The sequence below is a fragment of the Paenibacillus sp. J2R1T-4 genome (assembly GCF_059692235.1).
Genome location: NZ_JCAUBA010000001.1, coordinates 286964 through 402306 on the forward strand (window position 1 = coordinate 286964; position 115343 = coordinate 402306).

Annotated in this window: 102 protein-coding genes and 1 pseudogene (2 of these 103 running past the window's edge); 18 read left to right on the plus strand and 85 right to left on the minus strand. The window is 45.9% G+C overall.

Annotated features, from left to right (window positions below; genetic code table 11):
- Nucleotides 1-782, minus strand: the 5' portion of a protein-coding gene (locus AC58QD_RS01455) for a peptidoglycan DD-metalloendopeptidase family protein (protein WP_497329252.1). The gene continues 613 nt to the left of window position 1, outside the view; only the first 782 of its 1395 coding nucleotides appear in the window; it begins with the start codon at nucleotides 780-782; its stop codon lies beyond the left edge, outside the window.
- Nucleotides 783-896: 114 nt separating this feature from the next.
- Nucleotides 897-1955, minus strand: a complete 1059-nt coding sequence (gene aroC / locus AC58QD_RS01460; protein ID WP_497329254.1) for a chorismate synthase — start codon at nucleotides 1953-1955, stop codon at nucleotides 897-899.
- A 115-nt stretch (nucleotides 1956-2070) separates the two neighbouring features.
- On the opposite strand from aroC, the gene AC58QD_RS01465 reads away from it, so the two are divergent.
- Nucleotides 2071-2976 (plus strand): LysR family transcriptional regulator, encoded by a 906-nt coding sequence (locus tag AC58QD_RS01465; RefSeq protein ID WP_497329256.1) that lies wholly within the window; start codon nucleotides 2071-2073, stop codon nucleotides 2974-2976.
- Between the two features lie 9 nt (nucleotides 2977-2985).
- Here AC58QD_RS01465 and AC58QD_RS01470 read toward each other — a convergent pair whose 3' ends face one another.
- The gene (locus AC58QD_RS01470; protein WP_497329258.1) at nucleotides 2986-3711 is read right to left on the minus strand and encodes a DUF2071 domain-containing protein; all 726 of its coding nucleotides are present in this window, start codon (nucleotides 3709-3711) and stop codon (nucleotides 2986-2988) included.
- 293 nt (nucleotides 3712-4004) lie between these two features.
- On the opposite strand from AC58QD_RS01470, the gene AC58QD_RS01475 reads away from it, so the two are divergent.
- Complete coding sequence (locus AC58QD_RS01475; protein ID WP_497329260.1) at nucleotides 4005-4649, plus strand: DUF3993 domain-containing protein; 645 nt, start codon at nucleotides 4005-4007, stop codon at nucleotides 4647-4649.
- A 1-nt stretch (nucleotide 4650) separates the two neighbouring features.
- On the opposite strand, the gene AC58QD_RS01480 is transcribed toward AC58QD_RS01475, so the two are convergent.
- The 13 genes from AC58QD_RS01480 to AC58QD_RS01540 all read right to left on the minus strand — a co-directional run bounded on the left by AC58QD_RS01480 (nucleotide 4651) and on the right by AC58QD_RS01540 (nucleotide 20356).
- Complete coding sequence (locus AC58QD_RS01480; protein ID WP_497329262.1) at nucleotides 4651-5361, minus strand: dioxygenase family protein; 711 nt, start codon at nucleotides 5359-5361, stop codon at nucleotides 4651-4653.
- A 92-nt stretch (nucleotides 5362-5453) separates the two neighbouring features.
- On the minus strand, nucleotides 5454-5969 hold the full coding sequence (locus tag AC58QD_RS01485; RefSeq protein ID WP_497329264.1) for a P-loop NTPase family protein: 516 nt from the start codon (nucleotides 5967-5969) through the stop codon (nucleotides 5454-5456).
- A gap of 113 nt (nucleotides 5970-6082) precedes the next feature.
- Nucleotides 6083-7789, minus strand: a complete 1707-nt coding sequence (locus tag AC58QD_RS01490; protein WP_497329266.1) for a proline--tRNA ligase — start codon at nucleotides 7787-7789, stop codon at nucleotides 6083-6085.
- Nucleotides 7790-8220: 431 nt separating this feature from the next.
- A complete protein-coding gene (locus AC58QD_RS01495) occupies nucleotides 8221-11382 on the minus strand; it encodes an FG-GAP repeat domain-containing protein (protein ID WP_497329268.1) in 3162 nt (1053 codons plus the stop codon).
- A gap of 908 nt (nucleotides 11383-12290) precedes the next feature.
- Entirely contained in the window at nucleotides 12291-12734 is a 444-nt protein-coding gene (locus AC58QD_RS01500) for a GNAT family N-acetyltransferase (RefSeq protein WP_497329270.1), read from the minus strand.
- A 53-nt stretch (nucleotides 12735-12787) separates the two neighbouring features.
- Nucleotides 12788-13558: a GNAT family N-acetyltransferase gene (locus tag AC58QD_RS01505; protein ID WP_497329272.1), complete on the minus strand. Its 771-nt coding sequence runs from the start codon at nucleotides 13556-13558 to the stop codon at nucleotides 12788-12790.
- A gap of 15 nt (nucleotides 13559-13573) precedes the next feature.
- Entirely contained in the window at nucleotides 13574-14095 is a 522-nt protein-coding gene (locus AC58QD_RS01510; protein ID WP_497329274.1) for a DUF402 domain-containing protein, read from the minus strand.
- A gap of 151 nt (nucleotides 14096-14246) precedes the next feature.
- Nucleotides 14247-14960, minus strand: a complete 714-nt coding sequence (locus AC58QD_RS01515; protein WP_497329276.1) for a pentapeptide repeat-containing protein — start codon at nucleotides 14958-14960, stop codon at nucleotides 14247-14249.
- A gap of 32 nt (nucleotides 14961-14992) precedes the next feature.
- Nucleotides 14993-15997: a hypothetical protein gene (locus AC58QD_RS01520; RefSeq protein ID WP_497329278.1), complete on the minus strand. Its 1005-nt coding sequence runs from the start codon at nucleotides 15995-15997 to the stop codon at nucleotides 14993-14995.
- A gap of 27 nt (nucleotides 15998-16024) precedes the next feature.
- Nucleotides 16025-16792: an RNA polymerase sigma factor gene (locus AC58QD_RS01525; protein ID WP_497329280.1), complete on the minus strand. Its 768-nt coding sequence runs from the start codon at nucleotides 16790-16792 to the stop codon at nucleotides 16025-16027.
- A 108-nt stretch (nucleotides 16793-16900) separates the two neighbouring features.
- Nucleotides 16901-17533, minus strand: coding sequence for an acetylglutamate kinase (locus AC58QD_RS01530; protein ID WP_497329282.1), 633 nt, complete (start codon nucleotides 17531-17533; stop codon nucleotides 16901-16903).
- Between the two features lie 98 nt (nucleotides 17534-17631).
- The gene (locus AC58QD_RS01535; protein ID WP_497329284.1) at nucleotides 17632-18891 is read right to left on the minus strand and encodes an ATP-binding protein; all 1260 of its coding nucleotides are present in this window, start codon (nucleotides 18889-18891) and stop codon (nucleotides 17632-17634) included.
- A gap of 247 nt (nucleotides 18892-19138) precedes the next feature.
- On the minus strand, nucleotides 19139-20356 hold the full coding sequence (locus AC58QD_RS01540; RefSeq protein WP_497330042.1) for a GTP-binding protein: 1218 nt from the start codon (nucleotides 20354-20356) through the stop codon (nucleotides 19139-19141).
- 231 nt (nucleotides 20357-20587) lie between these two features.
- On the opposite strand from AC58QD_RS01540, the gene AC58QD_RS01545 reads away from it, so the two are divergent.
- The 3 genes from AC58QD_RS01545 to AC58QD_RS01555 are packed head-to-tail and all read left to right on the plus strand — an operon-like array spanning nucleotide 20588 to nucleotide 23705.
- Nucleotides 20588-21592, plus strand: coding sequence for a CobW family GTP-binding protein (locus AC58QD_RS01545; protein WP_497329286.1), 1005 nt, complete (start codon nucleotides 20588-20590; stop codon nucleotides 21590-21592).
- 26 nt (nucleotides 21593-21618) lie between these two features.
- Complete coding sequence (locus AC58QD_RS01550) at nucleotides 21619-22641, plus strand: permease (protein WP_497329288.1); 1023 nt, start codon at nucleotides 21619-21621, stop codon at nucleotides 22639-22641.
- 38 nt (nucleotides 22642-22679) lie between these two features.
- Nucleotides 22680-23705, plus strand: coding sequence for a TIGR03943 family putative permease subunit (locus AC58QD_RS01555; RefSeq protein WP_497329290.1), 1026 nt, complete (start codon nucleotides 22680-22682; stop codon nucleotides 23703-23705).
- 21 nt (nucleotides 23706-23726) lie between these two features.
- On the opposite strand, the gene AC58QD_RS01560 is transcribed toward AC58QD_RS01555, so the two are convergent.
- A complete protein-coding gene (locus AC58QD_RS01560) occupies nucleotides 23727-25646 on the minus strand; it encodes an ABC transporter permease (protein ID WP_497329292.1) in 1920 nt (639 codons plus the stop codon).
- Between the two features lie 202 nt (nucleotides 25647-25848).
- On the opposite strand from AC58QD_RS01560, the gene AC58QD_RS01565 reads away from it, so the two are divergent.
- A complete protein-coding gene (locus AC58QD_RS01565) occupies nucleotides 25849-26520 on the plus strand; it encodes a response regulator transcription factor (protein ID WP_497329294.1) in 672 nt (223 codons plus the stop codon).
- 131 nt (nucleotides 26521-26651) lie between these two features.
- Here the strand turns inward: AC58QD_RS01565 and AC58QD_RS01570 are convergent, their stop codons facing one another.
- A complete protein-coding gene (locus AC58QD_RS01570; RefSeq protein ID WP_497329296.1) occupies nucleotides 26652-27530 on the minus strand; it encodes an aldo/keto reductase in 879 nt (292 codons plus the stop codon).
- A 142-nt stretch (nucleotides 27531-27672) separates the two neighbouring features.
- Nucleotides 27673-28608, minus strand: a complete 936-nt coding sequence (locus AC58QD_RS01575; protein WP_497329298.1) for an aldo/keto reductase family protein — start codon at nucleotides 28606-28608, stop codon at nucleotides 27673-27675.
- Nucleotides 28609-28800: 192 nt separating this feature from the next.
- Between AC58QD_RS01575 and AC58QD_RS01580 the strand changes: the two genes are divergently transcribed.
- Entirely contained in the window at nucleotides 28801-29124 is a 324-nt protein-coding gene (locus tag AC58QD_RS01580; protein ID WP_497330044.1) for a winged helix-turn-helix transcriptional regulator, read from the plus strand.
- Nucleotides 29125-29779: 655 nt separating this feature from the next.
- Nucleotides 29780-31330, plus strand: coding sequence for a stage V sporulation protein B (gene spoVB / locus AC58QD_RS01585; protein ID WP_497329300.1), 1551 nt, complete (start codon nucleotides 29780-29782; stop codon nucleotides 31328-31330).
- A gap of 65 nt (nucleotides 31331-31395) precedes the next feature.
- On the opposite strand, the gene AC58QD_RS01590 is transcribed toward spoVB, so the two are convergent.
- On the minus strand, nucleotides 31396-32238 hold the full coding sequence (locus AC58QD_RS01590; protein WP_497329302.1) for a Gfo/Idh/MocA family oxidoreductase: 843 nt from the start codon (nucleotides 32236-32238) through the stop codon (nucleotides 31396-31398).
- Between the two features lie 151 nt (nucleotides 32239-32389).
- Between AC58QD_RS01590 and AC58QD_RS01595 the strand changes: the two genes are divergently transcribed.
- A complete protein-coding gene (locus tag AC58QD_RS01595) occupies nucleotides 32390-33418 on the plus strand; it encodes a sensor histidine kinase (RefSeq protein ID WP_497329304.1) in 1029 nt (342 codons plus the stop codon).
- Between the two features lie 75 nt (nucleotides 33419-33493).
- Here the strand turns inward: AC58QD_RS01595 and AC58QD_RS01600 are convergent, their stop codons facing one another.
- From AC58QD_RS01600 to AC58QD_RS01625, 6 genes are all read right to left on the minus strand, one after another.
- Nucleotides 33494-34279, minus strand: a complete 786-nt coding sequence (locus AC58QD_RS01600; protein ID WP_497329306.1) for an arylamine N-acetyltransferase family protein — start codon at nucleotides 34277-34279, stop codon at nucleotides 33494-33496.
- Nucleotides 34280-34337: 58 nt separating this feature from the next.
- Nucleotides 34338-35576: a DUF445 domain-containing protein gene (locus AC58QD_RS01605; RefSeq protein ID WP_497329308.1), complete on the minus strand. Its 1239-nt coding sequence runs from the start codon at nucleotides 35574-35576 to the stop codon at nucleotides 34338-34340.
- Between the two features lie 149 nt (nucleotides 35577-35725).
- Nucleotides 35726-35911, minus strand: coding sequence for a twin-arginine translocase TatA/TatE family subunit (locus AC58QD_RS01610; RefSeq protein WP_497329310.1), 186 nt, complete (start codon nucleotides 35909-35911; stop codon nucleotides 35726-35728).
- A 32-nt stretch (nucleotides 35912-35943) separates the two neighbouring features.
- The gene (gene tatC, locus AC58QD_RS01615; RefSeq protein ID WP_497329311.1) at nucleotides 35944-36672 is read right to left on the minus strand and encodes a twin-arginine translocase subunit TatC; all 729 of its coding nucleotides are present in this window, start codon (nucleotides 36670-36672) and stop codon (nucleotides 35944-35946) included.
- A gap of 20 nt (nucleotides 36673-36692) precedes the next feature.
- On the minus strand, nucleotides 36693-38414 hold the full coding sequence (locus tag AC58QD_RS01620) for a GMC family oxidoreductase (protein ID WP_497329313.1): 1722 nt from the start codon (nucleotides 38412-38414) through the stop codon (nucleotides 36693-36695).
- 46 nt (nucleotides 38415-38460) lie between these two features.
- Complete coding sequence (locus tag AC58QD_RS01625) at nucleotides 38461-39228, minus strand: gluconate 2-dehydrogenase subunit 3 family protein (protein WP_497329315.1); 768 nt, start codon at nucleotides 39226-39228, stop codon at nucleotides 38461-38463.
- Between the two features lie 180 nt (nucleotides 39229-39408).
- Between AC58QD_RS01625 and AC58QD_RS01630 the strand changes: the two genes are divergently transcribed.
- A complete protein-coding gene (locus AC58QD_RS01630; RefSeq protein ID WP_497329317.1) occupies nucleotides 39409-39786 on the plus strand; it encodes a c-type cytochrome in 378 nt (125 codons plus the stop codon).
- Between the two features lie 75 nt (nucleotides 39787-39861).
- On the opposite strand, the gene AC58QD_RS01635 is transcribed toward AC58QD_RS01630, so the two are convergent.
- The 3 genes from AC58QD_RS01635 to AC58QD_RS01645 are packed head-to-tail and all read right to left on the minus strand — an operon-like array spanning nucleotide 39862 to nucleotide 41812.
- Nucleotides 39862-40551: a hypothetical protein gene (locus AC58QD_RS01635; protein WP_497329319.1), complete on the minus strand. Its 690-nt coding sequence runs from the start codon at nucleotides 40549-40551 to the stop codon at nucleotides 39862-39864.
- Nucleotides 40548-41444: an ABC transporter ATP-binding protein gene (locus AC58QD_RS01640; protein WP_497329321.1), complete on the minus strand. Its 897-nt coding sequence runs from the start codon at nucleotides 41442-41444 to the stop codon at nucleotides 40548-40550. The genes AC58QD_RS01635 and AC58QD_RS01640 overlap by 4 nt, the downstream gene beginning before the upstream one ends.
- Nucleotides 41444-41812, minus strand: a complete 369-nt coding sequence (locus AC58QD_RS01645; protein ID WP_497329323.1) for a GntR family transcriptional regulator — start codon at nucleotides 41810-41812, stop codon at nucleotides 41444-41446. The genes AC58QD_RS01640 and AC58QD_RS01645 overlap by 1 nt, the downstream gene beginning before the upstream one ends.
- A 181-nt stretch (nucleotides 41813-41993) precedes the next feature.
- Between AC58QD_RS01645 and AC58QD_RS01650 the strand changes: the two genes are divergently transcribed.
- Complete coding sequence (locus tag AC58QD_RS01650; RefSeq protein WP_497329325.1) at nucleotides 41994-43955, plus strand: acyltransferase family protein; 1962 nt, start codon at nucleotides 41994-41996, stop codon at nucleotides 43953-43955.
- A 64-nt stretch (nucleotides 43956-44019) separates the two neighbouring features.
- Here AC58QD_RS01650 and AC58QD_RS01655 read toward each other — a convergent pair whose 3' ends face one another.
- From AC58QD_RS01655 to AC58QD_RS01710, 12 genes and pseudogenes are all read right to left on the minus strand, one after another.
- Nucleotides 44020-44907, minus strand: a complete 888-nt coding sequence (locus tag AC58QD_RS01655) for a YihY/virulence factor BrkB family protein (protein WP_497329327.1) — start codon at nucleotides 44905-44907, stop codon at nucleotides 44020-44022.
- 86 nt (nucleotides 44908-44993) lie between these two features.
- Nucleotides 44994-45371, minus strand: coding sequence for a hypothetical protein (locus AC58QD_RS01660; protein ID WP_497329329.1), 378 nt, complete (start codon nucleotides 45369-45371; stop codon nucleotides 44994-44996).
- A 102-nt stretch (nucleotides 45372-45473) separates the two neighbouring features.
- Nucleotides 45474-46241, minus strand: a complete 768-nt coding sequence (locus AC58QD_RS01665) for a sugar phosphate isomerase/epimerase family protein (protein WP_497329331.1) — start codon at nucleotides 46239-46241, stop codon at nucleotides 45474-45476.
- A 117-nt stretch (nucleotides 46242-46358) separates the two neighbouring features.
- The gene (locus AC58QD_RS01670) at nucleotides 46359-48464 is read right to left on the minus strand and encodes a carboxypeptidase regulatory-like domain-containing protein (protein ID WP_497329333.1); all 2106 of its coding nucleotides are present in this window, start codon (nucleotides 48462-48464) and stop codon (nucleotides 46359-46361) included.
- A complete protein-coding gene (locus tag AC58QD_RS01675; protein ID WP_497329335.1) occupies nucleotides 48442-48780 on the minus strand; it encodes a hypothetical protein in 339 nt (112 codons plus the stop codon). Before AC58QD_RS01675 ends, AC58QD_RS01670 begins: the two co-directional genes overlap by 23 nt.
- Complete coding sequence (locus AC58QD_RS01680; RefSeq protein ID WP_497329337.1) at nucleotides 48767-49375, minus strand: sigma-70 family RNA polymerase sigma factor; 609 nt, start codon at nucleotides 49373-49375, stop codon at nucleotides 48767-48769. The genes AC58QD_RS01675 and AC58QD_RS01680 overlap by 14 nt, the downstream gene beginning before the upstream one ends.
- Nucleotides 49376-49430: 55 nt before the next feature.
- A complete protein-coding gene (locus AC58QD_RS01685) occupies nucleotides 49431-50651 on the minus strand; it encodes a multidrug effflux MFS transporter (RefSeq protein WP_497329339.1) in 1221 nt (406 codons plus the stop codon).
- Between the two features lie 16 nt (nucleotides 50652-50667).
- The gene (locus tag AC58QD_RS01690; protein ID WP_497330046.1) at nucleotides 50668-51069 is read right to left on the minus strand and encodes a glyoxalase superfamily protein; all 402 of its coding nucleotides are present in this window, start codon (nucleotides 51067-51069) and stop codon (nucleotides 50668-50670) included.
- 669 nt (nucleotides 51070-51738) lie between these two features.
- A pseudogene (locus tag AC58QD_RS01695) lies at nucleotides 51739-52269 on the minus strand (iron-containing alcohol dehydrogenase); the annotation flags it as partial.
- The gene (locus tag AC58QD_RS01700) at nucleotides 52266-53072 is read right to left on the minus strand and encodes a Cof-type HAD-IIB family hydrolase (RefSeq protein ID WP_497329341.1); all 807 of its coding nucleotides are present in this window, start codon (nucleotides 53070-53072) and stop codon (nucleotides 52266-52268) included. The gene AC58QD_RS01700 and the pseudogene AC58QD_RS01695, both read right to left, overlap by 4 nt.
- Before the next feature lie 152 nt (nucleotides 53073-53224).
- Nucleotides 53225-54361 carry an extracellular solute-binding protein gene (locus AC58QD_RS01705; RefSeq protein WP_497329343.1) on the minus strand — a complete coding sequence of 379 codons (1137 nt, stop codon included), beginning with the start codon at nucleotides 54359-54361 and terminating at the stop codon, nucleotides 53225-53227.
- Complete coding sequence (locus tag AC58QD_RS01710; RefSeq protein ID WP_497329345.1) at nucleotides 54358-56154, minus strand: RNA polymerase sigma factor; 1797 nt, start codon at nucleotides 56152-56154, stop codon at nucleotides 54358-54360. The genes AC58QD_RS01705 and AC58QD_RS01710 overlap by 4 nt, the downstream gene beginning before the upstream one ends.
- 155 nt (nucleotides 56155-56309) lie before the next feature.
- Here AC58QD_RS01710 and AC58QD_RS01715 point away from each other — a divergent pair, with 155 nt between their 5' ends.
- A complete protein-coding gene (locus AC58QD_RS01715; RefSeq protein WP_497329347.1) occupies nucleotides 56310-56555 on the plus strand; it encodes a DUF3951 domain-containing protein in 246 nt (81 codons plus the stop codon).
- On the opposite strand, the gene AC58QD_RS01720 is transcribed toward AC58QD_RS01715, so the two are convergent.
- Both AC58QD_RS01720 and AC58QD_RS01725 read right to left on the minus strand, forming a co-directional pair.
- Nucleotides 56541-58694 (minus strand): PEP-utilizing enzyme, encoded by a 2154-nt coding sequence (locus AC58QD_RS01720; protein WP_497329349.1) that lies wholly within the window; start codon nucleotides 58692-58694, stop codon nucleotides 56541-56543. The two genes, AC58QD_RS01715 and AC58QD_RS01720, sit on opposite strands and share 15 nt — an antisense overlap.
- Nucleotides 58695-58709: 15 nt before the next feature.
- The gene (locus tag AC58QD_RS01725; RefSeq protein ID WP_497329351.1) at nucleotides 58710-59828 is read right to left on the minus strand and encodes an ATP-binding protein; all 1119 of its coding nucleotides are present in this window, start codon (nucleotides 59826-59828) and stop codon (nucleotides 58710-58712) included.
- Between the two features lie 170 nt (nucleotides 59829-59998).
- Between AC58QD_RS01725 and AC58QD_RS01730 the strand changes: the two genes are divergently transcribed.
- Complete coding sequence (locus AC58QD_RS01730) at nucleotides 59999-60487, plus strand: hypothetical protein (RefSeq protein ID WP_497329353.1); 489 nt, start codon at nucleotides 59999-60001, stop codon at nucleotides 60485-60487.
- A 434-nt stretch (nucleotides 60488-60921) separates the two neighbouring features.
- Here the strand turns inward: AC58QD_RS01730 and AC58QD_RS01735 are convergent, their stop codons facing one another.
- Nucleotides 60922-61860, minus strand: coding sequence for a LysR family transcriptional regulator (locus AC58QD_RS01735; RefSeq protein ID WP_497329355.1), 939 nt, complete (start codon nucleotides 61858-61860; stop codon nucleotides 60922-60924).
- 69 nt (nucleotides 61861-61929) lie between these two features.
- Between AC58QD_RS01735 and dapA the strand changes: the two genes are divergently transcribed.
- Nucleotides 61930-62808: a 4-hydroxy-tetrahydrodipicolinate synthase gene (gene dapA, locus AC58QD_RS01740; RefSeq protein WP_497329357.1), complete on the plus strand. Its 879-nt coding sequence runs from the start codon at nucleotides 61930-61932 to the stop codon at nucleotides 62806-62808.
- A 154-nt stretch (nucleotides 62809-62962) separates the two neighbouring features.
- On the plus strand, nucleotides 62963-63709 hold the full coding sequence (locus AC58QD_RS01745; RefSeq protein ID WP_497329359.1) for a metallophosphoesterase family protein: 747 nt from the start codon (nucleotides 62963-62965) through the stop codon (nucleotides 63707-63709).
- A gap of 148 nt (nucleotides 63710-63857) precedes the next feature.
- On the opposite strand, the gene AC58QD_RS01750 is transcribed toward AC58QD_RS01745, so the two are convergent.
- The 33 genes from AC58QD_RS01750 to AC58QD_RS01910 all read right to left on the minus strand — a co-directional run bounded on the left by AC58QD_RS01750 (nucleotide 63858) and on the right by AC58QD_RS01910 (nucleotide 104990).
- Nucleotides 63858-64622: a TIM barrel protein gene (locus AC58QD_RS01750; protein ID WP_497329361.1), complete on the minus strand. Its 765-nt coding sequence runs from the start codon at nucleotides 64620-64622 to the stop codon at nucleotides 63858-63860.
- 49 nt (nucleotides 64623-64671) lie between these two features.
- Nucleotides 64672-65904 carry an aminopeptidase gene (locus AC58QD_RS01755; protein ID WP_497329363.1) on the minus strand — a complete coding sequence of 411 codons (1233 nt, stop codon included), beginning with the start codon at nucleotides 65902-65904 and terminating at the stop codon, nucleotides 64672-64674.
- Between the two features lie 181 nt (nucleotides 65905-66085).
- Nucleotides 66086-67018 (minus strand): manganese-dependent inorganic pyrophosphatase, encoded by a 933-nt coding sequence (locus AC58QD_RS01760; protein ID WP_497329365.1) that lies wholly within the window; start codon nucleotides 67016-67018, stop codon nucleotides 66086-66088.
- A gap of 134 nt (nucleotides 67019-67152) precedes the next feature.
- On the minus strand, nucleotides 67153-68988 hold the full coding sequence (locus AC58QD_RS01765) for an ABC transporter ATP-binding protein (RefSeq protein WP_497329367.1): 1836 nt from the start codon (nucleotides 68986-68988) through the stop codon (nucleotides 67153-67155).
- Nucleotides 68973-70673 (minus strand): ATP-binding cassette domain-containing protein, encoded by a 1701-nt coding sequence (locus AC58QD_RS01770; protein ID WP_497329369.1) that lies wholly within the window; start codon nucleotides 70671-70673, stop codon nucleotides 68973-68975. Before AC58QD_RS01770 ends, AC58QD_RS01765 begins: the two co-directional genes overlap by 16 nt.
- A 229-nt stretch (nucleotides 70674-70902) precedes the next feature.
- Complete coding sequence (locus AC58QD_RS01775) at nucleotides 70903-72519, minus strand: type 2 periplasmic-binding domain-containing protein (RefSeq protein ID WP_497329371.1); 1617 nt, start codon at nucleotides 72517-72519, stop codon at nucleotides 70903-70905.
- Nucleotides 72520-72638: 119 nt separating this feature from the next.
- Entirely contained in the window at nucleotides 72639-73631 is a 993-nt protein-coding gene (locus AC58QD_RS01780) for a hydroxyacid dehydrogenase (protein WP_497329373.1), read from the minus strand.
- A gap of 175 nt (nucleotides 73632-73806) precedes the next feature.
- Entirely contained in the window at nucleotides 73807-75249 is a 1443-nt protein-coding gene (locus AC58QD_RS01785; protein ID WP_497329375.1) for an extracellular solute-binding protein, read from the minus strand.
- Nucleotides 75250-75425: 176 nt separating this feature from the next.
- Complete coding sequence (hrpB, locus tag AC58QD_RS01790) at nucleotides 75426-78038, minus strand: ATP-dependent helicase HrpB (RefSeq protein ID WP_497329377.1); 2613 nt, start codon at nucleotides 78036-78038, stop codon at nucleotides 75426-75428.
- 109 nt (nucleotides 78039-78147) lie between these two features.
- The gene (locus AC58QD_RS01795) at nucleotides 78148-78405 is read right to left on the minus strand and encodes a hypothetical protein (RefSeq protein ID WP_497329379.1); all 258 of its coding nucleotides are present in this window, start codon (nucleotides 78403-78405) and stop codon (nucleotides 78148-78150) included.
- A 208-nt stretch (nucleotides 78406-78613) separates the two neighbouring features.
- Complete coding sequence (locus tag AC58QD_RS01800; protein ID WP_497329381.1) at nucleotides 78614-80572, minus strand: stalk domain-containing protein; 1959 nt, start codon at nucleotides 80570-80572, stop codon at nucleotides 78614-78616.
- Nucleotides 80573-80635: 63 nt separating this feature from the next.
- Complete coding sequence (locus AC58QD_RS01805; protein WP_497329383.1) at nucleotides 80636-82096, minus strand: CoA-acylating methylmalonate-semialdehyde dehydrogenase; 1461 nt, start codon at nucleotides 82094-82096, stop codon at nucleotides 80636-80638.
- Between the two features lie 15 nt (nucleotides 82097-82111).
- Entirely contained in the window at nucleotides 82112-83188 is a 1077-nt protein-coding gene (locus tag AC58QD_RS01810) for an LLM class flavin-dependent oxidoreductase (RefSeq protein ID WP_497329385.1), read from the minus strand.
- A gap of 631 nt (nucleotides 83189-83819) precedes the next feature.
- Complete coding sequence (locus AC58QD_RS01815; RefSeq protein WP_497329387.1) at nucleotides 83820-84884, minus strand: metallophosphoesterase family protein; 1065 nt, start codon at nucleotides 84882-84884, stop codon at nucleotides 83820-83822.
- A 162-nt stretch (nucleotides 84885-85046) separates the two neighbouring features.
- Nucleotides 85047-87218, minus strand: a complete 2172-nt coding sequence (locus AC58QD_RS01820) for a DNA topoisomerase III (protein ID WP_497329389.1) — start codon at nucleotides 87216-87218, stop codon at nucleotides 85047-85049.
- A gap of 139 nt (nucleotides 87219-87357) precedes the next feature.
- Entirely contained in the window at nucleotides 87358-87543 is a 186-nt protein-coding gene (locus AC58QD_RS01825; RefSeq protein WP_497329391.1) for a hypothetical protein, read from the minus strand.
- Between the two features lie 28 nt (nucleotides 87544-87571).
- A complete protein-coding gene (locus AC58QD_RS01830; protein ID WP_497330048.1) occupies nucleotides 87572-88909 on the minus strand; it encodes an MFS transporter in 1338 nt (445 codons plus the stop codon).
- 114 nt (nucleotides 88910-89023) lie between these two features.
- Nucleotides 89024-89431 (minus strand): hypothetical protein, encoded by a 408-nt coding sequence (locus AC58QD_RS01835; protein WP_497329393.1) that lies wholly within the window; start codon nucleotides 89429-89431, stop codon nucleotides 89024-89026.
- A 15-nt stretch (nucleotides 89432-89446) separates the two neighbouring features.
- Nucleotides 89447-90253, minus strand: coding sequence for a protein phosphatase 2C domain-containing protein (locus AC58QD_RS01840; protein ID WP_497329395.1), 807 nt, complete (start codon nucleotides 90251-90253; stop codon nucleotides 89447-89449).
- Nucleotides 90254-90479: 226 nt separating this feature from the next.
- A complete protein-coding gene (hisA, locus tag AC58QD_RS01845; protein ID WP_497329397.1) occupies nucleotides 90480-91247 on the minus strand; it encodes a phosphoribosylformimino-5-aminoimidazole carboxamide ribotide isomerase in 768 nt (255 codons plus the stop codon).
- A gap of 385 nt (nucleotides 91248-91632) precedes the next feature.
- Nucleotides 91633-93378, minus strand: a complete 1746-nt coding sequence (locus tag AC58QD_RS01850) for a polysaccharide deacetylase family protein (protein ID WP_497329399.1) — start codon at nucleotides 93376-93378, stop codon at nucleotides 91633-91635.
- Between the two features lies 1 nt (nucleotide 93379).
- On the minus strand, nucleotides 93380-95539 hold the full coding sequence (locus AC58QD_RS01855) for an alpha-galactosidase (RefSeq protein WP_497329401.1): 2160 nt from the start codon (nucleotides 95537-95539) through the stop codon (nucleotides 93380-93382).
- 53 nt (nucleotides 95540-95592) lie between these two features.
- Entirely contained in the window at nucleotides 95593-96477 is an 885-nt protein-coding gene (locus AC58QD_RS01860) for a phytanoyl-CoA dioxygenase family protein (protein WP_497329403.1), read from the minus strand.
- Nucleotides 96478-96631: 154 nt separating this feature from the next.
- Entirely contained in the window at nucleotides 96632-97435 is an 804-nt protein-coding gene (locus tag AC58QD_RS01865) for a helix-turn-helix domain-containing protein (protein ID WP_497329405.1), read from the minus strand.
- 132 nt (nucleotides 97436-97567) lie between these two features.
- Nucleotides 97568-98347, minus strand: coding sequence for a FadR/GntR family transcriptional regulator (locus tag AC58QD_RS01870; RefSeq protein ID WP_497329407.1), 780 nt, complete (start codon nucleotides 98345-98347; stop codon nucleotides 97568-97570).
- Nucleotides 98348-98473: 126 nt separating this feature from the next.
- Nucleotides 98474-99631 carry a UxaA family hydrolase gene (locus AC58QD_RS01875; protein WP_497329409.1) on the minus strand — a complete coding sequence of 386 codons (1158 nt, stop codon included), beginning with the start codon at nucleotides 99629-99631 and terminating at the stop codon, nucleotides 98474-98476.
- Nucleotides 99632-99633: 2 nt separating this feature from the next.
- On the minus strand, nucleotides 99634-99912 hold the full coding sequence (locus AC58QD_RS01880) for a UxaA family hydrolase (RefSeq protein WP_497329411.1): 279 nt from the start codon (nucleotides 99910-99912) through the stop codon (nucleotides 99634-99636).
- 128 nt (nucleotides 99913-100040) lie between these two features.
- A complete protein-coding gene (locus tag AC58QD_RS01885) occupies nucleotides 100041-100649 on the minus strand; it encodes a FumA C-terminus/TtdB family hydratase beta subunit (RefSeq protein ID WP_497329413.1) in 609 nt (202 codons plus the stop codon).
- A gap of 29 nt (nucleotides 100650-100678) precedes the next feature.
- A complete protein-coding gene (locus tag AC58QD_RS01890; protein ID WP_497329415.1) occupies nucleotides 100679-101587 on the minus strand; it encodes a fumarate hydratase in 909 nt (302 codons plus the stop codon).
- A 55-nt stretch (nucleotides 101588-101642) separates the two neighbouring features.
- Nucleotides 101643-102014: a succinate dehydrogenase/fumarate reductase transmembrane subunit gene (locus tag AC58QD_RS01895; RefSeq protein WP_497329417.1), complete on the minus strand. Its 372-nt coding sequence runs from the start codon at nucleotides 102012-102014 to the stop codon at nucleotides 101643-101645.
- Between the two features lie 40 nt (nucleotides 102015-102054).
- The gene (gene sdhC / locus AC58QD_RS01900) at nucleotides 102055-102465 is read right to left on the minus strand and encodes a succinate dehydrogenase, cytochrome b556 subunit (protein WP_497329419.1); all 411 of its coding nucleotides are present in this window, start codon (nucleotides 102463-102465) and stop codon (nucleotides 102055-102057) included.
- 63 nt (nucleotides 102466-102528) lie between these two features.
- Nucleotides 102529-104271 carry an FAD-binding protein gene (locus AC58QD_RS01905; RefSeq protein ID WP_497329421.1) on the minus strand — a complete coding sequence of 581 codons (1743 nt, stop codon included), beginning with the start codon at nucleotides 104269-104271 and terminating at the stop codon, nucleotides 102529-102531.
- On the minus strand, nucleotides 104268-104990 hold the full coding sequence (locus AC58QD_RS01910) for a succinate dehydrogenase/fumarate reductase iron-sulfur subunit (RefSeq protein WP_497329423.1): 723 nt from the start codon (nucleotides 104988-104990) through the stop codon (nucleotides 104268-104270). The genes AC58QD_RS01905 and AC58QD_RS01910 overlap by 4 nt, the downstream gene beginning before the upstream one ends.
- A gap of 168 nt (nucleotides 104991-105158) precedes the next feature.
- Here AC58QD_RS01910 and AC58QD_RS01915 point away from each other — a divergent pair, with 168 nt between their 5' ends.
- Nucleotides 105159-105914: a GntR family transcriptional regulator gene (locus tag AC58QD_RS01915; RefSeq protein ID WP_497329425.1), complete on the plus strand. Its 756-nt coding sequence runs from the start codon at nucleotides 105159-105161 to the stop codon at nucleotides 105912-105914.
- Between the two features lie 643 nt (nucleotides 105915-106557).
- Nucleotides 106558-107568, plus strand: coding sequence for a YeiH family protein (locus AC58QD_RS01920; protein WP_497329427.1), 1011 nt, complete (start codon nucleotides 106558-106560; stop codon nucleotides 107566-107568).
- Between the two features lie 84 nt (nucleotides 107569-107652).
- On the opposite strand, the gene spoVAE is transcribed toward AC58QD_RS01920, so the two are convergent.
- Nucleotides 107653-108003 carry a stage V sporulation protein AE gene (spoVAE, locus tag AC58QD_RS01925; RefSeq protein WP_497330050.1) on the minus strand — a complete coding sequence of 117 codons (351 nt, stop codon included), beginning with the start codon at nucleotides 108001-108003 and terminating at the stop codon, nucleotides 107653-107655.
- A 131-nt stretch (nucleotides 108004-108134) separates the two neighbouring features.
- On the opposite strand from spoVAE, the gene AC58QD_RS01930 reads away from it, so the two are divergent.
- Nucleotides 108135-108890: a sulfite exporter TauE/SafE family protein gene (locus AC58QD_RS01930; protein WP_497329429.1), complete on the plus strand. Its 756-nt coding sequence runs from the start codon at nucleotides 108135-108137 to the stop codon at nucleotides 108888-108890.
- 20 nt (nucleotides 108891-108910) lie between these two features.
- On the opposite strand, the gene AC58QD_RS01935 is transcribed toward AC58QD_RS01930, so the two are convergent.
- From AC58QD_RS01935 to AC58QD_RS01965, 7 genes are all read right to left on the minus strand, one after another.
- Complete coding sequence (locus AC58QD_RS01935; RefSeq protein WP_497329431.1) at nucleotides 108911-109405, minus strand: mismatch-specific DNA-glycosylase; 495 nt, start codon at nucleotides 109403-109405, stop codon at nucleotides 108911-108913.
- Between the two features lie 93 nt (nucleotides 109406-109498).
- Complete coding sequence (locus AC58QD_RS01940) at nucleotides 109499-110386, minus strand: diacylglycerol/lipid kinase family protein (protein ID WP_497329433.1); 888 nt, start codon at nucleotides 110384-110386, stop codon at nucleotides 109499-109501.
- A 107-nt stretch (nucleotides 110387-110493) separates the two neighbouring features.
- Complete coding sequence (locus AC58QD_RS01945) at nucleotides 110494-110979, minus strand: YlbF/YmcA family competence regulator (protein WP_497329435.1); 486 nt, start codon at nucleotides 110977-110979, stop codon at nucleotides 110494-110496.
- A 48-nt stretch (nucleotides 110980-111027) separates the two neighbouring features.
- Entirely contained in the window at nucleotides 111028-112593 is a 1566-nt protein-coding gene (gene miaB / locus AC58QD_RS01950; protein WP_497329437.1) for a tRNA (N6-isopentenyl adenosine(37)-C2)-methylthiotransferase MiaB, read from the minus strand.
- A gap of 138 nt (nucleotides 112594-112731) precedes the next feature.
- Nucleotides 112732-113358: a phosphate propanoyltransferase gene (gene pduL / locus AC58QD_RS01955; protein ID WP_497329439.1), complete on the minus strand. Its 627-nt coding sequence runs from the start codon at nucleotides 113356-113358 to the stop codon at nucleotides 112732-112734.
- An 82-nt stretch (nucleotides 113359-113440) separates the two neighbouring features.
- Entirely contained in the window at nucleotides 113441-114310 is an 870-nt protein-coding gene (locus AC58QD_RS01960; protein ID WP_497329441.1) for a 2-oxoacid:ferredoxin oxidoreductase subunit beta, read from the minus strand.
- Between the two features lie 2 nt (nucleotides 114311-114312).
- Nucleotides 114313-115343 carry the 3' portion of a 2-oxoacid:acceptor oxidoreductase subunit alpha gene (locus AC58QD_RS01965; protein WP_497329443.1) on the minus strand. It continues 709 nt past the right edge of the window, so only the last 1031 of its 1740 coding nucleotides appear in the window; its start codon lies off the right edge, out of view — the gene reads right to left on this strand; its stop codon occupies nucleotides 114313-114315.

Here is a 115343-nt window from a genome sequence, read left to right on the forward strand (position 1 = left end):
GGCAAGTAAGTGAAGTAACCAGCCCCGAACGGTTGCAGGGTATATGATTTCCCTTGCCAGTTAATCTGGCCTGGCTCATCGTGACGCACCATAACCAAGTCCCCAATGGAAGCCGTACTCGGTTGTAATAACCATTTGGATTGCATCTTAACCTTTGCCGTTTCAATATCCATGTACAAGGAAGCTTCCTTACGAATACGGGCGATCCGGTCCTTTTCATCCTGCATCGCTTGTTTGATCTCAGGGGATACTGCTGTATTCCAGGTTATTCCTCCATCGATAGTAACTAATAACGGAAACGGCATGTCTTTACTCAAGTCTACGAGTGCCCATCCAATCCGATCCGTAAGGAATTGGGATTGTTTCACAGGGTAACTTTTCGTCCCAAAAGTTAAGGAAGTCACTGCTCTGTTCGGGTCCTTATTCCAAAGTGAAGACAGACCTGCGTCTTCAGCAGGCGGTTCTGCTGGAACAATATCCACTGACTTCAGCCACTCAACACCCCCATCTGAGGTTACGGTGACTCCGTCTGAATATTTGATCCAGCCAGTATCGAAATTAACCATTTGAAACCCTAACACTTCCCTAGGCGGCGGTGTTGGAGAAGGTGTCGGTGTAGGGGTCAGAGCCACAAGCTGCTCATCTGCTGTAGTAGTCCAGGGCCGCAGACCGTATACCATTGCTCCAACACAGGCTATTACCAGTAATAATCCAACAATTAGCTTGAATTTTCTCATCCGCAATGAGGAACGCTGCCCTTGGCGAGATTTACGTAAAGTCACTTGTAGTCCTCCCACATTTTCAAACAATGACATCTATCAGCTTCCATTATAACCTGATTAAGCACCATTTGAGAATTAGAAAAGACAGACTCTCTCTGAGAGCCTATCTGAGAGCTACCTATCATGCAGGGCAGCCTGCCGTTTATATAAATCTTCAATAACAAGACAAGCCATCGCTTCTACAACGGGTACGACTCTTGGACAAATACAAGGATCATGTCTGCCCTCAGTAACGATCCATTGCTCATCCCCGTGTACATTTAATGTTTTTTGCGGAGATGATATCGACGATGTAGGCTTAACGGCAACACGAAACACAATCTCCTCACCTGTACTTATGCCTCCAATGATACCGCCTGAATGATTGCTCATAAATCCGGCAGCATTCATTTGATCATTATGCTCACTGCCAAGCATGTGGGAAGCGCTGAATCCAGCTCCGAATTCGATCCCTTTGATCGAGCCGATCGATAACATCGCTTTGGCCAACTCTGCATCAAGCTTATCGAATACGGGTTCACCAATACCAGCGCTTACCCCTCTGATTCTACACTCTACAATTCCGCCGCAGCTATCGCCCTTCGCCGACAAATGATGAATTTTCTCAATCATACGAACCGCCGCTGAAGAATCACAAGCCCTAACCGCATTGAGTTCGATCTCTCCCTCGTCGAATGTCTCACATTGGATCCCGCCAACCTCCTTTGTGTAAGCGATAATACTTACCCCTCGGTGCTCCAACAGCTTCCGCGCGACGGCGCCGGCAGCCACTCTTCCCGCAGTCTCTCTTCCAGAAGCTCTCCCACTGCCGCGATGATCTCGAATACCGTATTTTTGAAGATACGTATAATCGGCATGTCCAGGTCGAAAAGCTTGACTAATATCGTCATACGCCTCTGGGCGCATATCTGTATTATTCAGCATTATGAATAGCGGAGTTCCGGTTGTCTTCCCTTCAAAAACACCGGACATAATACGAATGGTATCATATTCTTTTCTAGGTGAGGTTACAGACGATTGACCCGGTTTCCTTCGATCCATCTGGATTTGGATATACGGCTCATCAATTTCCACTCCAGGAGTTACACCATCTACAATGACGCCAACTGCTGCCCCATGTGATTCACCGAACGTTGAGATTTTTAGAATGGTACCGAATGTGCTTCCTGCCATATGTTTCTCCCCCGTGAAATTTTGACGTGTAGGTTCTCATTCCATTATAATTTTGATATTGAAATAAATGAAATTGTATAAATCGCACTTCGTCATAGAGAGGATTAATATCACAATGATTATGAATACCGAATGGTATCGTATTTTTCTACACACAGCCCAGTCTGGGAACTTAACGAAAGCGGCACAGCTGCTCCATATTACACAGCCCTCCGTTAGCTATGCAATCAAGCAACTGGAAGCCAGCTTAGGTGTGAAGCTCTTTGATCGACTCTCCAAAGGGGTTCGACTAACACCGGAAGGAGCAGAACTGCTGCAATATGTGGAACAATCATTTAGTCTGCTCCAGCTTGGGGAGCTCAAGTTAAAGTCACTCAAAGACCTCTCGGCAGGGGAGCTTCGAATTGGTGCGAGCGGTCCAATAATAAAGCATTTGTTATTAGCCCCCTTAGATCAGCTTCATGCTTCTCATCCAGAAGTCAGAATTCGCCTTATCCAAGGGAAAACGGCTGAAATCAGAAAACTATTGTTAGAAGGTCACATCGATCTGGGGTTTGTTCATCTGCCGTTATCCGATCCGGAATTGGAATTGAACCAGATCGTGAGCATTCAAGATTGCTTTGTCGTTGGCCCGGCTTATGAATCATTAGCCAGACACCCGATTGCAGCAGATGAAATTGCAAAAATACCGCTCCTATTATTGACCCAGGGAAGCAGCACTCGACAATTTGTCGAACAGTGGTTCTCTTCACAAGGGATACGAATAGAAGCGGATATTGAACTCAATAGTATGGATATGTTGATAGAGTTAGCTGGACGCGGTTATGGCGCTGCTTTTGTGACACGTTCTTTCGTAAAGAACGAGCTGGAGGAAGGAAAGCTCACGGAGCTGTCCTTACTTGAACCGTTCCCTTCACGATCTGTCGGTCTAGCCACACGGCGTGGCAGGTCGCCATCGTTAATCGCTAAGCGGTTTATGGAGTTTCTACTCTACTCTCTCGATGACGGCGATTTACATTAGATATCAGTATTAACATGTCATCGTTTTCAAGCTTTGCCACTCATGAGGGATATCTCTCATAATGACCATCGAATCATAGCTCAAATCTTCCTTAGCGATTCCTAACGCAGTATGGAAGTAGCTTAACTCCACATTGCCGCATTCTAAAGGGCACATATTCCAATCATGCGGGATAAGACACATGCCATGATAGCGATTTTTCCCCGTTACTGCGGAGTAACCATCTGCTCCAGATTGGAAAAACCTCGACAATTCATCTACGGACTTGAAGACAGAACCTGATGGTAATTGATTGGTTGGTTGGGCATCAAATTCAATCTTCACTTGTAAATCATTAGACATAAGCTGGAACTGAATCTTATCATTGTTATCCTTCACATGGAACTCAGCTGGATGATGTTCTCCTGGAAATAATCGTCCACCAAGCCAATGATTTATTCGAGAATTCGTATCTCTCCGGAAAATATAGACCCCCTCACGTTGCTTTCCTGTATTGTCTTTCCACTCTACTGCTATACGATGGGCAGCATTCTCGCTAGATACGCCCAGTTTCTTTGGAAGCCTTTTCGGATGAATATTTTCTAATCGTATCAGACATACTCCAATAATTGCTTTTCCAAGTACCTCCTTTGGCTTGAACATAGGTGGCAGGCAACCTGCTATTAATTGCGGCTCAACCTGATAATTAATTAATATTCTTCTCTTAATATTCCCTTCAATAACCGGGATTTTCATAAGTTCCCCCCACTCCATTGTTTGTTTTTCACCATTACTCTATGTTATTCGACCCCTCTCATTATTATCCTTTTTCTTCCATTATTTTTCCGCTCTTAATTGAGATTTAAGCCCCGTAAGGTGCTGGAAACTGGAAGGTGGTAATTTTTTGGCAATGACCCGTCTAAAAGCTCATGAGAAGTACGAACAATATAGGAACATGACTTTTGAAATAAGAATGACCCCTACGATAGAGTCGTATCAGGTCATTGAGGGTCAATTAGTTTCACTTAACTACAAAAGGAGTGTATGACATGAAATCTGTTTCAACTCTACTATTAATGGCCGGTTTAATAGCTTTATCTGGATGCGGAGAGAAATCGCCTGCTTCCGTGCAACCAAGCCCTCAAGTTCAGACATCGGAGTCGCCAACCCCAAAGCCAACAACTACGGCAACAGCTACTGCTTCACCTACACCTTCAGCTTCTTCTTCATCAACACCTACATCTAGTGCAACTACAAAACCAACCGCAGCACCGACAACTTCACCATCATCAACACCTAAAGCCGCTGCGACCCTTGACCGAAAAGCAGCCTTTGAGTTATTAGAAAAAGCGAGCGAATTAAAAGATGTGTATGATGAGAAGTCTTATACCAAAAGCGAGTTATATGCCTACTTTGCACCCTACTACACCAATAACTATGTAGATAAAATCATACTAAAAAACATGAAACAGGTCGGCGATAAGTGGACGTTAGCTCACCCCAATTCAGAGTTGATAGAAGGTTCCTACTATGAGACTAACTTTACGGATAAAACCAAATTGGAGCAAACTGGTGATAAAATAGTAATTACAAACAACCTCGAAGGTGGTCTCTCTGAAGCTCACGAAGAGAAAATCACGCTCATTCAGACCAATAACGGTTGGAGAATCGACCTGGTCGAATGGAAGATGTAGGTTAAACTTTTAGAACAAAATTAAAGGTTGCGGACTTACTGTTGTTGGCGTTATCCTTCATGTTCATGACAAGGGATTCCTTATAGATACTATCTTTTGTATTGCCTGCTTCCTTGGGGAAAAATAGTTGAGTGGTAAGGATTCCTTTGTTAGGTGCTTGAACCTTGACGTGCAGGTGCCTTGTCCGACCTGGGTATAGTCCAGGAACAATCGTTTCTAATGTAAACTGACCTTTATCGTTCGTGTATTGATGACCGCGTAGTGTATACCCCGAATTATCGTACTCGCCCTTATCATTGGCTTGCCAGAAGTCCACAAGAGCATTTTTGACCGGTTGGCAGCTCGTTGACAGAACATATCCTGTTATTGTTAGTGCAGTTCCTGAGACGCCTTTTTCAAGCAAAGAACTACGCTCAGGAGAGTTCGGTGTGTAGTATGGGCCTTCGGTTACAGCGACAGTAGCTGCCTCCACTTCTCCGCATGCCGCAGTCGGTTCCAGAATTGTTGCTTGTGGTATGGCTGAGCTCGGTGTGGCAGGAGAAGGACTTCCAGTACTAGTTCCTGTTGCATCTGATGCCGCGTCCTTATTCCCCAGGTTGATCCCGCATGCGGCTAATACAGCCGATGATGTCACGATTAGACTAGTTGCCAGAAACTTGCGCCGTGTCATGATCTTGCCTGCTTTGCTTAATAACTGATCAATGTGTATCATACTAACGCCCCCTTAACTGTTAATAGTTATATTATGGGGTACACAACTGAGTTTGTCATGAGAGTAGGCTGAATGGCAGCTGAAAGTTGTGACTACCTGATCGTTTCGCTTTTGTTCTGAATAATATCTTTATTACTTCTAATGATTACAGTTTTCTCACGAAATGAACTAATAAATTCCATAATTGCAAGCTTATGAACTTTTTCGAACTTGTGATTCCATCGGAGCATATCGATTAAACCGCTCAAGCTTTGCTTATAGTTAGCTCTTTCCAGCCCGTTTCTTTGTTTGATAAATCGCAGAATTACATTGCAATCGCGCTTCCATACAGGTGGGCTTATAAAGATGATGATGTCGGCCAATTCAAAGCTTGGCATAACCCATTTGTAATAAACCCCTTCTACGATCCAAGCCTCTCGCTGTATGATCCCATCCAACAGAGCATCTCTTGTTTCTGGCGGGTTCTTGCCCGTATTTTCTTCCGTTCCTCTCCACATCACATTGTCCAGTTCATAGTAAGGAATGTTGTATTTGTCAGACAAGTGTCTGGCCAGGTAGCTTTTTCCACTACCTGTCGAACCAATAATATGTATTTTCTTAGTGATCATGAAGCCCTCCTCAATCTGAAATAAATATTAAACAAACCGAAGACAGCCTTCCTATCGAGTGCTGTCTTCGGTATTTGTCTAATATGGAGTTAGGTCACTTTGTTAGTCCTCGTTTAAACCTTCAAGCTTCCAATAATCTGAGATAGAACCTCTTCGATCGCCATTGAGCTTTGATCCGTATTTCTGCGCTCCTTGAATTCAACAACTCCTTGATCCGCTTGCTTGCCTACTACAATTCGATAGGGGATACCAATCAAGTCAGAATCCTTGAATTTGATACCTGGCCTTTCATCCCGATCATCGAGCAATACCTCAACCCGAGAGTCGCGCAAACGTTGATACAATTGTTCAGCCAGACTCATCTGCGTCTGATCTTTAACGGAAACTGGAATAATATGAACATGGAAAGGAGCAATTGCATTCGGCCAGATCATGCCGTTCGAGTCATGGTTCTGTTCCACAATAGCGGACAATATTCTAGAGACTCCAATACCGTAACACCCCATAATCATGACCTGTTCCCTGCCGTTAGAATCCAAATATCGGGCTCCCAGCTTCTCACTATATTTCGTTCCAAGTTTGAATACGTGACCTACCTCAATCCCACGAGAAAATTGTAAGGTTCCATCTGTACACTGAGGACATGGGTCCCCTTCGACCACATTACGGAAATCCCCAACATAGGTAAGCTCGAAATCCCGTCCAGGACGTACATTCCGGATGTGGTAATCCTGTTCGTTTGCCCCTGTTATCCCGCTTGTCATTGCAGCTACAGCTGTATCGGCTACTATTGGAACCTCTAGCCCGATTGGACCTGCAAAACCAACAGGAGCTCCAGTCACCCTGATCGCCGTATCTGAATCCGCTAATGCGATATCCTCAGCGCCAAAGTGATTTTTCACCTTAATCTCATTGACATCATGGTCCCCTCTGACTAGCACGACAACAGATTTACCATCAACGAGGTAGATCAACGTTTTGATGAGCTCCTGTGCCTCGATCTGTAGAAACTCCACAAGCTGAGCAATGGTACGCACAGCTGGAGTATGAATTTTCTCTAACGCATCAGCACCGTCATCCTCATTCGGACTATGTACAATACCTGTTGCGGCCTTTTCCAGATTAGCAGCATATTCGCAGGAAGAACAAGAGGCAATTGTATCTTCTCCAATGTCGGCAAGTGCCATGAATTCATGGGTTTCCCCTTCGCCGCCAATTGCACCAGCATCTGCTTCAACAGCACGATAATTCAGCTCAAGCCGTTGAAAGATTCGTTTATAAGCATCGTACATTTTCCAATAGGAGCGATCCAGACTTGCCCAGTCTGTGTCAAAGGAATAGGCATCCTTCATCAGAAACTCCCTGCCCCGGAGCAGCCCATACCGAGGTCTTCGCTCATCCCGAAATTTCGTTTGGATCTGGTACAAAATAACGGGCAGCTTTCTGTAGGAACTTATCTCATTTCGAACGATTGCCGTTATGACTTCTTCATGAGTCGGACCAAGCGCAAATTCACGTGCATGGCGATCCTGCAGCCGAATTAACTCAGGACCATATACGGAATATCGTCCTGACTCCTGCCATAATTCAGTTGGCTGCAACGCAGGCATTAACAATTGCTGCGCGCCTGCCATATCCATCTCTTCTCTAATAATCTGCTCCACTTTGTGGAGCACCCGCCAACCTAATGGCAGATAGGAATAAATACCTGCAGCCAGTTGCCGGATGAACCCGGCTCGCAGCATGAGTTGATGACTAACTACTTCGGCTTCAGCTGGCGCTTCGCGCAATGTTGGTAAGAATAAGTTGCTTTGTCGCATAATGGACACCTCCTGGAATAAGTAAAAGACAAAAAGACACATTCGTCAGGGACGAATGTGTCGTGGTACCACCCTATTGTAACCGTCCTAGTTAATAGGACGATTCTTAAACGCATAACGGACAGATTCCGGTAACGGTTCCCAATAAGCTCACCGATACAGCTCGCAAGGTAGGAAGCACTCAGTCATGGCTAGAAACCTTACAGCCTAAGGGTCTCTTCTCTGGAACCATTTCCCTGAATCTCATGTCCTCGGTCAAAGCTATTAATTATGGAAATTCATGTATGGTCCAATTTATTACATCATGCCCTAATTGTCAAGTGTTTACTAATCTCTTCAAGACACAGATGGAGATTGCCGCAATGAGAACCCGTTTTATCATAATCAATTTAGCACCATTTCTGTATCATACAATTATGATTAACGGGATTTTATGGAGTACTAGTAAGCTTTTGAAGAACAATACTTGTCTTGTCTCCAAAATGAGTCACTGTGTAAATATGGTCATCATGACGATAATCTACTTTCAACTCATTGCCGATAATATTGATCGGATCTATACTAAAAATCTCGATTTGCTGCATCCCTTGCTCAAGTAAATCAATCGTCCAGTGCTCATTGCTTTTCTTGATCGAAACGGGAACATTGGAACGAACAATATGCATACTCTTCTTTTTCCATTTTATTTGAAGGGTTGTACTCTTTTGAAGTGCAGTAAACAGTTCACCGATTTTCCCCTCCATAAAAATATCTGAATTAACTTCAAGAGGATCATGTAAGTAATACTTACCTGGTTTTATGGAGACCCCCAGTGTGTTTTTATAGTTATCAGCTTGTGCTGGTACACTATGTAAATCCGCTTTGAGTGTTAGTTTTAAATGTTTTCCTCTTCCTAACTTATCTTTTATCCTACACCAAAAATAATTTCCCCAAGATTGGCTTATCGTGACTTTGGCAGTCAAAGTAGTTAAAAATGAACGTGCTGCTTGCGGCTCCGTCATAAAGTTATAATCCCATTCCGTTCTTAAAGTATCAAAATACTGTACAAAATTTTTAAACTGATCGATGTTTTTGTCTAGATATTCAATGTGCTCCATATAAATCATTGGTAGACTTTGGGAAGCCATTGAGTGATAGATGTCAGTGGTCGCATACTCTTCCTCCTCATTAAATAGAGGAAGAGGAGAGAATAACACCATAGGACTTTCTTTTAATGCAGGATCTTCAAGTAAAAAAGGAATACTCCACATGTAGTCTGTGTAGGCTCTGGGATCTGTTGGAGTATTTGAAGGCCTGAATCCAAAATTAAACCATATTCCATGCGAGCTTTCGTTTCGTAATGATTGTAATCGATCATTATTATTAATCCGCCAAGTATGTTGATTTGTTCCAATTTGATTCCAAGGAATCCCGAGTTTTCGAAAAGCTTGCTTATGAAGTTCAATCTCCCGGTTTTCTTGTGGATTTGACATGTAACTGTGAAATAACAAATGGGGATATAGTTCCAAGTAATTGTCTCTCGTGTATTGAATGAATGCTTTGAGGTCTTCCAGATATGGGAATTGGGGGTCATCAATCGACATTGGGTTACCAAACTCAAGCTGACCTACTATTAAATCATCCATTCCATCATGATTGATATCGAACCATAGCGGGACAGAGTTATGTCCGCCAACAAGGGCATTACTTCCAGAAGGGTTAAACGTCTCCCCATTAATTACACCGTTGCTTATCCAGGTATCGTTTTTTTGCACATAAACTTCTATATCTCCCCAGTTGTTACCGATTAGCAAGTCATTCAGACTATCATCATTCATATCGCGAATAGCTGGTGCAGCGAACTTCCCATGGCTCTGGACAAGCTCTTGTGGACTTTCGTAGTGATAAGGTGATTCAGACTGTCCACGAAAGAAAGAAACAACACCTGTCCCATCCCCGACTACCAAATCTGGTAGTCCATCGCCATCAATATCCCCCCGGGTTGGAACTGAGAATGATACGACAGATAAAACATGATCTTCGGAAGATAAAGAATTAAATCCAGAAAATTTTTCATTTCCTAAATTCAAAGAGTACATAACACTACCATTTTTATCACCAATTAGTAAATCAAGTGCTCCATCTTCGTTGAAATCAGTTGTGGAAATACTCGTGTATCCCAGTGATAAGAGTGGCTCACCAGATGGAAGTAAGATCTTTTCAGGTTTTCCAAACACATCAGGTAAGTTAAGTCCGTCGGGAATATTATTATTATTATATTCTCCGTTACTGGTTCCTTGGTTCATGAATCCGTACATATAACCATCTGTGCTTCCTACGATGAGATCAGATCGTCCATCATTATTTCTATCTACGAATGCGGGAAATGCACGATAAGGAAGTTCAATTTCATTAGACAAATCTGTATAGATGGGGTACTTATTGATTGTCAGTTTTTTTCCGCCACTTATAATATGCGTCCCGGAACTATAGAAGGAGTTATCATATTCTCCAACAAATAAGGGCTTTTCATTTGACCCTTTGTTTAAATGAACGCTCACCGTTTCAAACCATTGACCCCAATCATATGAACCCCGAACAAGTGAATAAGAAGGAATTTGATTATAACTTTTTAAAAATTCTGCCCATCTCTCTGCATCATGATCCTTTATACCAGATAATGCCTCATAATGATGTTGATATGCCATGGCAGGACGTCCATAAGGGCCGAGAACTTTTGTGATACTATAACCATATTTTTCTTTGCTCAAAAAAGCTAAATAGGCTGAACGTAGTTGGTGGTTGGCGGAAGCAAAGCCAAATTGAAAATATGGCTCATCCGATAATTTATATCGATTGAAATAGGTAGTTCCAGTTTCATAAGATGGATCTGAATGATTCATGGAGATACGTTCTTGGAATCCTTGGCTAGCATCCATTCCACTATCTAAATCAAAGCCAGTAATAAAATATCTATTAGGGAGGAATTTACTGTTGAACAAGACGGAACCTTTTTCAATTCGATTAAGTGTCATCAGCGAAATTCCATTAAGAGTAACGATGCTTTCTGCTGTTGAAGGAATTATTCCTTTGCCCAACGAAAAACCAGGGAGATTTTCCAATCCAATGTGTTTATTGAAGTTATCAGTAAATAATTGATATACATTCTGAATACCTTTTAAGTTTTCATCCACCATAGGATATGTAAAATTAATAGTATTTGTGGGAACTTCAACAATTTGAGAAGCTCCGAGGAACTCTTTAGGGAAGTCTTGATTAAATACATTTTCTAAATAAAGATGTCCACCCGTGTGAACGTAACGAATCAAATTATCCGTACCTTCTTTTAGCTCCGTAGTTTGTGTAAGATTAATGTCTAAATATATAGCATCATATTTATGAAGCTGAGAATACTTTGTCTCGGACAATTTTTTCTCGGTCACCATTATATTAGCCTCTAAGCTTTGCTGTAGGTTATTTAGTGCGGATGTATCAAAGGTATCATTTCCAACCAAATACAAGATATCTACATTGTCGACTTTTTGAGTAGTAAAAAGTAAGACAATAAAAAGTAAACAAGCAGCAACACAAGCTAGTAGAATTCGTAACTTCAATGAAAATCTCACTCCTGAATCATTAGTTAAGTGATTATATATACGCTTTGTTTCCAGAATTTGTTTCGCAAAGAAAAATATTACCCTCAAAGCAGTACTTCCCGATCTATGTAAAAATTGCTATACTTACAAAAAAGTTTGGCTTTCGAGATGCTCCTTTTGTTTAAACCAAAAAGGAGCAGCCATAATTGTAGGCTACCACTAGTCGAATTATCCTACCGTTAGCCATCCATGCCTCAGGCAGCACCATATGAAAGTAATTCCGTTCTTCCATGGGAGTTCAGCAATTCCCATTTCTATTGTAAACAAACAAACCTCCTGAACTAGATAGCGGCGACCGATACATTTGATTTCTTCTTAGTTTGTAGGGCAGACTTCATTGATTCTTTACGCAATAAATTGCTTTGAGTGTGTGAATTAGAAACAAAGTAAATATCACAAATAAACAAGTTATACAAAGCGTTTTCAGCAGCTTCACAAGCCAACTTTTCACACTGTAAAAGATAAAAACAAATACTGTAACAATCATTTTCATGATTCTTTAAGATGCCTGAACGCTTATTTTTTTTCCATACAATCCTTCCCTACCATTTAAGTTAGTTAATAATCCATCTTAATTCTAACATTATAACAAATGTAATACATGGTACATTTTTCCTATAGCTGAGCGGCATAACTCTCCATTTTCCCCAGTAGCAATGCTTGTTGAAGAATGCTGACCGTTACTTCAGTAGTCGAAAAAGGAGCTGCTGATAAGCAACTCCTGCACTAATGTTCCCGTTTAAGTAGTCTTAATTCGTTTGTTATTCTTCGCTTCATAAACAATTGTTTGTTGGTTGTTTTCCTACCACAAAATTAGCGGGTACAACCAAATCTGAAAATCGATACTTTTCTTCATCTACTGATTCTTATAAGTTCATTACAAAGCCAGTTTTCTTACCTTTCAGGAAACCAGACTGTTCATAGAATCGATGGATTTCTTCTCGCTTTGACCCTGTCATCAGCATGATTTTATAACAATTGACTTCCTTAGCCATATCTACCGCAGCATTAAGAACCATTTGGCCGTACCCTTTCTTCCTGTGTTCTTCATGAGTAACCACATTCTCTATCCATGCATAAGGTCTCGCGCTTCTAGTAAGATTCTTGACAAGAACTAATACGCAAGTAGATACAATCATATTCTCATGTTCCAAAACAATAATTCGCATAGCGGGATCCCGCAGCATCTCTTGCCAATGCTCCTGCAGCTGATCATTTCTTATTAACTCAGGGTCGTCTGGCTGTAAAAACTTATAAAGTGTCAATAGATCTTCAAGCTCGTGGTCATGAATTAGCCTGGTTCTTGTCATTCCGTGAGCACCCTTCCCTTCAATTCTTAATTTTAATAGTCACAATCCGTTACCTAAACTAGATCTCGAGCATATAGCTCTATCCATGCAGGCCAATAGCCAAGGCTTATGGCCAATTGTCTGCTATGCAGATTACTTACCTCCGTCGAATAATAAGGGATTATTCCTTCATTCAGAACGGCTTGCGAGAGTGTGCCTACCAGCGCCTTACCTACCCCTCGTCCCTGATATTCTCGCCTGACATCAACACCGATCTGCCACATGTCGGAGCAATCTTCAGATGCTCCCGCAATGCCGATCACGGTTCCCTCGTACTCAGCAATCGTTGCAACACGATCTGGACGTTCACTGTCTACTCGGAAAGAAAGAGCGTGTTGGAACTCTTTATGCCCATACAAGGCATGAACCTGATCTCTGTAAAAAGTAGTAATCGTTACTCCATGCGGAATGGCAAATGCTCTCAAATCTTGGAGGGAGCATACGTATTTCTGGTCTGGACCGGCAATGAACTGCTTGTCTATATGTACATATTCTACTATTCGAGCCAAGTTGGCAGCACTGAATACTTGTCCGCGATTTAGCGACTGAAACTGCTCTTTAAGCCAATCTATTCTCCCCGCATCTGCAGTAACAACAGTTCCATTGCCCATGGTAACGATGCTAAGTGACTTTTCTCGATAAGGAAACCGGAATCTGCCCATCCTAATCTCTGACGTATGAAAGGAAATACTCTCATTGTTGAAATCACTCTCGTCACAAGCCTGATTGGCCGACAATACCCTTCTTACGGTTTGTAATACAGATTCCTTATTGGAATTAATCATTTGAAACTCCTTTCACTAGGTTTCTCCAAGTTCATCATGCCGGAATAACATTTCCGTTTCATTAACTATATTTGGCAATAGATCCTCCATAGTATCCAGCAACGAACGAAGATCCCGATTAACCTGCCCATACTCGAATTGTTCCAGACTCTCAGGCAGTTCTTCTTCATCAAGGATAAACGTGCGTCCATCCGGCAGCACTAGAACGTCGATAATTAAATCCTCGAACGATACCATCATTTCTGTAATGAGCGTGTTTCGCACAATATTGAAATAGGCTCCAAGAAACCCGCCTGCTTCATTTCTCAATATGTATACGTTATAAGGTCTATTCTTCCAATAATAAGCTATCGTGTAGCAGCCTTTGGGAACAACTAGCTCTGTTGAGCTAGCTGGAATCGTAAAGGTTTTGGCCACCCTATACAGTAGAATGATTGAATCCTTATGCCGTTCAAGTAAATTACAGTTATATTCTACAATCGATTGATCATAACGTATTTTTCTCTCTACTACTTTATCTCGGATTGGTTGAGACATAGAAGATGTGTCACTCCTTACATGAACTGCTGTTATCCATTTATTATACATCCGAACTATAAGAAAAGCTTCAATTGGGGTTTCCTCTAAGTTGTCTTCGATTCCCGTAGAAAAACAGACTATCGAACTAGGTTCGATAGTCTATATGATTCTAGCTGTTCGCTTGTTTATGTTTGTTCACCAAATCTAGTACATTAATCCCATCAATCGTAAGTCCCTCTATGTTACATCCATTTAACTGAACATTTCTCAGATCACAGTTCGTAACTGTACTTCCTTTGAAATTGCAATCTTCGAATCTTACCGGTCTTTGCTCTTGTTGATCTGGGCTATACAACGGGTGATCCTCAGGCGGCATCCCGATGTGATGAATATAAGCCCCGCCCAGCTGAGCGCCATCAATTTCGAAATCGGACATGTTCGCATCTGTTATCTTGGCGCCTATGAAGCAAATATTATTAAAATGACTGCTCCCAAGATTGGCATTATTGACTTTAATCTTTCCCAGATTACAGTCTTCGAATATAGCCGTGCTTAGATCACTATGACGAAACTGAACAGGCTCGACATTCAACCAACCGTCTGTGCCAGGCTCTTCCTCCAGCTGGCTCTCCTGCACGTTAGGTCTGCTGATATTCTCGAATATCGTACCACCCAATTGTGCATGTTTCATATGTAGATTAGAGAAGAAAATATGATTCCACTTGGAATTGACGAAATTCACATGTTCTAGTGATGTATCCCTGGCATCGACTCCATGCAACTCGGCCCCCTTCAGACAAACCATATGGAGCTTCTCGTCCCGCAGATCCTGCAGCTCGAATCCACCTTTTCGATCAATCATTGTCTTATCAGTTAACTTCATTTTCTCTTCATCCCTTCTTTGGATACTTCATGTTAATTAACCCAATTCTCCGAATGATACGCTTTCATGAAAGAGAGCAGTTTCTCCAGTTCCTCTATTCCCTTAGACTCTGCCTCCTTAGCTGTCATGAGCAGCTCCACAGCGCGATTAGCCGTACTGGGTTTACCTGGCTCTCCCCCTTCTGGAAAAGGGAATAAGTCCCGCAGCTCCCCAAAAGCCCTGGCGACCGTTGCATAATGGACGGCTGCTTCTGAGGCTCGCCTGCGTACCGTCCGTTCCACTACATTCGTACCGTTCCATTGAAACACCATATCCTGCAGGAATCGAGCGGCGAATTCACGGGCATCCGCAATAACAGCCGTATTGTAAGCATTCCCTTGTTCATCGGCACTGCGTCTCTCCATAACTGCAATCCATGCATCGTATCCTGCAAGTCCTTGAGCGAACCGATCCTTGAATACATGGGTCCACTCCCGACCACGTGAATGCTCTACAACCATATCGAGACACATACGCAGCATCTCGTATTTGGAATGGGGTAGGCTCTCGCTTATCGTGGTTACGAATAGAAGATTAATTTTCGGATCTGCGAATTCAGCATAAGTCAGTGTCCCATCCTTTGACACATCCTTGGCATAGAACACCTGCAGATCATCATCATATCCGTAGATCAGACCAAATTCGGGAGTAAATAAATCAAAACAGATCGCAGGAACACCTTGATCAATGGATTGCTGAATGAGTGCGATCGTCCTTTCTATCTTCTCTTGGGCAATTGGTGCCTCTGCATCAGCCAAACAACTTGTAAACCCAAGGTTACATAGGTTACGACGCAGAATATAGCCGCCAGGAAACGAGGTCGGACCGGCGACATTTATTTTCTCCGGATCTATATTCATTCTGAAGGCATGACCTGTTAATCCCATCACATCGGTAAGAGAAAGATTCTTCTTGTCAGTGTATTTAACTGCTCCGTGTATCGCTCCAGCCGCTGATGTCCATGTGTTTGTCCAATCTTTTTCCTTTAGAATAGTCATGTGCTACTCTTCTCGCCTCCTGCATGGCTAGAGCTGAGGCGGAGCCAGAATTCTCCGCCTGGACATTCCTTGCTCTGCCCTCTTATGTACATAGATTTGAATCGTTATGCGAACCCGTTCCTTCTCAAGCTTAACTCTGGATCTCTTGAGGATGTTATACACGTTCGCGGTTGTCATGTTGAATAAAGCTGCAATCTCGGCTGGGGGAAGCTCTCCGAAGAATCGAGCTTCGAATATTCCACGTTCTCGTTTATTCAAACAACGAATGAGCATATGGATGCTCTGAAGCGTTTCTTTTCGCACTAGACATGCTTCAGGATCTTGCATACTCCTCGCATTCTCAGCGGTTGCATCCGTCAAATGAAATATAATGCTGTCAATATCACCCCAATCGACATCTCCATTTGAACTACCAGCATGATTAGCTGATTCAGATTGACGCATGAATCCGGCAAATGGTTGTTCCTTGCCGAACGGCCCACCCCTTCGAAGCTTCATATACGCCTGATTACGAACAATGCGATTCAACCATGGCATGAATCGATCCGCATCCGTGAGTGTTCCCAAATGTAGAAAGGCACGGATCAACGCTTCTTGAACAACATCCTCTGCCAGGAACATATCCTTTGTTAAGGATCCAGCCAAACCAAGCGCCTTAGCACGATGTCTGCGCACAAGCTCACCGAATGCTTCCTGATCACCTGAGCTTGCCCGAACCACCAACTCGCGTTCACGGTTATTCTTATCGGAATTCGGCATATACTGCATATCTTCAACAGGAGAAGCAATATTCATATTCATCCCTCCTTATCTTACTGATGCCCGAGGCACCAATAATCTATCAAGCTGATGTAAAAGCCGCCTTGACGGCGGCTTCATGTAAAGTCATGTTTAGGACGGTACTTATATAAACATCGCTGGGAACTGCTTAACAAGGGCTTCTGTTAGTACATCCGCCATCATTAGCGCTTCCTTTTCAACGATCTCATATAGGTCAACACTCTTCTTATATTCTTTGCTAATCATCGAGACAGCTTCTTGCTTCGTTAATTCCAGATGACGATAGAACATCTTCTTGAACAGGTCTTTGTCAATAAACGGATTTATGCGTGTTAGGAAATCAATAATCTCGTCCGCATTCTTATACCATTTCGCTTCAGCCTCAAGTGCCTCTTTTTGATTTCCGGCAATGGCTGCTTTAACCAGATCGAGTGCAATCACCAGGTGTTCCTTGATCAATCTGCTGTACATCTCTGCAATCTGGTCGCCATAAAAGGGACGCAGTGAATTTCCCATATCGGGAGCATTCCTGAGAAGCCGGTTCACGACAGGTTCAACGTCAGGGAGATGGAATACAAGGCTTAATATCGCCATTCTTGTCCACTCTACATGCTGCTCCCACAATAGACGCATATGACTTTTTAATTCATCCTCTGCTTTACTTATACATGAGGGAGCGTAGCCTCCTCGGCTATACCAGTAATTATGATTTTGATTTGGGTTATACTGGAAGACAGGCATTGAATACGGATACATCTTTTGTTTTTCACTCCTTCAGTCCACGATTTCGCAATAGTAGTATTAATACACTGTATTCTTTGCGTAATGGATAGGTGAACGTCCAGGTATGCATTTTATTGCATCAGTTGAAGCGTAATGATATGGGTTGTTCCTTTTCCTTTTTCACTTTTTATTTCGATCTTACCCTGCATCTTCTTAATAATACTAAAAGTTACCATGGATCCTAACCCAGTACCTTTATCCTTGGTTGAATAATAGGGCGTCCCTAATCTATTAATTTGCTCAGGCGTCATGCCAATTCCAGTATCAATAATAGAGATCACTACGGAATTATTTACTTTTTGAACGATAAATTTCAATACCCCTCCGTCAGGCATAGCTTCTATACTGTTCTTCCCGATATTGATAACCGCTTGATGAAATTTGTAACGATCTCCAAGTACAAACAGACGATAATCTGGAATATGCTTTTCGATTTGCACGTTTTGATAATTGGCGTACGACAAAAGAACATTACACACATAGTCAATCTCAACTTGAATATCCATTTCTTCGATTTTCTCAGGTTCGGGTTTGGCTAGAGTCAAATAGTCTGAGATGATTTGCTGGGCGCGGTCGAGCTCTTCCAGACATATTTTCTGATAATACCGTCTGTTCTCCATACTAACATCCTGGTTGCCCATTAACTGAATAAACCCTCTAACAGAGGTTAGCGGATTCCTTACTTCATGAGCTACAGAGGCAGCAATTTCACTGACAATCTTGATCTTCTCACTCTTGATAATTTCTTCTCGCATCATAGAGTTTCTTCTGAAGAACTCAAGTATGTACACCGAGACTCCGGCTATAATACATTGGAAGATCATAGTTTCTAGCATATGGACGAATCTTGGAGTGAACATGGTACTGAGGTTGCTCGTGAAAGATAAATATAAAATTAGAGTCACAAAACGGACAATTAAATAGACTAAAAAGGAATAAATGATTTTGCGCCATAAAGATGAGTATGGGAATTTCTTGATGAACCAAATGATGGCTATAAACGTAGGAAAAATGGCAAGTATGTATTCGAATTGATTGGCGTTTCCCATAATGAAGCGATAAATGAGTAACGTGGCATACAAAAAGAAAGATACATATACACCGCCATATAAAGAGCCAATAGCGAGTGGTACAGCACGAAAATCATAAGTGGAATTATTAAGAATAAGTGGAAATGACATCGTTAACACAAGCGTAAGTGAAAAGATGATATAAGTAACGATTTGGCTGCGCAGGTCGATGCGACCTGCTTTAAGCACATAAGGGTAAAACGTAAGCGGAAAGAAGACTAGGAGTAAGTTTAGCAGAAAATCGTTGTACGGGATGTTCATATAGCCTCCTGATCCGTCGGTCGCCTCTCTTTCATACATTAACACGAACTATTTAGGGACACAATAGGACATCGGAAAGAGCAGATCGATAAGAATCCGCCCGTATTTGATGCTATGATTAATGTCATTAACTACTTTGTAAGTCTAGACGTTTTCCATCATAAAAAGAGACCTCCAAAGAGTTCCTCTACTCCTGAGGTCCTTTATTACCTGCGTACAGGCTCGATATCCCTTTACAACTATTCTCTTAATTGAACATTTCCAGTTCTTCGGGTCTTGCATTGGGGAGCTTGTCAGTAAAAGTACTCCAGTCCTGTTGCATCTCACTATCAGTCAACAAACATTCGTCTAAGGAAGCAATTAGCTCCTTAGGCTGTAGGTCGATGCCGATAAATACGACCTGATTGATGCGGTCGCCATACACGGCATGCCATTTGGCCTCTAGCTCACCATCCTCCTCAAGAGCCTGCGCTCTCTGCACTGGGGGCAGTGCAGCGACCCAATATCCTGCAGGGCCGAACTGGATGGAAGGTCCTGCTTGACTGAGACTCTGCGCCATTGTATCACGTGAGGCTAGCCATACTGTACCTTTCGCGCGCACGATCTCAGGCGGCCACTCACACATCCAATCTGTAATACGCTCTGGATGAAAAGGTCGCTGCCGCTCATAGACGAACGATGAGATCCCGTACTCCTCCGTCTCAGGTGTATGTTTTTCATTAAGAAGCTCTTGCCGCCAACCTGCAGATACACTTGCTTCATCGAAATTGAATAAACCTGTGTTCAACACCTGTTCCGGCTGAACAACACCATATTGAGACCGAATAATCTTCGCTCTCGGCTGCAATGCACGCAGCACTCGTTCTAGCTTATTCAGCTCATCCACTTCTACCATGTCGCATTTATTCAGAACCAGCACGTCACAGAACTCTATCTGGTTGATCAACAAATCAACAACATCACGGGTATCATCCTCACCTATCGCCTCTCGCCGTTCTATCAGCGATTCTCCAGATGAGAAATCATGCCAGAATCGATAAGCATCTACAACCGTAACCATACAATCCAGCCTGCATAATTGGGACAAGTCAATCCCTTGTTCCTCATCGATATAAGTGAACGTCTGCGCAACTGGAACCGGCTCACCAACACCGGTGGATTCAATCAGTATGTAGTCGAACCGGTTCTCAAGCGCCAACCGTTTCACTTCTCGGAGCAAGTCCTCTCGTAATGTGCAGCAGATACAGCCATTCGACATCTCAACCAGCTTCTCATCTGTTCTAGATAGCCCGCCTCCTGTCTGGATCAGGTTAGCATCAATATTAACTTCACTTAAGTCGTTCACGATTACGGCTACTTTCAGCCCTTGTCGATTGTTTAGTACATGATTCAGTAATGATGTCTTTCCAGAGCCCAAGTATCCGCTAAGCACGGTTACAGGAATTCGAGTTGATTTGGGTTCAATTGTATGCAAGAATATCATCTCCATAACGTAATAATTACTATTAGTCTTTGTATAATTTGTGATTATATCGTAATAATTACGATTTGTAAATAGTAATCATTACTAATATGAGAAGATTCTTATTTTCTACTTTCTTGCATACAGTTGATCCAATACATGATGTTTTATTGATCAAGTTATGCTACCCTTGAGCTATACTAAACTTCTATATTTCCTATTCCGGAGGTCACTATGACAGCTATACCTGTAATTATACTGAGCGGATTTCTCGGCAGCGGAAAAACAACCTTATTACTCCGACTTATACACGAGGCTCAGATGAGGGGTCTTCGTACTGCCGTTCTAATGAATGAGCTTGGTCAAATGGACATAGACGGTCATATCCTTCAAGACACCTTAAATGGCCTCTCGCTCGAGAAGCTATTGGATGGTTGCATATGCTGTGATAAAAAAAGCGAAGTAGCCGCCTCTATCGAACAATTGATTCGGCCTGCTCCTGATCTGGTCCTCATCGAACTCACTGGGGTAGCCAATCCAGAAGAAATTGCAGACTGTCTGACGGCTCCGATGTTATTGAATCGGGTGAAATTGAAGCAAATCGTAACGGTCCTTGATGCTGAATTGGTGCTAGATTACAACAGTATATTCTCATCAGACCGTTCGTTAGTGCATACATTACGCCGCCAAATAGAGGTTGCCGACATCCTCCTCGTGAATAAAACGGACCTGGTGTCCAGCTCTCGCCTGGTGAAGATAGAGAAAGCTATCCGTAAGCAAAATGCTGCAGCGCCTATATTCAATACGACTCAAAGTCAAATGAATATGGAACGCTTGTTAAGTGATATAACACCGAATCGAAACGAAAGCACTACCAAGAGCAGCCCATTCTCTATGAGCAAGGGTCAGCCTCGCAGCGGAAATAATCATACTCATCCCTCTACAACTGAGAATCGCTCCTACTCACGACTTGTTACCATTACGCTTCCAAGTAAGACTCAGGTGAATCCTAAGCATGTGGAGCGTTTCATAAAAGACCTAGGTTCCAGATTATTAAGAGCCAAGGGTTATTTGAAGCTCCACGGGGATGACTCGCGAGCACATCTCGTTCAGCTTGCAGGCAATCGGATCGGTTGGCTGCCAACGACCTACACGGGAGACAACTACTTGGTCTTGATTGGACTCGAGTTAGATACAGATACAATCCAAATGGACTGGGAACAGATGTTGTTAGTATAATATTTGCAATCTTGGAGGCTAGTGAATTGCGCTCTAATACTCTCATAAATCTAGCTATTAACCTTTTCTTCATCGCCTTGATCGGAACGATCATTGTAGTTGCTATGAATCCTCAGCTTGTAACAAGTATTCCGTCCATCTATTATGAGGATCTGCAATCGTTCAAGACTATGTTTATCAGTATTATACTGGAAGCATTTCCTTTTATTTTGCTAGGTGTGCTGGTATCTGCTTTTATGCAAATTTTCATTTCCGTAGATATGATCAAACGGTTTACTCCTAAGAACCCTATACTAGGGATTATGTTCGCTTGCGGGTTAGGGATCCTGTTCCCGATCTGTGAGTGCGGGTTAATTCCTGTCATTCGCCAATTGCTTAAGAAAGGTATGCCGCTCTACATTGCCGTGGTGTTCATCCTGGTAGGTCCCATTGTGAATCCAATTGTGTTCAGTGCAACTTATATGGCCTTTCGCAACAAACCGGAGATGGTCTACTCCCGAATGGGACTTGCTTTATTGGTTGGTGCGGTCATTGGTCTGATCATATACCGATTCATTCGCAACAATCCGTTGAAGAATAGCGTCACTACCCTATATACTCAAACACCCGATGTAAGCACGAGCTACCACATTCACCGTCCTAGAAACAAGATTTCTGCCATGCTCGAACATGCGGCCAGTGAATTTTTTGATATGGGGCGATTTTTAATCTTCGGCTCATTGGTGGCCGCAGCTATTCAGACGTTTGTACCTAGAAGTGAGCTTATGGAGATCGGCCAAGGGGATGTGTCATCGCATTTCTTCATGATGGGATTGGCTTATCTGCTGTCACTTTGTTCAACAGCCGATGCCTTTGTTGCCTCATCCTTTGTAAGTACGTTCTCCATGGGTTCGCTCTTGACCTTCCTGGTGTTCGGGCCGATGCTGGACCTCAAAACTACGATCATGCTATTATCCGTATTTCGCGCCAAATTCGTTCTTATCTTATCGTTGTTAATCATAGGCTGCGTTTTCTTAGGGTCCATCTTAGTAGAAACTATTGTCTGGTAAAATCTTGATCCTATTCTCGTAAAAAGGTGGTATCAACTATGGAAATGGCAGAGGAACGTTCGTTAACAGGACATTATTTGCTTCGAGCAGCCATTATGCTAGGCTTTGCCTTCTATATCGTATATCTCGTGCGATCTGAGCATCTAATCTATTACATTGCACCTCGTATGCAGCTCTATGTGAAACTGGCAGCAATTGCTCTGTTCTGTGTGGCTCTGCATCAAATCTATCTAGCCTTTCAGTCAATATTTGATCGGAATAACGAGGCTGCATGTAATTGTGACCATGAGCCTCCCCGCTCTTTACTTGCTAACGGGCTAATCTATGGATTGTTTCTGATTCCGCTAATGCTTGGTTTCTTGCTTCCCGATCAACTTATGGGCAGCAACATAGCCTCCATCAAAGGAATGAATCTATCTAGCGGTGTGATCACCAAACAAGCCGCTCCATCGGAAAGCTCAGCGGGCACAGGATCTAGAGCTGTTCTGGGCAAGGAAGTTATACCGCCACTTGAGCTAACGAGTCCTGCTGCCACTGCTCCGATTTCATCCGCTGCGCCAACCGCTACAGCTGCTCCAAATCCGAAATTATCGGCTATGTCAATCGAGGACGCCAAGCTGTACACCATGTTCAAGACGGAATACTTCAATGAAGCATACTCTTTACATGCGATGAAGCTATACAAACAGGATGTGATTCAAATTAAAGAAGAGGGCTTCATGGAGACCATGACTACCCTCGAGATGTTTATGGAACATTTTATCGGCAAAAAGGTTGAGATCAGCGGGTTCGTTTATCGGGAAGATACTATGAAAGCCAATCAATTTGTCGTAGCTCGATTAGCGATGCAATGCTGTTCTGCTGACGCCTCGCCGTTCGGCTTATTCATAGAGTCAACGAATGCGCAATCCCATGCTGTAGACAGCTGGGTTAAGCTTACAGGAACCTTGGGAGCGACCACGTATAACGGGAGTGAGATTATGAAGGTCTCTGCCACGAACATTGAAAAGATCAGCGCATCCAAGACCCCTTATGTGTATCCAGATTACAGCTTTCTTGATTAGTATACTTACTCTCAGTCTAGGCTATTTATTCACAAGGTAATTAGAAGAATGAAGCGTTAATACATAATAGCCTAGATAGAGCACAACATATGCAATCATAGAGGTAAGGATTGGAATGGCTAGAGATTCGTCGAACAAACTAATCTGGAATATGCCCTTCAGGATCATTATACTGTGAGCAATCCCAACAATGAGGGGCAGAAGGAACACGAACAATAATTGCTTCGCTACTGTGCTCATTACGTCCCTTTTACTGACACCCAGTTTACGTAACGTTTCATACCGGCCTTTATCAGTATGCGCTTCGGTAAGCTGCTTGAAATAAATAATACTTCCTGTTGCAGCCAAGAATACAAGCCCCAAAAATCCTAACAGGAATATATCAAGCCCCGCTGCTTCCAATCTTTTACTATACTCCAGGTAGTAACTTGTTAGCTCCGCTTGCTCCGCCCCTTGCAGCTTATTGAGTTGGAGGGCTGTCGTTTGGGTCCGCTGTTGATCCTCCACTTTATAGATAGCATAGCGAAGCTTAGTAGATTGTTCGGCCAAGCTATCGTACATCGCATCACTCACGATCATATACATATCCGGCGAAACCCAGCTCATGATTCGATCTTCGAGCATAGTCACATAAGTCAACTTTTGTTGCCCTTGAGAAGTAGTCAGCACTAACTGCCTTCCCGCATTGTCCGATGTTCCGGGGTCAGAGATCGATCGAATTCCAACCATTTGATTACCTGTCAGCTGTAGGGTATTGTCTCTCTTAAGAGTGGAAGTTAGCTTATTGTACGTGCTGGCAGCTATAATTTTCACAGGAACATCATTAGCAGTAAACCCATAAGGAACGAACGAAGTATCCGACAAGTCACCTTTTATCTTAAGTACTTGTATGATCTGTTCCGATTGGATTCGATGTTCTTTATCATCAGCAATAATGCCTCTCACTTGTTCATTAAATGAGTCATCTAGCAACCTATGTGTGTAACTGAAAGGCGCGTAGTTCGCAGCACTCTTCTCCACGCCATAGTAAGAGCTGTAACCGACACTCACTGCGCATAAGGTTAAGGCACTAAGCAGAGCAACCATGGTAAGAATTCGCGCGTTGCCTTTCATTCTGTACAGGAGCTGTGAAGTACTTATGAGATTAGTTCCCTTGTAGAAATGGGATTTGTTGCGCTGCATGACCCTGAGCAGATATACGATTATGGAACGAAATAATAAATACGTGCCGATAACAAGACTAAATAAGAAAAGAGTAAGGATGAATAAGGCATGGAATACACTTGTATCCTGATATAGAATCCAGTAGCTGAATACAAGCAACACCATCCCAATTGAAGCCGTGATCACTGAAGTCTTGGGAGCCTTTTCCCCTTCTTTGTCTGCCTGGAATAACTCAATCAATCGGAAGCGATAGATCAATCGATACGATTGAAACGAGGTAAGAAGCAGAATGCTGACGAAGACGATGATTGTATTGATGACAGCACTCAGAGAGATATTAAAGCGAACCTCAATGGCAGCCCCCAATAGATGGAGCAGGATCATCGTGAACAGCTTTGATAACAAAGCGCCTAACACAATGCCGATTCCTAATGCAATTATGCCCATAATCATATTCTCGTAAAATAGCATTCGACAGATTGTCTTCTTCCTCACTCCTAGTAGAGAGAGCAAGCCAACTTCCTTCTTGCGTTTCCTGGTGAAAAATGCATTCGAGTACCAGATGAAGATGGCAACAAATAAGATCAAAATAATGGAAGCTTGCACCATAATCGAACGCATCAGTTCCCATGATTCTGTATTGGCTCGGATCTCGTCTCTATACTGAAGTGCGACAAAGGTGTAGTAGATGACCACGCTGATAATCATGGAGATGAAATACATCAAATAATTTTTGAAATTCCCTTTAATATTTTTCTTAACCACATTAATTAACATACCCCACCGCCCTCTATTCCGTTCCAATTCCTCATCCTTCCTATCTATATCCTACAAGGTGTCTGGCCATATTTCCATCGAACTAGCTTTCAACTTCACCTTGCAACCTTACAATAATGTCACTTCAAGTTTAATAAAATCGTTTACAATACAAGTAGGATGTTAGAAGCAGAACTAAGTGAATTAATAAGGTGGTTGGGCTATGAAAATTATGATCGTAGAAGATGATCCCACGATAGCAGATATGGTTGGAGAAACAATAGGTAAATGGGGCTTCGAAACCGTCAAAGTCGAGGAGTTCGACCAGGTACTGCAATTGTTCCTGAGAGAGAAGCCTCATCTAGTGCTGATGGATATTAACTTACCTTATTTCGACGGATTCTACTGGTGCAACAAGATTAGGGAAATATCAAAGGTGCCTATGGTCTTCCTTTCGTCGCGTACTACTCCAATGGACATGATTATGGCAATGAATATGGGCGGGGATGATTTCATCCAGAAGCCGTTTCATACGGATGTGCTGATGGCCAAGATGAATGCGCTGCTTCGTCGAACCTATTCTTACATTGAGATCAGTACGAATGTGATGGAGCATGACGGCATTGTGTTGAACCTGAAGGATGGGGAAATGTTCTGCGGGGATATGAAGGCGGAGCTGACTAAGAATGAATTCAAGATCCTGAGCATTCTGATGAAACACAAGGGCACAATTATTAGCCGGGAAAAAATGATGCGCAGTCTGTGGGCCGATGAGAGCTTTGTGGATGATAACACTTTAACGGTGAACATTACACGGCTCAGGAAGAAGCTTGCTGAGTTAGGCAAGGAAAATTTTATTACGACGAAAAAAGGTCTCGGATACATTATTGTATAATGTCTAGTCCTTGCGTTGTATCTTAACATTTTGACTGTTGGCTAAATGGTCGTTATCGATTTTCTACAACTATCCTCCTGTTCGATGAGAAGGCTGCCAATCCATACTGACAGCCTCAGTTATTGAACATTCTAGGCAAGCGATGTAGGCGCTCCGAATGGAGATGCATATTCAGGGATCGCCTGCAGAATGCGGTTAGCGTCTTCGTCCTTCATAGAGCCGAACCGGTTGGTCGCGTCCACTATTTTTGGAAACAGATGAACATCACCTGCGCTTGCGAAAGCGGTTATCGCAGGGAACGACATCACAAAATGGACGCAAGCGTCGATAATTTGCTGCTGATCAAACGGCTCATACCATGTCGCATAATTACGCTGCTGCCCTTCTCCCCACGGACCTTTCGCAATCGCTTTGATGACTCTGACTGCAGCGTTCTGCTTTCCTGCTTCCTCCATAAACTTATCGAAATCTACTCGGTACTGCGGGATGGAATACAAGTAGTAATTGAGCGGCAGCAGCACTGTGTCAAAAGGATACCTGCGTAATGCCTCAAGATGTGTTGCAGGTGCGGCATGGCCATGTCCGGTAATTCCGATTGCCTTAACGATCCCCTCATCTTTTGCTTCAAGAAGCGCTTCCAATGCCCCGCCTTTTTTCGTACACAAGTTCAAGTTATCGATGTCCCCCACAGCATGCAGTTGAATCAGATCCAATGAATCGACCTGCAGTCTCTCCAAGGAACGATGTATCTGTTCTTTTGCCTTTTCTTTCGAGCGTTCCCCCGTTTTGGTGGCCAGAAAGATTTGACCCCGAACTTTCGGCATCCACGGACCCATGCGCACTTCGGCATCGCCATAACTGGCAGCGGTATCAAAATGATGAACGCCGTTATCCAGAGCGAATCGGATCGATGCGTCGGCTTCCTCTTGCGAAACGGAGCCCAGCTTAGCGGCACCGAACATTACGACAGAGGTATTGTAATCCAACCTACCCATTTTACGTTCTATCATTGTATCAGCCTCCTAAATATCATTAACCCAACAATAGCTGAGAAACCAATGTCCTCAAGCAGAATCCGCTACAGCTAGCAAAATGCAGCCTGTATGGTGCACAGGCTGCATGAACTTTATTCAGCTACTACGATAGGATAATTTATAATATTTCTTCAATTCTCGTTAGTATTTCTTCAGATAAAGTCAAGCCTGACGACTGGATATTCTCTTCAACTTGTGATGGACGGCTCGCACCGACCAATGCGCTTGAGACATTAGGCTGACGCAGAATCCAGGCAAGCGCCAATTGACCTACAGTAACCCCCATCTCTTGTGCAATCAGGCCCAGCTTCTCCACCTTCAGGATATTTTCCTCCGTAATTCCTTTGCGGGCGTGTTCTTGTCTTGCGGCACGGCTGTCTTGCGGAATATCGGATGCGGACTTGTATTTGCCGGTCAACAATCCCTGGGCTAGTGGAGAGAACACGACTTGGCCGATGCCTTCTTTCTCTCCAAGCGGAATCACTTCCTTCTCAATATAACGATTGATCAAGTTGTATACCGGTTGGTTAGCGATGATCCGGTCCATTAGCCATTTGTCGGCTAGCCCCAGCGCATTTTGCATTTGGGCCGCCGTCCATTCGCTGACACCGACATACAGCACTTTGCCTTGCGTCACCAAATCGTCCAATGCCCGCAGCGTCTCGTCCAAAGGAGTCTCCGGATCATAACGGTGGCAATAATATAGATCGATGTAATCCGTTCCGAGCCGTTTCAAGCTGGCATGGCACTGCTCCATAATATGTTTGCGCGATAGTCCGCGATCGTTGGGACCGTCTCCCATCTGACCGAATACTTTGGTTGCCAGAACGTAGGAATCACGTTTATACGACTTCAAAGTTTCCCCGACTATGATTTCCGCTTGACCGCGTTCGTAAACATTGGCTGTATCGAAAAAGTTAATGTCCAGCTCATAAGCGGTATGAATCGATTTCACGGCCTGCTCTCGCTCTACATACCCACCGTATGTAAGCCAGCTGCCCAGACTGATTTCGCTTACCTTCAAGCCCGAGTTTCCTAATTTACGATATTTCATGTCTTTGTCGCCTCCAAAAGTCGTAGTTGATTACATTTCTATTATAAATAGAGTTGGTTTTCTATTGAAAGTAGTGAATTTATTTTGATATAATTACTCTAGGTGTATCTAGTATAAATAATATAGCAACTATAGATGGGAGATGTTATATTCTTGATTAATAATAATGAGGTTGTAAGTGGAACCGCGCCTTTGCAGGAAACTTCTCAAACCCCGGTGCATATTGAATGTTCAATTGAAAAAACGTTGGATGTCGTCGGCGGCAAATGGTCATTTCTGGTGCTTCGGGAGCTGTTCTGCGGAACGAGACGGTTTGGAGAATTGCAGAGAGCGATCAAGAATATTAGTCCTACAGCTTTGACTAACACGCTGCGTCATCTGGAGGATCAGGGCGTTCTCGAACGCTGTGTCTTTCCAACTGTTCCGGTTACGGTTGAATATACGCTGACGGTTAAGGGACAAGATTTGCATACGATTATTAAAGCGATGAAGCTGTGGGCGGCCAAATGGACTTAAACGAAGGAGCCTATAATTAGCGCAGCAGGCCACCGATCAAAGTCGGTGGCCTGCTGCTGTTTGAACTATCATTATCGAAGTAATTTTGTTTCTCTGGATATTCATGTGCATAGCCAGATGCTTTGCCAAAGTACGACAGCCGCCTCGTGGCGCATTGAATTATCATTTCATTTTAGCAGACCTAAGCTCTAACATTTCTAAAAGTGAGAGGTGTCCGAAAATATAATGATGATACTTTTCTTCTCTTCCTTTCCAACACCAAATTGCTATTACAAAGCCCAACAGAAATTCAAGTGTAAACCAGATGGTACAACTTTTTAGAAATGATTCCCATGTATAAAGTGCCAATTTGTAATCCGACATATTTAACTCGACAATTGTTACTACGACCCAAAAATTAAAAATGATAAGGCCGAATAGACTGCCTCTAGTGAGTATATATCTAGCCTTACCTTTTTTCGAATATCTGACCATTCGAGGAGAAAGGTTTTTTCCTTATCACCCAAAACATATTTATTTACCATATATCACACTACCTCCCCTGAAGCCAAAATCCTTGTTTTTGGGACCTGTCCGGGTTAGCTTGTTCGCATGTATTCTGCCTATCCGAATATATATAGGAGAAGAAACTTATTCCAAGTAAAAGAGGCGTCTCATGCAAAAAAAATCATTTGTGCGGGGGACGTTTATTTTGACGGTGTCGTCCTTGACAACGAGAATACTCGGATTCGTCAGTGGCATTTTTCTGGCCCGTTCCTTGGGAGCGGAAGGCATCGGACTATTGATGATGGCCCATCCGCTCGTACCGCTCGTCATTACTTTAACTGAATTGGGACTGCCGGTTGCCATATCGAAGATGGTGGCCGAAGCTGACGTCAAGGGAGACAAGCTAAAGGAGAAGCGGATTCTCGCCGTTTCCCTCGCCATCACGGGAACGTTAAGCGTCATCTTGACCCTGCTCGCCCTGCTCGGCTCGAAGCATATAGCAGCCCTGTTCCTGACCGACCAGAGAGCCTACTATGCGATGCTGGCCATTACGCCAATCGCGCCGATCGTCGCCATATCGGCCGTGCTGAAAGGCTACTTCCGCGGCAAACAGCATATGAAGTCGATTGCGCTGTCCGACGTCTTCGAGCACATCGCCCACATTGCATGCATGCTCGCGCTAGTGCAGCTTTTGCTTCCATACGGAATCGAATATGCTGCGGCGGGTGCAATGGTCGGCGCTGTCGTAGGAGAAGGGGTCGGGCTAATCTATTTGTTTACGAAGTACAAGAGTAATCAGAAGATCGACGGATTGCCCCTCAAAGCTTCCATGCAATTGCGTCACGGGAAGAGCACCTTCGCTGAGCTGATGCGGATGGGCTTGCCTACGACCGGCCTCGGTTTCGTCCATTCGATCTACAGCGCATTCCAGCCGATGCTGATCACGAAAAGCCTGGCCTTGTTCGGACTCGGCACCGCAATGGCGACCAAGCAGTACGGGCTGCTCGTCGGCTACGCCTTCCCTCTGCTCGTCTTCCCGAGCTTCATTACTCATTCGTTATCGACGGCGCTCATCCCGGCCGTCAGCGAAGCAGCGGCGAACCGCAATGGGATGGACGTGCACCTGCGAATGGATCAGGCGATGCGGATTGCGCTATTTGTGGGGGCACCCGCCACCGTCATTTTGTACATATGGGCTACGCCTTTGACGACGCTGCTCTATAACGCGCCCGAGGCGGGTCCGATGCTTAAACTGCTTGCGCCGGTATTTTTCTTGCATTACTTTGAGGCACCTCTTCACGCCGTCCTTCTAGGGCTCGGCAAAGCGGGTACAGTGATGTGGAACTATGTTGCGATGACGATCATGAAGGCTGCGGCGATTTACTTTCTCGGCAGCCAGTTCGGCATTACCGGAGTCGTGCTCGGAATGAACTTCGGCATCTGCTTCATCACACTGCTCAACTTCTTCTCGATTTCGGGACTGATCGGTTTTTATTTGGATCTCAGAAAGTTCGTGAAAGTGGCTCTCTGTATGGCGGCGATGGCTTTCGCCGGACAGTACGCCTACTCGTATGTACAGCATCTCGGCATGCAGCCGCTGTGGAGCTTGCTGAGCTCAATCAGTATCGCGATATTCGTATTTTTGGCGGCGTTGCTGTTGACGAAAACAATTAACGGTCGAAACGTACTTCGCTTGGGCCGCCCCGGAGGTATTCAATAAGGAAGACAAAGACGCCACTCGCTTCATCGCTAGTGACGTCCTTGGACTTTGGTTGAGCTAACTTTCTATCCTGTTGGTAGATCGACCCACTGATGAGGTGTCGTTGCTGCAATCGCACCATATTCAATAACCGACATGATCGTGATTGTCTCCTGCTTATCTACAACCGTCTTGCCGTTCTCGAAGAACTCGACCATATTCTGTATAAACAGATTGAAGAAATTCGATTCAACCTTGATCACTTTGGCATTGCCTGACTCATAATTAAGAAACATGCTGAACGGACAGTCACCGCCGAAATGATTGATCGTTGCTTGGCGCCCATCGGCGAACCCTATTAACAAGGATGGCGTGTGTGATGTACCGGTAAACATAACCCGAGTGGCGTTACTGCCCATTAAGGCAATGATCGGTTCCACTTGATGGACCGAATAATTGTTATATTTACCTGGACCTATGCTAAGGATCGTTTCAATCCCTTGTTTGTCCGTATCCGTATATTCACTGGCAAACCGCAATGCTGATGAAGAATAGACAGGTGTGCCATGACGCTCAGCCATTTCAAAAAGTCGCAATGCCGTCGCACGATCCGGTGCAAATGTTTTATCGACATAAGTAGGCTTCCCCGATTGCAAAGGTAACAAGGACAGCTCTTCATGGAATTCCGGATAATCCGGGGATAGAACGATTATATAATCACTCTTCGCTACTACCTCTTCGATGGAATCAAGCAACTGAATCCCCTTTTGCTCGCACCATTCCGCATTGCTAAGACCAGTAGGTGAATCCACTTTACCGTATGCATATGTAACTTTCATCCTGCCGTTTGAAGCGGTATGAATCCAATCCGGGTATTTATTCGCATGCCACTCATCCAAGAAATAATCAATGAAGCCTATTGTCTTCATGCTTTCACCCTCTCCTCATTGCAAGTAGTTATTCATCCAGAACTATTATAGCAGAAACTTGTCAGAAGAGCAGTCGTTCTCGTATGATGGTGAAGGAGCCAAGCTCCTATTATTGCGATCCGATTAATGAAAGGACAGGTTAAATAACGCAATGAGATTCATGGAATACCTCAAAGTGAAACGTTTCTTCCTAGCCCTTTACTTCATCTTAATGATATTCGTTTCGGCCATCATGCTGGTGAACCCTAACCAGGACAATGTAACGGGCAACATCCTATACACGAATGTGAGCTGCGCTTTCTTCGTTGCCTTATATTTAATCATTGGATTCTATTACAAGAAAGCTTTCTACAAAGAGTTGAAGGCGTTAATAGAGAGCGGCGCCGACCTTCACACGGCTTCGTTGCCGGAGCCGCAGAACGTCGAGCAGGAGCTGTATTTGAGCCTAATTAAGCAGTGGAATGAATTACATCATCGACAATTGAACAAGCTGCAGGATGAGAAACGCGATCACCAGGATTATATCCTGTCGTGGATCCATGAGGTAAAGCTCCCGATAGCCGCTAGCCGTCTGCTCATGGAGAACAGCACGGATAAAACGGTTGATTTCCTGGTGGACAAGCTAGAGGACGAGATCGACAAAATTGATCACGGCGTTGAGCAAGCCCTTTATTATTCAAGGATTGATTCATTTTCCAAAGACTATTTTATCGCAGATATATCCCTTAGCTCCATAATAAAAGCAAGTGTCAAGAAGTACGCGAAGCTGTTTATCAACAAACGCATTCGCTTCAACATGGATGATGAGATGTTTAAGAATGTGCATAGCGATAGCAAATGGCTCGCATTTATCGTAGATCAGTTACTCGCCAATGCCCTCAAATACACAGGTGAAGGCGGCCAAATAGCGGTGCGTTATGAGGAGGATTCCAAAGAGAAACGTCTCATTATTCATGATACTGGAATCGGAATCAAGCCTGAAGATATCAATCGCGTATTCGAAAAAGGATTCACCGGCTCCAACGGACGTCTCTACTCCAAATCGACTGGAATCGGACTGTATCTCGCCAAGCGGCTTGCCCATAAGCTCGGACATGATCTATCAATTAGCTCCGAAGAAGGATCCTTTACAGAAGCCGTTGTCCATTTCCCTAAGATTAGAAGTTACTTGAATATTTGAATGGAATATATTTCAGCACAGAAGAAGTCCGCAAGCTAACAACGCTGCGGACTTCTTCTATGCTCTATCCAAGATTTATTCAAGATTTATACCAAAATAAGTGCGCAATGCCTCATTATACTGTTCCTTTGTCTCTGGGGTAAAGCTATTCACTCCCGCTGAGGTGAAAATCCGAAACTCTTTGCCCGCTATCGTATTGCGGCCCTCTCTTGTGCGAATCGCAACCATTGGGTTGGCGGTGAATATCGAATCCGGCGAATACTCGCACCAATATGAAATCATCAAATAGTCTCTAGGCAGCTGCGGCTCATTCGTAAACGAGTAAATGCGTTTCCATTGATCATGCTTCCATTCGCATAACACCCATCCGAAGTAGGTGTCGAAGTCCAGACGATACAGCTCATCTCCCTGCTGCTGCTCCAGTCCTTCAATCAGCTTGACTGGCTGACGGGGTACGATCCCTCCTACTCCAACATCGCATAAGTAAGGCACTCCCTCCACCTCAACTCGCAACACTTGATGACGCCTCATCGGTGGAGTATTGATCTCATCCCGCCAGAACCGTGCTAACAGGTCGGTTACGGAATACCCCAGCTCACGAAGCAGCCATCCGAAGAGAGCATTAAGCTCGAAGCAATAACCGCCCCGCTTGCGATCCACAATTTTGTCTAGCAGCCGCGGGATATCCAGTGAAAGCGGAATCCCGTTCAGTATATCAAGATTCTCATACGGCACACTGTGAAGATGACAATCTTGCAGCCCCGCTAATGCTGCAGCACTCCCATCTAGTGGACCGCTATACCCAATACGATTCAAATAAGCTTGTACCTCTGGCTTCAAATGATCACGATTCCCATCCATCTTGAGTGCTCCCTTCACAATATTGTAACTAGGACAGACAGCTTGAATGCATACGAGATTACAATTGGACCAAGGAAAGGATAATCCCTACGACGAATCCGCATAGCGCTCCATTTACTCGAATCCATTGAAGGTCTTTGCCTACTTTCTCTTCCAGCATACTCACGAGAGCGGCATCATCCATCTGATCCAAATTCTCTTTCACCAATCTTCCGATCCTGAAGTGATTGGATTCGACTACCTTAAGAATATAGGACAACAAGTGGTTCTCCCAGACCTCAATCTTATCTGGATCTTCATTCAGGTGTCTTACGACTGAACGGTAAACAGTGAATACTACACGCCCACCTTGCACCCGTTCGGCTTCTAGCTTGTTAAGAATAAGTACCCTTACTTCTTCCAGTTGTTTCATCAGGAAGGAACCGCTTTCCTCACCTGTTACAAGATTGGTTAACCATTCCTGTCCTCGAGCCATTCGAGCCTCATCATCCGCCCATTGGAATAGCTGGACTCTAATCTCACGCAGCAAATCGGCGCGATGTGCATTGTCCTTATCTTGAAGATCTCGAATACTCGAACTGATCAGATTGTGCAATAAGGCTCCCAGCTTCTCTTCATCCATAAATCCAACGAATGCCTGGAAAGCAAACCCCATCAATCCGCCCATCTTCACTTCCGCCAGCTTCTCATTGGCCAGTTTGCCTAACATGATTTGGGTGTCTGGTTTTGCAGCCCATTTGGAGGCTTCTACAAGCACATAATCTAGCGCCTTCTCATCATAACCTGCCTGGATCGTGTACGACAAGATCTTATCGGCTGACGATTTCATGTCTATATTTCGGATGTAGGAGGCCAGCAGCTTTTGGATTACGGGAATCATTCTCTCGAATGAAATACGGCGAACTGCATCCATCAAAAACTCCAAGATGCTTGTCCTGGTCTTTCTCTTACTAAGTAGCCTTGTAAGAAACGAAGTAGCAGTCTGGAGAATATTGAGCTTGCGAAGCTTGCTCTCAATGCTCTGTTTGTTCAACAACTCGTTCTCCATTGCAGAAATTAATGATTGTACAATCTTATTCCTGTTCTTAAGCAAAAGTGAGGTGTGAGGAATTGGAATGCCCAATGGATGCCTGAACAGGGCAGTTACAGCGAACCAATCGGCAATACCGCCTACCAGACCAGCTTCAAAACCGCCTTTAATTAGAAATATAGCGGTGCTCTCGGGAAGAAATAATGTTCCTATAAAACCGATTGCCATTATGGCCAATGAGATCCCTGCAATGTATCTGGAATTCATTATGTAAGCTCCCACCTTCCTGGTATGTCGCAATTTGAAGAATCCTGATAAGAAATCGGACAATCACATCATACAGCAACCACCTGATCCGGTAAAGGAGTCAGGTGGCTGCGAGGCGAATCCTATTACGATTAAAGCTCATTTGCTGCTTATTTCTTTACGTCCTTTGGATCCGTTACTTCAATGTCTTCCACAATATTACGGGTAGAGTTGCGAAATTCCCGTAGCGTATCACCGAAAGCACGCCCTAATTGCGGGAGCTTAGCGGGACCAAACACAATTAACGCTATGACCAGAATAATCGCCAGTCCTGAAACGCCGATATTGTTAAACATTCTTTTTCCTCCTTTCAGTTTATTTAACGGCATTAATTGTTCGTAGCACTTTGTCGAACGGTTCCCCACTGTCTGGAAGAGATGTACACACTGATCTCGAATAACAGAATCAATGGGATGGTGACGGACAGATGGGAAATCATATCCGGCGGGGAAATACAAGACCCTGTAATCGCAAGACCAACATAAGCGTACTTCCGGGTCGCTTTTATACGTTGTGGATTTAATAACCCGATTCGAGTCAGGAACAGCATGACTACAGGCAGCTCGAAAGCGATAGCCATAGGCATCACGATATCGAACAAGAAGGAGAAGTAACGGTCAATCCCGTAGGTTTCGACAGCACCGATGGATTGATTCATTTTCTTCATGAATCCGATCATCATAGGGAACACGACGAGATAACTGAAGCTAAGCCCTGCAAGGAACAATCCAAAAGCGGCCGGGATGTAAGGCAACGTTCCTTTCGCCTCCTGTTCGGTAAGTCCCGGCCGAACGAACGCCCACAGCTGATAAAGAAGAAGGGGCAGTGTAAACAACAAGGCGAACAGCAATGCACATTTCATATAGATCATCAACCCGTCTGTAAAGGAGAACACGTTCCACTCAATGTGCTCAGCTGAAGGTTGTGATTTCATGAAACGCAGAATGGCTGGTGACACGTACAAACCTGCACACATCGTAGTGATGAACCAAACTGTCACGAGCAGCAATCGTTTACGAATCTCAGACAAATGAAGGATCCAATCCTCTTGATCCATACAGGTTGCTCCTTCCTAGGTTAAACCAGTATTCCACCCTGCTTCAGATACTTGGAGATCCCTTCAACCGCTCTGTAAGCAAGTGCTCCGATAGTGCCTGTCGGGTTATAGCCCCCATTATGCGGAAAGGCAGAAGCTCCTAGCACGAATACATTCTCTGCATCCCACATTTGTGAATAGGAATTAACGGCTGAGGTTGCAGGATCTGCCCCCATGATCACCCCGCCCGTATTGTGAGTAGATTGATACGGGACAATATTATAAGGCGCTAACTGGTCGGCTGAGCCCATTGTTGTTGGACCCATTTCTTTCATGATCCCTGCTGCCTTACCTGCGATAAACTTAATCATTTGACGATCTTGTTCCTCGAAATCGAACGTAATTCGAATTAACGGAATCCCGTTATTGTCCTTAAAGGTAGGATCCAAATCCAAGTAATGATGCTTCCAAGGTAAGCTGCTGCCTTGAGGAGATACCGTTAACACACTGTTGGCATACTTGATCGATTTCTGCTTGAAATCCTTACCCCATGATGGAGTTCCTGCAGGAACAGAGTTATTGGCAATCGGCCGAAGCCCTGTCTGCGAGATACGAATTCCAGCTCCATGAAGAAAGTTAAGGTCGGTGTGGTCGAAGTTATCTCCATTAAAGTCCGGAATCTCCATACCTAGCGAGCCAGCACCGGCATACAAATTAAATTCCTTGTCATCAAAGAAACCAGTTGCCGCACCACCATTGGTTTGATAACAGTAATTTTTACCAATAATACCGCTACCGGTTGATGGATCATACGGCTTACCTAACTTGGAGGTCAGCAGCAATCTGACGTTGTTGAATACGTAACTGGCCACAATTACAACATCTGCGGGTTGCTCAAACTCTTCTTGCGTAACGGTATTCACATAGACGACTCCTGAAGCCCGTTTCCCGTCATTCTTGATCGAGGTTACATTGGAATAGGTACGTAAGTCCAGATTCCCGGTCTTCATCGCAACAGGTAATACGGTCACAACTGAATCAGCCTTAGCTCCGTATTCGCAGCCGTAACGATCACAGAATCCGCAATATTGACATGCGGCGCGAGTGATTCCATCCGGGTTCGTATAGGTCTCGGACAAATTGGCAGAAGGCATCATATAGGGGTGATAGCCTAATTTCTTACTAGCTTCTTCAAACAGCTTCAGAACAGGAGTTTTGATCATTGGTTTCGTCGGGAACGGACTGGAACGCTGCCCTACGAGCGGATTTTGCTCTTGATCGCCAGAAATGCCGAACAGTTTCTCGAATTTGTCGAAATACGGTTCCAATTGATCGTATGTAACTCCCCAATCCTGCAATGGCATTCCTTCCGGTATTTTCTTCGCGCCATACCGCGCAACCGTCTTACTATAAATCTCGAAGTCATAGGGCAGGAATCGGTATGTTTGTCCATTCCAGTGCACAGATGCACCGCCGAGACCTTCCCCCATCAGAAAAGATCCATACTGCCGCATTGGCACGGCGGCCATTTTCTCCGTATTGCGGAATGTGATCGTTTCCTTGGACAGATCCTGCATTAACTCGTAACGCTGCGAGTACCGCAATTCATCATGAACCATGAAATAATCTTCCATACTGCGCGGCTTCCCGCGCTCTAGTCCAACTACTTTAATTCCTTGCTTGGTTAATTCGGCTGCAATTATTCCGCCCATTAACCCCATACCGACAATGACGACCGGCACTTTTGGTAACACCGTTGCCATATTTGCTCCTCTTTTCTATTGCATTCTTAGTTCAAGTATTTCTGGATTAATGCGTTCCAAAATGATCACGCAGACTTTTCGGATCCATAACCACAAATTCATTTTTTTCCATAATGTCTGTGTAGGCCATTTGATTGCCTGGATATTTGCGCATCTTCCAACCAAGCATGTTCTTGTTTCCCCCATAGAGAGGATCCGAATATACGCCTTCAATTGTTAACATTCTCAGAAGATTAAAGAACGTCTTTCCAGTAATCCCGTTCACCACCATAATCTCACCGTTCTGCATCGAGGTAAGAATCGCATCCTTTTCTTCATCCGCTATATCAAAAAAGGCTTTACTGTATTTGCTCATGCTCGCAGTTTGTAATGCTTGCAAGCCCATTGTAAACATTTCATGCCGTTCTATACTTTGATAATCTCCCTGTGTAGGCTCTGCTTTATTGAAAGGCCCCATCCGGTATTCCCTGCCGTTCCGACCCCAAGTACTAGCCATCTGATGATCAATAAAGAAGGCAACACCTAGCTCGACCGCCCCTGGTCCGATATCGTCTTTGGGAAAGATCCGCTCGACAGCTGCTTCGGTAATGCGTAATTGCGATTGAGTAAAGAACATGGTGGCTTGATTGAAATCAGGTACGGGAGCGGTTTGAGACGGCTCTGGTGCTTTATCGGCAACATTCTTCCCATTCTGTCTCGTTAACGCTCCGCCAATGACTCCTCCGACTACAGCACCGCCTATAGCTGCACCCGAATATTTCAAGAATCGGCGACGAGAATCGTGATCAGGCTGTTGTTTGTTCTGATCGACCATTGAATATTCCTCCAGTTGGTTTTCGTTGATGAAATGTGGGCATTTACGTAAATATTGGTATTTACGTTATTTTGTACGTTGCGAATACTATTTATGCATGAAATCCTATATCGAGGGAACAGTAACACCATGTAAGGGATCACAACCAAAGATTAATGTTTGATAAAGGAGAGCGCTCTAATGAAAAAAATGTTTCTTTGCCTCACCATTCTGCTTGTGATCGGCCTATCGGCCTGCGGCGGAAAAGACGGAACGAAAACTCCAGGGACAACAAGTCCTAGCCCTAGTCCTGCTGTAAGTCCAACTCCCACAGCGAGTCCTGGCGGAACCGCGGCTGCCAGTGGAGAGGCTATCTACAAGAAGAGCTGCATCAGCTGCCATGGGGATCAGCTTCAAGGCGCTATGGGGCCGAATCTTCAGAAGGTTGGCTCAAAGATGAACAAAGACCAGATTGTCACGATCGTGTCAAATGGGCGAGGCGCTATGCCAGCCTTCAAGGGCAAGCTGTCCGATAACGAAATCGGAGCTTTGGCAGATTGGCTTCTCACTCATAAATGACACAAAAACACCTGACGCAGAAAAAAGCGTCAGGTGTTTTTGTGCGTACAACTTATTTGGGGTTAGTTAGGTGAGTTATTGCACAGTAGATCTACGCAATAACAGATACGATAATACTGCGAACCCTATTGCTGCCAGTCCCATCCATGTTGCATATTGGACGACCGAATAACCCGATATCCAATCCCATATCGTTCTCCACCATCCGTAGTAGATGCACATGATGATGATTAAACTTAATAGGAGCGAAATCCCAAAGAAAAAGAGCAACAGACCCGTTTTACCAAATTTCCGGTGAATGCTGGATATAAATAAACCGCTATACAAATTGAACAACATCAGGATGAAGAAATTCCATAAGGTTTGAAGAAAGTTACCATCCGACAAATAAGGCAAATGGAAGAAGTGTAGGTTAGAACCCCAGTCTCCGGTAGCTTTCTCAAGTAAGGTCAAGATAAGCAGACATCCTGCGATAAGGGTACTCATAAGAACAATGGTGACCGTAGTTCCTAAGAAAAAATCTTTCCTTCTTATACTAATCCCCAGTGCAAAGACAAAGGTTTCTGGTACAATCATTATTCCGACCACAAAATAATAAACGAATATAGAGGCAACTCCTCCTGAGTAAATCCCTGCTTCTTCATTCACCAAAAGACCCACAATCACATTGATGATAAAGCTGCTCCCAAGGATCAACCACGGAAGAATGAGCCACGACAACTTATCTCTTAGATGCATGCGCATTACGCCTGTGAATGGATTCATAATGATGTCCCCTCCTTACGAATCGACTTTCCTTTAGTCAAATGAACAATTAATTGCTGTAAGGACACCGGAGCAATTTCAACACCTAGCTCTGCGGCATATTTCCGTTCTGAAGCATCCAGTTGTCCCCTAACCGTTACCGATGACATTCCTCCCAGAAGCTCGCGGCTGATCACTTCTTTTCCAGCGGTGAATGCTTCTACCGCGGAATTCATCCCCATCACTGCATGCGCTTTTCCTCTTAAGACTTCTGCATCTTCATTAAGAATCACTTTGCCGTTATCAATGATCAGGATATGCTCAAGGAGTTGACTAACTTCATCGATAAGATGGGTGGACAGAATGATTGTCCTGGGATTTTCTGCGTAGTCTTCAATTAATCGATCATAGAACAACGCTCGGGCAACAGCATCCAGACCCAGATAAGGCTCGTCGAATATAGTAAGAGGAGCGCGGCTCGCTAGCCCTACGACGATCCCCACCGAGGAGAGCATACCTCTGGATAATTTCTTGATTCGCTTCTTAATTGGAAGACGGAACTCCTCGATTAAGGAGTAAGCAAATTGCTTATCCCAATTCGGGTAAATGCTCGCCGCTACCTCCATCACATCTACAATACGGAAATTGGACGGGTACTTTTGGCTTTCCTTGATAAAGCACATTTGACTTAACACCTTTTGATTCTCATAGGGAGCTTCACCGAATACTTTCATCTCCCCGCTAGTTGCGAACAACTGAGCAGTAAGGATATGCATAATCGTCGTCTTGCCCGCACCGTTCCTGCCCAACAATCCATAGATCTTGTTCTCTTCAAGATTGAAGCTTACATCATGGACCGCTGTCATATCCCCGTACGATTTCGTCAATCGATTTACTTCTACAATTATGCTCATTAAGATTGATCTCCTCTCTTTATCAACTCGGTTAATTGATCTACGGTTATCCCGAGCTTCTGGGCTTCGCGAACCATGGTCACCACATACTCTTCATAAAATTGCTCTCGTCTCTTCTCCATCAACTTAACTCGCGTTCCAGCAGCAACGAACATCCCGATCCCTCGCTTCTTGTAAATAATGCCTTGATCCACCAGCAGATTCACACCCTTGGCAGCTGTTGCAGGATTTATCTGATAAAAGGCAGCGAATTGATTCGTTGAAGGAACTTGTGATTCCTCTGGCAGCCGTCCCTCAATAATGTCGTTCTCTATTCGTTCCGCTATTTGCATGAAGATCGGTCTACTGTCATCCATTAGAAATCCCATCTTACCACCACCTTTTTACCATAGGTCAATCGGTTAGTTACTCATGTAATTAACTATATAACCAATTAATCTTCTTGTCAACATATGGTTATTGTATTTTTCTTAATCATTTTGTAACTAATTGTAGAATTTTAACGTTTATAATGAACCATGAAGACACGAAATGAAAGGGTAAGCGATTATGAAATTGTTGAGCGACAAACAGCAAGCAAGCACAATTAAACAAGAATTTGGACCAGGATCCATTCCAAAAAGAACAAGACGTTATATGGGCGGCATGGATGGATTAAGAACCCTTGCTGTTCTAGCAGTAATCGCCTATCATCTTAACCTGGGTTGGGCGCCTGGAGGACTACTCGGTGTTGGTGTGTTTTTCGTCTTATCCGGATATCTCATCACTGATATTCTTGCCGATCAATGGAGACGCAGCGGTCGACTGGATTTGAAGGATTTCTGGATTAGACGCGCCAGACGATTGCTCCCTGCCATGCTCTTCATGATCACCTGTGTATACATATGGATGACGATATTCCAATCTGCAGGTCTGAACAAACTGCACGGAGATATCCGAGCATCGCTCCTGTATGTTATGAATTGGTGGTATGTGTACCGTGAAGTGTCTTACTTCGATAGCTTTGGACCGCCATCTCCACTCAGCAACCTGTGGTCCTTAGCAGTAGAAGAGCAATTCTACTTAATATGGCCGTTACTTCTGGCAATTGGGCTGCGTTATATTCCGCAGAGAGGCAAGCTAATCGGGTTCACCTTGGCTGCTGTCACCGCATCAGCTCTAGCAATGGCTATCCTGTACGAACCTGGAACTGACCCTAGCCGAGTCTATTACGGTACCGATACTAGAGCGTTCTCCTTGCTCATCGGCGCGGTTCTCGCCTTTGTCTGGCCTAGTCAAAAACTCGTCCAACAAGTATCTGCAAGAGCACGTTTTTCCTTGGACCTAGCAGGAGTCATAGCTTTATCAGTAATAGGGTATATGATTTGGAAAACGAATGAATATGATCCTTTTCTGTATCAGGGCGGAATGGTTCTGCTATCGATTGCTGCTGCAGTCCTGATTGCCGTACTTGCCCATCCTGCTAGCCTGCTAGGGCGCATTCTAGGCTGCAAGCCTTTCCGTTACCTCGGTGTTCGATCTTACGGAATTTACTTATGGCATTTTCCCGTTATTGTCTTGACAAGTCCTACTGTGCATTCGGACGGAATTGATGTAACAAGAGTAATCTTTCAAGTTGCATTAACCATTGGTCTTGCTGCTTTCTCATATCGCTTTATAGAAGAACCGATTCGATTGGGAGTATGGACTCAATTATGGAGGGGATGGATGATCGGTGAGCGGAGAAGTCAATTCCTTCCGAGAAAATTATGGATGAATTCTGCACTCGTCATGCTGGTGCTGGTTATTACAAGCAGCTGCGCAACCTATTTATTCCCATCCTCGACGGCTAGTGTTGGAAGCACAGCGCCACCAAGCCATACCATTACTCCTTCCGATCAGGATGATGGGATCGGGAAAGGGGATGCCGAAGGTCTGCCAACAGATACACTACCTATCCAACCAGCTGATCCTCCGTCCGAACATACGACCGAGCAGGAACCTCTTCCGAGTCCAGATATCTTGACTAGTACGCCTCCCCCTGCTGAGGATGCAGGTTCTGGTGATGGAACAGGAATTACAGTGATCGGTGATTCGGTAATGCTGGGTGCTGCACCTTTCCTGGAACAACAACTTCCTGGCATTGTGATCGATTGCAAGATAGGCAGACAAATGTCACAGGCCTCAGATATAGTCAACCAACTAAAAGAAGATGGCAAATTAGGAAACAGGCTAATTATACAATTAGGAACGAATGGCTCGTTTCCTAAGAATAAGTTGGATTCTCTCCTTCGTTCCCTAGAGAAAATCGAGCACATCCTATTGATCAACACACGCGTCCCTCGTCCGTGGGAAGATGAGGTAAACACCGCTTTATCCGAGGTTGGAGCCAAGTATAAGAACGTCACAATTATTGACTGGCACACCGCAAGCCGCAATAAGGATTCTTACTTTTATGAAGATGGCGTTCACCTGACCTCCGAAGGTGCAGAGCAATATGCTTCTCTGCTGATAGATGCTATGAAACCCTAACAAAAAAACCTGGCGTTCGATCTTCTGTGATCGACGCCAGGTTTTGCTTTGACAGATAATCCTGTTATGCTGTTGGTTTCTTTGGGCCGAAGAAAGGAATATGCAGCCCGAATTTCTTGCAATCCTTTTTGGATTTGCCATCCTTACTGAAGGCAAGTGTTGCGTTGATTTCTCCGCCTAGCAGGATGATGATCGAGCTTAAGTACAACCAAATGAGCAGGACGATTACACCGCCCAGACTGCCATAAGTTTTGGTATAATTCCCGAATTGATTCACATAGAACGAGAAGAGCAAGGACGTGACAACCCATCCTACTGAAGTAAAAATTGCTCCGGGTATTACTTCTTTGATCGTTAAGCGCCGGTTGGGAGTGACCCAGTACAGAAGCGTGAACACAGCCATCATGGCCAATAACGGAATAGCGAATTTCAAAAGTCCCCATATAATCTCAAACCCTGCCGGGTAACTCATCCATTCGAACAAATACTCCCCAATCACCTTGCCAAAGATCAACATGAACAAGGACAGCAGGATGACTACGGCTAGAATAAGCGTAGCCAGTATGGATACCCCTCTAATTTTCCAATAAGGGCGATTCTCTTCTTCGTCGTACGCTTTGTTCAAGCCTTTAATAACCGCATTAATCCCGTTGGAAGCAGCCCAGATGGTAGCAATCATCCCGACTGAAACTAGCGTCTGGCTACTTTCATCCGTAACCTCGTTCAAGCTCCTAGTCAGAATAGAGCCGGTATCTGCAGGTAAGACAGAGATCCATTCTCTTATTACATCTTCCCCTTCAAGCTGAAGAAATCCAATCATGCTCACAAGGAAGATCAGAAAAGGAAAAAACGCCAATATCAAATAGTAGGTTAGCTGTGCTCCAAGAGCAGGGACATCATCATCCCGAAATCGGAAAAATAAACAACGTGCGAATTCCAAGCTTTTCTGCATACGGACATTCCCCTCCTCTAACAATCATACCTATTATTTACCCTAGAAGAACGGGTTGAAACGGGCGAGGAGCTCTAACATCGAAGTCATTTCTTGGTTGTTTTATCTTTGTGGCGTAATCGGAGCGCTGACCATGTGTCGTCAATCGCTACATTGCTTACAAGTCGATAGTCGCTATTCTCTTCTACTATTTTCCATATAATGTCACGGTTAATATCGGTTTTGATTTTACCAGATTGCTTCGGATAAGCCAGCCAGAACAGTGCATTTTCATTTAGAGCAGGTACTGTTGCCGAGACCAAATCCCTTACTTCTTGCGAATGGTTAACGAACAGCAGGACGAAATCAAACTTATCCTCCGGGTTATACTCTTTGTAGAAATCATGCGTGAAGCTGCTCGGCGCGTTTAGTACCAATCCTTTTCCATCTTTGTATCGAAGCTTCTTAAGCAGTTCTGCTTGCATCTTCAAGTCACTCTCCATTCGATGAGGTTAGTTGTTAGCTTGCTCTATATTACCGATTGAAAAAGAGCCTCACCCGAGGCCCCCTTTTATAACATAACTCAATTATTCCGTAGTATACTGCAGCAGGTTGTTAAAGCTGATCGCCAAGCTCTCGAATGGATCGCGCAAGCATACATCTTGCTCCACGACATACCATTCTACTCCGATATCACGGCAAGCTTGAATGATCTCTGGCCAAGGCATATTACCTTCCCCAATCTCTGCATACACTTGCTTGTCGTCCACGATTGCCATATCCTTCAGATGCACAACGCCCATTCGGCCGGCAACCTTACGAATCCAGTCACTCGCACTAGCTCCACCAGCGTGAACCCAATACGTGTCGATTTCGAAGCCGAATGAAGAAGCATCGGATTCTTCCATCAGAATTTGCAGCGCTGGTTTGCCGTTATATTTCTCAAACTCGAATTTATGATTATGATAAATGAATTGAAGACCCGCTTCTTTGAGCTTGTTACTGATTACTGAAGCTTCCTTGGCAAATGTTGAGTACCCTTCTTGTGAACCTCGGAATTCAACAGGTATACCTCCAAGTCCAATGTATGAGCAGTTCCACAGCTTGTGCTCCGCCACCAACTTATCGAAATCATTCTTCAACCGATCAAAGCTGACATGTGTTGCACAGATCTTAAGTCCATTCTCGTCTGCCAACTGTTTGACAACCTCAGGGTCGATCGGACCTATTCCCGATACTTGAATCGCTTCATAGCCAATAGCTTTTACTTTTCTTAAAGTTACAGCCAAATCTTCAGCAGTCTTAGCATAGTCTCTTAGTGTGTATAGCTGAGCCGCGATTGTCGAGCGTTTCACTTGATCACCTCATAAGTAGGATGGTGTAACGTTATCCCGATTATTGTACCCCTTGTACCGATCACTCTGCAATGTTTTTTCCAATCAAGCCTGGGTAGTTCCATCATAGTCATACCTTTATTTTATTTTAAATAAGGCTCTAATGAATTCCTTCATGTAATAGTGATCCGGCGCAGGGATCCACTGGGTTAACAGATCCTCCTTACCCGTAATATACATTTGGATTCTGGTCCGCAGCTCTTCCGAATAGGCAGTTGACCCCTTGGATTCACTTATCATTTGTTTGATGGAATGCGCCCAAGCGGTTGCCCGTAATCCGTAAGCGCGTTCTGGATACCTCTCCGCCGCGGTCAGAACATCATCGAACGAGTGTTGATTAAGTAACATAGAAGCCAGGTAATTCCCGACAAACCGATGACTTTTGTCTTGGGCTAGGGCTTGTTGGAATTGTTGTTCTGCCTCTGCAACCTTCCCTTGCTTCAATAATGCTGTTGCATATATGGATTGCACATAGTCAGACATTGGCTCACCCAATACCCGTACATATTGTTCGAACCATTTATTAAACGTGTCCCACTCCTTCTGTTCATACGCATAATGAGCCAAATCGTATAAATAGGACTCCGCAGCAGGCTGAAGCTTCACCATTTTCTCCAGATAAGGAACTACTTCACTCGGCTTCTCTTTCTTGCCCGTTATGCTTTCTTTGGATTGCAACAGGCGAATAATCATACGTAATGCATGCAGATCATCAGGATTACTATCATGCACCCGAGTATACTCCTCTAATGCCTCCGGTATATGGCCTGATCGAACAAGTTGATCGCCCGCGGTTAGCTTATGTGGGGACATTTTGAAAAAAGGTAAATTTCCTAATGATCTATCACTTAAACGATACCCGCTGCTTCTCGTCAACAACTTACCCTCTGCATCATAGGCATCAACACTCCAGAAAAACTCACCGTCCGGATTCGTGAATCCCAGGATGGAAGAAGGATTAACGGAAGACCAATCTCCACTCGTTTCAAACATTAAGCCTGGCTTTACATCATACAATTGTTCTACTGAAATCTGCAGTCGGTTGCCCGTTACATGATTGCGGACAGGTATACTAGATGACCCATTCCTATACTGAATACCTGCATTCACAGTGTAGTACGCAGCATCAGCGACAGGCTTCCATCGGAAATCTATGACCGAACTAACAATGGAAGCATGATTCACTGGTGAGACTAGCTCTAATAAAGGGCGGAAAATTACATCTTTGTTCACCTTCAAAGGTCCCGATAAATCTATCCAATCATCGTATACAACCGGCCATGTCCAACCGCTAATCTGTTCGAACCTGACCCCAACGCTAAGCTGATAGCTGCCTGGAGCAACATCCTTGAACTTGTACTTGCCCTCTTTATCTGTAGTTGTCTGGTAAGGATCTCTCTCCGATATACTCTGATTGACTATACTTGAATCCCTGAGGAAAACACCTACATTGGCGAGAGGCGTACCGTCACTTCGTTTCACAATACCCGTTACGGTCGAGCTCAATCGATCTGAATCTGAGTTTTCCATTTTATTGGTTATTCGGGCCGAAAGTCTCGTTAATTGATCTTGTATATAAACTTCATTCGGATTTAATTTCCTCAGAAGTTCCTGAATAACTTGGCTGGCTTGTTCATACTGCTCCTCTTCGGCATACAGCTTAGCGCGTTCAAGAGTGAGCTCATTCCGTTGATTCCGGTTGCGATCATCGTTCAATCGCTGTTCAGTCTGCTCGAGCACTTGTTGTGCGTGAGTATAGTTACCTGATTGCAGGTGGTAATTGGCTAATTGCTTAGCAGCGCGAGGTAAGTAGCCATCCACTGGCGCTCCGCTAATATACTCCTGCAACAAAGGCGCCTTGTCCTCCCAATCGAAAGGCTCCTTTGATTCAGAATGATGGATTTGAGTAAGTCTCCCGATATACACGTCATAGTTGTTGGTTATCCCATCTGCGCCTGGTTCTATGATGAACTCTTTTATAAGCTCCCATTTCTGACGTTCCGATCCTGCAGCGTGGATTGCGCTCAATATCCCAGACTTACCTTTGGTTTGACCTTGTGCCCACTGTTTTCGTGCGATGTAGAGTTCAGCCCTGGGAATAATGAATTGGGACAGAACAGGAATCATTACACCCAACGTAAGCAGAGTCAGAATCAGATGTTTAACTTTTATTCGGATCTTCATATCGCGCAACCACCTTCTCCAGGTCATCCTTCCAATACATGTTTCCCCCCGCCTCAATTAATTGTCTGTCCTCATGGTGAGCAATGTCGTCATCCAGAGTCTGAACAGCGTGAATAGCCGCCCAAGTGATTAGTAATACGGAGGCCAGACCAAGGGGGACCAAAGGAAGTTCAATTTCCTTATTCCATAGGGCGCTTATTCGCTCCCAACGAGTAGTTGGATGTGTACGTGCCAGTACTTGCGCTGTCCGGTTAAAATGAAAATCCATAAGCTCCTGATCTAACTGTTGTTTTACCGAGTACTCATCTGGATTCATCCTTGTAGCCTCCTTTTTCTAATATGCCTCTGAGCTGCATTCGCCCTCTGGCTAGTCTGGCCTTCACTGTGTTCTCATTGATCCGAATACTCCTGGCAATTTCCTGGATACTCATCTCGTTATAATAAAAAAGAATGATCGTTTCCCGGTATATGTAATTAAGCTCATGGACGGCTTCACTAAGTCGATGATTACGCCACTCTTTCAATAAATGTTCTTCCGGCAGCATATCCTTTTGTTCATGTAGTTCATATTCAATTCGAGCAAATGGAAGCAAATGTTTCCAATCCCAAGTACGCTGCTTCATTCGACAACGATTGATTGCAATTTGAGTTAGCCAACCTTTCAATTTGGAAGGGTCTTGCAGTTGTTCGATTTTGTTAAAAGCGGTGATGAACGTATCTTGTACCGCTTCCTCGGCGGCATGCCGATCTTTCAACAATAAATAGGAGGTACGGAGTAAGGCATCTCCATATTGATCCATGATTGTTTTAAGCGCTTCTTCGTCTTTTTCTCTAAGTCTCTGGACTACATTCAGGCCTGCTCCCCCCTCTCCTCCATTCTTTAGATGCATGTCAGTTGAATCAGGTTGCAAGAAGAATAAAAAAACTCCGCAGAGGACGCGGAGCTTGACAGGAAGATATATAAAGTCAGGCTTTCACCCGTCCGACTAACAGCCAATAGCACATAATGGCTCCTACATCGGCCGCCGCAATGACAATTCCCATCGGAACAGCGGTGCCGCTGCCTCCCAAGCCCACAAGCGGGGCGACAATCGCTCCGAATATAAAAGGAAGCAGACCCAGCAGCCCAGCGGCGCTTCCAGCAGATAATGCCTGATTCTGCATCGCGAGTGAGAAGCTTGTGGTGGATACGACTCCTACACTGGACACGACGAAGAATAGTGGAATCACGACGAATACTAGTCCTGCTCCGCTTACAATGGCACCAAGCAGGGTGATACCAGCGATTGCAGCCATCGTAAGCCCTGTAAGAAGCAGCCTGGTCTCAGAGATACGTCCAACCAATCGGCCTGTGATCTGAGCGGCAAGGATGATCCCGACCCCATTCATTGCGAATACGAGAGAAAAGCCTTGCGGTGAAACTCCATACAGCTCCTGAAGCACAAATGGAGAGCCGGCAATATATCCAAACATGGCAGCCATGACCAACCCCTGGGACCAGGCATAACCCATGAACGAACGTGTAGTAAGAAGGGTGCGATATGTGATCAAGGTATCCTTTAACTTCCCAGTAGAACGTCGATCAATGGGCAAAGTCTCGGGTAATCCGAACCATACCACTAAGAACATCACGAGCCCGATTGCACACAGGACAATAAATACGCCTTCCCAAGGTACTACTTTCATCAGTTGACCACCAGCAATGGGAGCAAGAATGGGTGCCGCGCCATTTACCAGCATGAGCAGGGAGAAAAACTTGGTCAATTCGGTGCCCGCATACAGATCTCGTACAACTGCTCTGGCAATTACAATCCCCGCCGCTCCGCCTACTCCTTGAATGAACCTCGATAGGACCAATATCGTAATCGTAGGGGCTAGGGCGCACAGAATCGAAGCTAACACATATATGATTAGAGCAAGGAGCAGTGGTCTGCGCCTTCCCCGAGCATCACTTATAGGTCCGACAACAATTTGACCGAGCGCAAGCCCAAGCAGACAAGCTGTTAAGCTAAGCTGAGCAAGTGAAGTAGTCGTCTGGAGATCCACAGCCAGATTAGGAAGCGCCGGTAAATACATATCGATGGATAACGGTCCAAAAGCACAGAGGGATCCCAGAACAGCCGCAATCCATAGTCTGCGTAATCGTGTTGGTGATTGTATTGCAGCCTCCGCCTGTTTCATTCGCATTTCCTTTCCATTCGTTTCACCCTTTGGGTTGATAAAAAATGACACGATTGCCGAACGGATCCTGAATGCACATCTCCAAAGAATTCCATGGAGTTTCCTGTACGCCTGGTCGAGCATACTTGTACGCTTTATTGAGTAGGCGGGCGTTCAACTGTCGAACATCTTTCACTCCGATTCGGATTGCCGCCCCAGGAGAACAGTCTCCATGATGCTCCGACAGATGAATCATTATACCCTCACCATCTGAGATTTGCATATAGAGAGGCATTCCTTCTTCAAAACGATGCTCCCAGTCTAATTGAAACTCCAGAAACTTAAGATAGAAATCTTTGGCCTTCACCTCATCGAAGATCCGAAGAATCGGAATAATTCCATACGAATATACGGTCGATGAAGCGGTAGTATCTCTAGTACGGATCGCAGTCGATTCGTTATAGGCTTTCAACAAGGTGTATCGATTACGGACTCTATGAGCCTCCTGTAAGCTTCTGGCCAGAAGCTCGGGATCAATGCCAATTTCCTCTGGCATGCTCGGTCCTCCTGTTTGCACTAACCATTGTTTGATTGCATCGGGATCTGGTATTTGTTGGATTAATTGTGCAAGGTGATCCCAACTGGCCTTGATATTCGCATAAGCAGCGGGGTTACCGCCTTCGGCTGATTGTGCTTCAAGAAAATGTCCAGACTCCGCCAAGTGATGATATAACTTAGAAATTTCAGCGCATGCTACTCCGACTTTTGCACCGTGCAGCAGTTGTTTACGCCCTAGCTTCAGGTACTCCATCTCCCAATAATGAGATAAGTGATGCTCGGAGCCGGAGGCTGGATGGGATTGACCGAAGAGCAGCATGGCAAGTCCGGATTGGATAAGAGCGTTCATAAGAGTGCGAATACCTTGCTCATTGCGAACAGCAATATCATCAGCACTACGGATACAGTCCATCAGAGCTTCCTCTGTCATTTGCGCCGATACGGGACAATAGGGCTCACCCGCTGCAATGTGAGAGAATCTCCAATCGAATAATGATGTGAATTTACCCAGCATATCGCCAAAACCGGCAGAAACTAACCTCTGGGGAGCTTCGAGCAACACGTTCAAATCGGCAAATATAGCAGATGGGGCGATCGCTGGAATTGTAGTTTTGATCCCCTTGATTATGAGCGGGGCCCCGACGGAAGTAAATCCATCTACAGAGGGAGCGGTCGGAATGGATACAAACGGCATCCCTATCTTAAACGCAGCAAAACGAACAAGATCATGAATCGTACCTGAACCTACGGCTAGAATCGCATTTGTGGATTGATGCGGGATCTCCAACAGAATCTGGACAAGCGCTGCTTCATCTGCTACCACATCCCCTCTGGAATCCGGCTTGAGCACGATTAACGTAGTTGCGATGCCTGCCTCATGCAAGTTAGCAAGAAGCTTCTTCCCTGCTGCTTGATGGGTGTTCTCATCCACTACTATCGCTACTTGGTTGCAGTGTTGTTCCAGCAAATAATCCGCAACACGAGTCAGTGCACCACGTTCGACCACTATTGGATCAACGGTTATGGGATGGTGGTTTCCGCAAGTACAATCTGCTAGTGCCGAGGACCATTTCTCTGATAAACTCATCCTTCACTCCCTCTTTTCTGGCCGGCCAATACGTAATGCTCTACAGCATAGGCAATCCCGTCTTCATCCAAGGTTTTCGTCACGTATCGGGCTTTATCTTTCAACTCTTGGATCGCATTCCCCATGGCAATCCCCATCCCAACCGACTCAATCATCTCAAGATCGTTCAACCCGTCTCCAAAAGCAGCTACTTCCTCTGGTTGGAAGCCTAAATGTTGAATTAATCGGTGCAGTCCGATCGCTTTATTCATTCCTTGCGGGTTAATGTCGAAAGCCCATGGACGCCACCTATGCGTATAATAAGGATTCGCATCTCCCGCAAAATAAGCTTGTTCCTCTTGATCATTGCAAAAAACGATGAACTGATAGATGTCTGGTAATGTCTCTGCTTGACCCAAACTAGCGAGAAACAGATCGGGCTGCATAAACCCGATTTCCTTTTGAGCTTGCGCGAAGTAAGGCGCGTCCTCGCGATTAATATACATTCGCTCAGAACCATACAACAGTACCGTGTGGTTGGATTGTTCGGCGTCTTGTATCCACTTTTGAACAACACTGCGTTCGAACGCATTTCCGAACATCGTTTTACCATTCATACCCACATGGCTTCCATTACATGTAATCGCCCAATCGATCCCGAGTTCCTCTCGCAGCAACGCCATCTCATGCTCGCTGCGGCCTGTACATAATGCTATGACTACACCATGTTCTCTTAATTTCTGCAAGGCTGCTTTCGTAGATTCCGGTAAATAATCCCGATCTCGAAGTGTCCCATCTACATCGAATGCTGCTAGTTTAATCAAGTATGCCACCCCATCTTCTTAGATCCCTCTATTATAGCAGAGGCTTAGGGAATGGACGCACTTAAATTCTAACGAAATGAAACCACGAAAACCGTCCGGAAACAGGACGGCTCATGGATCATTTTCAAATGAAAGTCAATGTAGGAATACTCTCAAGCAAACCGTGTCCAAGACTTCATCAATTGACGGACATCGGCCCCGTCTATTATCATTTTATGCAGATCTTCATTGATAAGCTGACGCGCCGTGTTCCACTTGTCGCTCAAGTAGAAGCCACTCGCCTGCACGGAATCCAACTCCTGTAAATAGCGAGACCATATTCGATGCGAGCTCATTCCGCTCTTGTCAGCAAGTGATTTAGTTAGAGGTAAATTCCAAGGTTTGCGGAAGTTATCTGGTTGCTCTAATATATAGTGGCTCAGAAAAGCCCAGGCAAGTTCCGGATGTGGGCATTTGGTAGTGATTCCCGCTCCCCCCATGTAGATCATGTTGGCCTCTTGTCCTCCTGGCATGCGCGGGAGCCCTAACACCTCAAACTGCTCTGCGCGTCCCTTGTCGGTAACATCTCCAACGAACCATGTGAAGCCGAATATGATCGCGAATCCGTCAGCCAAATGACCTGCTTGTGAAGGCTCTCCAGGCTTGCGGGTCACATGATGAATGCGATACAGATCCACGACCTTACGCATAGCCTCGACGGCTGCATCACTATCAACATATCCCTTGGCTGTTGACCCGTCCTGGGATAAGTAGCGGCCTCCATTACGCATTACAAATGGTTCGAAATTCTCAATATCAACCCCATTCGCAAACCCGAATTGGGTAGCAATCCCTTCCTCGTTCCTAATAGTAAGACGTTTGGCAAGCTGCACCATTTCCTCCCAAGTCCAGTCCTCGGACGGATAGGGCAAGCCTGCCTGATCAAACATCGGTTTATTAATAAGAATTAGAGGAAGGGAGACATCAACAGGAAGTCCAGGAAGGGTACCATTTTTGCACGCTACGCGCATAATCCCTTTGTTCAAATCTTCTTCGAGGCCCGGGGTCTCGCGGACGAACGGTAGTAAGTCTATGAACACATTCGGTTGATCCAACAACCCCCATCCTCCTGAATCCATAATGTCGGGCGGTGTATCTGACTGGAACTCCCGCAAGGATTCGAAATTATCTGCAACTTGCTCAATCACAATCTGTACGTCAGGATTCGCTAATTCAAACGATTTCTTAGCTTGCATTAGAAAATGTAAATGTTGAAACTGTGTGACGAACCGGATTTCAGTCTTGCTCATATGTAAGTCCCCCGCTCCAATAAAGTTAATGTTTTCTCCATATAACTTACTCCCGCCGCTTCAAAGTCTCGAGCTTGCTCGAGAAATTTCGCACAGCTCTCAAGCGTCTCCTCCTGCAGCATCTCGGCGCTCTTGATGAACGGCACCAACTCACTAACGGCATCTAAGGCGTCAGCAGCTTGTTCATAAGCCTCTGAAGCTAGCAGAATCAGCCGCATGGCTTCTCCGTTTAGCGGGATATTGCGCAAATATTGCGATGCCTTTCGTCTGGCTTCTCCGTACACTGCAGCCAGTTGGCCCATCCCATATCGATTTGGCGTTACCAACCGGTTGCGCAAATAACTAATCCAGCGGTCATAGGCGGACAATCCGGAGGTATAGTTAAGGTACACGGTTAATGGGTGATAGGTGCAGCCTTTCCGAGCATAATGGACTGCAAACTGAATGGATTCGACTGCCTGCTCAATAGCTGAACCATTTCTAGTAGATTGGCTCTCCTGGTAAGGGGTGATCCCAACTAAGAATCGTAATGGATTATTAGCTACCTCATGGTAAGGAATTGATTTTCCGTCTGGGCACATGACGTCTGTGACATATACCTCTCGCTTCTCATCGTCATAACCATATAGGAGCGCCCATTCGTGTACATACGGCTTCTTAGCCCATGTATCGAAATATAGCAACGGCTTGCCCGAATCTATGAATCGACGTATAAAAGGAAGCACCGCTTCCTCGATCGGAAGTACAACCGGAAACCGCTCCGACGCTGCAAGCAGCGGCACTGGCGCATTGGATAGCTGCCCGCAGAGGATTGTTGCCTCATAACCTAGATTGTCCATCACGTCTCGCACCGTCTGACGCCAATCATAAACATAGATCCCGTCCGAGAAAGTAGTTTTGTTCGATATTTTCATGCGAAAAGCAAAACCAGAGATCCCCATCAAATCCTCAATCGGTCTGGGATCATTAAGTGTAGTCAACAAATGACCTATTCGGTCCACAAACGTTGTTTTCACTTTCTGAACATCCGGCCATAAGGGAAGTGGAATTACTTTGTGTTTATACATCTTCCATCCGCCTCTCTCCTGTTCCTTATGAAGGCCGAGGTATACGCGAACGTGTTCTTGACGGAGCTTTTGGCGGGACCGATGCAAATATGTGTACACGGTACCCGTACTCGTCTTATATAGCTCTGCAATCTCATCAGGTGTTAACTGCCGGAAGAAGTAAGCCTCGAAGATGCTCTTCTCTCTCTTGTTCAAACAATGTAACAATGCATGAATCGTCTCATACAGCTCTTTGCGCAACAAATGTTCGGCTGGATCATTCTGATGGGCTGCCGCGTCTGAAGCCGACTTGGTGAGGTGGCTCAAAATGCTATCCAGATCATCCCAGTCTACTCTACCTAATCTCGTAGAATCTCTTGACGATCCCATCAGGGTGATGGGCTTCTCATGCTTATAAGGGCCGCCGCGCCTGAGACGCATGTTCGCCTGGTTCTGGACAATCCGATGAAGCCATGGTAAGAATCGACTCGTATCCGCCAATGACCCCAGGTGCAGAAAAGCGCGTATTAACGCGTCCTGTACTACATCATCTGCCATATGGCTGTCGCGTGTCATCCGTTCCGCCCATCGCCTAGCCTGTTCTCGATGAGTCTGAATCAACTCACCAAACGCTTCCGTATCTCCATCTCTTGCCCGTTCCACAAGCTCCGTATCGATCTGTGCTTGACTGCGACTCGCTTGAACGAAATGTTTCTCACTTGCAGCACCCTGATTGGTTCTCTTCACGTTGCTCCTCCTTTCTTGAGCGTTCTTTTCTCGGCCAACATAATCTATGATGCCAATGGCTAAATGAATTTGAACAAAATTGCACTTATCGGAAACGGAAAATTATTTGATGCGTATATGACTTTCAAAATAATACAATAAAAGGATGAATCGGGATGGACTTATCGTTCTATGCACTGTTATCCATAACTCTGCCTATCGTGCTATTACTTGGGATCATCATCGTAAAGCTCATCAAAAACAAACAATTACCCGACAGCCGATACACTCCGTTCGATTTCATCACGGGCCAGACCAACGTAGAGTTTCACGAAGAGAAAGAAGCGGTCCAGGAAGAAGACGATCAGGGCGAAGGCAAGAACCCAAGGAACAAAATGCGTATTCGTCTACCTCATAAATGAGATCTTGCCTTCGTTCGCATCTACTATGACATGATCTCCTGTGGCCAACAAGCTTATCGCAGACTCTACCCCAACCAAAGCCGGGATTCCTCTCTCACGAGCGAATATAGCGCCATGCGATAGAAATCCTCCGGTCTCAGTAACGATGGCTGCCGCCGCAACAAGATTATACACCAGACTTGGTGAGAGAATAGGAGCTACGATAATGGAATGGGGAGGAATACGTTCATAGACGGTACGATCAAGCGGGTTATTCACTAGAAAGACAGTACCTTTTGCGATACCTGCGGAAGCAATTTGACCGACCAAATCGCTACTGCTCTTGGCCACTTCTAATGTTCCAGTCTCCCCTCTAACTGCAGCTCCATTTCTAATCAGTTGAGTTGGTTTGTATAGCTGCGCTTTTCGGATAGCTTCTTGCCGAGGTTTGATCAGTTCCTTGCAAGAAACCTCTTTCCCTTGTACTGCCTCTTCCATTTCAACGCTTGTTAAAAAGAAAATATGTTCTGCCAGATCCAGAATTCCTTGGTCTGTCAAACGTTCCCCAACAGCCAACAAAGCTTTTCTCACACTGGCTCCACCCTTTTGCAGCATATAGTCATCATTCTCAGTACGAGTTGCAGCCAGTCTGAAGCGCTGAAGGCAATCTATGAAATCTATGCTGTCAGTCTCTGATAATGAGTCATGAATTCTGCTGATGAGATGCTCTCTTTGCAGTGCAGCGTTGTTCGAATCAGGAAGCAGTCCGTGTGTAACACTCGATTTAATTAATGCCATTAATTGTTCTGGAGCCTCCTCAAGTGTCGGCAAATAACTGAGGACAGGCTGTGGAGATTCATAAGCAAACTCTTCTATAAATTGATTGAATTGTTGCACCCAAGGATGATTCGGATAATGGTTAATATTTGCTGAAATCTCCTTGAAGTCTGAAGCGTCCGTAGCGGTTTTGATTAAGGAGTGGATAAGGTGTGTTTTGCGAGCCGTTATAGTATCCAGGCCAGATGCCAACAAGCTTAAAATCGTCTCGAATTGAACCTGCTCCCCCAAAGCATTCTGAATATGAATTCTGAGCCGTCTAGTAAGGTTTCTTCGTTCTATGAGCCATTCTCTCTGCAAATATTGTGCGAAGCATTTCCTGAAGCTGTCTACTCTATTCAAGATGATGTGCCATAACGCATCGATGGAGTATATTGATAAGTCTTCAAGTAAATATTGTTCAAAAACAGGCTCGTACTTTCTTTTCATTTCCAGCCATTCTTCCCAGATGTCTACGGGTTGGTTCGTCTGTCCTGCTTGTTGGACCGGCTTCATCTGGATGTAAGGATAGTGATGAACGAACTTCACATCCCATAACGGGAAATGAAACAATCCGCTTGGGTCGAGTGTTCGATCTAGCGGACTAACTGGCACTGTACATTGATCCAGCAAGAACCATTCACCAGCCATTTGCTCAATCATCCCGGTTACCGGACGAATTTGCAGCCAATAAACAACTCCTTCATATATGCCAAACTCCATATCCACTTCATTGGACAGAGCTTGCCTCATTTGAATAGCTGCTTGAGCAATTTCATTCGTTAGATGATCGGGAAGCGGAACATCTTCCACTGTACCCCATTCACCTTCACGGTAAATGAGAGGGTTAACTTGCCCACCGACTACGAGCTCCCCTCTTCCTCTAACCGCTTCAATAACAGGCAGTTGGACTCCGCTTATTGGATCGACTGAGAATACAATTCCGGAATATTCCGACTCGATATACGTTTGAATGATCACCCCGAGATGGCCTGCAAAGCTTCCTCCAGAACTTAGAACCTGTTCAAGCGCACTCGCCAATTGTTCCGATTGCCTGATCACCACCGATTCGAATCTTCCTGCGTTCGAGATTTCACACCCATCCTCATTGCGTGAAGAGGAACGCACAATCCACCCAGACAGCGAAGGGAGCTGATCGGGAAGATGCTCACCAAGCCGGCTTGCCCGCTCCCGCCAGTCCTTCTGGGCAAAGAAAGAAATCGACAGCACAATAGCTTCTGGAACCCGATATCCTCGCTTAATCAATAATTGAAGGTTGGCTGCTTTATTGCCTGCCTCGCTCGCGGTAAACTCATCCACATGTAAACGATAGGTCAATTTCAACTTTCCAGCCTCCTCTTAATGGCTCTCCGTCTCCAAATAGAATTGAAGCGAGGGATAATCTGCCTTCATTTCATCGATTCTTTGTTTCAATTGAGCGATGTTTACTCTGGATTGGAATAGTTCTGTATCTGGAGCAAAGGTGACACTTGTTCCTGTCTCGCCCGAAGCTCCAACAATGTTCACTCCTGTTTGCGGAATTCCATTACGGTATTGCTGCCTGAATATTTGACCCTCCCTGCGAATTTCTACGGTTAACAGTTTGGACAAAGCATTCACGACAGCAATGCTGATTCCTTTCTCCGCACCTGGAGCTGTATACCCGCTTCCTGCATTCTTAAGATCTGTGAGAATCGACTGCACCACGGGTGTCTTCGATTGAGGGAGTACTCGGACTGGAATCCCTCTCCCGTTATCCGCGACGGTGATACTTCCATCTTCATGTACATACACCCTGACTTCATTACAGTAGCCGGCTTGATGCTCCAGGACACAATTCTCGATGACGGCCCAGAGCAGTTCGTGAACATCATAGCCTGTCTGTTCTCTCCCTCCCAAATATTGTTCTGCATGATTGCGCGCATGAGTCATATCCATGTAATCACTTGTATCTATCACGTCCGACACCGCTGCAAGCAGTAACATTAAAGGCAGCACCCTATTCGAAGGAATGACGTATCGTCCCCCTCTTTCTTCCTGGGAGAGCAGATCAGCCCCAGTCAACGCCTTCAGATGATGGTATAGTTGGCCGGTCGTCCCCATATTCAGTCGCTCAACCAGCTCTAGTCCAGTCAAGGGAGTACTCCATACTTCCTTCAGAATATCCAGTCTCTGCTTATGTCCGAGGGCGGCCAATATCTTGGCGGTTTTCTCACTGCTCAAGCTCAGCAATAGTTCCAAGCTGCGTTCCTGCGGCTCCCATCTGCTCTGTGATTGATCATTTTGAAGGAGCCCAGAATAGTACACCGAACCTTCATATCCTTCCCCCACCATAGTTGGACGCAGAGCAGTATTTAGCCCCTGGTTTTGTGTCTCATTAGAACTTAGCCGTCGCACTCCCGCTTGTTCAAGTAACAACTTAATGTCTGCCAGTTGAATATGAATAGCGTCAATTTCTGCACCGAAATCTCTAGTCATCTCAACACACCTCCTATATTATGTTATTACGTAATATCGTTATACATAAATAATACTACAAGGAAGGCTAAAATGGAACCAAAAACCTTTTCAATTCCCATGAATGGATAAATGGCGACTAGGACAATTCATTCCGATCATATAGTTCCAAAAAGTGAAGGAGGATGTATATGCGTTTTACAGTTCAATATATACCTCTGAGCAAGATTAAACCTGATGTCACCCCCTCTATGACTGCACGTATTCGGGAGCTTCGCAATAGGATGTGGGATTGTATGCATCTGTTGGTTGTACGCAAAAACAGCAAGGATGGCAGTTACAGGATCCTGCTCGGGAACGACCGTTATGAATTCATGCGAGCCCATACCAAAAAGTTGGTCGCCCCTTGTTTGGTCGATGAGAGCAATTCCCAAGCTCAAATCAGATCATGGTTTCTTCGATTCCGCAGCAAACGGCTGTCTGATCCTTTTCCTGACGTCGACACTAGCCTCATAACCCCGGTAGCCTGGTCGATCCTACGCGAATTCATGAGAAAAGAACCTAGATTGAAGCAACTTTCTCGAAAACAGCAAATCAAAATTATGCTCATGGCCATTCAGTACAAGAAGATAGTCGTGGCTTCCATGAAGTCGAAGGTTGATCGATTATCTAATCGATAAACAGGGATATAATATAAGAAAAACCGCTAGAGAAGATCACTCTAGCGGTCTTTGGCGAATGAGTTCAGTTTGGCGCGCGGGAGGGCTGGAAGGTGGGCTACGATTGCTGTTGTGCTAGGGTTCCCTTGATTATGATGTTTAGAGGTAGGAAACCAACCACAAAGGCAACCACTTCGTTTCTCCGCTCCACCTCCCAGCCCTTTTCTGTTCCCTTTCGGACTAGATGTAGACCATTTCGACATCTAACGCGAAGAATCAACCATTTAAGGATTTAGATGTCGAAGAATTGTACATTCCTTGGGATTAGTAAATCAAACTTTGCTGGTAGTGAATGAAAACGAACTAATTTGTCCTTCATCCGAGTCGCGGGGTTATTATTTAACCACATTAACTAATTCTAAAGGCCGACTAACTAATAGTTAAAGGTGGGTTAACTATTTCCCTGAACCTCCATTCCTCAAAAGCTCCAATAAATAGAGATGCGACTGTGATAACCATTTCTTTTGATGGTACACAAGCTGGATGTAGAACTTCAAATCAGGATGGGTAAAGGGCAGAACGATCAGGTTCCCTCTCTTCACTTCCTCTGTTACTGCGATCAGCGGCATCAATGCGACACCTAGACCATAGAGAACACATTGCTTGATCGCTTCCAGACTTCCTAATTCAAAAGAAATCCGATAGTCCACTCCATTCTGCTTCAAAAGACGAATGAACCAAGTGCGGTATAAGCAAGTTTCTTCCGCCACAATGAGGGATTGACCGTCCAGATGAGACAAGTTGATCTTGTCTATATCTTTTAAGGGATGATCTGGCTTGGCCACAAGGACTAGAGGCTCCTCCCTAATCGTAATACTCTCTAACAGAGGACTTTGGGCTTTCCGGTCAAGCAGAATACCAATATCGAACTCGCCTTCTTTTACTTTGTCCAACAATGTTGTTTCATTAACAGAATGCAAGGAGATCTGTTTGCTCGGATACTGTGTCTGCCACTTCTGCAGGAAGGGTGGTAAGTAGAATGCCGCTAGTGATTCAATAGTGCCGATCGATAGATTTCCTGCAACTTGTTGCCCAATCGTCTCCTTGGACTCTGCATATAGCTCCAGCATGGGCTTCACAATGTCCCACAATGCCTCACCTGCAGGCGTGAGCCGTATTCCCCTGCCGAATCGCTCGAACAAAGGCACCCCATACGCTTGCTCAAGCTTCTGAATTTGGGTAGTCACACTGGATTGAGCATAACCAAGCTTTTCAGCTGCTTTGGTAAAGCTCTGACATTTCACTACTTCCAGAAACGTCTGAAAATAAGTCAGATCCATCACAATCACCAGCTTCCAAAAGGAATCATCAAAATTATTGATGTCTACTATCATATATTATAGATAACTCCGATAGTCGAGTCCATGCTATAGTGAGGCTAATCTATTGTAGGAGTGAGGAAAATGCTGACATCTGATTCGTTGAAAGGCCTTTATGTTCCTGTTGTAACGCCATTTCTATCTAACGGTGAGTTGGATCTCCCTTCATATCGCCGTTATCTTCTCGAGTTGATAAGGCATGGAATTCACGGCATCGTGATTGGCGGGACGACCGGAGAGTCACCCTCCCTATCCTGGCAAGAAGTTGAGAGGCTGTATGAGAGGACGAAACAACTTTTATCGGAGGAGCACTGCCCCCTTCCAGTTATTCTAGGAACGGGTACCAATGATACAGCTTCAACGGTTCTAAGAACAAAGCAAGCTCATTCGATTGGAGCCGACGCTGTCCTTGTAGTAGTTCCTTATTACAACCGCCCCTCTCCGACTGGGATCGTGGAACATTACGGCCAAGCCGCACAAGTCGGTGTCCCAGTGATCGCCTATAACATCCCTTACCGCACTGGGTTAGCTTTATCTACGGATACATTGAGCAGGATTTTGGAAATCCCCAACGTAATTGGCTTAAAAGATAGCTCAGGCGGAATTAAACAGCTTATCGAGCTGTCGATGATTACGAACAAACCTATTCTATGCGGGGAAGATTTCTACTTCTATGCGGCATTATGCTGCGGAGCGCAGGGTGGGATATTGGCTTCTTCCAGCCTGCACACTAACCGATTCGTACAGGTGTACGAGTTGAATCAAGTTGGCCAATGTAAGGAAGCGAAGGCAGCATTCGATCCGTTAATTCCGCTTATTGAGCTGCTTTATCGCGAACCGAATCCAGCGCCTATTAAATGGCTACTTGAGCACATAGGGGTAATCGAATCCGGAGCTCTGCGGCTGCCTATGACCCCAATTAGTGAGGAATTACAGATAGAATTAATGAAGCTTTCGCTGTAAAACGGAAGAGAAGTGCCAGTGTCCCTTTATCCTAGGAACACTGGCACTATCATGTTGTAGTAATATAGACTCCCTACCATAAAGTAGCTTGTCTCAATTTGCATCGTTCTCTATAATAAACCACATATAGATTGGATATGGAGGAAGTTATTACATGAGAATAGCCGTTATCTCTGATATGCATGGGAATGCTACTGCTTTTGAAACCGTAGTTCGAGATTTACATGAACAGAGCCCAGATATTATCGTATGCCTGGGTGATATCGTAATGAGAGGGCCTCAACCCGTCGAATGCCTGGAGATGGTTAAAGCACTGAACCCCCTTACTGTAGTAAGAGGGAATTACGATGATAAATTCCTCAAGCCCGCATGGACACCCAAATCATACAAACAAGAAATCCAACTCCGCGCCCTAGAATACGATTGCGACCGGTTGTCTTTGGAGAATCAGAAGTGGTTGACTCAATTGCCTGCGGAGTTTAGTTGTGAATTCGAAGGAGTCCCGACAGAACTTTATCACGCTTCTCCAAAATCATTGTACGAGATTACTTATCCATGGGCTTCACTCGATGAGTTGGATCAACTGCACAAATACGACCAAACCAAGCTGGTACTTTTCGGACATATCCATCACGCATTCGTCAGACAATGCCGCGGCCGATTGATCGTGAATTGCGGCAGCATCGGCATGTCCTTCGACGGAGATAACCGGGCCAGCTATGCGATTGTGGACATCGCCAAACGCGATATCGCGATCCAACTTCGACGTGTAGAGTATGACATCGATCTTGCGATCCAGATTGCCAGAAATCAACGGATGCCTGATCTGGATTCCTTCGAATATGCCTTGAGGACTGCGCGATATCCTTACGATGCAGCCAAAGAGTTGCCTGTTACTTAGTCCTTTCGTTGAAGTAATATTGTTCATACCTGTTATAATCGTTTATCGGTTAAGTTTGTGACACGGGAGAGTTAATATTTGTTCATCAACAACCAAAAAAGCCAGCGCCGCAATAACGCGACACTGACTTCTCTTCAAATTCCCCCAACTAACCGAGCTTGGATAATATATCTTCCTTATACCTTTGCAAGGCAACATCTGTATCTACCGTATATAGGCATTCCAAGCCAACATAACCATCAAAGCCAGTTTCCTTAATGGCATTAAGGATATTTCGATAATTCAACTCGCCCGTGCCCGGCTCCGTACGGCCTGGATTGTCAGCGATATGGAAATGATTAATGCGATCCCGATAAGCGGTGGCATTCCGGATCACGTTGCCCTCCGTCACCTGCTGATGATACACATCAAATACTAATCTCACATAAGGACTATCCACTTCATCCACAATTCGCACGGCTTCATCGGAAGTTTGTAAGAAATGACCTGGATGGTCCACAAGTCCGTTAAGCGGCTCCAGCTCAAGCACAACATTCGCACTCTCGCATAACAGAGCACATTGCTTCAACGTCTCGACCATCACTCCAATCTGAGCTTCTCTGGATAAATCCGGAATAGCTGACCCAGTCTGAGAGATAATCGATTGTGTCCCGAGCATGTTGCAAGCTTCCAACGTCTCCGTCAGCCCCGTCAAATAAGCCTCCCGCTTTCCAACATCCACAAGATTAAATTCCTTCGTGCAAGTTGCGCTAATGCCTACTCCAATCCGCTCTTGCTCCCTCACCAGCTTCTTCAGATCCAGGTTCCACCAGGCATAATACTCCAGTCCGTGAAAACCATGTTCCTTCACCTTTTCCAGATGGTAAACTACATCTTGATTCTTGTACGCTCCTATACAAAGCGAGTACTTCATCAGCTTAACCCCTCCCGAGTCACCCTGTTACGCAGTACTTCAGATTCAATCAGAATGCCCAGTTCCCCTTACGGAATATCGCTTCTCGCTTGCCATCTGCCGTAATACCATCGATATCCATCTCAGCAGAGCCCACCATGAAATCCACATGAGTCAAACTCGAATTCACACCCGCTTCACTTAATTGCTCCTTGGACATGTCCGTACCGCCTTGGATATTCGTAGGATAAGCTTGACCAAGCGCCAGATGATTAGATGCATTCTCGTCGAATAAGGTATTGAAGAAGATAAGATTGGAATCAGAAATGGGAGAATGGAAAGGAACCAATGCAATCTCGCCCAGTCTGCGCGCCCCTTCGTCTGTATCCAGAAGATGCTTGAGTGTCTCACTCCCTTGTTCTGCTGTCATATCCACCACTTTCCCATTCTCAAAGGTCAGGGTGAAGTTATTAATTACGGTTCCGCCATAATTCAATGGCTTCGTACTCCGCACATAACCGTTCACACCATCCTTGTGGGGCATTGTGAACACTTCTTCAGTAGGCATATTCGCATTGAATGGAACATTGTCTTGCGCTTCCTTCGATCCGCCTAACCATACGTGATTCAATGGGAGATCCACAGACAAGTCTGTACCTGGAGCCGTGTATACAAGGGTGCGATATTGTTTTGCATTCAACACATCAATCTTCCGGTGTAAGTGAGCATTATGATCCCCCCAAGCTTGAATAGGATCTTCCGTATTCACCCGGGTAGCTTTGAAGATGAAATTCCACAGACTTTCCACCGCTTCTTCAATAGGCAGATCAGGAAATACCTTTGCTGCCCATTGTTCATTGGCAACACTGATTAAGGACCATCTTGCTTTATAGCTCATTAGATTGCTGCGGTACTTTTGCGTTGCAGAAGCCTGAGTCTTAGTGGCAGTTGCCACGCGCTTAGGATCAATATGCTGAAGAAGGTCAGGATTCGGAGATAGAATAGACAAAAATGCAGCCCCGCTCAAGCTCAACTCTTCCAGCCCCTGAGCTTTCCACATTGGGAATTCTGTAAAAGCTTCATCTGGCGCCATCTTATACTTCAAGCTGATGAGTTGATCATCGTTCCATTCCACAATTACGTTTTTAGCACCTGCCTCATAGGCAACAGCCGCAACCTTTCGCACCAGTTCGGCCGCTTGAATAGGAGCATTGACGAATAAGGTTTGCCCCTGCTGCAGGTTCACCCCAACTCGGACTGCGAGTTGAGCGTATTTGTTCAAACTTTGATCCAAATTGTTCATGTTATTACCTCCACATATGAAAAAGGTTTATGTACACGCAAAGCATAGACGAAACCGCAGCTCTTGTAAAGAGACGAATCCCATTTCACACTTCACCCACTAGGCTTCCCAAAAGTCATTGGAATAATAGAAGAAGCTACCGAACAATTCGGTAGCTTCAAACGTACTGCTCAATTCTTGCTTACTGTTTGTTGAACGTATCCGTCAAGATAGGAACGATCTGAGATTTGCGTGAAACGACGCCTTTCAGCGTAATTGTATTGTTCGACAGGGTACCATTGTACGCTTGTTCCACAACATTCGCAGAGCGACCTAATGCCAATCCAATTGAATCGTTATTAAGAATGTCTGTTACAACGAACAAGAACAGGTCCAAGTTCTTCTCTGCGATGATCCCGTTAAGCGCCGCTTCAAGCTCATCCTGTCGACCCAGCACATCATTCGTATCCACCGCATTCACTTGTGCGATTTCAACCTTGTAGCTCCCCATTTGGAATTCCTTAGCGTCTAAGGAGATCAATTGAGGAATTGTCTTGTCGAGCATGTTAGCGCCCGCTTTCAACATATCCAGTCCGTAGCTCTCAAGATTGACTCCAGCGATTTCAGCTAATTCACGAGCAGCAGCTACATCCTGATCTGTGCAAGTTGGCGATTTCAACAGAAGAGTGTCGGAGACGATGGCCGATACCATTAAGCCCGCAATCGACTTTTCAATCGCTACATTATTCTCTTTGAACAATTTATTAAGAATCGTTGCCGTACATCCTACCGGCTCAGCCCGATAATATAGCGGATGACTAGTCTCGAAATTAGCAATTCTGTGGTGATCGATTACTTCAGTTACACGAACTTGATCAATGTCGCTGACGCTTTGCTGGCGCTCGTTATGATCGACAAGAATAACGCTCGTCGTTTCATTCGCAACGGTCTCAACTAGACGAGGCGCGCTTACTTTGAAGTAGTCAAGCACGAATTGCGTTTCGCCGCTGACAGTCCCAAGACGAACGGGCTCAACATCGAAACCGAGCTTAGTCTTCAAATCTGCATAAGCAATTGCGGAACAAATCGTGTCTGTATCGGGATTCTTATGCCCAAAAATAAGTATTTTTTCCATCCTAACTCTCCTTATACATTTCTATTATCGTACGTCAATATAGATTATATCGTTAAAATCACCTTATTCCAATCCCTTTACCACGATTAATTCTTGAACAAGTTATGAATGTTGCAGATTTTGTTGCTCTTCAGTTAAACGGGTCCGTTTCCTCTATACCACTCTGCTTGCGCTTGGAACATTGCAGCGTAAGCATTCCCTAGTGCTATGAGCTCATCATGCGTACCTTCTTCGATTATCCGCCCTTCTCGAAGTACAATAATCCGGTCTGCATATCGGGCCCAGCCAAGCCTGTGGGAGACGAACAAGACGGTTCTACCTTCAGCCAACTGACGAAACGATCGGTTAAGATCAGTCTCATGCTGCGGATCAATCGCAGAGGTAGGTTCATCCAGCACGAACAGACGAGCATCGCGGTGAGCCGCTCGAGCAATAGCTAGTCTTTGCCATTGTCCTCCGCTTAATTGTTGGCCGCCTTCCGTCAGCAATCCGACCTTGGCGTCTAATCCGCCATTCAGACTTGCCAGCTCAAGAGCTCCAGCTTGTTGAAGCGCATTAGTTATTGTTTTATCGGTGACACCCGTTCCCGAACCCGCCATTCTCACATTATCACGTACAGTAGTTTCGTATCGAACGAAGTCTTGAAAAGTCGCAGACATGGATTCACGCAACAGCTCAGAATCCAGCAGCTCATAATCAACACCATCCCAAGTTATTTGCCCTTCTGAGGGTCGGTACAAACCAAGAATAAGACGCACCAGAGTAGACTTCCCAGCACCGTTCTCTCCAACTAACGCAACGGTCTCGCCTGGGTTCAACACAAGCTGAATGTCCAGTAGGGATGGCTTTGCTGACTCTGAATACTTATAGGAAACATTGGTAAGCTCGATCTGTCCTCTTGAACCAGGAGCCAATGCTGAGCTGGACATTTTAAGTTGGTCTGGTCTTTCGTGCAGATATTCAACGAGATCCCATAGCTTCCCGCTCTGAATATAGATCTTGCCGAGAGGAAAAGCCATAGTTGCACTAAGCGCATGCGCTTGACGAATGGCCTGAAACACAATAACGACTGTACCTGCAGTGACAAGACCCGATTTCAGTTGAAGCAGCAGCCAAAGTATGGCACCAAATAACCCAATAGCTTGAACAATGGATACCAATACCCCTCGGCGAATCTCCCTGCGGTTCGCATTCATTCTCAGTCCTAAAGAATGCTGCATTTCCAGACTCCATTTATGTACAAGAGCTTCATTGGAGCCGGATATCCGCATATCCCGAACTGTCTCCGGTCTTGTCATAACTTGTTGCAAATAGTCCGACTGACGTCCAGACCTAGTCAAATCTCGATTCAATCGCCTCTTGACGATGTCGGATTCCAATCGGATAAAGAGAGACACTAGAAAGACAACACTCATAATGAGTCCTACAATCGGATGCGCCAGCATTCCTACAATTAGCAGTCCGATCACTTCGAAGAGCAAACGGAATAGCACGTATACTTGCTGCAGCACACCTGCAAACTCCGCGCCTGCAGCAGATTCAGCTCTCGTCAGACGGTCATAGTAGTCTGCCTTATCCATTCTCTCTAGCGATACTTCAAGCGCTCTTTGATGTACTTCCCCTTGAACGAACATCGATGCTTTGTCACGGAATCTGACATCTATCATATTCTGGAAGGCAACAAGTGCTTTAGTTAACATGGCTATGCCAATGAAGACAAGTAACGGGAGCCATAAGCCACTGAATTCACCTATCCATCCCTCGCCCTCAGATCCTGTTACTCCTCCAACAAACTGATCCACTAGCTCTCTTTGTACTGCGAAGCTAGGGATGACCAACAAGCCAATTACAAAAGGGAAACCGATCCACAACATAGAAAGCACAGGCATATTCCGAATCAATCTGCCTAACAATTGACCAACATTACGTATCCTATATAAAGTAGATGGATTGTTCATTCGGTGTACCATGCGGCCTGCATTTGAAACATCCGGCCATACTCTCCGTTTAATTGCATAAGCTCATCATGAGTGCCTTGTTCGACTAGCCTGCCGCCTTTTAACACGAAGATAACATCTGCAAGCCTTGCAGCGCCGAGCCGATGTGTAACGAGCAATGCAGACCTTCCTGCAGTCACACGTAAGAACAGTTGGACCGCCTCCTTCTCAGCTTGTGGATCAAGAGCAGCCGTAGGCTCGTCGAAGAACACGAAATCGGCTTCCTTAAGGATGGCCCTGGCTGTCACAATCTTCTGCCATTCTCCTCCAGATGGTTCTATCCCGCCAAAAGCTGCACCAAGTTGCATATCTAACTCCCGATACTTATCCCCGCTAATACCAGCAGCAAATAATGCTTGCTGCAGGGTTCCGTCCTCACCTTGAGCAGAAGGTTTGCCTAGAGCCACATTCTCCCGCAAAGTTAAATAGAGTTGGGCGAAGTCTTGGAACACGGCGGATAGATGGTTACCAACTAAGTCACCCTTAACTCGATTGTGCAAACCGTCAACCCATCGGATTTCCCCAGCAGTCGGTTTATACAATCCCGTCAGAAGCTTAACCAATGTCGATTTACCTGAGCCATTCTCGCCTACAACAGCTGCACGACAACCAAATGGGATCGTAAGGCTGAGTTCTTGCAGCACATCTCGATCTGACCCTGGATAACGGAATCGTAATTGTTGAGCCTCCACTTGCAAGCCAAGTTCTTCAACTGTGTGATCCATCTCAAAGCCAACGGGCTCTGCCCAGTCTTCATCCAAAGCCATAAATGCTCGATAATCTTGCCATCGCATCATATTCCTGCGTACACTAGCGCTTTGCACAACGAATTGGGGGACAAGCGCTATCATCCTCGTTAGAGTCAAGAACAACATCGCGTATGCGCCAACGGTTAGCTTGCTCACTCCTTGCAGTAACACAAGTAATCCAAGGATTAGACCGCTTACCAGAGCAACAATGAGTTGCGGACCCATCAACTGCAGTTCTGTGCTCCTTACCGTTTTCCATTTGTCATTCGATTGCCGCTCGTACAAGGTGGTCCAGCGTTCTGTTAACAACCGTCCGATCCCGAACAGCCGAACCTCCTTAGCCGCATCACGTTTCGTAATTAGCTCTGCATAATGACGAAGCAGTCTTTTACTCGCTGTCTGATTCTGATCCGCCTGTTCTAATCGCGTTGCCGACCTCCCAGTCACATATACCAGCAGGGCTGCCGAAACACATACTGCTGCAACAGGAATCCATTGTTTAAAACTAAGCATAACTCCTATAAGCATGATCATCAGCAGAACCGTCTGCAACAGTTGAACCCCTGAATAGTAGCTTTCATAAAAAGATACCTTCAGTGCACGGTCACGCAGATCCTTAGTCTTAGGCGATTCAATAGATGCTAATGGCAAATTTGCATTCTTACATATGATTAACCTCTGTTCCTCGAGTGAACCTACTTCAATTAATCGCGTCATAGACATTGCCGTTGGCATGCCAATCAAGATGTTGTTCACTGCCATTAAACCAGTCAGCCATAAGGCTGCTATTATTATTGGCTGAATGGAGTCCATTGACGACCATCGCTGAATCCGATCAATTAACAACATGATCATACCGAGCTCTACTGGAACGAACGGCACACTCAGAATAGCCAATACCAGAAGCACTATTACGGGCCTCCGTTCTACCCGATACAAAGTCAGTCCAGCATCCCATACACATCTAAATAATGAGTTAATATTCCATCCTCCTCGCGCTCAGTTCTACTAGTATAAAGGCAAGAATGAGGTGTATCAACGGAGAGAATAACTTTAATCATGCTTGGAATCAAAAAAAAGAAAAAGCCCCCAGTCCACTGAGAGCAGCGGATCTGGAGGCTATTCATCTAAAGCGATATTATTTGAAAGGATTCAATTTCTTGTCTGCTGGAAGCACACCATTGATTTGATCAACATAACCTTGGAAAATCTTTTGACCGCTGTACTTAGTCATAAGCTCTTCACGATATTTAGTCCAGTTAGCACCGCTCTTATCGTCGAAGATTGCAACGTTCTGCAAACGTGCCATTTCTTTACGGTAGTCACCAATGTTCATACCTTGTGGTGGAGCTAGGGTAACAGGCTCACCTGCATGTTTTGGAATCTCAGCAACAAACTTAAGAACTGCACGGTCGCGATCTGTCATTCTTGGATCGATAACTTCAAGTTTCAGTACGGATGGCTCATCCAAGTTCGTGAAGAACTTGTAGATATTCAACCAGTCACCATTCTTTGTAAATTCGTTATCGTAAGCAACTGGATCCAGAGTGATTTTGCTGCCTTCTTTCTTATAGTGCTTACCTTCTTGACCGTAGTGAGTCAGCAGGTAACCTTCTTCACTTGCCAACCAGTCTAAAATCTCGACGGAACGTTTAATGTTGTCAGGTTTTTTATCTGCTACGTTTTTCGCGAACAAGAATGGTGCAGCTCCACCTGCAGTTCCTTGCTTCCAGCCATATGGTTGGTTAGCAAATGGGAAGATTGGCTGCCAGTCAGCTTTCGGATCGATCAACTTCGATTTAGCTTGTACGCTGGACGGTACGGAATCTAATGCAAAGTTTTTGTCAGTAGACCAGAGGATCCCGATTTTACCTTGTGAAGCTTTATCAAGATGCTGAGGCGACTTGTTAACGAACCAGTCTGGGTCAATGATGCCCTCTTTGTTCATTTGAACGACGCCGTCAATAACATTTTGTACTTTTGGATCCGATTGCACTTCTACAAACTCTTTTCCATTCAACATGAAGTCAGCTACAAGGCCATTGTTAATCCATTGAGGGAAGTCGAGCGGAATACGTCCACCAGCAGCAGCAGCGGAGAAACCATAAGTATCTTTCTTCCCATTTCCATCCGGATCGTTATTAGTAAAGGCACGCATTACGTTTAGCAATTCATCATAGGTTTTCGGAGCTTGCAGATTTAATTTTGTCAACCAGTCCTTGCGAACGTAGAACGAAGCGAATGTTGTTTTTTGGAATGGCACAGGTGAACGAGCATGCTTGATACCTTGCAATTGATAATTGTTCAATACATCTTGGCTGATCCACTTGAAGTAGTTCGGCATAGTTGTAGGAGTTACAAAAGTGCTTTGATCAGCTAACAATCCGTCAACTGCGTATTTCTGACTTGCTGCTCCGTCTGCCAAGAACATATCAGGAACATCGCCGCCGGTCATAATAACATTCAATTTAGTTTGGTAATCCGTTCCCCAAGCCATATATTCTATTTTCAAATCAACATTGAACTTCTCGTCAATCAGCTTTTTAACAAAATCTTTATCTGCAGATGGCAAAGTTGAGTTCGCAGGAGCTGGGACAAACCAACGCAGGGATAATTTCTCTTTTTTAGCTGCAGTTGCTGCAGGCGATCCCGATGGTGAACCAGATGCTGCCGGTTTCGGCTCTTCTTTGGTTGAACAAGCCGCTAACAATACGCTGGCTACTAATATGGAACTAATGACTTTAAGCGCTTTCATTGAGATCCTCCCTTTTTTTAAACCACATTTTGATTTTCAGTCTAACACGCAAATTTTAGAGATGCACCTTCCAATTATTCCCTCAGCGGGCCCTCATTCACCTCCTAGTGTTAGTATCATTAAGCAATTACATGGAGTGACTTCAAGTTAACTTCACCAAGCAGAGGCTCCCGATTCAAATATTTGCGAACTTCATCTACGGAGTATTGGCCGAGTCTGTGCTTGCCGTTATTAACCGCTCCAGCAATGTGCGGGATAAGAATTACATTATCAAGCTTCCGGAATGGATGATCCAGAACAGGAGGTTCAGGCTCCGTCACATCGATGCAAGCGGTGAAGCGGCCCTTCGTAAGCTCAACGATCAGATCCTCTTCATTAATTACACTGCCTCGTGCTGTGTTAATCAAGATCGCATCATCTTTCATATGTGAGAACGCTTTGGCGTTAAACATATCGTCTGTCTCAGGAATCGAAGGAGCGTGGATGGAAATAACATCGGAATGTTTCAACAGCTCTTCTAACTCCACTTTCACAGCACCTAAAGTCAGGGCTTCCTGATGGCTGATAATCGGATCGTACAGCAGCACCTCAACATCGAATTGTTTCAGTAAACGCATATAATGTCTACCTGCTTTGCCTGCGCCCACAACACCAATCTTCAGTTCGTACATCTCACGAATCTGTGCCTTGCCTTGATCCCATCCCCCATTGCGTGTGTTCTGGGATAGCGGCCACATTCTCTTAACAGCGGCTATGGTTAAGCCTAACGCTGTTTCGGCAACACCTACGCCAAGAGGATCGTTCGCGCTGCTAACGCGAATACCGCGGTCAACTAACTCTGGTGTCACGATGCCTTTTACTGTGCCTGCTGCATGTACGACCAGCTTAAGATTAGGAGTATGCTGGAGTACAGATGCATCAATCGAAGGGCATCCCCATGAGGTAATGGCTACTTCTGCCCCCTGCAGTAATTCAATAATTTTTTCTTTTGTTGGACGAACAACATCCGTATTCACTACTAATGTTCCAAGCTCGCGAAGCTGCTCCAAATGTTTCGGTTGAAAAACGCCGGAAGCGACATTATGGTCGGCGAGGAGAGCAATTCGGGTCATCGGCTTACACTTCCTTCTTATTGACTCATATCTAACTCTGTATGACATCATATTACTTATGTAACCGCTATTTTGTCAATAACAATTTATTTACTTTTCATAACTGACTCACATCTAACTTGATTCAGAGTCAGGTTCTTGTGAGATGTCAAAAAAAAGAGACTCTCCAAGGGACCTAAACGTCTGTTCCTGAAGAAATCTCTTCACTATTCGCATTTGTATTAACTTGTGCGTTGCGTAACTCATATTGCTCGTCGAATGAAACCTGCAACCTGCTGCCCAACACATCTTCAGTGAAGAGACCCGACCAATAGTACTTGGCCTCTTTCAGAATCTGTAATGACAGCTCTTCCGGCATATTCAATTCGCTGAATCTGCTGAATGTGGGCACTATTTCTCTATGCAACTGGAATCTGGACGGGCGGAACATAGTCTCTTTGCCGCTCCACTCCGCAGCCGACTTCATAGCAGGTATACTAAGTGTCCGGGTTCGAATGGAATGCTGCGACACATAAGATACCATGAAATCGATAAAGGTCTTGGATGCTTCCTTCTGCTTCGAACTGCTTAGCAGAGCCAGACCGATTGATAACAACAACGTTTTGGAGTTAATGGAATAAGGTAGCGGTGCAATATCGTATTCAAAGGGCGCTTTCTTTAGATCATTTAACCGGAAGTAGGTAGTCATGATCATCGAAGCTCTTCCCTGTAAGAACAGCTCTTCCGTATCCTCTTCGCGGTCAAAAATAGGGATAAGCCCCTGCTGGGTTATCAAATTCCTGCAAATCTTAATCGCCTCAATCCAAGGACTCCCCTGGACCTCAATTGGAGGCTCCCCAGCGTCAGGAAACCTAAGCCCGTTCTGAAGCAGGAATACCGGCCAGCGATTGCGCGATTGCAATAAAGTGTAGAATCCGAACCGCTCGTTAGGGGTAGTAAGCTGTCGCGCCGCTGACAGAAGATCATCCCAACTCCAACCGCTATCGGGCTCTAATACTTTACTCTCGGTAAAATGATCTTTGTTATAACACAGAATGACGGGTGAGAAAACGAAAGGCTGTGCTTTGAGTTCGCCATTTATGACAAATCCCTTAGTTAAATAGGGGTAAATGTCCGGATTAGGCTGCAGGGAATCTAGCAAATCCAAGCTATCCTCATATATAATCTTGAGCATATCATTGCTATTGATCGAAAGAACATCCATCAGGTCAGTTTCCATCAGCTGAATAAAATCATTGTAATGCCTTGACATTAGAGATACTGGTTGAATGCGAATGTGAGGATGTTGCTTGTGGAACATGGAGATCAGGTGCGACATATCCGCTTCATTCACTAAAGTGTCATGATAAGCAAAGCGTACCTTTATTGCTTTATCATCAGGTAAACTGGCTACTCTTGAGCCAACCTTCGGAATTGTCTCGATCAAGCCTTCGGATTGCAATGTACTCAAAGCTTCTCGAACAGACTTGTTACTGATCCTGAACAGTTTACCCAGCGCACGCTCCGACGGCAAATAATCGCCAACTTGCCTTTTCCCTGAAATAATGTCGTCTCGCAATACACTAACCATCTCATCCATACGGTCGTGAAAAGTTGTTCGACTAGGTCTATCTGTCATCCTTCATTCAACCTCTCTATCTTTTGAAAACCTGTCCATATTTATGTACAACAGCTTACAACATTATTGATCAGGCGACAAGATAGGTTAGAGTTAAAAATGAGTCAGAAAAAAGCCCCAACCTCCCTATTCGGGATAATTGCAGGCTTTACATGAAATATTTCATTACTCACAAGTCAATTTCTAGGTCGAACACGATTGGTCGCAACCGCACTGTTCGGATCATCCGGCCAGTAATGCTTTGGATAACGACCCTTAAGATCTTTTTTGATCTCAAAATAAGTATGGTTCCAAAAGCTGGAAAGATCCCGAGTGACTTGAACCGGACGATTAGCTGGAGACAATAAGTGAAGGGTCAAGGGCACACGACCCCATCCGAGTCTCGGGGTTTCAGACAGCCCGAACATCTCCTGAAGCCTTACCGCTACTGCAGGAGCATCCAAATCGGAATAGTCTATCGGGATGCGCGAGCCGCTAGGTACGGTGAAATGAGTCGGAGCTTGTTCATCCAATTCTCGACGCTCGCCCCAAGTCAGGGAGTCTTGAATAATGGACATCATATTCAGACGCTGAAGCTCTATTCTATTCTTCATACCGTAAACGTGAGAAGCTAACCAATCTGTTAGCTGTGAGCATAGAGCCTCGTCCGAATAATCGGTCCAGCTGTTGTCCAATCGATGCAAGAAGCATAGACGCTGCTGCAATTGCCGAGCCGATTTGGTCCATGGCAGAAGCTCAAGTCCCGATTCCTTAATGCCATTAAATAATGCCGCTAATACTGCATTCTGATCGGGATTCGAGAATGGTGAATCCTTCAAAATAAGCGTTCCAAGCTTATGTCTTCTACGAGATTGGACGGATTGCGTTTGCGAATCCCAACTGACGGTTTCTTCCACTTCTATCTGATGCTCACTGTGGAGCTCAAGCTCACTTTGGGTTAATGAAGCCGCTAGATCAATGCGGCTATCCGCTCCGTGATCGTCGAGTTCTATTGCGACGATATATTCTTCCTGTGCCAAGGGCTGCATAGCGCCAAAGGCTGCCCCTCGGCCGTTGCGCAGCAAATAGCGGCCATCTGGTCTCCGCTGCGCGATGCGATCAGGGTAGGCGAAAGCGAGCAGCAAGCCGCATGCGTCGAGCTCGCGGCCTGCTGAGCGAGCGGGTGCGGCAGGCGCGACAGGCGCGGCGGGCGCGGCGGGCGAGCGCGGCGGCGTGGCGGGCGCGGCGGGCGGGCGCGGCGGCGCGGCGGCGATGCCGAGCGCTCTCGCCCAGCGCGCAGCTTCCTCGGCGATCCGACGGAGCACCGTCGGATCTGCCGCGGGCGAGCCGCCGCTCGGCTGCGCCGCACGCCGCAGCGCCTCCACGCGGAGGCGCACGTCGGCGTCGGCGGCCGCTCCCGGGGCGGCGCCAGCGCCGCGCAGCGGGTCGCGCTCGCCGAGCAGCGCCGCGAGCTCGCACGCGAGCTGCCCATGGCCGAGCGGAGCGGCCATGAGCAGCATATGCGCGAGCCGCGGGTGCAGCCCGAGCGCCGCCATGCGCCGCCCGTGCGGCGTGATCGCGCCTGCGGCGTCCAGTGCGCCGAGCTGCGCCAACAGCTCGCGCGCTCCGCGGTACGCCGGCGCTGGCGGCGGATCGAGCCAGCGCAGCTCGGCTGGATCCGCCGTGCCCCACACGGCAAGCTCTAGCGCAAGCGGCGCCAGATCGGCTTCGCCAATCTCGGGCGTGCCGTGCGCCGCCAGCTGGCGCTCCTCCGCCTCACTCCAGAGCCGATAGCTTACACCCGGGGCAACTCGCCCCGCTCGACCTCTTCTCTGCTCTGCAGATGCGAGCGACACCGGTATAGTCTCGAGTCGAGTTAATCCTGTTCGAGGAGAGTACCGCGGTACTCTCATGAGTCCGCAATCGATCACGGTACGCACTCCCTCAACCGTCAGGCTTGTCTCTGCTATTGATGTGGCCAGCACAACCTTGCGATACCCATGAGGGGCAGGAGCAATCGCACTATCTTGCGCTTCCTGTGTTAAGCTGCCATGAAGCTGAGCAATTATTACATCAGAACCCAGATTTAGTTCACGGAGCTTCATCTCCGTCCGTCTAATTTCACCAGCCCCTGGCAGAAATACAAGAATATCTCCCTGTTGTTGCTGCAGAGCTTCCGTTATAGCTCGAGAGACGAGACTTTCCAATCTAACCCCATCCTTCTTGGCATTGCCCGCCAAGTATCTGGTTTCAACCGGGTATGTGCGGCCTTCACTAATTACTACTGGGGCATCGTCCATAAGCTCAACAATCCGTTTGAAGTCAAGGGTTGCAGACATGACCAATACACGCAAATCAGGCCTCAACAGGCTTTGCGCTTGAAGGCACAAAGCGAGACCAAGATCAGCGTGCAAGCTGCGTTCATGGAATTCATCGAATAGGACAATCGCAACGTCTTCCAACGCAGGATCTTCTTGCAGGAGACGGGTTAGTACACCTTCCGTAATGACCTCAACTCGAGTTGATTTACTAACCCGGGTATCATGTCTCATGCGGTAACCGATTGTTTGCCCGACTGGCTCACCTAGTAATCCAGCCATGTAACGGGCAGCCGAGCGGGCAGCTAGCCTCCTCGGTTCCAGTATGAGCAGCTTCTTCCCAACCGCCCAAGGCTGGTCTAATAAGGCAAGCGGAACCCGTGTAGTCTTACCAGCACCAGGAGGCGCCACGAGTACCGCTTGAACACGGGACTCGAGCGCCCCCTTTAAATCATCTAGGACATGCTCAATTGGCAAAGGATTGGGTTGCATAGGATACGCCTCTCGCGTTTTAATGATTCATTGTTAACACCATCAATGTATCACCACCGCAAAGATAACGTCAACCCAAAGAAGGATCGGCTGTATTCACATCTATGCCCTACATACTTGCTAACTTCTGCTTGGCTTGATCGTAATCCATTGTGATCGTCAGCATCAAATTGATGCCAGGATTATGCTTCAGCCGAGTCTTTAGCAAGGAATGCACCAAGGGCTTTTCGAATTTCAGAATAGTGATCACTTCAGCAAGCGGACCACCCGTGCGCTGCACCTCATAGATGAGGTCCACACACTTTTCCACTTCGCTATGTTGATCTCTGATTTTACTCAGAACCGTATTGATTTGACTTGCATTCATATTAATTCCACCTCATAACCGAAAATTAAAGTGTTTGAATAGGACTTTATATATATATGAATAGATTATAACACCTAGCATACAGGGTGACTATATACCCAATGACTAATGACAAAAAAAATTACAACGCAAACAAGTAGGTCGTTGTCCCTAATATGAAGGACAATCGACCATTGGTTTTCGTTGCATTTTCATTTAATTTTTTTTATCAATATTGAATAAGTACACTTCTAGTCCTTCCGTCCCAGTCCACTTTACCGCCGAATGCCTCTCCGATGAATCTGGCTGGAGCCATTGTGAATCCATTCACCAGCTGCGCCGCTTCTTCCAAATTGACATTCTTTCCATTTACCTTGGCTATCTTGGAGCCGATCGATAGGGAAACCACTGTACTATTCTTACGGCCGGTCGCCGTCATTGTATTCGAATCCCATGTAACTTGTGCACCCATTGCTTCAAATATTGCACGAAGCGGTGCCAACGTGTTGCCATTTACAATTACTGGAGGTTGTTCGAACTCTTGGTCCAATTGATTAATGGATACTGACACTTGTGAAGATACAGGAATGGAGCGGTTAGCGACTCTCGCCCCTGTATAGTCGTAGACACGAATTTCCAGAGCAGAACCGGCCGGTATATCGCCTGCCGTTACGTCAACTTCAAAAGGATATTTCGACCGGGTAGCAATGACTTGTCCATTCAGTACAAACTCCACTTTACTTATAAAAACTTGCGGGATGCGCACGAAGGGAATCCACTTTGCTTGCTTACGAATCGGCTTTGTCTCATCTTGGTACAATATGGCATTATTTGGTGTAGCACCTTTTTTCACGGTTTGAATATAATACGGATCCGTAATCATATCTTTATACAATTTGAATATTTCATCGTTTCTATACAAGCTATAATTGTTCTTTGATTCTTTCAAGTCCAGATCCACATTAAAATAAGTAATGGCCTTCAATCTTGGATACTTAAGCGGCATCACTCTATACAATCGTTCCATGTTCATCAAAGCATACTGTGTATGCGCAACGCCATCTGTGTTCGTGAAGTTCGATACTGCGGTTTCGCTAAGCATCACAGGTTTGCGATCAGCATACAGCATGTATATCTCATCCAGCTTCTCAATCGGGGTCGAGCCGAGCATACTTGTCTGTTTCTCACCAAAAGAGTAGGGCTCTGTATACATGCTAACCCCAACCCAATCGACATATTCATCACCTGGATAATAATTAGCCATGTTGTATCTAGGGACATCACCTGGACTCCACACTAAGGCAACATTTGGAGCCAACTCATGTATAACATTTGCTACAATTCGAAATTTGTCTATAAATACTTGCGTATCTCCAGCCCAAGGAGTCCAGTCTCCGTTCATCTCACCTCCAAAACGCAAGAAGATCGGAATGCCTGACTCATTCGCTTTTCTCGCCCATTCCCGCAAATAGGCATCATCCTTCACAGGGCCAAGCCCTTGCAAGGGCTGCCAAGCTATTTGCAAGGCACTCCCTGCCGCTTTGGCATTCCTGGCGTAAAGAGCAGGAAACTCTTCACCATATGTCGCATATGCCAAATACATCGAATGATCTCTGCCGTAGATGGATTTCGATCTGTCGAAGAAATTGCCCATCGCTGGGTCCCGTTCAGAATACAGTCCAATATACATCCCATATGCAGGTTCGTGTATGGCTAATTGGCCGTTGGCAGGCAAATACTTTTTCTCTAACTCTTGTGTAGCACTCCCGGAAGAGAACAGTTCAACAGTCGTGCGTAATTGGTGAGCCCGCTCCAAGCTGTTAGCCCCCCAATCCTTGCCGTCATTCAGCCAGAATTGGTTCTCCATCTCATAGTATTTCACCGCATTCTCAAAATCATAGACTGCATCATAATACTCATTCATATTACCTGCATATATCGCAGCAGAATTCCAGTCTGAATTAGCAACCGAGATCCGGATAAGCTCGTCCCAAATCGGGAGAGCAAGAGCCGTCTGCCCGTTATTTCTATACTTCTCTGCTTGAAGATGCAGAGCCCATGAGTTATCTGCAGCTTTTGCGACCTGCATCGGCCATATGACAACAAAAGCGAGAACAATTGAAAGCAGGAATAAACATATCTTTCTTGATACGGGTGGATAGGAACTTCGGTTAGTCAAGTCATTCATTATAGTTACAGTCCCTTCTAGAAGAATATGGCACTCTCATTATACCATATTCCCCGCCGACCCTTAATAACGAGCAACTATCATTTTCTTGCGGGTATAAAATTCAACACCATCTCTACCATTCGCATGCAAATCTCCATAAAACGATTTCTTATACCCCGAGAAGGGGAAGAACGCCATTGGTGCTGGAACACCTACATTCACTCCAAGCATCCCGGCATCCATTTGTTCTCGGAACTGACGAATCGACTTAGCATTATTCGTATAAATACATCCCCCATTCGCGAACTCAGATTGATTCGCAACGGATATAGCATTCTCTAGGGTATCGACACGCACGATTTGAAGTACGGGTGCAAAGATCTCATCCTGCCATATTTGCATTCCTGGCTTGGCATGGTCGAAGATAGTCGGGCCCACGAAATAACCATGCTCCTTCACAGCAGCATCTTGTCTACCATCCCGAACGAGTGTTGCACCCTCCTCCACACCGCTTGCAATATATTTCAATGTACGTTCACGATGCGAATCTCTGATGACCGGGCCAAGGAAAGTATCCGTTTCTAACCCGTTACCAATCCGAATATCCTCAGCCGCTTGTATTAACTGCTCAACCAATTGATCTGCAACATCGCCTACAGCCACTACCACAGCACAAGCCATGCATCTCTCTCCTGCCGAACCGAAAGCTGCATTGACGATTTCTTTAACAGCAAGAGTTAGATCTGCATCAGGCATAACGATAGAGTGATTCTTTGCTCCCCCTAGTGCTTGAACTCTCTTCCCGTAAGAAGCTGCTTTTTGATATACATATTCCGCAACAGGCTGTGAACCCACGAATGAAATTGCACTCACGTCTTGATGCTCGAGTAGACCATTCACAATGTCATGCGCACCATGCACCACATTAAGCACACCATCAGGCAATCCTGCTTCCGTAAATAACTCAGCAAGTCTGTTCGCAGATAGAGGGGTTCGTTCAGAAGGCTTTAAAACAAACGTATTCCCGCAAGCTATTGCGAGTGGGAACATCCAACAAGGGACCATGGTCGGAAAGTTAAATGGCGTGATCCCGCCTACTATTCCAATTGGGTAGCGATACATGCTCGACTCTAATCCTGCTGCAATATCCGGAAGTGTGAAACCCATCATTAACGTTGGAGCTCCTGCTGCAAATTCAACACATTCGATGCCCCGCTGGACCTCACCGTAAGCTTCAGAATAACTTTTCCCATTCTCAGTTGTAATTAGTCTTGCAAGCTCTTCCCAGTGCTCCACCAGGAGCTGCTGGTATTTGAATAAAATCCTTGCACGCTTAGGGACCGGAACTCGGCTCCATTCCGTATAAGCTTCTCTAGCAGCTTGAACAGCCAGATCGAGATCCTCGCTAGTAGAGATCGGCACTTGAGCAAGGGTTTCTCCAGTTGCAGGATTCGGCACGATCTCATAATGCTCAGTCAAGGACTGAACCCATTTTCCTCCAATGTAATTGCTTAGTTGTAATTTTTCATTTGTTTGTGACAATGGTCGCACCTCCGTCTATTTGTTGGGCTGTAGCATGGTTTTGCGTTCGTTGGTAAACAAGGGCAGCACGGTATTGCCAACACGCTCTGCTTCCTCCAGGTGAGGGAATCCCGATAAAATAAAATGAGTCACACCTGCGTCAATATATTCCTGCAGTCCTTCACGTACTTGCTCCGGAGTTCCAACAACAGCTGTTCCGGCTCCTTTTCTTACTCGCCCGATGCCAGCCCATTTGAACTTTCCGAATCGGTAGTCCCCTTGCAGCAGCACACTCATTCTGCTTTGCGCAATGGAGTCTGATTCTTTGTAGTATTGTCTCATTCGCTCTTCGACGGCCGGATCCACAATGGACACCAGGCGATCTGCCTCTGCCCAAGCTTCTTCTTCGGTATCACGAACAATCACATGGATGCGTACTCCATATTCCAATTTACGACCGTAAGCAGCTGCTCGGCGTCGAACATCTTCTATCTGTGCACGAACCTCTTCAACAGGCTCGCCCCATTGCAAATAGACATCACCGTAACGAGCGGTTGATTCCTTTCCCGCATCTGATGAGGCTCCGAAAAATGCAGAGATTTTACGCTGTACGTTGGACGGTACCAATGTACCGTCTTTAATCGTATAGAAAGGTCCCTCATGGGACACTTTCTCTTCTTCCCACAATCGATTCATAACCTCCATGAAATCATTTGCTCGATCATAACGTTGATCATGATCCAGGAAATCTCCGTCCTGACCTAACTCAAAAGAAGATCCACCTGCTACAATATTGATATCAATCCGGCCTTTACTGAATTGGTCTAAAGTGGAGGCCATTTTAGCGGACAATGACGGCGCGATGAATCCCGGACGAATTGCGATTAACGGCCGTAAGGTCGATGTATTGTGCACGAGCGCTGATCCGACCATCCAAGAATCAAAATAAGGGGTACCTACTGGAACAAGGATTCCGTCAAAGCCAACTTTCTCAGCTGTTTGAGCAACTTTAATAATATATTCCAGACTCGGTTCCCTTTCCGGTTTTTTTAGGCCAATATGTGCGCCATCACCGTTTGTGGGAGTGAACCAGGAAAAATGAATACGGCTCATTGGACAAATTCCTCCTCGATGAATTTCTTTTTATAATTAATCCGATTTGTTTAGTATGAATTAATATAGAAACAGCTTAACCCCCAGAATAAACGGAGTCAATAATCCGATTTAATCAAAATGATCAAGTTGTTAATAAAAACATTCACTTTTCATTTTTCGCTGCATCATCTATTGACTTCCTTCAGATATTGCTGTATAATTAATAATTAGTTTTTGAAATACGAATTGTTGTCCCATTTCCGCACTTCACTCTCTTGAATGTTTCTCCGATATGGACCCCAAGTATTCAATTCGTTACTCCATTCACTTCACTTCATTTCATTCATTTCAATGTAATTCCAACTGCAAGCGGCTGATGATGGTTAAGGAAGATTGAAAGCAAGCTAATTCTAGACAGGCGCGGCCAAGGAGCCGTATGGATGGTTGAGAGGTAGGGCTTCCATCGTTTTAGTAGGTAAGGTATAAATGGATTGATTCAAAAACGACTGGGAGAACGCATCCCTGCTGCTCTGATTGGGACTGCGGCTAACAGGAAGCGTTCTTTTTATATGCAAAAAAAGCCTGATTTCTCAAGCATCTCCCTGCAAGTTATTAGCTTAGGTCCCTCTAGATCATACGACGTTCAATGTTATTTAAGCGAAACCGTCCAGTTCGCTTCTTCGATCCATGTGTTGTTGCTGAACTCACGGCCCCGTAGCACTACCTTGTTCTCATATACTTGTACATACAACCCTTGCGCAGAATCTTGATTCTTCCAATCATAATTCGTGCCTAATACGCGCCCCACGGCTGAATTGTTGAATAGATGGAACGTCTCTTTGAAGTAATGAGCCTTGCCATTACGGAAATCTTGATGATTATGGCCATAGAACACAAACACATTCTTGTAAGGCTTCAAAATTTCACGGAATTGTTTGCCTCTAATAACCTGATGGGAACCTCCATCTTCGCCAATTGGCGGGAGCGGTTGATGAATCATGACAAAGATCGGTTTGTCTCGTTTACTCTGAGCCAAGGTCTCCTCAAACCATTGGAGCTGCTCATCGGAATACCAGGCTCCTTCTGAAACTTCAGGCTTCTCTTGCACGTACGCTTCCTGAGATAACATGATAATCAGGAAGTTATTCATCTTGAAGCTATGATAAGGTTTCTCGTACCCGAATGTCTGCATGAACATTTCTCTTGAGCCAGCATCTGTCTTGCCGTTAGGTGCAGTCTCCTTGCTCCACGCACCGTTCGAATTAATCCAGATGTTGTAATACTCATGGTTGCCCATATTAGCGTGAATCGGCGGAAGGGTATAGGTATTAATAATTTTGCGGAACTCCCTGTAATCTGCCTTCGTTGCAGATTCTGTGAGATCGCCCGTAAAGAGCAGCGCTTCCACCTTCGTCTCAAAATTCAATATATCGTTTAACGCCTTATGCAAATGTTCGCTTGGGTAAGAAAAACCGCTGTTTACGTGCAGATCACTCATAATCATGAATGAGAACAAAGCGCGGTCATCACGTTGACCCTTGACGGTTCTTGTGGAATCTTTGCCAGATTGCAAGGGCAGCCTTGCACCCTTCAAGGAAGCATCGGCTGAAGCTAGCTCATCGAGGGAAGGCATCCATTTGCGTAATCCAGCTGCTGCGGCACCACCTAGAACGAGAAGAACTCCAACCCGCTTCATGAATGTGCGTCTGTCCATAGTAGTGCCTCCCGTCCTTCATGTTGATAATCTTATTGTAGTATTATACCATGAACTATCTACAATACGGATACGACCCAGCTCCACACAGACGAAAGCAAAAACGCACTTGCCCCATACGCTGCAAGTGCGTTTCTAACAGGATTTCTACCAGTAACTGTATTAGTCCTTCTTACCGAGCGCTGCCTTAAGCGCATCCCCCAGGCTTGATCCAAGCGACTCGTTGTCGCTGTATTGTTCAATGAGCTTAGCCTGCTGCTTCCGATGCACACGGGCGCCTCCCGGTCCTTGCTCATCCAGCATCTCGATCACATTACAGCCTTTGCATTGCGCGTATTTCCCCGCCTTGCCTGTGTGGATCTCCATGCGCTTGTGACACTGGGGACAGCGCTTGAACGACAAGGCTGGTTCTGCTTGGCGAGAGTAGCTGCATTCTCTGTTGGAACATACTAGCGACTTACCGCGTTTGCCTTTGCGCTCCATCAGCGCCGTGCCGCATTCCGGACACTTGGAATGGGTAAGATTATGCGGCTTATACTCCGTCGAGCTCATTTTCACTTGCTGTACCATACGGACGGTCTGACGGCGTATCTCATCCATGAATGGGGCTGCTTTTCCTTTACCTTTGGCAATTGCCTCCAGCTCCTTCTCCCACTTTGCAGTCAGATCAGGAGATCGCAGATCCGAGGAAACAAGTTCGATTAGCTGCTTCCCTTTCCCGGTCGGGGATAAACGGTTCATTTTGCGCTCAACTGTATCCGTCTGCAGCAGCTTCTCGATAATATCAGCACGTGTCGCAGGTGTTCCCAGGTGATGTTTCTCCATCTGTGTAAGCAGACCTGCTTCCGTAAATCGGCCAGGCGGATAAGTGCGGTGATTGCCTATACTGGCAGATCGCATCTGCAGCTTGTGCCCCTTCATCAGTTCGGGCAGTCGTTGAATGGAAGTTTCCCGGTCTTCGGACGCATCGGAACCGCTTACTCCGGCGATTCTAGTCTCTTCATCGTCATCCTCATTCTGAACAGAGCTGCCATATGCCTCTTTCCAGCCGTTATCCTTCGTCACGACGCCTTTGGCGTAAAAACGCTCGCCATTACTCTCTATCACAACACTCGTCTCCGCATAGCGGTAAACGGGATAGAACAGTGCAATAAATCTGCGCACAATGAGATCGTAAAGCTTCCGTTCTTCAGGACTTAGCGCACTCAGGTTTACGTATTGCTCCGTCGGTATGATCGCATGGTGATCTGTCACCTTGCTCTCATCTACGATACGTTTGGTCACGTTAAGCGGCTTGCGCAAAAGAGGTGCTACAAGCGGCGCATAGGGACCGATTGCGACAGCATCCAATCGGCTTTTGAACGTGGGTGCCATGTCTGGCGTCAAGTAACGTGAATCCGTTCGCGGATACGTGACCAGCTTGTGCTGCTCATACAACCGCTGCAGCACAGACGAGGTCTGCTTGGCGGAGAAGCCAAGCTTCTTGTTGGCATCGCGCTGCAGCTCGGTCAAGTCGTACGCAAGCGGCTGCGGCTCCTGCTTGTCGGTCATTCTGACCGACTCCACGACTGCTTGCGCCCGGCTCAGCTTGCCGCGAAGCGCCTCTGCTTCCGCCTCGGCGTACAACCGCCCGTCGTGGTTCTCGCCACGACGCCACTTCGCTCGCAACGTGCCGAAATCGGCCGTTACGGTCCAGAACGGCACGGAGCGGAACTCGGCAATCTCCCGTTCCCGCTCCATCATCATAGCGAGCGTCGGCGTCTGCACGCGCCCCGCTGCCAGCTGCGCGTTGTACTTGCTCGTCAACGCGCGAGTGACATTGAGGCCGATCAGCCAATCGGCCTCCGCACGGCATACCGCAGACGCGTATAAGCCGTTGTAGTCCGAGCCTGGCTTCAGCCGCTCGAACCCTTCACGGATCGCCTTGTCCGTCTGCGAAGAGATCCAGAGGCGCTTGAAAGGCTTGCGCCAATGAATCAGCTCCATAATCCAGCGGGCTACAAGCTCGCCTTCTCGACCAGCGTCAGTGGCAATAATCATCTCCCCAATATCGCTGCGCTTACAGAGCTGTGCTATCGCTTTGAACTGTTGAGAGGTCTCTTTCATCACCTTCAGGTTCATTTTATTCGGTAAGATTGGCAGATCTTCGAGATTCCAAGTCTTATATTTGCCATCATAGTCTTCAGGCTCCGCTAGCGTAACCAAATGACCCAGCGCCCATGTCACCACATATCGCGGCCCCTCAAAATAGCTCTTCTGTCGGCCATTGCATCCGAGCACTCTTGCGATTTCTTTGGCCACACTCGGTTTTTCCGCCAAAACTATCGATTTCATTCCTGCAAACTCCCTTTCTATTAGCAACCACTCTCTTCATCTATCCTATCAAAACCGAACAAATGAAACAAACCATAGAAGCGTATAAGCCTCCATGGTTTGGGTTTGATGGTCTATATCCCTTAAATTCCTCTCAGGCTTAGACTCTTATGTCCATAAAAGACGATAATCCCGATGGCTGTTGTGTTTGCTTGATGTTCTTTGCCGGGTCGCTCATTACGTCATTAATTGCTTGTTGTACGACCTGTTGCGCTTTATTCTTGCCGGTTTCTATCGCTTTCACAACACAGCCCGGTACATTTACTCCGCCTATGTTGAAGCTCATGAAATGCTACCTCCAATCCGCGCGTTGCCTATTTATTACCATCATCATAACTGATCTTACCACTGCCTTCAAGAGATACATTACGTGACGGGCTGATTAAAAAGGAAGATAGCCAGGCAACCACGGCAACCGCACTCCCATAAACGAATAAATGATGGATCCCATCCATAAACACTGGAGCTTTGGTAAGAAAGGCGCCCATTATTGTTGTGCCAACCGCCGTTCCAATATTCCGTGTGAAAAATTGCAACGAAGTAGAAATGCCTTTTTGATGAGCCCCAACAAGCTGCTGGGCTCCGATCGTGGATACCGTAACAATGAGGCCGAACGCCATTCCCTGAAGAAACATGAGCATAAATACATCCCAGAACCCGCTGGTCTCCGATAATCTTATACATAGAATCCCGCTGGCAACCAGAATAGTATTACCTGCTATGAGCAAAGGTCGGTAGCCGAATTTGAGTATCCATCTTCCCGAAGGAACGGCTACCAGGATCCAGCCTGTCGCTTCTCCGAGTAGGGAGAGCCCGCTCATGAACATGGAGTACCCCTGCTGCTGCAGGAAAAAAGGAATGTAGTTCGACGTACCAAACAATGCCGCAGTTGCAAGAAAAGAGTTGGCAATCATCCAGGATAATCCTCGGTTGCGGAACATCGAGAGCGGGATTAGCGGTGATGGATGATTGTTTTCTACATACCAGAACGCAACTAACAGAAGCACGCCTCCAACCGCATACATCCAGTAACCCTCCGTAACAACGGTTAAAAGGAGCAGCAGCACAACCCCGCCGGAGAACAAAAGTCCTCCGCCGTAATCGATCGGTGCCTTCTTAGGAACGTACACTTCCCGATAAGGGATCAGCAGAACCAGCGACAATAGACATAAGGGGATGTTCACGTAAAAAATCCAACGCCAGCTTGCAAACTCTACGAAGAACGATCCTAATAATGGGGCAATAACTGCCGATATTCCCCACATGGCGGAGAAGAACGCTTGAATGGCTCCTCTCTTGGCTACAGAGAACAAATCTCCGGCAATAATAGCCGGAAACGGAATCAAGATACCGGCACCAGCTCCCTGGATCGCCCTGAATATGACAAGCTGAACCATCGACTGTGAGGCGCCGCATAACAAGGAACCAATCAAGAATAGGACAATCCCCACGGCAAATACTTTTTTTCGCCCATACATATCAGAGAGCCTGCCAGCAATCGGTGTTAATACTGTAGCTGCAATCATATAGGAGACAAAGCTCCAGGAATATAGCGAAAACCCTCCCAATTCACTAACGATATGAGGAATTGTAGTGTTAGTAATCGTGGAGTCTAATGAGGATACCAATACGGCGATCACGATGCTGATCATGACTGGCCATTTCCCATGGACCTTTGGATCTGACTCTGTTTGTGCCTTTTCCGACGTCTGACTCATCCTTCACCTCAAACTGCTTCTCTGAATTTTGCGGTTGTTAATAATGTATTATTCCAATAAAGGATCAATGGGCTCGAACGCTCCGTACAAGGCAATTTTATCAAGCAGGACATTAGCTATCGGCAACACAAACTCTATTTTTCCAATCTCCGACAACCCGCTTCTGCTGTGTATGATGGCTTTCGATACGAACAGACGATAGGATCCCGATTCTCCGCTCAGTCGGGAAATCTCCCTGGATGAATGATCCTTGGTTACTAAGCTTACACTCCGACCGCGCTCGGAATAATAGGGAATAATGCTAATGATGTCCTTAAGCTTTAAGTAATAATTGAGATGGGGTCTCTGAATGACTAGCTCCTGTGTAGATACCGTCAAGCCGAGATCCTGCTTTTTGTGATAAATAATCAAATCGCCTTCCAGTAGCTTGATCTGTATAAAATCAGATGAGTTCATAGCCGTACAACACCTCTAATCGAATGAAATCCAAATCCCGGTTCGGTCATCTGGGGCTGCATTCTTGATCCGCTCTGCTGCTTCTACTTCATCAGCATAGGCGTCGTATCCCAGCTCCATCATATGCATGCATGCCTGCTCCAATGGAAGATCAGGATGAAATAGGCCATCTGTCAGGAGAAGCACGTGCTTGATCTCGGCTCGAGGAAGTGTACCGAATTGTAGATGAGTCTCGATATCTTCCATTCCATTCATTACACCGTAGCCTTCCGGAACATTAGCCAGCCAGCGATTGTAAGCGTTCCGATTCTCCGGGATCTCATAAAAGCTCTCGTCTTGAAGCAGCACACCTTCATTCCTTGCTCGCCTGCGATATTGCTTAGCACGTCCCGTAACGCCGAGCACCCGGTTCTCGGTTACAGCTTCTATGCGTCCATTTCTATATACTACGACTAGCATGGAATCACCCAGTTGGGCGTAATGAATGCAGTTGTCCTCAATTCGAACCGAGGCTACACAAGTGGACCACAGCTCATGTAGAATGCTCAAATCTACATGGGCTGCAATCATTTGTTCGCGCAGCAATCGATTGGCTTCCATAATAATGTTGGTCAAAGGTACGTCAGGAGTACTCTGTTCAAAACAAGCCTTTAACAAATTGGCAGCCAAGTAGGCTCCGTTGTGTCCCTGATCATTACGATAATCATGAAGAGGTGTTACACCATCCATAACGGCAAATATTCCAGCTGCGGGATGGAGCGCAAATGCATCCTCTGCTTCCGCTTTTATAGGACTTTTTCTGTGAAAATGGGTAATATTCATGTCACTATCTCCTTCAGCCATTGTCACTTTTTACGCATCTTCCTATGATGCTACAGATCAATCCAGGAATCAAGTGTGTTTCAAGGTTTCAATCGGAGTTGGGAGCGGAATACCGCACGTATCGCTAACACGCTGCATGGATCCCCACGTAGTTAATGGATAAGCCCTTGCCAGCACTGGCAAGGGCTTGTAAATAATGATGTTACAATATCGGCCGTTGGCCAATCTACTGAATCGGACGATGAGCACAAAAGTTCACTACCTCACGGTAAGGCAGCTTACCGCCGAATATATCAAGCGCACTTCCGATGGTAATATCCAGCTTGCCTGCACAAAGTGTCTCGAAGCGCTCCAAGTCGGCAAGTGATCGGGCTCCTCCCGCATAAGTTGTTGGGATGGTTACGCATTCAGCTAAATGCTCAACAAGCTGCTCCTGGATACCGGTTCGCTTACCCTCAACATCTACAGCATGAATCAAATATTCGTCGCAATATTGCTGAAGTTCAAGGATGTTCGCTGGAGTTAATTCAAAATCACTGAACGTCTTCCACTGATTCGTCACCACGAACCAAGAGCCATCCTTTTGCTTACAACTTAAATCGATGACTAACCGTTCCTTGCCTACCTCAGCGACCAAAGCTCGCAGACGCTCTATATTTAAACGACCCTCTCTAAAAATATAGGAAGTAACAATAACATGAGTCGCGCCTTGCTCCAAATAGGAAGTTGCATTCTCGGAAGTAATTCCCCCGCCAATCTGCAGTCCGCCAGGGTATACCTGCAAAGCTTGTCTAGCTGCGTCCTCATTCCCTTTGCCCAGCATAATAATATGACCGCCCGTTAAGCGATCTTTCTTGAACATTTCAGCGTAATGGGACGAATCATATTCCGATACGAAGTTCTCTACAACAGGCCGGTTGTCTTGATTCAAAGTCTCGCCTACAATTTGTTTCACTTTGCCTTGGTGGAGGTCAATGCATGGTCTGAATTTCATAAGATGTGATCTACCTTTCTGAATCGCGTGTCGTTGTTGTCTCTATACCACCATCATACCGCAAATCACAAAAAAGCCAAGCTTGAATAAGCATGACATACTTATCTTTTTCTTAGATTATAAGAACCTGACAGAATAGCCAGCTCTTGGGTGGTTGAGTTCAGTAGGCGCGTGGCAGGGCAGGAAGATGGGCTACAATCGCTCTTGAAATCGTATTCCTTGATATAAATTTTAGTCGTGAGAATACGATGTTCAAATGCGACCGCTGACGCTTTTCCGCTCCATCTTCCTGCCCTCTTTTGTTCTTCTTTCGTTCTTCTTTTGTTCAGTGAGGTACGTCTCCATACGCTCCGTTTCCAATTTTGCTGCCGAGTTCATCTGAATATTACCCCGTACACATCTCCGATAACAATGCTACCTTTTGTTTCCTGCACGGTACACCGAATTTTATCTCCGTATGATCAGGAATGTGACTCCCCTCATTTTCCAGAACAGGGATCCACACGACGGCCTCTTGTTCTTGGCCATCGACGATACTATCGCAAGCAAGCTCTAATTGATTCTGCGCATTCAGTCCAATAATACGAATGGTACGCCTCAACCGCTCCCAATCGTTAATCTGCTTGCAAGTCATGAATGTAAATCCATACTCCCTGGCTGTACGAGCAACTTTGCGCAGCGCATCTGTGACCTTCGGTTGATTGTGAATATGGAATTGGTGAAATAAGAAATGGGCTACCCCTTGAACTCGCTTAGCCTGCTCAAGAAACGGTATGATCACGCTGCTATCAGCTAATAGATTGTGATCAAGATCCTGAGTGAGAAAACCGATCTCCAGTACATCATACATACGGTTGTGCTCATCGGAGAAGGCAATAGGAAAGAATGGATGACAAGTACCAAACAAATAACCTATATTACCTTTTTTACTTGGTCCGCGAGTTTGATCGGCTTGTATCCCATATCGTTCACACCACTGGAATATTCCCCCCCATCCCTCGAATCGGGTGTAGTGATTCTTGTTGGATGTGAACTGTTGGATTCCGGTAGCTTGCTTCAACCAGTCGAATTGGCGTACAAACTCTTGTTCACCCCATCCGCCCTTTTGATCTTCCATTCCGTTATAATGGAACGCCAGCTCGTGGCCATCGGCAATCGCTTGCTCATAGATGGATGGGTTATAGCCCGGCTCCAGCATACACCATGTAGTTTGCAGCCCGCATTCTTTCAGAACAGCAAGTGTAGTAAGTGCGGAAACATCTTCATTGCGATCACTGTCATGCGAAATCATCGCCACCTGATCAATCCCATCTGGCCAATATCCCACAAACGGTAGCAAAAGGCCGCGTTTTGCCGTTTCACTTAATAAATGTCCGATTACAGCTTCCTTCCATAAGTCGGAATATGGATGCGGGAAGTAGGAGAACCCGGTTTCCGTCTGCGTTCGATCGATTACCCAATCAAGCTCGAATCCATCATCCGCCTTAAGTAAATTGTCATTGAGAGCTCCCGTCCCGTCCGGTGCAGGTATCCCATCTTCCGTCACAGGCTTTGTACCTTGCTGAAGGCCTACCCAAGTGGCAGGCAAATCGGCTGACCAGCGATGGATAGCTCCGTTTCCAATTGTGAATCGTTGCATGGCTGCACCTAAAGTCAGACCATCCGGCGCTACAGCCCTCAAAATGCCGAGCAGCTCCAAATCGCCAGAAATTTCGGGTGTTGGACATTTGTCACAGTTCCAGGGAGAAGCTTGTAAATAACGCAAAGGTCTTGGATCTCCAAGTGATTCAGGCAGTAACGCATAACCGGACCCTGTGTTATTCACTACATTACAACCCAAACGATTGGCGAAACCGTTCAGCCCAGCGAAGGAGATCAACAATCCGCCTTTCATGACATAGTTCCATAGCAGGTCTTGTCCATTGGATTCGGATGTAGGCTCTAGGGCAATAAGGACAGCATCAGGTTCGTAAGAGTCCAGCTCCTCAGCAGAGTGTAACCATTGAAAAGGAATACCGGCATGCTCCAATATCTCTCCAACAAAGCGTTCGAATACGTTCTCCCCTCGCGCCCATCGGGCATTGGATGCCTCACGGTCCAACAAAACCCCTATCCTTGCAATCCTGTTCATATTAAACCTTCTTTCCAAGATGATAATGGTACAAGGCAAAGCTGAAAGGATTACGCAGTTCGAATGTATACGTATCGTTTCCTCTCACAGGGGTAAGCTTCAATATTTCTGAGTTCTCCATATGGATCTTATTGCGTTCTTCCATCTTCAGGAGGGGAGTCAGTTCAAGGACACATTCATCCTTCTCACCATCTAATCCCCACAGCTTGAACTCCCCGTTGGATTGTGAATGAAGCTCTCTGATAATGAGCAGATAACCTTCCTCTTCACCTGTCACGGATTGGAAACCAGTCCATCGTGTACCGTCCGGAATGTCACCAATTGGCAGAACTCGACCGTTCAGGATGGAGGCTTGATGTTTATTGTAAACCTGCAGCATCTGCTTCAGGACGGCTTTGCTTTCCTCACTCAATCCCGTAACTTCCAACCAGACAAGCGGATTTGTAAACATGGTAACTGCAAAAGCATAAGCAATTCCGCTTTGCCAAGGTGATAACGGATCATTCGGGTAGCGATCACGATTGCGTTCCACGTTAAGAAATTCCATCTGTAATTTCTGAGTGGGCACGTACTTGGACAAGAGCCATAAATTACGCAACGTCCAATGTGGGTAATAGCTGCGGAAATCCGTATAACGATTTTCTAGAAACAAGCCTCCGTATTGGGTTCGACCATAATAACCAAGCCTTACCTGATTCGTTGCATCCAGATTGAAATAGACGCGGCCTGCTGTCTCACTTACAACCTGCTGCATCATCCGAACCAAATTCGTCTCGCCGTATTTGGTCTTAATCTTGATCCCATCCAGCTTGAAGTAACATACCCCGTATTGGTGGTGCAACTCCAGAAGCCGGGCCGCATCTTTGTGCCAGTTAGCGAAATCATTAGCAGAATCAGGTGAGAACCATAACGCAAGTCGGAGTCCAGTGCGCTCCACTACTTCCATCAATGGCTCGAACCCGTTAGGGAATCTATCCGGGTGGATGTTCCAGAAACTGTCTCCATCCGCGTAGTAATCGCTCCAACGACCACCAGCCGGATTGACAGAGTTCGTTGTGTTGCCATGCTGCCAACCATCATCGATCTGATAATTCGTAATCCCGAGTTCAGCAGCAAGATTCAGCTCCGCTAATGCGAACGCTTCGCTCACACGGCCATCCTTAGAGCGATCGCCCCAGTTGTTACACATAAGGAAGTAATCGCGCTCCGGCTTGTATTTCCTGATCGAGCGATGGAGCCGATCCAGTAACTGAAGACCTTCGTACTCGCCACCATGCCACACACCTACAGCAGATCCATATGCCGGAATCCATTCACCAGCCCGGAGATCACTAGCTCCGATACCCGACCCCGTTATTTGAATCGTACGTCCGGTGAACTCAAAGTCCCCGCCAGGATAATGCAAATGTCCAAAAGGAGTGGGCCCTTCCTTAATAAGAAGCAGCCCCGTAGGCTGAAGGGTCTGCTCGAGCAGCATTACATTCCCCTTCACTTTTCGCTTCTCATTCGTGTATAACATGCCTTGTTCGGAGCTGATTAAATTGTTATTCGTATCCGTAACATCGCGCAATTCGACCGACTGCCAACGAACATGCTGCTCGCGAAGCGGAATGGTGTCAAGAAAGTCTTCTGTCTCTGTGGAAAGCAGCTGCTTCGCATTATCATCCAGCTGCAACGACTGTGCCGATGGCTGCGCGCCATCTTCTTGTTCAGAAGGAGACAACCCTTCCCTGTTAGTTAACGCCTCATGTACGTCTCCCTCACTTAGCTCTATCTTCCGCACCCAGATCCTTTGCCGAATCCAAGCTTCGCCTGGATATACAAGCAGCTCTAGTTTCATTTCATGGATGCCCCATGACAATATAACCTTGGTCAAGAGATGAGGGGCAGCAATACCCCTGTCGTCATCCGTTCCGAATTGTACCTGAACCGATTGAATCGATGCTCCCGCATGCCAAAGAGGAAGACCGCATACTCGCTGTCCTCCTCTCACATCCGTATGGAGCCACTCTACGCCATCTGTTTTATTGAGTAAAGATACCGCGAGTGGTACGCCTTCCGATAAATCCCATCGACGTTCGATGTTCTCGTTGCCAATCACAAGTTTATGTTGATCATATTTCGCATAACAACCGTTAAATTCATAAGCCGATGTGTGCATCTTTCACTCCTACGTTTGTTTAATACGTTTGGACAAGGGTAGAATCATGTAATTTAAGCAATTCCCCATTTTTGGCGGGCTTCCTCAATATTGATTCTTTGATCCTGACTTTTGGACGTATGCCCTTTTGGTTTGTCGCCGATCCATCGATCATCAATAGGCTCCGACGCCAATTGGTACCGTGTATCACAGCTGATCCGATAACGATTGGTCCTATTCTCCGTAGAGGAATGCATCAAGAACATCCCGAAGAAAATAGCATCTCCTGCTTCAAAATTAGTGGTAGCCCATTGTCCGCCGAACTTCTCAACAACCTCCAACGGATCTCTCGAGAACCAACCCTCTATTTGATCACGGTCAACATCCATCTGACCATACGTATCACGCACTCTCTTGAAATTCTGAGAGCCTAACAGGATCGCTAGCGTGCCCATTTCAATTGGCGTATCGCCGATCGGTGTCCACAGGGTATACAGATTTTGCGTCCCCCGGCCCATATACACGATATCGTAGTGAGGTCCCGTGAATCCGCCCGTTGGCACAGCCCGCAACCATTTATAATCCAGCGTGCGTGGAGCTCCGCCCAGGAAACGCTCGAAGAAATCCATAACCTCTGGAGAGTTGACGACATCAAGATAAGCGGGCAAATCAGTGTTCGTCCCGCCGAACATCACACCCTTTTGGCCCTCTGCAATAAGCCCGTCATCCAGGTCAGAGCCCGGCACCAGTTTGCCCATGCCTTGAATTTTCTCCAGCACCTGCTCTCTCGCCTTCAATACCTTCTCTCGGTTGTGAAACCCGCGGATCAACACATAGCCGTCCTCATCCATACGGGCTCTGAGCGCCTCCATATCATTCCTAATATCATTGGAGCTGCGAAGCTCCGTCAGGTACGGGCCACCCATTTCCATTTCTCGATTACATATATTTACTCTCATCTCTCTTCACCTCGGGTGATTTCTAGTTTATTGTGTTGGTTATGTCCCTCATTATAATCATCGTAATCTTGTATGTATTTATCATAAGCGCCAAAACATTTAATGAAAACCGTTATGCACTCAGACCGGATAAGAACAAAAAAAGCCCTTTTGCTCAGGGCTGTAATTCATCTCCTTGTTGAAGCTTCCGCCACTCGTTCGGAGAAGTTCCTTCTATCTTCTGAAACCACGAGCTAAAGGCGTGGATACTGAGGAATCCGATTTGCTCCGAGATCGTCTGAATGGATTTGTTCGAGGAACGAAGCAGCCACTTCGCTTCAGTCAATCGAGATTGCTGCAAGTATTGCTTAGGCGAGACTCCATAGGTTTCATGAAACAGCCTGCGGAACGATGACTCCGATAATCCAGATAATTTAGCCAATTCCTGGATCGGGAGTACTTGTTTGAGATTCGTATGGATATATTCGGCTGCATTCGCGATGGACAACGGCTTGGCTTTGGACTCCGCGGTTTGCAGTAAAGTTAACAAAAATAATCGAATCCATGTGTGTACTACGTTCTCTCGTTCACGAAGCGGTTGAGAGACAGCTCTTAGCCAGTTCCGAAACATGGATTCATACATATCTAGATCCAATGTGGATAAATGCAAGATTCGTGGTCGATCCGTCGGTGCAATGGCGTGAAACAATTGTTTGTTTTCTTTACTCATGCTCCCAACATGCAGGACTCCGAACCGGATAGAGCCTCTGGTCCAGAATCTGTGCTGCAGACTAGGCGGAATCAATACTATATGACCTGCTTCCAGGGAGAATACCTCTTCCTCGCATTGAAACATTCCACTTCCATCCAACACGGCTGAGATCTCGTAACTCTCGTGACTATGGAAGGGCATCTCCCACTCATTCAGATGAGCTCTTATAGCCGTGCTAACTTGAACATGGTCGATTATTTTCCACATGATTCCGACCCCCTTCCCTGTTAGTTCTCTAACCCTATCTTACAACATCCCTACTTTTTGTGTGGCTTGTTTTTTGCAAAAGCTGATTAGTTAGAACCGCTTCTAATCCAAGAAAAGCAAAAAGCAATCCCCCTAGGATTCTTGGGTCGATTGCTTTTTGCTTTTGGCCGCTTTTGTCGAACCCGTTGGAAGACCATATGGCTGCAACAGATCGGCCTCAACGCTTTTCAAGTGTTTAAGCATGCTTTTGCGGGCAAGCTCCGGTTTCCGTGCTGCTATTGCATCAGCAATTTCCATATGCTCTTGGAGGGATTGCTCAGAACGACCTGGAATCTTAAGCGATTGCATCCGACTCTCACGGAACAGATCGATCAAATTATTCATTATTCGCAGCACTACTTCATTTCCTGCTGCTTCTGCGATCATCAGATGAAATTCTTGATCAGAATCGGACAAGAAGGCCTCACGCCCAACCGGATCCGGGAATTCATTATGCTCAACAACTCTACTGTACACTTGGCGGGTGGCGGCTGTAATTTGTTCCAGGAACGCCTCGGTTCCTCTTCTTGCCGCCCATGCGGCTGTCTCCGTCTCGATCATCCTGCGAACCTCGAATAGCTCGTGAATCGTATCGGTCTGTAAGAATAGAACCGAAGCCAGGCTGTCGATTGGCCCTGTCCGCTCCGCTACGAATACACCTTGCCCGTGACGGATATGCAGTACACCCATCGCGGATAATATCTTGAACGCTTCGCGAATCGTCGGACGGCTGACATTCATCATCTCGGCCAGCTCCCGTTCAGCGGGCAGCTTGTCTCCCGCCTTCAGCTTACCCGAAACAATTAATTCCCTTACATCATCGACAACTTTTCGCGAGAACGTCTTTCTTTCTTCATTAATGGATTTGAACATTCCATAAGTCCTCCGTTTTCCTCTGCAGCAAGCTATCCTAATATAGTAACATAATCTTGCAATAAAAAAGAGCCACGGCTGCCGCCATTCAAAAGGGCAGGACGCCGTGGCCGATATAAACCATGATTAAGCGCTAGGATATAGCTTGGTCATCACAAATTCTCTATGACCAAGCGCTTCTGCACAGGTGAGTCTTCCATTAACTGTACGATACAAATTCTCTAATAGTAAATCTCCAGCTTGTTGAAGGTTGATCTCGCGTGAAAGCAAGCCTTTCACATCCACATCAACATGTTCACTCATAGTGGCGACTGTCTTCGGATTAGCTGTAACCTTGATAACCGGTTCGATCGGGTTACCTATAATATTACCTTGACCAGTCGGGAAGAAATGCGCGACTGCGCCAGCGGCAGCCATAAGTGTGATGCACTCTGCTGCTGCAGATGACGTATCCATGAAGTATAGACCCGCTCCGTTAGCTGGCGTCTCTGCCGGCTTAAGGACCCCGACCACCTGTTTGGAACCGGTTTTAGCGATATTCCCGAGCGCTTTCTCTTCTATCGTCGACAAACCTCCGGCGATGTTGCCTTGTGTTGGCTGTGAACCTAGGAGATCGACACCCGTTGATTTGATTTGACCTACGTAAGCTTGGTAGACGTCCAGGAATTGCTCACGCAGCTGCGGTGTCGCCATCCGATCGGCAATGAGATGCTCGCCGCCAGTTAGCTCCGATGTCTCGCCGAAGAATACGGTAGCGCCATTGTCCAGCAGATGATCGATCGCTTTGGAGACCGTAGGGCAAGAGCCAAGACCAGTTGTCGTATCTGATTCTCCGCATTTGATACTAATAGTCAAATCTTTCAATTCTACCGGAACACGTTGAAGCTCGGAAGCCCATTGAACGAATTCTTTTGCCTTCCAGGAAGCTCTGCGAATAATCTCAAGATCGCCAAAGCCTTCAATGGAGAATGAAGCGACTGGTTTCCCTGTGGCTGCAATCCCGTCAGCAATAACCTTAGTCCAATTCTCTTCAATCCCGATTACGATAACAGCAGCTACGTTAGGGTTGGAGCCGGTTCCGATCATCGTGCGGAAATGCAGCGCAAGGTCTTCCCCGTATTGTAGACGTCCGTAAGCATGCGGCAGTGCCAGAGTGCCAGGAATGATCTTAGCAACAGCTTCACAAGCCGCGTTAGAAATGTCGTCCACAGGCAGTATAATTACATGATTGCGAATCCCAACCTTACCATTCTCACGTCGATACCCCATCAATTGTTGTTCCATGACTACCACCTCGCCGTTTTGATATTGTGTGTATGTACATAATCGCCGACTTTAATCGTTTGAGTCGAATAACCAATCTGAATTCCGTACTTCACGACACCCGCTCCATTGTCAAGATCGACGATAGCGATCTTATGACCGAGCGGAACATTATGCTTGGAAACCACTTCTACTTGCGATTCGTCATCCATGTTCACGCCTATTACCGTTTCTCCTGCTTCGATATCGGTTACAGCCACACCGACATGATCCCCTTTGTGATGAATCAAAAACTTGTGCATCGTGTAAACCCTCCCATTGATTAACTTTGGTAAAAGGTATGTGGTATTACCTCTTACCACGATTGTACTCGCTTCTCTTTTTTCCTGCAACCCTTTTTTAGCTCTTTTGTCGAAATGTGACACATTGCTTACTTCTTAATTCCAAGTCTTTCGTAAACTTTGTCCATGTTCTGGATCGCCTGCTCTTTAACCGATTCGTACAAGTTTCCGCCATGGGAATCGACTGACACGAGAAGCGGACCGAAGTCTTTCACACGGAACTTCCAGATCGCCTCCGGCATGAGATCTTCCCACCACACCTGCTCGATCTCCTCAATTTGAGTCGTTTCCAATGCTGCTGCTCCGCCTACAATCGAGAAATAGACGCCCCCAAGATCGATACAAGCTTGAGCTCCTTCCTGCAGCATGCCTCCTTTACCCGTTATGGCCCGAACGCCGAAGCGTTCGAACAAGCCCGGTACGAATCGATCCATTCGGGTGCTGGTTGTCGTGCCGATGCTTACCTTCTCGAATGTCCCGTCCTCCCGCTTGCGTACACCAGGTGCAGTATGAAGGCAAATCGCTCCTTGGAGCTGCGGAGTCAGATCATCGGGCGGATCGATTCCTTTGTCAAAGATCCGAATCAGATTCGCATCGCGTATTCCATAAATGTGACCATCAACGGTTACCTGATCACCAGCGCGCAGCTGCTTCGTGGACTCTTCCGTCATCGGGGTTTGAAGACGATAATGGGCCAAAGCCGCTCCCTCCCTTCGTTAATTTCGAATTAGTACCCAATCACTCCGGCTTTTCCTTGTGAGAACGTCACTCTTGCCCTTCGAGCTGGCCAACACATCATATTGACAGCAACCGGGATACAAGTGATATGTGTATCGGCCGATTCAATATGAACGGAGAGCGCAGTGACAGATCCACCAAGTCCGTTGGGACCGATTCCCGTCAAGTTTATCGCTTCCAGCAATTCTTGCTCGAGCGCGGCTATCTCTGGATCCGGATTCGGCTTGCCTATCTCACGAGCAGCCGCCTTCTTAGCAAGAGCTGCGCATAAATCAGCAGTCCCTCCTATCCCGATGCCAACCAAGGTTGGTGGACATGGATTCGCGCCTGATCCTACAACACAATCGATGATGAATTTCTTAGCGCCTTCAATTCCTGCGGCAGGTGTCAACATCTTGAGGTAACTCATGTTTTCGGAGCCGGAGCCTTTTGGCAGGGCGAGCAGCTCGATAGCCGCACCGTCTACAAATTCCCAATGAATAACAGGAACCTTTTTCCCTACACTTGTTCCGGTGTTTTTACGTGTGAACACATTACAAACACTGGAGCGCAGCGGATGATCCAACGTTGCTCTCATAGTACCTTCGCGGATCGCTTCCTCCAGACGGATGCCGTCAAAGCGTACGTCCCGTCCAATTTTCACAAAATACACCATAATACCAGTATCCTGACAGATTAGAAGACTTTCCTTATCTGCACAGTCAATGTTATCTAGAATCGTCTGTAATATTTGCTTGCCCGTTGGATAAGTCTCCTTATCGTACGCATTCTGCACAGCCACTCGGATGTCCGGAGGCAAATCCTTCAACGATTTGATGTAGAGCTCTTTGCAAGCCTCTGCGATTTGCTCATATACCATGTCCTCTACGTGCCATACTGTATCCGATCCAATGGTCATATTTTCCTCTCCTTATTACTGCTACTTATTCATATGAAATTCGGCTTCATTTGGATCAACCCATCGTCATGACTTTGATCAATGCCGCCCCCCCGAACACGGAAGCCACGATGCCGACAAAGGTCAAGCTGATCGTCCAACGCCGGATAACAGCTTCTTTGGCTGTATAATCCAGCACAATACTGCGCACCCCGTTCAAACCGTGAAACAGAGTAAGTGCCAGCAAACTGAAATCAAGCGCTATGAATCCAATGGTACTCAACCTCTCTGTCAGATCCACATAGGTTGGCGCAACCTCAGGATTGGAATAATGCAGTCTCCATACATGCACCGCTATCAAGAACACAAGTGCTGCGCCGCTAACCCGTTGAAAAAACCAAGCAATAATGTTTTTTCTTCCGCTTCTTGCGGAAACGGTCCTGGCCATTCGGATATCCTCCTTTCCCTTCCATCTATTCATCTCGCCCTTATCTGGATAGCAACCAAATGAACAGTGCAGCCGAAACGATCATAGCGATCGTGAATAATAGCTTCTGCTTCCGTACAAGAAAACCAACATCCATCACGATCAGGCGAATTCCGTTCAGTGCATGCAGCAGCAGCGCGGCAAGAACAAGGATATCGAAGATCTGAAAAATTCTGGTATGAAATAAGATCTCAAATACTCTCTCGAAAGCAGCATCGCCCAGAAACATGGCAGTTCCCATTGTGCCAATATGAGCCAGCAAATAGAGGAGCAGTCCTACCCCAGTAATGCGATGAACAAGCCATGCCTTCATGCCGACTGAATGACGCCGCAGCACATCAATTTTCGCCACATCTGTGGCAATATCCTGAAGCATCTCGCCGTTTTTGATACGAATTTGCGGTTCGGCCATTGTATTCTCTCCTTAAAGTGTTTCGAAGCGTACAGCGCACCAGATTGCGAAGCTTCCTTTTTATTAGCTTGCTGCCACGGTTGCTCTTGCCTCATCGCCCAATATTTCTTCCGGCGACTTATGGGTGAACTCCACCGCTTTTATGTCGAGTTCTAATTCGTCTCCGCTGCCTTTTTTCATAAAAATGTTTTTGTACCAATTTATATTGTCGGTAATTGCGTAGTCCGTCCGGAAATGTGAACCTCGGCTTTCCGTCCGGTTGATGGCAGCAACTGCTATCATTTTGGCGATTTGAATCATGTTCTTCACATTATGGACCTCTTGCCAGGCGAGATTATATTGTAACGGTTGCGTAACACTGCAACGTTCCAGACGTTCCGCCAGCTCTTCAATCATGCTCAGTCCGAGTTTCAGGTCTGCTCCGTTGCGAACCAATCCGACCTTCTCCCATACGATCAAGCTAAGCTCCTTCCGCAGTTGGAACGGATTCTCTCCCCGCTCCCTCCGCAACGGCTTATTGAGGTCATCCATGATGTGTCCCACTTGCGCTTCAGATACAGTGCCTCTGCGAATTTGTGTAACATAATCCGCTGCAGCGTCTCCAGCTCTTGCGCCGAACACAGTTGAATCTGCTACTCCGTTACCGCCAAGCCGGTTCGCACCATGAATACCTCCTGCATCCTCACCCGCCACAAAAAGCCCCGGGATTCCGCTGAAGCAGTCTTTATCGATTCGAACACCGCCCATATGGAAATGTCCTGTCGGGGATACCTCAACGGGCTCAACACTCAAATCTCTACCGACGTCTTTACATCTGTCGACCATTCCAGGAAACATGCGCAGCACGTTCTTCCGCCCCAGATGTGACACGTCGATCATCACACCGCCGAGCGCCGTCCCGCGGCCAGCCATTATTTCCTGATAAGCTGCCCTTGCGACTCGATCACGGGTAGAACGTTCCATACGCTCTGGATCGTAGTTCTTCATGAACCGTTCACCAAGAGAGTTGTATAGATAACCACCCGCTCCGCGCAGACCTTCCTCCAATACGCCCCCGTTCATGCGGGAATTCTCAGCGAGGAGGCCGGTAGGATGGAACTGCATCATTTCCATGTCAACGAACTCTGCCCCGATCCGGTAAGCCATGGCCATCCCGTCAGCGGATTTCTCCAGGGACGGTGCAGCGATTTTGTACATGGAAGCTCCGCCTCCAGTTCCGATGATTACCGCAAGTGCTTCAACAACGATGAACGTGCCCGTTCGGATATTAACCATCAGACAGCCGACTACTTGTCCCTTACTCTCGTCGAACAGAAGATCGACTCCACGCACTTCATCCCAGCATGTTACACCTTCCTTGGCATATAGCTGGTCACGCAGACGGTTGATAATCTCGATGCCAGTCAAATCTCCCTTATGCACGGTTCGATCGAATGATTGTCCGGCGAATGCCTTCTGGTGAATGGTTCCGTCCGGGTTCCGATCGAAGAAACACCCCATCTTAAGCTCAAGCTCGCGGATTCGTTTGGGTGCATCGTTGACCAACGTCCAGGCAAGCTCCTGATTGTTGATCATTCCTCCGCCCTTCAACGTATCTTTAAAGTGCATATCAACGGAATCATTCGGATTCAGGACAACATTATAGCCCCCTTGCACCATACGCGTGCAGCCGCTTTTGCCTACAAGTCCCTTGACGGATACTATGATGTTCAAGTTCGGATTCTTATCATAGGCATGATGCGCGGCAAGCAGACCTGCACCGCCGCTGCCGAGTATAAGAATATCGCAGGTTACGTGTTCCATCATTCCCCGCCTCCCTTTAATGCAGAAGCTACCGCTTTTGTCTTCAGTTTCTGAATGGACCATGTCGGTACGATATCTTTGGGACATACTTCCATGCAGTTGAATAGAGTATGGCAGCGTAGTACACCATCTTCCCCAGCTGCTACATTCAAACGTTCTTTTGTAGCGTTATCGCGCTCGTCTTGCACTAATGTATAAGCACGATTCAAAGCAGCAGGACCAATATAGCTGTCATCCAGAGAGACAAGCGTACAAGCCGAATAGCAAGCGCCGCATGTTATACAGTCCGAGCTCTTGGATATAATCCCGCGTGAAGGTGAATCTGGAGCGATCTGAGCGAAGTCTTCAGTCTCAACGTCCCTCGGCACAAAGTACGGCTTAATCCGCTGCCATTGCTTGAAAAATTTGTCCATATTGACAACAAGGTCTTTGACGATCGGCATGTTCCGCAAGGGCCGTACTGTGATTTCCGAACCGAGCTTCTCTATCTTGGTTCGGCATGCAAGCCCTTCCTTATTATTCATAATCATGCCGCAGGATCCGCACATCCCTACTCTGCAGGAACATCGGAACGAGATAGATGGATCCTGCTCCGTGAGTATAAGGAACAGCGCGTCAAGGACTGTCATGTTCTTCTTCGCATCTACAACAAATCGGTCATATCTTGCTTCCTCTTCCTTATCGGGAAGATAACGCAATACCTTAATTACAACATCCCCCACCGTTTGGACACCACCTATTGGTTAAATTCATAATAATATAATTTGAATTTCTTATCTTAATACGTATTATATTGTTATATTCATTACCCGTCAATCCTGTTTTTTAATAATAAAGTGTTATATAATGTATGAAATATCGTACGAATTATTGTGCTAGGGGTGATTGTATTGATCGATCGGCAAAGTCCAATCAGCATGTATACGCAAATTGCCAATTTGCTAGAAGATAAAATCAAGTCCGGTGAGCTTAAGCCTGACAATAAAATACCGACAGAAGTTGAACTCATGGAGATGTATCAGGTAAGTCGAGTAACAGCAAGGCTCGCTATCAACTCCCTGCATGAGAAAGGGTTAGTTGTACGGAAGCAAGGAAAAGGAACGTTTGTCGCTGACTCCCTGCTCAATCAGGATTTAGGTAATCTGGCAGGCTTCTATGATTCGATGATCGCGAAAGACTTTGAAGCGAAGTTGATTGAAATGAGGGTAATTGATACACCAACCGAACTGTCCCAGCAGATGGGCGAATCCTTTAATCGCACCTTGTTCTTCAAACGAATTTACTTGCGCCAAGACGACATCTATGCGTTCAGCCATGTGTACCTGCCCGTTGAGATGGCCAAAACCATTACTTGGGAAATCGCCGAACAAAATTCCGGATATACGATGTTGACGCAAATTTCCAGTTACGAGCTGAGCCTGGCCCAGTTGGCCATTCGAGCATTCCCGGCAAACAAAGAGCAAGCAGAGACGCTGAAGATCGAGCATGGTGAGCCTATCCTTTGCTTGTCCCGTACTTCACTGGGTTCTGATAATAAACCTGTAGAGCATACAAAAATATACTTGCGCTCAGATACGAGTGAATTTACAATCAGTATTCCGACCGGAATATCCATGATGAATGGAATACGTGAAATGAAAATATGAGTCTTCTTGATCGCATCATGATAAATTTGGGCATACTATAACCATCGACTTCTGTACCGATAATCGGTTAATAGAAGTTTCGGTGGTTTTTTTTTGTAAAACACACTTGATAAATACCCAAAAACCGATTATGATAAAAATATAACAATTCCTACCCGCTTACTATGATTAATTTGAAATGTGGTGATCCTTATGTTAGAACAATGCCCACAATGCCATAATAAAGCTCTTCCCGAAAATTTCACCTGTGCCAAATGTGGTTCTGAGCTCCATCAAGCGGGACAGCAAATCGATGCACTCACCTACTGGGGCCATTCCGGTCCGCGGCAGTTAAAATATACAGCAACCATCTTACTCGGTGTCCTTCTTTCGGTAGCCTTTCACCATGTCGCACCTGTAGTTATTGGACTTGGCGCTGCTGCCCTCCTATACGTTAAAAACTATAAATAACATTCACATCTATTAATAACCAGGCTAACTGCCTGGTTTTTTTGTGTTCAACAAGTAGTGGTAAACGAATATTGCAGGATTGTTCAAAATAATATAACGTTATATACATAATAAGTTATTCTAATTTGACTTAAAGGAGAACCGACAATTATGATAATGCCATATCATTCGATCTATTAAGGGGTCACTTCATATGAATTGGTTTCGATCGTACGGCCCAGGGCTTCTTTTCGTTCTTATCCCTGCTGCGATAGCAGCCTTTCTGGGGACTCTTATCCCGCTTATCGGAGGACCTGTATTCGGGATCGTTTTCGGCATCCTCATCAATTATAAGTATGGGAAACCGGCTTACTCCCTGAAAGGGATTCTATTTTCTTCTAAAAAAGTGCTGCAATGGGCGATTATATTTCTGGGTGCGGGGTTGAGCTTGACCCAAGTGTGGAAAACCGGGTTAGAGTCGCTATCTGTTATGCTGATCTCCCTTATGGCAGCATTCATAGCTGCTTATGGCATCGGCCGGTTAATGGGTGTTCCGCTCCATTTGCAAAGCCTGATCGGGGTGGGAACTGCAATATGCGGCGGATCGGCAATTGCTGCTGTATCACCCATTATTGAAGCAAAAGAGCTGGACATTGCCTACTCCATCTCTACAATATTCCTGTTCAATATCATTGCCGTCCTGCTCTTTCCTGCACTCGGCCACTGGCTTGGGTTATCTCAAGACGGCTTCGGCCTTTGGGCGGGCACCGCGATCAACGATACCTCGTCCGTCGTAGCAGCGGGTTATATTTTCGGTAACGATGCAGGTGCTTATGCTACGATTGTGAAGTTGGCTAGAACAACTATGATTATCCCTATTTGTCTCATCTTTGCAATATTTATTGCCTATAAGAAAAAGCAGGAGGCTAATGCGGCAGGCTTGGAGCTCAATGTTCAGTTCAGTAAAATATTCCCTTGGTTCATTCTATGGTTTCTTGTAGCATCATTCCTCAATACAATGGGCATTATCCCTGCCTGGAGTCTGCCCTATATTAGTCATATCGGCAAGTTTATGATCGTCATGGCGCTTACAGCCATCGGGATGAATGCTGATTTTCGACAAATGGTCAAAACGGGGTTCAAACCTATTCTACTCGGATTGATCGTCTGGTTTACGGTCGCTCTGGTTAGTATACTCGTGCAATTCGCAACGGGAAAAGTGTGACTTGTCAATCTCCGTACGCTAAAGAGGGCCCTCCCTAGGAAGAGCCCTCTTTCTGAGTTTCATAGCGATAACAAAAGATCAGAGTCAGCCCTTAGGCTTTATGAATAAAGCAGCCAGAAATGAAAAGATAATCGCTGCCGATATACCGCCGCTTGTCACCTCGAACATACCGGTCAGAATGCCTATATAGCCGTAACGGTCAAGCTCCGATAACGCGCCGTGAACAAGTGAATTACCAAAAGACATCGAGGGAACGGTCACCCCTGCCCCTGCGAATTCGATCATCGGCTCATAATAACCAAGCCCGTCCAGAATAGCACCGATAACGACCAAAGTAGTTGTCATATGCGCAGGTTGCAATCTGCCGACATCTATTATCAACTGCCCGCAAACACAAATAGCTCCGCCAACCAGAAAAGCTAAACAATATGGCATGATCATGTCGAGCATGAGGATTCCCTTCCGCAAAATAATCAGAGCTTGCTCCTCTATATCATGTACCAATCAGAATTCGAATATGAGATTTTTTTGCCAACATGAGCCATTCGGAAAGGATGTCAAACGAAATGTTCTCCATTTTAATCTTGATCGGACTAATAGGCGGCATATTAACAGGAATGATGTCAGTGGGCGGGGGGATCATTCTTGTCTTTCTGTTGATCCTCATTCCGCCACTGTTCGATCATACATATACCATGCATGATATCAGCGGGATGCTGATCATTTATACGATTTTCTCTATGCTCTCCGGCGTGATCTCTTATTATCGGCATCAATTGTTCGATCGGGTTATCGCCTATTCCATGGGAATAGGATCCTTCGCAGGCGGGGTAATCGGAGGAGCCTTAGCGTCGATTATAGGCAACCGTGAACTCACATTCGTATTCGCCCTTCTCTCCTTGGTGTCTGTATTCACCATGTTCTGGAAACCCGAGCAGATTGATACACAAGTCAAACATAACAAACTGCTAAGTGCAAGCTACGGATTGGGAATTGGAACGTTGGGGGGGATGTTCGGATTAGGCGCAGGCTTTCTATATGTGCCCGTTTTGCTCAAGGTATTCAAACTTCAGCCTAAGCAAGCGGTTGGTACAGGTCTGGCATTAGGTATTTCTTTAGTTCTGGGGGCTCTGATGGTCCAAGGATGGGGTTCCGACTTCCCATGGGTTCAAGGACTCGCGCTAGCGATTGGCGGCGTAGGTGGCGCTCAGATCGGCTCTGCGCTCGGGCGTCATATGAACCCCATTCATCTAAGGCGTTTGATGGCTTTTGCGATCACTGTGGTTGCCATTAAAATATGGATCGATGTGTTCACAAAGTAACCGAATTCAGAGAATGAAGTTCAAATCTTTCTGAATATCTCAACTAACTCGGGTAGAGTCATACGGACAAGCCCGCTTGTAGACGGTGCGACAAAATCATTTACCCCCTCAACAACGGATGTGCTTTGCAGCCCCCATGGACAAGATTTATTGCCGCTGAATTGCTCATATACCCCCTTCCCCACATAACAGGCTGTCTGGGGCCGATATTTCATTAGCTTCTGACGAAGCAGGAGACGCCCCTCCATGTATTCTTCTTTCGTAATCTCTGCAGCCGTTCGTGTTGGACGAGCTACTATGTTAGTGAAGCCGTACCCTAAACTCAGCATCTCATCGTTCTCGTCTGATCGGAAAAGCCTTGGAGTAATCCCTGCCAAATGAAGCACTCTCCAGAAACGATTGTTAGGGTTGGCATAATGATGACCGGTCTTGCTTGACATTATGCTCGGGTTGTAACCAATAAATACAATCTTTAACCCTGCTTGAAGATGATCTGGAATGTGTGCTTCGTTCATAAGTTCCTCCCCCTCCTCCTTCCTACAAAAAGAACCAAGCACAGAGCTTCCCGTTTGTAGCAGCTGCACACCGGATGATTCTGTGCTTGTTAATTATAATATATACAGTCCAGTTGGATCCCAATCCAGAATGGCCGGTGTCGTCCCTGCCCATTCCCCGTCTGCATGCATTGAAAGGGGCTTCTCGGAGCGAATGCTTACGTGGGAACCATTCAATAAATGCACCGCTGGATGTGAGGTGTGGGTGCCTCGAAATACGCGTGGGAAAAACATCAGCAGCTCCAGTCTCGTAATTCCATCTACAACACATAATTGGAATTGGCCATCATCGAAACGCGCATCCGGGCAAATCTCCATCCCCCCGCCGTAATAGGGCATATTCGCAATTGCGATCAACCATACGGCCTTATAGGAATAAGTCTTCCCATCAAGTTCTATGGTGACTGCGCATGGTTTGTAGGATACTAACAACCGTAGGACCGAGATTACATAGGACAAGCTCCCTAGTCGCACCCGATTCAACCATCTCTTATAGAAAGCATCGTTCGTGACACGAGCTACTTCTCCATCAAACCCGACTCCGCTAGATATAATAAAACCTTTGCCATTTACCCGTGCAGCATCAATCTTTATCGGACGAGCCTCAATAATTCGCGCGATGGCCTTCTTCAAATCTTGCGGAATACCGACACTCCGGGCAAAATCATTCCCGGAGCCTGAAGGAATACAGCCCATAGGGATCTGTCCGCCAACAAGGCCGCATGCTACTTCGTTCACAGTTCCATCTCCACCAATAGCGACTATGGCTCGAGTATCAGGCAATGCTGCCAGTTCAGTCGCAAGTAGGGTAGCATGCCCGCGGTATTCCGTATAGCGAACATCGAAAGCTTCCCCAGCCTCCTGTAAGGTTCGCTCCACCTCCGCCCATCGAATGGCTCCCTTCCCGTTGCCTGATGTACGATTGACAATATACCTGATCATATAGGGCCCCCCACGTCTCAGCAATCCTTCCCATTGCCAATCTACAAAAAAAGTACAAGGCTTCTGTTCAACCTCTTAACAGAAACATTGTACTTTCCCATAACCGATCAATCGCTGCAGTTCTTGGAGGAATCCGCCACTGACACGGCTTCCAGATTAATGTTATCCGACACGGTTTCCCGAACAACGGAGACGATCATCTGCAACAAATAATTAATGTCTTCTTGCGCTTGTTTGAACTGTTCCACAACTGGAAATCCATCCAATCGATCCTGCAGCTCTTCAATTTCATTATTGATCTTGTCCACCATCTTCTGATTTCGGAATGATTCGAAGGCAACGGCTTCCTTCTGACGTTTCTTAATCAGCTTGATCAAATCCTGCACTTCGCTGTTATCCTTGATCTGCTTCTCAGCCTTGCGGTAAAACTCTACCTCATCTGAAGTTGAGATCAGGTTAGCGAGTTCCTTCGTTCTCACCATAATATCATCGCGAACGATCAAGTCGCGCACGTTAAACTTTTCCATCTTACAATTACCTTCATGATCGTGATCGTGGCTGTGTGAATGTCCAGCATGTTCATGTGTTGACAATGTGCTCACTCCTTAATCAAATCTATTCTATGTTCTTTCGAATACGGTTTAAACCACTTGAGCCTGTTCAGGGGACGATACAAGCTCGCCCTTGAGAACCCAAGTCTGCGGTTCCAGGATCCGCACATGCACCAATTGGGCAGTCAATCCAGCATGACCTTGGAAGTGAACAAGCTTGTTCGTTCTTGTTCTGCCGGACAACATTTCCGGATTATTCTTGCTCTCCCCCTCAACCAACACCTCAACAATTTCACCGCGTATTTCTTCGTTCCGCCCGCGGCCGATTTCGTTCAGAAGGTGATTCAGACGAGCTAACCTCACTTTTTTCACTTCTGGAGCCACATTATCTTCCATATCCGCGGCCGGCGTTCCAGCTCTTGGTGAATAAATAAAGGTGTAGGCAGAGTCGTATCGAATCTCTCGGACAAGCGACATCGTCTCTTCGAACTGTTCATCCGTCTCCCCAGGGAAGCCCACGATGATGTCCGTTGTCAGAACTACATCCGGAATGGCTTGTTTGATCTTCCTTACAAGCTCCACATAGTGTTCACGTGAATATTTGCGACTCATCTTCTTCAGTACTTCCGTGCTGCCTGATTGAACTGGAAGGTGAATATGTTCAACCAGATTACCGCGTTTCGCAAGCACCTCAATCAACTGATCGTCAAAATCACGCGGGTGAGACGTTGTAAACCGGATGCGCGGAATATCAATCTTCCGGACATCATCCATCAAATCGCCGAATGTATAGGTCAGATCATTGAAATCTTTCCCGTAGGCGTTGACATTCTGACCAAGCAGTGTAATTTCCTTGAAGCCCTGCCTTGCAAGCTCACGAATCTCAGCCAGCACATCCTGCGGACGTCGACTCCGCTCCTTGCCTCGTGTATAAGGAACAATACAGTACGTGCAGAACTTATCGCAGCCGTACATAATATTGACCCAACCCTTCATACCCTCACGCTTCTTAGGAAGATTCTCGATGATATCGCCTTCCTTCGACCACACCTCCACAACCATCTCTTTATTGAAATAAGCTTCTTTCAACAATGATGGCAGTCGATGGATGTTATGGGTACCGAAGATCAAGTCAACGAAGGAATGCTTTTGCATAATCCGGCTTACAACCGATTCTTCCTGCGACATACAACCGCATACCCCAAGGATAAGCGACGGCTTCTCGATCTTGAGATGCTTGAGATGACCAAGCTCACCGAACACCTTGTCCTCGGCATTCTCACGAATGGCGCATGTATTAAGCAGGATGATATCCGCCTCTTGACGGTCGTCCGTGGAGGCATAGCCCATTCCTTCAAGCATCCCTCTCATGACTTCCGTGTCATGCTCATTCATTTGGCATCCATAGGTCGTTATGTTATATAGCTTGCCTACTCCCATCTGCTTCATATCATCAGGGATGCCATTCTCATATAGTACCTGAATGTCTTCCTTCCCTCTGCGTTTCTCTTCTTTGTAAGAAGGCTGAGAGACAATGTGAATTTCACGGCCATTTACTCGGATGTGCTTACCATGCTCATCTTCGCGCAGCACCTTAGCATTTGACATATCAAAGTATTTGGAATAATCTTTGGGTTCATTGATTGGTTTGGTCATGTTTGAGCCTTCTTTCTAACCAGAACATATTCCTTCTATCCAGCCCTTCATGCAGACTTCCAGATAGGCCATCTATCAAGAAAGTATACCATTATTCCATGCAAAATAAAATGTCTACAAGGTTAACAATAAGGCTGACTAGAATTGGTTTCGTGAGTTCATAATGGAAAGAATAGTTGCTCTGTCCCCAGTCTTCACACCCGCAGCATTCGCTTCATCCGTATCGATGTGCAGATCAAGAGCGGATTTGTTAGATACCCTGGCAATTACATCCTCTAGAATAATCGGTCGATCACCATGAAGACGCACAACCAGCCTATCTTTATTACGAATCCCCCATATTGCCGCTTCTGATGTATGAAGGTGCAGATGACGTGCGGCGATAATAGTCCCTCTTTGTAATTGAAGCTGTCCTTTCGGCCCTATTACGAGTAAGCCAGGTGTGTTATCATGTCTTCCCGATTCTCTTACTGCGGCTTTGATACCTAAAAGGAATGCATCTGATCGTGAAAGTTCGACCTGCGTACTTTTTCTGATGGGACCTAATATCCGCACCTTGGCAAAGCTGCCGATCGGTCCATGGATTTCTACAGTCTCCGCAGCTGCATATTGGCCAGGTTGACTGAGCGGCTTCAGAGGACTAAGTGAATAGCCATGCCCGAATAGTAGATCCAGATGTTCGCGGCACAAGTGAATATGACGTGCTGAAACCCCGATCGGCACAATTCTCTCTTGTGACTTGGTATCGTCGTTCCGTTCCTGCATCCCCAAACCCTCCATGAATGGATTACCCTATCTGTATGAAAAAAGACATGCGAGACAGCTCACATGCCTTTTCCTTTTTCATTTATTTGAACTCAGCAACCAATTTTCCGAAATCGGCTTCGCTCAATTGCAAGTTTTGTTTCGATAGGGATTCCTCTCTGAATCCTGGAACCTGCTGTTCATAGCTTAATTTTTCTTTGTTCTGATAAATGATCCCCGTAAGCATACCGTTCGTTTCCATCAACTTGGTCATCGCTTGCACGCGGTTAGAAGAATCATACCCTGGAATTTCATCCAAATCTACAATGTTTTCTTTAAACCACTCGTAAGTGTTGAACTTGTTGAACGTGACACAAGGGCTGAAGATGTTAATCATCGAGAAGCCTTTGTGCTTCATGCCTTCTTCAATGATCATAGTCATTTGCTTCAGGTTGCTAGAGAACGATTGAGCTACGAATGTAGCCCCAGCCGCTAAAGCCATTTCCAAAGGTGCCAGCTCAGTTTCAATTGAACCTTGCGGTGTATACTTCGAGTTAATGAAGCCTTTGGCACTGCGCGGAGAGTTCTGTCCTTTAGTCAAGCCATAGATTTGGTTATCCATTACGATGTAGGACATGTCGATGTTACGGCGAATCGCATGAACCGTATGGCCCATCCCGATCGCGAAGCCATCTCCGTCGCCGCCTGATGCGATTACCGTCAATTCACGGTTCGCCATCTTAACCCCTTGAGCGATAGGCAATGACCGACCATGAATACCATGGAAGCCATAGCAGTTAATATATCCAGAGATTCGGCCGGAGCAACCAATACCGGAAATAACAGCCAAGTTCTCTGGTTCAAGACCGACATTGGCCGCTGCACGTTGGATCGCTGCTTGGACAGCGAAGTCGCCACAGCCTGGGCACCAGTTCGGTTTAACATTATTTCTAAAATCTTTTAATGTTGCCATCTCTATTTCAGCTCCTTACACTCATTGTGAATTTCCGAAGGCAAGAATGGAGTACCATCATATTTCAGCATGTTCTTGATTTTGTCAGCATGCCCTACATGCAGCTTGATCTGATCGGCAAGTTGACCTGTAGCGTTGTTCTCAATCACGATTACCTTCTTCGCCTTTTCAATATAAGGAGCAAGCAGATCGGTTGGGAACGGGTGAATCAATCGAACCGTGATATGGTTAGTAGAAATGCCATCATTAGTCAAGCGAATTCTTGCTTCATCAATTGTTCCACCGATGGAACCCATACCGATAATGAGCAGATCCGGTTGATCATGAGGAGCGTCTACTTTAATAGGATTCGTGAGCTTCGTGTGAACATCATTAAGTTTCTTAAGGCGTTTGTCCATCATGTTCTTACGGTTGATCGGGCTCTCGGAAGGACGGCCTGTCTCGTCATGCTCAACGCCTGTTACGTGGTGCAGACCACCCTTAACGCCTGGGATAACACGTGGAGAAACACCGTTCTCAGTAAGCTCATAACGCTTGAACAATTTGCCATCCACTAGCTCAGGAAGATCCGTTACAATGTTGCCGCGATCAATAACGATTTTGTTATAGTCCAGCAAATCGGAGGATTGCTTCCCTAGCGACAATTGCAGATCCGTCATCACGATAACCGGCACTTGATATTGATCTGCGATATTGAAAGCTTCAATCATATCATAGAAACACTCTTCGATTGTGCTAGGCGCAATAACAACCTTAGGAATCTCGCCGTGAGTACCGTAAACCATGGCATTCAAGTCACTCTGCTCCTGCTTGGTAGGCAAGCCCGTACTTGGACCCCCGCGTTGAGTGTTCACGATTACAACAGGTGTTTCTGTCATTCCTGCCAGGCCGATAGCTTCCATCATAAGTGATAGACCAGGTCCTGCAGAAGCAGTCATCGTGCGTACTCCGCCATAGTTAGCACCGATAGACATTGTAACTGCTGCGATCTCATCCTCGGTTTGGATAACGGTTCCACCAAACTTAGGAAGAC

Bases quoted from the DNA above. Each gene is read 5' to 3' on its own strand.
- aroC (WP_497329254.1), bottom strand. From the start codon at position 1,955: ATGGCAGGAAGCACATTCGGTACCATTCTAAAAATCTCAACGTTCGGT.
- AC58QD_RS01465 (WP_497329256.1), top strand. From the start codon at position 2,071: ATGATTATGAATACCGAATGGTATCGTATTTTTCTACACACAGCCCAG.
- AC58QD_RS01470 (WP_497329258.1), bottom strand. From the start codon at position 3,711: ATGAAAATCCCGGTTATTGAAGGGAATATTAAGAGAAGAATATTAATT.
- AC58QD_RS01475 (WP_497329260.1), top strand. From the start codon at position 4,005: ATGAAATCTGTTTCAACTCTACTATTAATGGCCGGTTTAATAGCTTTA.
- AC58QD_RS01480 (WP_497329262.1), bottom strand. From the start codon at position 5,361: ATGATACACATTGATCAGTTATTAAGCAAAGCAGGCAAGATCATGACA.
- AC58QD_RS01485 (WP_497329264.1), bottom strand. From the start codon at position 5,969: ATGATCACTAAGAAAATACATATTATTGGTTCGACAGGTAGTGGAAAA.
- AC58QD_RS01490 (WP_497329266.1), bottom strand. From the start codon at position 7,789: ATGCGACAAAGCAACTTATTCTTACCAACATTGCGCGAAGCGCCAGCT.
- AC58QD_RS01500 (WP_497329270.1), bottom strand. From the start codon at position 12,734: ATGACAAGAACCAGGCTAATTCATGACCACGAGCTTGAAGATCTATTG.
- AC58QD_RS01505 (WP_497329272.1), bottom strand. From the start codon at position 13,558: ATGATTAATTCCAATAAGGAATCTGTATTACAAACCGTAAGAAGGGTA.
- AC58QD_RS01510 (WP_497329274.1), bottom strand. From the start codon at position 14,095: ATGTCTCAACCAATCCGAGATAAAGTAGTAGAGAGAAAAATACGTTAT.
- AC58QD_RS01515 (WP_497329276.1), bottom strand. From the start codon at position 14,960: ATGAAGTTAACTGATAAGACAATGATTGATCGAAAAGGTGGATTCGAG.
- AC58QD_RS01520 (WP_497329278.1), bottom strand. From the start codon at position 15,997: ATGACTATTCTAAAGGAAAAAGATTGGACAAACACATGGACATCAGCG.
- AC58QD_RS01525 (WP_497329280.1), bottom strand. From the start codon at position 16,792: ATGAATATTGCTTCTCCTGTTGAAGATATGCAGTATATGCCGAATTCC.
- AC58QD_RS01530 (WP_497329282.1), bottom strand. From the start codon at position 17,533: ATGTATCCGTATTCAATGCCTGTCTTCCAGTATAACCCAAATCAAAAT.
- AC58QD_RS01535 (WP_497329284.1), bottom strand. From the start codon at position 18,891: ATGAACATCCCGTACAACGATTTTCTGCTAAACTTACTCCTAGTCTTC.
- AC58QD_RS01545 (WP_497329286.1), top strand. From the start codon at position 20,588: ATGACAGCTATACCTGTAATTATACTGAGCGGATTTCTCGGCAGCGGA.
- AC58QD_RS01555 (WP_497329290.1), top strand. From the start codon at position 22,680: ATGGAAATGGCAGAGGAACGTTCGTTAACAGGACATTATTTGCTTCGA.
- AC58QD_RS01560 (WP_497329292.1), bottom strand. From the start codon at position 25,646: ATGTTAATTAATGTGGTTAAGAAAAATATTAAAGGGAATTTCAAAAAT.
- AC58QD_RS01565 (WP_497329294.1), top strand. From the start codon at position 25,849: ATGAAAATTATGATCGTAGAAGATGATCCCACGATAGCAGATATGGTT.
- AC58QD_RS01570 (WP_497329296.1), bottom strand. From the start codon at position 27,530: ATGATAGAACGTAAAATGGGTAGGTTGGATTACAATACCTCTGTCGTA.
- AC58QD_RS01575 (WP_497329298.1), bottom strand. From the start codon at position 28,608: ATGAAATATCGTAAATTAGGAAACTCGGGCTTGAAGGTAAGCGAAATC.
- spoVB (WP_497329300.1), top strand. From the start codon at position 29,780: ATGCAAAAAAAATCATTTGTGCGGGGGACGTTTATTTTGACGGTGTCG.
- AC58QD_RS01590 (WP_497329302.1), bottom strand. From the start codon at position 32,238: ATGAAGACAATAGGCTTCATTGATTATTTCTTGGATGAGTGGCATGCG.
- AC58QD_RS01595 (WP_497329304.1), top strand. From the start codon at position 32,390: ATGAGATTCATGGAATACCTCAAAGTGAAACGTTTCTTCCTAGCCCTT.
- AC58QD_RS01600 (WP_497329306.1), bottom strand. From the start codon at position 34,279: ATGGATGGGAATCGTGATCATTTGAAGCCAGAGGTACAAGCTTATTTG.
- AC58QD_RS01605 (WP_497329308.1), bottom strand. From the start codon at position 35,576: ATGAATTCCAGATACATTGCAGGGATCTCATTGGCCATAATGGCAATC.
- AC58QD_RS01610 (WP_497329310.1), bottom strand. From the start codon at position 35,911: ATGTTTAACAATATCGGCGTTTCAGGACTGGCGATTATTCTGGTCATA.
- tatC (WP_497329311.1), bottom strand. From the start codon at position 36,672: ATGGATCAAGAGGATTGGATCCTTCATTTGTCTGAGATTCGTAAACGA.
- AC58QD_RS01620 (WP_497329313.1), bottom strand. From the start codon at position 38,414: ATGGCAACGGTGTTACCAAAAGTGCCGGTCGTCATTGTCGGTATGGGG.
- AC58QD_RS01625 (WP_497329315.1), bottom strand. From the start codon at position 39,228: ATGGTCGATCAGAACAAACAACAGCCTGATCACGATTCTCGTCGCCGA.
- AC58QD_RS01630 (WP_497329317.1), top strand. From the start codon at position 39,409: ATGAAAAAAATGTTTCTTTGCCTCACCATTCTGCTTGTGATCGGCCTA.
- AC58QD_RS01635 (WP_497329319.1), bottom strand. From the start codon at position 40,551: ATGAATCCATTCACAGGCGTAATGCGCATGCATCTAAGAGATAAGTTG.
- AC58QD_RS01640 (WP_497329321.1), bottom strand. From the start codon at position 41,444: ATGAGCATAATTGTAGAAGTAAATCGATTGACGAAATCGTACGGGGAT.
- AC58QD_RS01645 (WP_497329323.1), bottom strand. From the start codon at position 41,812: ATGGGATTTCTAATGGATGACAGTAGACCGATCTTCATGCAAATAGCG.
- AC58QD_RS01650 (WP_497329325.1), top strand. From the start codon at position 41,994: ATGAAATTGTTGAGCGACAAACAGCAAGCAAGCACAATTAAACAAGAA.
- AC58QD_RS01655 (WP_497329327.1), bottom strand. From the start codon at position 44,907: ATGCAGAAAAGCTTGGAATTCGCACGTTGTTTATTTTTCCGATTTCGG.
- AC58QD_RS01660 (WP_497329329.1), bottom strand. From the start codon at position 45,371: ATGCAAGCAGAACTGCTTAAGAAGCTTCGATACAAAGATGGAAAAGGA.
- AC58QD_RS01670 (WP_497329333.1), bottom strand. From the start codon at position 48,464: ATGAAGATCCGAATAAAAGTTAAACATCTGATTCTGACTCTGCTTACG.
- AC58QD_RS01675 (WP_497329335.1), bottom strand. From the start codon at position 48,780: ATGAATCCAGATGAGTACTCGGTAAAACAACAGTTAGATCAGGAGCTT.
- AC58QD_RS01685 (WP_497329339.1), bottom strand. From the start codon at position 50,651: ATGCGAATGAAACAGGCGGAGGCTGCAATACAATCACCAACACGATTA.
- AC58QD_RS01705 (WP_497329343.1), bottom strand. From the start codon at position 54,361: ATGAGCAAGACTGAAATCCGGTTCGTCACACAGTTTCAACATTTACAT.
- AC58QD_RS01715 (WP_497329347.1), top strand. From the start codon at position 56,310: ATGGACTTATCGTTCTATGCACTGTTATCCATAACTCTGCCTATCGTG.
- AC58QD_RS01725 (WP_497329351.1), bottom strand. From the start codon at position 59,828: ATGACTAGAGATTTCGGTGCAGAAATTGACGCTATTCATATTCAACTG.
- AC58QD_RS01730 (WP_497329353.1), top strand. From the start codon at position 59,999: ATGCGTTTTACAGTTCAATATATACCTCTGAGCAAGATTAAACCTGAT.
- AC58QD_RS01735 (WP_497329355.1), bottom strand. From the start codon at position 61,860: ATGATAGTAGACATCAATAATTTTGATGATTCCTTTTGGAAGCTGGTG.
- dapA (WP_497329357.1), top strand. From the start codon at position 61,930: ATGCTGACATCTGATTCGTTGAAAGGCCTTTATGTTCCTGTTGTAACG.
- AC58QD_RS01745 (WP_497329359.1), top strand. From the start codon at position 62,963: ATGAGAATAGCCGTTATCTCTGATATGCATGGGAATGCTACTGCTTTT.
- AC58QD_RS01750 (WP_497329361.1), bottom strand. From the start codon at position 64,622: ATGAAGTACTCGCTTTGTATAGGAGCGTACAAGAATCAAGATGTAGTT.
- AC58QD_RS01755 (WP_497329363.1), bottom strand. From the start codon at position 65,904: ATGAACAATTTGGATCAAAGTTTGAACAAATACGCTCAACTCGCAGTC.
- AC58QD_RS01760 (WP_497329365.1), bottom strand. From the start codon at position 67,018: ATGGAAAAAATACTTATTTTTGGGCATAAGAATCCCGATACAGACACG.
- AC58QD_RS01765 (WP_497329367.1), bottom strand. From the start codon at position 68,988: ATGGTACACCGAATGAACAATCCATCTACTTTATATAGGATACGTAAT.
- AC58QD_RS01775 (WP_497329371.1), bottom strand. From the start codon at position 72,519: ATGAAAGCGCTTAAAGTCATTAGTTCCATATTAGTAGCCAGCGTATTG.
- AC58QD_RS01780 (WP_497329373.1), bottom strand. From the start codon at position 73,631: ATGACCCGAATTGCTCTCCTCGCCGACCATAATGTCGCTTCCGGCGTT.
- AC58QD_RS01785 (WP_497329375.1), bottom strand. From the start codon at position 75,249: ATGACAGATAGACCTAGTCGAACAACTTTTCACGACCGTATGGATGAG.
- hrpB (WP_497329377.1), bottom strand. From the start codon at position 78,038: ATGCAACCCAATCCTTTGCCAATTGAGCATGTCCTAGATGATTTAAAG.
- AC58QD_RS01795 (WP_497329379.1), bottom strand. From the start codon at position 78,405: ATGAATGCAAGTCAAATCAATACGGTTCTGAGTAAAATCAGAGATCAA.
- AC58QD_RS01800 (WP_497329381.1), bottom strand. From the start codon at position 80,572: ATGAATGACTTGACTAACCGAAGTTCCTATCCACCCGTATCAAGAAAG.
- AC58QD_RS01810 (WP_497329385.1), bottom strand. From the start codon at position 83,188: ATGAGCCGTATTCATTTTTCCTGGTTCACTCCCACAAACGGTGATGGC.
- AC58QD_RS01815 (WP_497329387.1), bottom strand. From the start codon at position 84,884: ATGGACAGACGCACATTCATGAAGCGGGTTGGAGTTCTTCTCGTTCTA.
- AC58QD_RS01820 (WP_497329389.1), bottom strand. From the start codon at position 87,218: ATGAAATCGATAGTTTTGGCGGAAAAACCGAGTGTGGCCAAAGAAATC.
- AC58QD_RS01825 (WP_497329391.1), bottom strand. From the start codon at position 87,543: ATGAGCTTCAACATAGGCGGAGTAAATGTACCGGGCTGTGTTGTGAAA.
- AC58QD_RS01830 (WP_497330048.1), bottom strand. From the start codon at position 88,909: ATGATCAGCATCGTGATCGCCGTATTGGTATCCTCATTAGACTCCACG.
- AC58QD_RS01835 (WP_497329393.1), bottom strand. From the start codon at position 89,431: ATGAACTCATCTGATTTTATACAGATCAAGCTACTGGAAGGCGATTTG.
- AC58QD_RS01840 (WP_497329395.1), bottom strand. From the start codon at position 90,253: ATGAATATTACCCATTTTCACAGAAAAAGTCCTATAAAAGCGGAAGCA.
- hisA (WP_497329397.1), bottom strand. From the start codon at position 91,247: ATGAAATTCAGACCATGCATTGACCTCCACCAAGGCAAAGTGAAACAA.
- AC58QD_RS01850 (WP_497329399.1), bottom strand. From the start codon at position 93,378: ATGAACAGGATTGCAAGGATAGGGGTTTTGTTGGACCGTGAGGCATCC.
- AC58QD_RS01855 (WP_497329401.1), bottom strand. From the start codon at position 95,539: ATGCACACATCGGCTTATGAATTTAACGGTTGTTATGCGAAATATGAT.
- AC58QD_RS01860 (WP_497329403.1), bottom strand. From the start codon at position 96,477: ATGAGAGTAAATATATGTAATCGAGAAATGGAAATGGGTGGCCCGTAC.
- AC58QD_RS01865 (WP_497329405.1), bottom strand. From the start codon at position 97,435: ATGTGGAAAATAATCGACCATGTTCAAGTTAGCACGGCTATAAGAGCT.
- AC58QD_RS01870 (WP_497329407.1), bottom strand. From the start codon at position 98,347: ATGTTCAAATCCATTAATGAAGAAAGAAAGACGTTCTCGCGAAAAGTT.
- AC58QD_RS01875 (WP_497329409.1), bottom strand. From the start codon at position 99,631: ATGGAACAACAATTGATGGGGTATCGACGTGAGAATGGTAAGGTTGGG.
- AC58QD_RS01880 (WP_497329411.1), bottom strand. From the start codon at position 99,912: ATGCACAAGTTTTTGATTCATCACAAAGGGGATCATGTCGGTGTGGCT.
- AC58QD_RS01890 (WP_497329415.1), bottom strand. From the start codon at position 101,587: ATGACCATTGGATCGGATACAGTATGGCACGTAGAGGACATGGTATAT.
- AC58QD_RS01895 (WP_497329417.1), bottom strand. From the start codon at position 102,014: ATGGCCAGGACCGTTTCCGCAAGAAGCGGAAGAAAAAACATTATTGCT.
- sdhC (WP_497329419.1), bottom strand. From the start codon at position 102,465: ATGGCCGAACCGCAAATTCGTATCAAAAACGGCGAGATGCTTCAGGAT.
- AC58QD_RS01905 (WP_497329421.1), bottom strand. From the start codon at position 104,271: ATGATGGAACACGTAACCTGCGATATTCTTATACTCGGCAGCGGCGGT.
- AC58QD_RS01920 (WP_497329427.1), top strand. From the start codon at position 106,558: ATGAATTGGTTTCGATCGTACGGCCCAGGGCTTCTTTTCGTTCTTATC.
- spoVAE (WP_497330050.1), bottom strand. From the start codon at position 108,003: ATGCCATATTGTTTAGCTTTTCTGGTTGGCGGAGCTATTTGTGTTTGC.
- AC58QD_RS01930 (WP_497329429.1), top strand. From the start codon at position 108,135: ATGTTCTCCATTTTAATCTTGATCGGACTAATAGGCGGCATATTAACA.
- AC58QD_RS01935 (WP_497329431.1), bottom strand. From the start codon at position 109,405: ATGAACGAAGCACACATTCCAGATCATCTTCAAGCAGGGTTAAAGATT.
- AC58QD_RS01940 (WP_497329433.1), bottom strand. From the start codon at position 110,386: ATGATCAGGTATATTGTCAATCGTACATCAGGCAACGGGAAGGGAGCC.
- miaB (WP_497329437.1), bottom strand. From the start codon at position 112,593: ATGACCAAACCAATCAATGAACCCAAAGATTATTCCAAATACTTTGAT.
- pduL (WP_497329439.1), bottom strand. From the start codon at position 113,358: ATGCAGGAACGGAACGACGATACCAAGTCACAAGAGAGAATTGTGCCG.
- AC58QD_RS01960 (WP_497329441.1), bottom strand. From the start codon at position 114,310: ATGGCAACATTAAAAGATTTTAGAAATAATGTTAAACCGAACTGGTGC.